Genomic DNA, 113,460 nt, shown 5'->3' with positions numbered 1-113,460 from the left:
CCGCGTAGTCGGCGAACAGGTGCTTCACCAGGGCGCGGGCGGCACCGCGGCCGCGGTGCTGCGGCTCGACGTACAGATACATCAGGACGGCATGGTCGAGCATGTCCACCACGTACATCCAGCCCAGCCGTACGCCGTGTTCGTCTGTGGCGACGTTCAGGGCCAGCGCGTAGGCCATGTCTTGGTCGGTGACCGTCCAGTCGCGGTCGTTGGAGTTGATCCATGCCCGGTCTGCGGCGGTGGCCTCACGGATCGCAACCGGCATCCTGGTGTCCTCGCCTTCCAGCCACGTCAACCCCGCCATCGGCCGCGCCGTCATGCGCCTGGTGTGCGGGGCGCAGCAGCCGAGCAGACCCCCGCCCCAGCCCTCCGGGAGCGGTCCCCGCCTTCCCGAGCCGATTCCCAAGATCTTCTTCGGCAAACGCGCAGGTCAACCCGGCCGCAGGCCAGGCGGTCCTCGGCGAAGGTGGCCCTGCCGAACCCAGCGTTCCTGGCAGCCGAACACCTCCAGCAGTAGCTCGGGGAAGTCCAGACGGGGCAGCATCCCGTCCACCAGGACGCGGAACTGCTTCATCAGCGGCGGCTCGGCGACCAGTCCGAGCTTCTCGGTCCTCAGCTCAGGAGTCATAGAGGCAGCGAGCAGCCGGAATCGCAGCGCTCGGCGCTCACCCCTGCGGGTGAAGGCGCCGGTGAAGGGCGCCGCCCTTGGTGTGCTCGACCAGGAACTGGGCGAGGTCAGCGAGCTGACTGCCGGGATCTTGCGGGGTGGCGGGGCGGGACGGAGCGAATCGTCTGTGGCGGCGGTTTTGGGGAGCGGGACCGCGGCGCTTGACCGGGGTTCCCACGGCGACGGCGTAGAGCTTGGCGGCGTCCGCGTCGATGGCATGGATCCCGGTTTCGGCGGGCGGGGGCAGACGCGGTTCGTCCCAGGTGTCGTCATCGTGGCTGGGCGGCTGCAGGCCGTTCATCGGGTCGGTGTTGGCCACGGCAGCGTTGTAGGCGGTCAGGGCTGCGGCGGTGTAGCCGCGGGCGGCTCTGGTGGCGCGCTGGTGAAGGTCGTGGACGTGGGCGGCCGCCAGGTCGCTGCGCTGGCGGGCGGTGTCCTGCCACAGCGTGTGGCGGGCGGTGATCTGTTCGGCGACCGGCGCGGGCAGGATGCCGGCGATCGCCGGAGGCGGCGTGTTGACTTCGTGTTCGGCCTGTCGCTGGGCGGCGTGGGCGCTCTGCCACGCCTGGCACAGCGCCCGGTGGAGCTTGGCGTGCTCGGCGAGGATCTCATCGGCCCGCCCGGGCCAGGGTTCGGCGTCCGCGCCGTCGGGGTGCGGAGCACGTACGTCGGGATAGGCGGCGGTGTGCGCGGCGTGGTGGTCGCGGTAGAAGTCCCGGCCGCGCTGGGTGATCTCGTATCCGCCGCCGGCGCGTGCGGCCAGCGGCGGAACGTGCTTGTCGATGAGGACCCGGTCGATCGTGGTCGAGTGCCCCCACTTCAGCCCCTCGCCCTGCAGGTCGGCGCTCCACAGCAGCGCCAGGACCTCCCAGGCCCGGCCTGACAGCGCGGCCTTGCGGGGCGCGCCGGGCTGCAGCGACAGGCCCGCGCGTGCGGCGGCCCGCGCGGGTCAGCGCGACCGTCAGCATCTGGCCGAAGGCGGTGGGCTTGGCGTTCTGGGTGATCAGGCCGCGCTCTGCCAGCGCGGCCATGGTCGAGCCGTTGCCCTGGTTGTCCCACCCGGCGGTGGCCAGGCGGGACTGCATCTTCGTCCAGCCGAACAGCCGGCGGTCGCTGGGGTCGTGGGCGAACTCGATCGACCGCCACTCCGAAGCAGGACGCGAGTCGTACTCACCGAGCGCCGCGGCCCGGCGGCGCGACTCCTCGACCTCCTAGTCCAGGCCGTAGATGACCGCCAACGTGCCCCGCTGCCGATCGTTGAGCGCCGTCCATGCCGACAACGCCTTAGACGAGCCTTGAATCGGGGACCTCGTGGCCATCAAGGATGTCCTTCCGATCGCGGTCCTTGGCGGGTGAAGTCCAGTGGCCGCTGCTTCGGAAAGATATCCCGGCCACGCCTCGGTCGCGTCCCTGGTCCGTTGCACCCGCGTCTCACCCGACGCGCTCACCTGCCGGCAAGCCCGCCGCGCCCCCGGCCGGCGCCGCTGACCGCACCCGCCGGCACGCACGGCCCGCATCGGATCGGTGGCCGGCGGTGACTTCACCCGCCCTGGATCGCCAACGCCGTGGCCGCTGGGTTGGTGGTCAAGGGCCACCGCCGCCGAGTCCGTGCCGTCACAAGGGAGAAGGCCTCCCACCCCAGCGGGCGGGAGGCCTCCCCAACTCCATAGGCGATCAGTCGTCGTCGGCCTCGTTACGGTCGGCGGCTTCCTGCGCCCGCTCGTCGAAGCCGCTCTGTGCGGTCGCCGAGTCCGGGTCGCGTTCGGCGGCCGCCGAGATCCGGTCTGCGGCCTCGTGATCCATCGGAGTCGAGTTGCCTCGTCCCATGACGTGCCTCCAGGGCAAAGAGGAAACGGTCGGTTTGCCCCGTGGATGGGAGACGGGAGATGCCGCCACGACCCCGGCTCATCGCGAACGGCTACACCATCCTGCGCCGTACCAGCCGCCGCCTGGCTTGACGTCGGCGGTCCCGTCTCTGTGGACGGCGCGGTGGCCCTCCCTCGAAAGCACCGGGACGAGATCACCAGGCGACCGCGGATCCCGCTCCCGACCGACGCCCGGGAGCAGGCCATGTTGTAGGCCCCCAGGCTACGAGCCAGCAAGGCCGCAAGCCGATGGCCCGCTTCGCCACACTGCCGTCACCAGGCGACCTTCTGGACCCTCGACACCTGTCGCTCTACCGGACGCACGGCCGGACAAACGAACCAGAGGAACCCGGCCGAGCCCGCCAGCAACTGCACCAGCCCGATCCGCGGCGCCGCCGCGCACCGGCTCGCCGCGGTCGCGCACACCTGCGGCGTCGCCTGGCCGCCGGCCTCCGGCGCGCACGGACTCGATCCGATCTCGTCTCGGCCTGCGCCCTCCCCCGGCCCCTCCTCGACGGCCACGTTCCCGTGGCCCTCGTCTCGGCCGCGGCCGGGATCGGCCAGCGGCGCGCCGGTCACGGCTCGTGTGAGATCGCCGCGCGGCGGGCGCTGCTGCCCGACGATGGTGGGCATGAGCGGACGCGGCGCCAGAGGGCGCGGGCTGGTCGCGGCCGGCGGGCTGCTGGCGATGGCCGGGCTGCTGGTGTGGATGTTCGCGGTCTGGCGCGGCAAGGACGGGCTGCAGACCTCGGCGAACGTGGCGCAGCTGGTCGGGGTGCTGCTGGCGGCGTCGACGCCGGCGGTGATCCTGGTGTTGTGGTGGCGGCAAGGGCGCGGCCCGGCGCCGGTCACCGACGCCGACACCGTCGCCGCGGCCAAGGAGGCGCTGGGGGTCATGGTCGCCGCGCAGTGGCACGAGGAGGCACGCATCCGCGAGCTCGACGACCCGGCCCCGATCCCGGTGCGCTGGGAACTGACCACCGACCAGCGGATCATGGACCATCCCGCGCACATCACCACCGGCGGCACCCTGGCCTGGGCGGGCACGGGCGACCAGGCCGACGCCATGGCCGCCCAGTTCCGGGCGCTGCGGCGCCGCCGGCTGGTCATCACCGGCGGTCCGGGGACGGGCAAGACCACCCTGGCCGTGCAGCTGGTCCGCGAGCTGCTGGAGCATCCGGAACCGGACGAGCCGGTCCCGGTGCTGGTATCGATCGCCGGCTGGGACACCGACCGGCACCCGCGGCTGCAGAGCTGGCTCGCCGCCCGCCTGAACGAGACCTACCCGTCGCTGCGGGCGCCGCAGTACGGCCCGGACGCCGCCGAGCAGCTGGTGCAGCGCGCGCACATCCTGCCGGGGCTGGACGGGCTCGATGAAATTCCCGCCCAGGCCCGCACCGCCGTCATCGCCGCGCTCAACCGGTCACTGGCCGACCACGACCAGCTCATCCTCACCAGCCGCACCCGCGAATACGCCGACGCCGCCCTCGCCCGCGACGTCCTGACCTCCGCCGCCGTCATCGCGCCACGCCCCCTCACCGCCGAGGACGCCGCCCGCTACCTGGCCTCCTGCCTCCCACAAGTACTGCCGCCCGCCTGGGCCGCCACCCTGCAGCAGATCCGCGACGGCGACGCCCCGCACCTGACCGACGTGGTCTCCACCCCGCTGGGCCTGTGGCTGCTGCGCACCACCCACATCACCACCCGAACCGACCCCACCCCGCTCACCGACCCAGCCCGATTCCCCACCACGGCAGCACTGCAGAGCCACCTGTTCGATCACCTCATCCCCGCCCTCATCGACACCCGCCCACCCAGCGCCGATCCCGCCGACCTGTTCCGCCCCCGCCACCGCCACAACCCCGACCAGGCCACCCGCTGGCTCGCCTACCTCGCCCACCTCCTCGACACCGTCCCCACCCGCGACCTGGCCTGGTGGCGGCTGGCCACCACCAGCCACACCCCCATCGCCCGCACCACCGGGCTCGCGGCCGGGCTCGCGGGCGGTCTCGCGGGCGGGCTCGCGTCCGGGCTCGTGGTCGGGCTCGTGGTCGGGGCCGCGTTCGGACTCACAGCCGGCCTCGCGGGCGTGGCCGCGTTCGGGCTCACGGTCGGGCTCACGGCCGGGTTCATCCACTGGGGAGAGACTCCGGCGGCCACAGGACGCTCGAACACACCTATCTCTACCTGGCGCGCGGACCGTGCCCTGAACCTTCTGCGCCTCTGCGCGTTTGGGCTCGTGCTCGGGCTCCCAGCCGGGCTCGTGGTCGGACTCCCGGTCGGACTCCCGGTCGGGCTCCCGGTCGGGCTCGCGTTCGGGCTTGTGATGGGGCTCCTGCTCGGAGACCATCGCGCCTGGCCCGCGTACCTGGCCGCCTCCTTCTGGCTGTCCCGGCGGCGGCGGTTGCCGCGGTCGTTGATGGCGTTTCTCGACGACGCGCACCGCCTGGGGCTGCTGCGGACCGTCGGCCCGATCTACCAGTTCCGGCACGCCGAACTCCACGACCACCTCGCCGCCGCCTACCGCTCACAGCAGAACCCGCCTCCATGAGCGCCACCCGCCCCGACCGGATGCCGGGGCCGGGGCCGGGGCCGGCGTGCACGACCGCTAGCGCGAATTTGGGTATGGCTCCGGGTTCGTCCACCTTCGCCAGACAGGTCTGGGCACACTCCGGGGGCGGCTCCGGCGGCTGGTGCCCTGACTGCCCGGCACCACCGCAAGGATGTCCCCGAGCCTTGACAGGAGGCGGCCATGGGTTCGCGTGAGGAATCGGCCCTGCTCACTCTCGCCGGGATAGCCATGGCCGGTGTGGGATGGTGGTGGTCGCAGACCTGGCTGCTCATCCTGGGCGTCCTCGTCACCGGCTTCGCCGCCGCGGGCGTTGCGGCGGCCTTGCGCAAGGGCGCGGACTGGCACCGCCATGAGCGTGCCGTGCGGCGGCTCTGGCGCACCTCGCGCACCCTGCCCTCCGGCCAGATGCTGCGGGACCCCGAAACCGGTTGCGGTGTGTGCGTCCAACGCGAAGGAGGCTCTGTGCTGCTGGTCGTCACCGACCCGCCGGCGAGCGATCCGGCCGCTCGCCGTGAGGCGACCAAGACCTCCTACCTGCTGGGCAGCGGCGCGGCCCCCACCCCGATGCCGCTGCTGCACCTCCTCAGCCCGCTGGACGAACCCGTGATGGTCCGCATGCCGATGCGCCGCCTGGCCGCCCTGGCGCACATCAACCAGCACACCGGGATGTTGGAGACCACCGCCGCCGAAACCGACGACCTCCAGCAGATGCTCGACCGGATCATCGCCGCCCACCGTCCAGCCTCCTGACGGCACCCGCCAGCGCCGCCCCCGGCCGGCCGGCGTTCGGCCGCGCAGCAGCGGCACCTGGTGCACACGGCCACCGCCCAGATGGGTTGGCGCGTCGCCGCACGGGGCCGGCGGCGACAGCGAGATCGCCGCCGGCCCCGGGGACGGCGTCCGCGTGCAGTTGCTCGCCGCGCGCGGCCAGCGCGCTGACCATCCCGGAACCGGGCCAGGACCTGACCCCTGTACCCGGACGCTCTGACGCTCTGCCGGACGCCCGGCCGGACAGCCGCGCCACGGCGGCCGCGCCTTGGGGTGCTGTTAACGACGTGTCACCAGCCGCGAACGAGACCTGTTGCGCTATTTGAGGCTGCCTGGGCTGGTGGTTCCGCGATGATTCGGCGCCATGGGGCGGCTTGTGGTCGGGATCAGTGAGCTTGTCGAGCACTGGACGGTGCTGGACGACGAGCTGGAGTTGGTCGCGGGCAAGCGTGGGCCCACGCGGCTGGGGTTCGCGCTTCTGTTGAAGCACTCCACCCGGTATGGCCGGTTTCTGCGGGGCCGGGCGGAGCTCGTCGATGAGGTGGTCGGTTACGTGGCGCGGCAGGTCGGTATGCCGGCGTCGGAGCTGAGGTTGTACGCCTGGGCCGGCCGCACGATCGAGTACCACCGCGCTCAGATCTGCGATCACTTGGGGTTTTGGGTGTGCGGCGTGGTCGATGCCGAGAAGGTGACCCAGTGGCTGGCCGCCGAGATCGCGGTGGCCGAGCGGCACCCAGCCCCTCCGGCAGCTCGACCACCCGGACCGCGGACAGCTCGGCGATGTTCTGGGTGCACGTGCGCCCCTACGGCGAAGTCCGCCTGGACTGGGGTTTCGCTTGTCGATCGGCCTCAAACCCTGACTGCAGCCGGGCTTCGCGGCGGCTCCCGAAAGTTGGAAGTAAACACATCGGCCGCGGCGGGCTGTTGCTAGGTGAGAGTTCGACACAGGAGGCGAGATTGCTGGAGTTCTTCGTGCAACACCCCGCCGTCATCACCGCGGTGGTGGGGATCGGGGCGGTGGCCGTGCGATCGGTCTGGCCGGTGAGGCAAACCCCCCGTGCTATCAGGCGGGTCCTGCGGGTGCGGGTGGGCAGCACCGTCGTGGAATACCGGTCGTCGCCCGACAACGACGGCGCCGGGACCGCACGGTGACCGGTTCCGGGGGGCACGCCCTGACCCGTGGAGGTCAGAACTTCGATGCGTTCTTCAGGCGCACGGTGCCTGACATGCGAAAAAGCGCGATGCTGCTGTGGCCGGACCGTCACGAAGCCGAAGACGCGGTACAGCAGGCATACCTGGAGCTGTATCGGCACTGGGATCGCGTCTGCGGTTATGAGTCTCCCGAGGCATGGGTGCGGATGGTCATGTTCCAGCGGCTAAAGAAGGCGCGTACGGCGTGGGGTCGCAGGCAGCCACTGGAGATAGAGCCGCCTTCGGCGTCCTCGGTCGCGGAGACGGCGTACGTACGGCAGGTGCTGGCGGTCGTGCACCGCCTTCCGGCTCGGCAGCGTCAGGTGATGGTGCTGTACTGCCTGGAGGGCATGGCCCAGCACGAGATCGCCGAGCTCACCGGCCTGTCCCGCGGCGGAGTGGCCTCCAGCTTGCGCAAGGCGCGGGTCAACCTGGCCAAGAAGCTGGGGCTGGCGGTGGCCGAAGACGGCGATGGAGGCCCTGCGCTGCTGCCGCCCCCTGCCGCCACGAGTGCGGGCGCGCGGCTGGCCGGCGATCCGCTGATCACCATGCTGAAGCACGCCGAGGAACGGCTGATCCAAGCGTGCGCGGCAGATGCGGACACCACCGAACTGATGCTCGCCAAGATCAAGGAGGAGCGGTGACAACGCGTGACCTGCCAAGGGAGCTGGCCTTGGCCGCCGCGGCGTCTCTGGTGGCCGGGGGGATGCTGCTGGTGGGAACCGCGGCACTGATCACCTGGATCGCCTGGTCCTTCTTCGCCAACATGTTCCTGGTCGTGCCAGCGCTGGTCATCATCTTGGCGGCGGCCGCCATTCCCCTGTGCACGCTGGACATCTGCGCGCTACGGCACCTACGCCGAACCGGTGGTGTCCCGCCAACCGCGACACTGCTCGGCCCCGCACAGGCCCCCAGGGTCCGGGAGCTGGTCGCCGACCTGGCCACGCGGATGCAGACGGCAGAGCCGACACACCTCTGGCTCACTCCCGACGTCAACGCCTCCGTGCACGAGGTACGCCACGTCCTGCCCAGGCCGCGGCGGACACGCCACCTGTGCATCGGTGTCCCGCTGCTGATGGAGCTGACGACCGAGCAACTACGCGCAGTGCTCGCTCACGAGCTCGCACATTACGCAGGCCACCATGCTCCCTTCAGCCGGGTGGTTTACCGCGGCTCAGCGCTGCTACGGCTGGCCGCCCGAGCTCAGCGTGCTGTGTTCGGCCTCTACATCCGCCTCTACGACCAGGTCACCCTGGCCATCCGACGCGAGCACGAATTCGAAGCCGACCGCATCGCCGCCACCGTCCTAGATGAGTACCCCGACATCGGCGGGTTCCTGATGGCCGAGGCTCTGCACGCCAGCCACGATCTGGGACTCCTATGGCAGCTGTTCCTGGAGGACCTGGACTCGCGCTCCCCGGAGACGCGCCCGTGCCCGCAGGACCTCTATCCCGACTTCGCAGCCGCGATCGCCGATCCCGAGCGCCTCCAGACATGGAAGGACAGCATCTCCAGCAGGCCCGACATCGAGGTCCACCACACCGACGGTTCCACCGGACGGTCCCACCCGGCGCTACCCGCCCGCCTCAAGGAACTCGACCCCAGCGGCCTCAGCGCATCGGCCGTGCCAGACGCGGCCGACCGCGCTGGGGTTGTACTCCTGGAAGAGCGAGACGACTTCCTGCCCCCGGTCGCCCGAACGATTCTGCAACACCGCTACTCGACCGAGCGCCCCGACGAAGCCGAATCCCTCCCCGTCACCAGGCCGCGCCTCAACAGGCCCCTGACCGCAGTGCTGCTCTTTCTCCTGCTCTACGTGGTGCTCTTCCTCGCCGCCTACATGATGAGGTCACCGGGCCTGCTGACGACCATCATGATCGGTGGGAACATCCTCCTGCCCGTCGTGCTCGTTGTGACGGGACTGACCGAACCCCTCGACCAGCACCGCACCCTCCAGCCGCGCCGCCGGATCCGGCGCTGGCTCGATCTGACCACCGGCCTGTGCGCTGTCTACGTCGCCTGGGCCTACTTGAACTTCGTGACATACTCCAGCCCGCTCATTAGCCTCTGGCTCCTCTTACTCGCTCCACCCCTCCTGTGGCCCAAAGTGGCTGCACGTCTGCCGGTTTTCTACCGCGTACTCACCTGTTCGCTTACGTGGATCATCTTCACCGCGGTCCGCAGCGTGTGACACAGAACGTGCATTACCTGTCACACTGGCCCGCGTAGCCTCGCGTCCGCCCAGCTCGCCGCCCGCTGCGCGAACGGCTCGGGACCTGGCTGGCCTTCAACGGCGCCGCCGTCACGATGGCCGCCGCCTTGGCCTCGCGCTGGGACGGCCGCGACAGCGGGCCCGGCGGCTACGGCACCCGCCGCGGCACTGCCCGCCGAAGCCACCGACGTCCTCGGCCAGACCTGCGCCCTGATCCTCGGAGACGCTGACACTGTCACGGCGACGACCCGGACGTGCTCCTGCCCGACCCGATCACCGGAGGCATCGACCTGGGCGCCCTGCAGCGGCTGCTGCTGCGCGCCCTGGGCGAATAGCCCCGCCCGATGATGGGGCCGTCGCCCTGAACCGCCTCGCCGCCCCCGCCGGAAGGATTCCCGCACGATGAACGCCGCCCCTGGCCGGCTGCCGGTCCTGCTGGCCGCCGCGGCCCGCGTGCTGGAGCAGGCCAGCCCGCTGCCGCCCGCCACCGTCACCTGCGACCCGGCCACCCGCGTCCTGCCGCCGGTCACCCTCACCCCCGCCTCCCCGGACGTCCCGGCCGCGCAGCAGCGCCGGCTGGTGCACACGGTGGCCGCCGAGATGGGCTGGTCCGCCTGGCCGCTGGACGGCGGCGACGGCGCGATCGCCGACGGCACCGTCGACGGCGTCCGCGTCCAGGCGCTCGCCGCGCCGCTGCCCAGCGCGCTGACCGCCCCCGGCCCCGGCCCCGAGGAGGACCCGGCCCGCACCGGCACCGCCGAGCACGCCGCGCTGCTGCGCGCCCTGACCGACTGGGCCGCCGACCTCCCGGCCACGGTCACCGCCCTGGAAGTCCGCGAGGACCCCGACACCGGCGCGCTGACCGGCCGCCTGGTGCTGGCCACCCACGCCGCCGCCGACCAGCTGCCCGACATCGTGCTCGGCGTCCCCAACGACGGCTGGAGCGGGCTCCGCGGCCACGGACTGCTCCCGACTGGGCACACCCTGACCATCAGCGTCGGGACCTGACCCACCTGGGCCGCTGCCGTGATGACCGACGGCGCCCGGGTTTGCCTGATTCGGGTGCCGTTGACGCAAGGAACCGACCATCGCCCCGAACCATCCTATCGCCGCATGTTCCGCCGCCCGGCAGGCAACAGCGCTCGTTCCGAAACGGCGCGCTCACAGAAAAGGGGCAGGTCATGAGAACAAGGCCATGGAAGAGGTCTCTCACCATCACCGCCGCAATCGCCGCAGCGGCGACGGTATTCGCCGGCGCCGCGCCCGCGAGCGCCGAGACGGTGTGGCCCCCGGGGCCGGGGAAAATCTGCGGTGTCGGTCAGGTCGTGGCCGGCGGCGGCGTCTCTGTCTGCTGGGAGCCCGACGGAGAGCACATCTATGTCTGCGACCTGTACCCCGACGGCCATCACGTCTACGCCGTCTTCGGGCAGGCGGGACGGCCCGACGTCTGGATCCGCAATTACGCCGGCTATGACTCGTGCGAGCACCGCAACCTGGACCTCCCCGAAGGCACACGCATCTCCATGCAGGGATGCGTCGCCGAAGGCACCAAGACCCTGAGCTGCACGGAGACGAAGTACCTGACCGCCTAGCGACACTCCACCCCATCGTTCAGCCGCTTCTTCGATGGCGGTCCCGGCCAGCTCGCCCAGCGCCGTCGAGGAACCGCCCGGTCCAGGTCCCAGACAAGACACACCCCGAACACCCGGCACGGCACGGTGAGATTGGTTCGCCGCCGGCGACGGCAGCCGCCGCGACGAACCCGCACCTTAGACGCCGGGGACAAGGCGCCAGGTTGGCCGCCGTCCGGCCCGGAGCCCCCCCGGAGTGCCGGGCCGGACGTGCGGGGTACCCGCATCCTCTCCCGCGCCCCGGTCCGCCGCGGCAGGGCGGGCGGTTCCGGTCTCGATCACGGGTGGGGGACCACCGGCGGCCGCGGCCGCCGGTCGGGTGGCCGGCATCGGTGGCGATGCCGCGCTTGGTCGTGGACGCGCCCGCCGCATCCGGCCTGACGCCGAACCCGCACCAGCGGCCCGCTTGACGCCCCGGCTTCCCCCGGGGCCGCAGCGGGCCGCCCGCCGTTCAGATACGGCGGGCACGCGTGCACGCTAGCCCCGCACCATCTCCCGGGCCCCGGCCATACCGGATGGCCGCGCCCAGCGGGCCCAGCAGCGCGGTGAACGGCTCCGCCCCCGCCCTGGCCGTGATCGCGGGGCGCGCTCCCTGGGCGCGGGCGGCATCACCTGGGCCGGCTACGCCTCCCACCGGCAGAAACCCAGACCGCGAACGAGTCCTTGATCCGTGATTGCGGTTCAGCCCGCCGGCGACGACAAGTTCAAGGCTGCAGCGAATGCCGAGAAGGTCGGCGCGACGACGCGCCATCCCCTGTGCCATCGGCTTGCTTGGTGGAGGTCGACCATCTCCTCGCCGAACACGACCACCTGAGGGTCATCCGCATCGGTGCGATAGTCCAGCGCGATCGAGATGCAGTCGGAGTATCGGGCGCCGCCAACCAGGAGAGCGAGATCGATATCGAGCCAGGGCAGCCCGGCAGGCGCGATCTGAGTGCTTCTCCGAGCCACCCAGAAGATCCGTGCGAGTTCGTCGTCCTCGGTGACGCGGCGGAGATCTGCCGTTTCCGTCTCCATCTTGTCGGTCGTCATGAACAACTGCAGCGGCTCGTACCGCCACGGCATGACCCTGTCGAGCGCCCGCTCGCCAGGATGACGCCAGCGCCCATCACCCAACATCTCCAGCAACAGAGCTGGCACGGCAAGTCCCCGAAGACCCAGCGGTGATTGAGGTCCCGGACTGCTCACGAACAGGAGACTGCCATACCGCCCGACCCGTCAACAGCGGCGGCCAGCCGCTTCCTACCCCCGTCATCACGGCGAACTCACGACACTTTGATCCACGACGCCGTCAGTAGACCTCGCTTCTTCTGATCTTCAGTAGGGCGGTTAGATCAGAACGGCGGGTCGTCGTCGAAACCGCCGTCGACCGGCGGGAACAGGTTGTTACGCAGCAGCGGCGGCGTGAGGGTGGGCAGGGCGGCCAGGGCGCGGTCGCGGGGATCGGGGCTGGCGGACAGGATCGTGCGTGCCCGCTCTCGGCAGGCCGCGCGATGCGGTGCCAGGGTGGAGTCTTCGAGCAGCGGGACGACGGCCAGGGCAGCGGCCACGCGAACGTCGGCGTCGAGATCGTCCAGCAGGCCGTGCACCACCGGGAACAGAACAGGACGGATCGCGCGGACCTGAAGCATTTCGGCGGTCATGGGGAAACCGTGACGGCGGCCTGCGACCTCGGTGGCTTGGTCGACGTCGCCGGTCACGCCTTCCACCAGGCGCAACAGCCCGGCCCGCACCGAAGACGGGGTGCTGGAACGGTACGGCAAGGACGGTAGTGCGACGCGATCGGTGCCCGGATCAGTCAGCAGCGCCGCAACCACCAACAACGCCGGTGCGGTGGCCTCAACGATGGTATTTGAGTAGTGAACCGCCGCGCCCAGATCGAACAAGGCCCGGGCCCGAGCTGCCGGCACCCCCTCTAAGAGAGTGGCCAGCAGATCGGGGACGGCCGGACAGCCTTGTTCGGGACCGACCATCACCTCCAGCCGCCCCCAGTCGGTGTCAGCGATCAACTGGCGTGGGTCAGGAAAGTCCCGTGCACTGGCGGGATCGGCGGGAATCACCAGGAGAGTATGCCGCCGGACGCCAGGGTCAGGTTGAGGAAGTCGGCGGGTTAGCGGTGGCCCGCAGACGTTATGTCGGCCCGGCGGCCGCCGCCGTCGCCGAGAGTGCAGGGCTCCGATCCTCGAGTTCACCCGTGCTGAGGGGCCCTCATCCTGATCGGCCACGGGTTCGCATCTGATGCGTAGATCTCGCGCCCGGTAGCGGCCTTAAATGACCTCGGCCAGTCCGGCCATCCGCCGGCGCACCTCACCACGCTGGGTTCCGGTTCCGGCGGGGCGTCCCGGTCACCCGCCTGCCCATGGGGCGGCGATGGATGGACTCCAGCCCGGTGGAGGGGAACGCCCAGGCCCGCGCCAGGGAACTCAACGAGCAGGAAGCCCGATTTCGCGCCGGGCTGGCCCGGTGGCGCGAGCTGGAGCGCCAACGCGCCAGCGAGCAGGCGGCGGAGGGCGCATGACCGGCGGATCCCGTACCGAGACGGTGGCGGCCTACACCGGCGAACTGGGGCGGCTAGGGCCTGTTTCAAAGTGATCAGAGCCATTCGTTGATGGCGCGGCGATGTGGATGGTGGCCTGGTAGCGGGCGGCGAGCTTGTCGAACCTGGTGGCGACCGCCCGGTGGCGTTTGAGCCGGTTGATGCCGCACTCCACGGCATGACGGGCACGGTAATCGACCGGGTCGAATCCAGGTGGCCGGCCGCTGCGGGCACCGCGTCGGAGCCGGTGGCCGATCTGGTCGGCCGGTTCGGGGATCGTGGCCGCGATGCCCCGCCGCCGCAGATGCGCGCGGATTGCCCGGGACGAGTACGCCTTGTCGGCCCGCACCCGTTCGGGCCGGGTCCGGGGATGCCCGCCGCCGATCCGGGCGACACAGATCCCCGGCCATCACCGCCTCGAACTGCGGGGCGTCGCCCCGCTGACGGCGGTGACCACCAGCGACAGCGGCTTTTGCCCCTGCTCGCAAGCCAGGTGCAGCTTGGTAGACAACCCGCCGCGCGAACGCCCCAGCGCGTGATCGCCGGGCTCGGACGTCGTCCCGCCGGGCGGCTCGGACTGCTCGTCGGCGTGGCGGCGGGCTCCGGCGGCGTGCTGGTGGGCGCGCACAACGGTGGAGTCCACGCCGACCTGCCAGCCGATCAGCCCGGCGGCGTCAGCCCTGGTCTGCAACGCGGCCAGGATCCGGGCCCAGGTACCCCCGAACAGCAGGACGTCGCAGCGCGGGTGCCGGAGCCGCCCCAGGCCGAGCTGGACGGCCTGCCAGCGGATCGCCGACTGGAGCTGCTGGAGATGGCGCGGGCCCGTGAGGACGCCGAGCGGGCACGCGAGCATGAGAATATTCCTATTACTGACACCATCCCTAGTGGCGCATTTCTGGCGAAATATGGAAGCAGGGTTGAAATACTGGAATTTCTAGATTTCCGTCAGGCGATTGGGGTCGCTGCGGAAGAGTAGTTGGCCAGCGAGAGCTATTGCCGCCATCGCGAGGCATACCACAGAGATTCCTATGGGCATGGGCTCATTCATCGACTTCCACCTTCCTGTCTGGCGTCCGCGATCGCGTCATACCCGTTACCGGGACAGCGCGGCATGCTCTTCCGTACCACCGTCCCGGGCGGCCCGGCGACAGCTATGAAGGCCAATCCGCTGTCGGGGAGCCGCACCCCGTCCCAAGTGCACGATCAGCAAGGATGTTCCAGGCGGTGCTGACCCAGAGCGCGTTGCTGGTCCCGGCGCCCGGCCAGTCGGATGCCACCTACCGCGCGGAGGGGGATCCGGTCCAGGCGGTCAACGCCTACCTCAACCGGCTCGTCTGGCTGCGTTACCCCCGCGATGGCATCTGGCTCACGGTCCCGTGGCGGCTGCTGTCGTCGACCGCAACCCCATTCGGCGAACCGGTGGCTCTGTCGATGACGTGGGACGGGTGCTTCTAGGGCCTGTTTTGTGGATCGTGGTTGAGCCAGAGCATGAGGCTGGCGATGGTGACGGTGGCGCGGTAGTGGCTGGCGAGTTTGTCGTAGCGGGTGGCCAGGCCGCGGAAGCGTTTGAGCTGGTTGAAGCAGCGTTCGACCACGTTGCGGCGCCGGTACCTCTTGCGGTCGAAGCCGCAGCGGCGGTGTCCACGCCGTGCCCGGGCGGCCAGCTGGTCGTTGCGTTCGGGGATCGTGTGCGGGATGCGCCGCCGCCTGAGATAGGCGCGGATGATGCCGGTGGAGTAGCCCTTGTCCGCGATCAGGTGCCCGGGCCGCACGCGTGGGCGGCCCGGGCCGGTGCGTCCGACCTTGATGGCCTCGACCGCCTCGATCAGGCGGGTGCAGTCGTTGACGTTGCCGGCGGTCACCACGAACGCCAGGGGCAGTCCGCGGCCGTCGCAGGCCAGATGAATCTTGGTGGTCAGCCCGCCGCGGCACCGCCCGAGCGCCTGCCCGGGCCCGGGCCCGGGCGGTGCCGGTTTCGTCCCCGGCCGTTCCCCTTTTTGCGGGCGCCGGCGGCGTGCTGGTGGGCCCGCACGATGGTGGAGTCCACGCACACCGCCGACCAGTCCACCACCCCGATCGCGTCGTCGTGCACCTGGACATGTGCCAGCAGGCGGTCCCAGGTCCCATCCGCGCTCCAGCGGCGGAACCGCTGATAGAGGGTCTGCCAGGGGCCATACCGCTCAGGCACGTCCCGCCAGTCGGCGCCGGTGCGGATCTTCCACAGGATCGGGTTGATCACCTGCCGGTGATCCCGCCATCGCCCTCCAGGACCGGTGCTGACCGGCAGCAGCGGCTCGATCCTGGCCCAGGCGGCATCGGTCAGCTCGTGTCGGCGAACCATGGCCACCATCAAGCCACAACCACAAGATCCAGATCCATAAAACAGGCCCTAGGGCGAGCTCGGCGCCGTGTGCTGCTCGTCCGAGGCACGAAACAAGAGCACTGCCGGGCCCGGCAGCCCGGCCCGGCCACACCGCCCGCGAGGCACTGGCCACCGCCCGCGCGAGACCCGCCCACAGCAGGCCCGGGCCGAGACCGCCGAAGCTGCCCCCAGACCACGAATCGACCAATAGGCCGCCGCCGAACGGGCCGCCACACCGCACCAGCGGGTGCACGAGCTCGACGCCGCCGTCACCCAGGCCGGCCGGGAGACCGCCGCCGCCCGCACCGCCCTGGCCTCCCGCGACGCCCTCTGCGCGACTGGAAACCGCGTGGCGACCGCCCACGCCGAAGCCACAGCATACGACGCAGCGTCCTCCCCCACCCCGACCGCACCGGTCCGGCGACGCCCGGCACCGGCCGACCGCGGACAAAATGAAGCGTGGCGACATCTCGCGGCGCTACAGCGGTCCAGTGGCTTCGGAGTCAGCGCCGTCGGTCCGGCAAGTTGCGTGCATGGCCGAGCACGGCCAACAGTAACCCTGCGGAGTTCTCGAACGTCCAAGAGTGACCATCTCTTGGACCGGGAGCACCATGCGCAAGACCTCCACAAGCCTCATCGGCGTCGCCCTCGCTCTTGCCCTCTCCGGCTGCAGCAGCGACCAGCCCAGCAGCGGCTCCGAACCGGCGCCCGCCTCCAGTTCGCCGGCCGGGCCACAGAGCAAGCAACTGGCCTGGGGCCAAACCGTTGAAGTACTCGGCACCAACCTCCGCAAGATCCGCGTCACCCCCATCGGCGTTCTCCACCACCGCGGCCCGTACCAAGGCATCGACAACCCCATCGAGCCCGGCTCGCCCGAGATCGCAATCGAGACCTTCGACGTGCCCACCAAGACCGGTGGCCGGCTCCTGTACATCTCGCCGGAGGACTCCTCGATCGTGTCGTGGCCGCTGCCCGCCACCGACCAAGGCCAAGGACTCAACGAGGTCCGCAAACAGATCAAGCGATTCTCATGACCGAGGAGCACACCCCCCGGCCCCAGCCCCACAGCGGTCCGCGAGCCGCAGCGCAACGGCACAGCAGAACACTTGTCGCCCTTCTGGCCGCCGCCGCTGTGGTGATCGCAGTGCTGTCGGGTGCGCTGGTCCTCGCGCTGGCAACCGATGGTGACCCGCCTGCGGCCGGGCCCGCGTCGCCGAGCGCGTCGGCCACGGGTGCGCGGCCCACAACGGTGACTGTGCGAGGCACCGTCACGATGGAGCGGTACGAAGACCCCAAGTCGCAGATCCGGACGGCGAACTGGGAACGTACCGATGGCGCAGGCATCCCAGCGTGCGAGGGCGTGGGCGGGTTCGATGACATGGCGGAAGGGACATCGGTGACGGTGTACGACTCGGCCGGCGCCATCGTTGCCGTCGGCGCGTTGGAACAGGGCGTGCCGGTCGGCTCACGGTGCGAATGGGCCTTCGCCATCTACCGGGTACCCGACCAGCCGTTCTACCAAGTAGAGGTATCGCACCGCGGGCAGGTGGCGGTGCAACGCGCGGATGCAGGGACGGTGGCCCTGAAACTGGGGTAACTGAAACGGGCTCGGTGCGGGGCGCCGGGTCGGGTACAGCAGTGGATTATCGTTCGCTCGGGTACGGCCTCCAACGCCCCGGAGCGGCCCACGCAGAGGGTGAGCAGGCCGCGGGGGATGTCCTGGGGCGCCCACCACGCCAGCACCCGCAGCACGTCACCGGTCAGTGGCGTGGTCTGGGCGAGGTGGTTGAGGGTGATGCGCCAGATCCGGGCGATGGTGCGTTCCCCGTCGGCGCCGCGCCCAGCCGGTTGTACATCGCCGCCGGGTCGGCGCGCAGCAGCTTGAGCTGCCCCGGGTTCAGTGAAGTCCTTGGTGTGCCCCGGGCTTCACCGAACCCGGGCAGCTCAGTTCGCGGCGGCGGGCGATGATCGACAGGATGGTCAGCAGCATTGGGTTCCCGGCCAGCTCGGCCATCGCCGGAGCGTGCCTGACTGCCTCCAGCACCCGGTTGCGCAACCGGACCGCCTCGCCCGGGTCGGCCGGGTGGCTGCGCTGGAACCAGGCCGCGGCGAACGCCGTGATCTGCCGGCGGGTCAGGTCCTGCAGCATCAGCGTCTTGAACCCGGCGTGGTCGAAGGCCGCCCGGTCGTAGCCGATGACGCGGGAGGTCACCATCACCCGGACCCGCGGAAATTGGCGGGCGAACCACTGGATCTGCCGGACGACCTCGCTCCGGCGCTTGGCCTCGAAGATCTTGTCCAGGCCATCGAAGACCACCAGCACCCGCCCGCCGGTCAGGTGCTCTTCCAGCAGGGCACGGGGTAGTCCGAAGCCGTCGCGTTTATGGAGGTAGTCCCAGAAGTCCAGGAGGTCGGCGTCCCGCCACCGCAAGTCGGCGAACTGCCGCAGCTCCACCAGCAGCGGCAGCCGAGCCGCCAGGTTCCCGAGCAATACCGGTCCCCCACCGTCCTCTGGGCCCGACCCACCGAAAGGTCAGCACAACCACGACCAGCGCGCCGGCGACCCCAGCGCACCAGCTCGCCCGCTCCACCGGATCCTGACCCGCACCGGCCGCGGCCAGGGCCTCGATCTCAGCGGCGACTGCGCCTTCGAGGAGTTCGTCGAGCTGGGCGTCGTCGAGCGCTGAAGTTTTCCAGCAGCACGAACTCGTCCAGCTGGGACATGGGTCAGGTCCTCCCAGGGAGTGAGGACCCGGCCCATCACCTGCGGTCAAACGATCTGGCGCCCATCCTAATTCGCACACCGTGTGATGACCTGTGGCACGGAATTATGGACGAAGGCGCGTTCGGGCGATCTTGGTATTCGATCGGCCGGGCGAACTCGGCCGAGCAGGTCGAGTCCTCCTGACTGCCGGATTCCTCTCCCTGCTTTTCGCCGTCGAGTTGACCGTGTTGGACGCTCTGAGGGCGTCCAGGGCAAATGCGCCATGGACTACTAGGTGCGTTGCCACGAGGCAGCGGCTCAGCGTTGCAAACACGGCAACTGCGCCACTGAACTCTCCTCAAGTTGCTACTTAATGAAGGCGACGCATCACCATCTGCTTCAGGCGAAGCAAGGCACCCACGGCTGACAAGCGGGCGATCACCATCTCTCTATGCGTTTGCGGTTTTGGAAGGCTCCACGCCTCAACCTTCGATGGAATGTCCAGCTCAAAGCCAGTGTCCGTTTTCGGACACGAAGACGCGCTTGCCCTGCCGATCATGGTCATGCTCTTCTGACTGCGGAGTCGACTGAGAAATAGAGCGAGGGCGACTTCCATCCTCGCCCCCCATCAGAGGAAAGGATTGTCACCTCATGACAAAGATGGCATGGCGCATGCTAGTCATAGCGCTGATCGCGGCACTACTCCTGCCCGCACCGCCAACGGCCGCAGCTAGCGGCACACCAGCATCCTCACCGAACGTGAGCGCCGACATTCAGCCCGAGCCGCGGGCATACGATCGCAACAGGCGTCTACAGTCACAGTCGCAAGACTGCCGGGTCGACGCCATTCAAAGAAGGGCCATAGCCGGAGAAACTAGCCTCATATGCGTCGAAAAGACAACGCCAAGAAGAAGTGCAATAGAACTCAAGCGAACATTGCAGACGAAAGCCGTGCCACCGCTTCCAGATTGGTGCTTCGATAAGCCCACGGAAAGTTGGTGGGGGCTTCGCTCCTACAGTTGCCTCATCAACGATTACCGAGTGGGATTCTGGCGTTACGTGGGCAACATCTGGACCAACGTGGGATGGATTGACGTAACCACATACAACGCCTTGAGCATAAGCATTGTGAGCGGCAACTGGACGCTGCAACAGCAAATCGACTCATGGAACTACTGGGGCGAGACTGCTGGGGCAACAGCCCAAGGCGTCTTCGGCTGCTCTGGCGTTTGCACCCTGGGGACCAATCGCTATCCGCCGCAGGCGATGACGCTGGCAAACACCCCAGAAGGGCTCGCCAATTATCAGTCCACCGCTACTGCGCCCGGCGCAGTCGGCAATGCTGATTCCTGGTTCACCGTAACCTTCCAGAAGCCTGGATACACTCCCAGCCTCCCATACACGCAATGGACTCCCGAAATCCGTTGCGATAATGACGTTCCAGGGCACACTATCCCTGGCTGCGTTAATGATTGGTATCACCCCGCCATGATCTACACTCGCACAGGCCCCTACCCTCAACTCGCTCGACACATTAAGGCGGCCCAAGACTCCGGACTTCCTGGAGCCTACAACTCCGGCGAGTGGCTAAATAGGATCACAGGGCCTGACGTCGTACGCAACCGCAATCGGTCATGCCCCACCGGAGATTCACCCTATCCACGGCCGGCTGGACACAGTTGCGACGAGTATCCGTTTGCTTCTACCAAGCAAGGAGCGATGACGGCTAACCCCGACATTCCTCCGCGGGATCTTCGCCGCACCTTCGACTGGTGCCAAATGCCAATCATCGTTCCTACCGACCGCACCGGACCGACGGGCTACAGCATCTGCATGATCGACGAGAACCAAAACAGCAATGGAGGCACGGCGCTCGATCGCTTCTATATCGAGAATCGCGTTCTTGCCGAGATTGTAGATGTGAGACCGGGCGACAAATTCGACGTCTGGATCCAGTAACCAACACGATCCGTCTCAGTTGGCGTATCGTCGCACCATGACCGAGCACGCCGAGGGAACGATCTTTGCCAGCCATCATGTGTACTACCTGCGAGAAGCCCGGATGGCCGAATTGCCACGGGAACAACCCGATAGGTCGAACGGCCTCGTCAGTGCACACCCAGGCATCGCCCTGGTGTTCACCGGCGTCCACACCGGCGAGGTCATCGTCCACGCGGAGGTCCTAGAAGGCCCACCAGCCATCCAAGTCGCCGCCTGGGAGGAGGTGGTAGAGGTGTCCATGCAGGCCCCATACGGAGAGATGCGACTTACCGGCCTCTTCACCGAGACCGACTCCGAACACCGCTACCCCCTCCTCACCCAGCACGGCCCGGGCGACTATCGGTTCCGCATCCACGCGCGCGGACGTGACGCTGCAGATTCTTTCGTTACCGAAAGTGACGCCTGGGAATATGGGGAACTTCCTGAAGATGCTCCCCCGCCCGAAGAATACTTGATCATGGTATGGCCAGCGCCCCAGGCTCCAACTTTCATCCACAAGCAAACTGATTCATATGGAGCTAGGCAGCGCCGGTCTGCCGCCCAGAGTACGGGTTAACTACAATGCAACACATATCGTCTACCGATATTGCGGACCGGTCAGCAGAGTCCGTGCAGTTGCCAATAGGCGGTACACATACTTACAGGCTCCTTGCGGGCGGTTGTACCGTAAGCGGTCCGACCGCCCGCGTCTGCCTGTGGCTCCTTAATTCACATGCTGGGGGGCAGGAATGGTCACCAGCAGGCCGCCGTCGGTACCGCATCCATGGGATCCGGCTGTCGTAAAGTCGACTCGCGGTCTGATCGCTTATCTACGCATCTGGTGCGGGCAGGCGGTAAGCCCATCCTCGATACGACCACCTGTGACCGCGTCTGGTGGTCTGAGCTGCCCGAGGGCCTGCACCCGTCGGGGCTGGCCGAGGACGGCGTCATCGTGCGAATCGAGTTCGAATCCGAGCACCCGCCACCGGAGCTGCCGGTCCTGTTGCACGGTGAGGGGATACGGCCTCCGCCGATCCGGACCGGCCGCCGGCCTTCGCGTTGGACCGCGCCGCCCCACCTGCCGGTCATGCTGGCGCCGATGCGGCGACGGTCACGCCTGAGCAGGCGGCGCAGATGGTGGGCGCCTACCGAGGCTGGCGCCAGCAGTGGGACCGCTGGGCGGCCGCCGAAAGGACGGCGCGGCCGCGTCGGCTGCTGCGCAAGGAGCTGGCCCAACAGCGCGGCAGCCGAGCCTCAATGACGATGCGATGGAGTTGGTCGTGGCGCTGAGGTTACTGAAGTGGAATTCACCCGGCGGCCGCCGGATCCAGCGGCATTTTTTCACGGTGCGGTCGGGTACCGAGGTGGACCCCCGTACCTCGCGGCTGACCGTGAAGGTCATCGAAGACGCCCTTTCTCAACTTGAGCACCGGTATTTCCTGCGATGCGACGACGGGTTCGTCAACGAGCAGGTTCGGGATTTGCGGGAGCGGCTCGATCGCGAACCCCCGTCTCTGCTGAGCACCGAGATGATCAACCTTCTGCGTGAGTGGCGGGAGCGGGCACTGGAGCAGGCCGGCCGCACGAGGCCGCACACCCAGGTCGCCGAGACCAAGTACGCTCCTGAGAGGCCGCCGCGATATTTCCAGAAGCATCCGTCCCGAGAAACGTAACGCCACCCACTTCCACAGAATGTCGAACAAAGCGAACAAATAGGAACACAAAAACCATTCGGGCCAGTGTGGAGGTAGTTGGAGTGTCACATAGACGCGAACCTGGCACGATCAACTCACCTATAATGCCAACACCAAACAAATGAAGGCGATGGCAAGGTAAAGTAACGGTATGGCACGATCGAGAAGGCGGCCCTTGGCCATGTTGATGCGCATATCGACGCCGGACCCGTCGACGATTATGTCTCAATCTGGCAGGTCGTTGTCCACTCGCAGAGTTTCTACCCGGGCCGCAGACAACGTGAGTCACCTCGCCCAGCGTCACCACCCTGTTTGCGCAGGTAGAGAGCTTTCTTGAGCTTGAGTGACAACAACCCGGCAACATGAGTGACATCCACTCGGCAACCAACACACCGGACGTCCCGACCTCTCCGCCAGTCCCGCGTGCCGCAGGGGACACCCTCGCCGCGGTGACGACCGCGCCGAGCTCGTCCCGGCAGTGCGGCTATCCGCCGTGCGGTCGGCAAGTGCCGGTTAGCAGCGGTGCCGGACGCAAGCGCGAGTACTGCGAACCGCCGGAGCGGACCTGGTCCGAGCACGAAGGCAAGACCTGCCGGCAGCTGAGCCGCGACCTGCGCGCCGCCAGCGAGCACGCCGCGCTGGCCGACCGGTCCGCCGCCTTCACCGGCACCCACCACCAGTGCTGGAGGCGGTCGAGAGCCTGCACAGCACGCTGGCCGTCCTGCAGGAGGCGATGGCCGCCCGCGCCGACGCCGAGCGCGGGCTCAAGCAGGCGGTGGAGGAGCGAGTCGCCGAGGCGACCTGCCAAAAGAGAGCCGCCGATAGCAAGGCGGCAGACGCCGAGCAGAGCACCCGCGACGCTGAGGACAGGCGGAAGGCGGCCGTCGCCGCGCAGCACGCGGCCGAGCAGTGCGCCCGCGACGCCGAGCAGCGGCGCAACCGCCTGCAGCTGGTACTGGACGCCGCCCGCAGCAACGCAACCGAAGCCGAGAGGCAGGCGAGCATCACCGCCGCCAAGGCCGCCGCCGCCCACAAGCAGCGCGCCCGCGAGGCCGACCGCGCCGACCGGCTGGCCGCCGAGGTCGCCGCGTTGAACGTCCGGCTCGAGCAGGCCGACACCGTGGCGCAGAAGGCCGCTCAGACCGTCGCCGACCCGCCGGGCAGGTGCGCAACGCGCAGGAGGCCCAGCGCGCCGCCGAAACCGCTGCCATCACGGCCGCCGCCCGCACGCAAGAACTGGCCGACAGGCTGGAGCAAGCCGAGCAGCGGGCCAACACCGAGGCCGCCGCCCGCAGCGAGCTCACCGCCCAGCTGCTGCGCCAGGGAGAGGAGTGGAGCCGGGAACGGGCCGCGCTTATGACCCGGCTGCCGATCACGGCGCGGAGCTGGGCGGCGGTGACGGCGATGACGTCGGCGCCGGGTTCCAGCCGGACCGCATCCAGTAACGCCGTCCAGGACGTCGGGCCGGTCTCCAGCGCCGCGACGAAGGAGTACGGCCAGCCCGGCACCATCTGGTGTCGTCCCTCGCCGCGGCCGAAGGTGTGGCAGAACGACCGGTCGGGGCAGCTGGCGGCGCCCGGGCGCAGCCAGGGTGAGACAACGACGGCCAGCACCAGGCGGCCGTCGGCGGACCGCGGCAACGGCATCGCCGTCAGCGACCTGCGCAGCCGCGCCACGTCAACGCGGCCTCGGTTCAGGCCCGCATACAGCCCGCCATGACCGCGGCGGTGCTCGGGCGCCAGCGACAGGTCGACCAGGTTGCCGACCGGACCGTCGGTGCACAGCACCGCCTCACACACCTCGAACAGTTCATCACCGTACTGCGGCAGGCACGCATACAGCTCGGTCCGAAAGCTCGACAGTCTGGCCAGGTCCGCGTTCGTCAGGGTATGGGTGTTCGCGCAGGTGGTGACGCCTGAGCGAACGGCTGTCACAGTGGGGTCCACGGCCGTCACCTCCCTTCTCGGGGTCCTCATCCAGACCCGAGAATGAGACGACGGCCGCCCGGCGACGAGATGCCTTGACCGCCACAGCCCACTGTCACCAAAAATGTCCGCCATCAAGCGAAACACGATGTATGCGCAGTTCAGTGCCGGATGGCATGATGAGGATCATGAAGCTGCTCCGAAAGGACGATGCCGCGTAGGCGGCCTTCCCGGGTCCGGGCCTCCAGCGCCCCCCACATGCGCGGACACCTTCGGACTCCAACCTCGAACCTTCCCCGCGCCTCCAACGCATTGACCGCGGCGATCGCTCGGCTGGAGCACGATCGGCTGTGGCCCGGCGCCATCGCCGATGCCCTGCACTGGTGGTCGTTGGTGGCCCATCGCCCCAGCCGGGCCCTGTCGGGTGGCTGCGGGTGCGAACTGTGCCTTCCGGTCCACCGAACCCAACAGCGAGCGACCCTGGAACTTGCTCTCCATGCACTTCCCGCGCGACCAGCTCGTGAGCTGCGTCGCCTGGTGGAGCCACTCGATGATCGCTATCGCGCGGGAAGCCATCCCGACCCGTTGGCCCCAGGCGAGGATGGCTGGTGGGCACGTCGATGCTGAAGGGCGATCCGTCTAGAGGTTAAACGACAAGCTGAGCCAGCGGGGCTCTCGGGCACGTGCCGCCGGACGACTAGGATGGTCACAGCCCCAGCACGACACCGAGGTCAAAAGCCAGCCGCCAGCCAACGTCAACGGCGAACACCGTCAGGATCGGGACGGTGAGCAGGGCTCCGCCGACCGCGCCGAGTAACTGCCGTTGAACGCTTGGCCAGACGCAGCGACCGCATGACCCCATGCAAATACAGGCTCCTGTTGCTGATCAACCCAACCCTGAGCTGCCGACTGTCAAACTCGACGTCCCACTGACATACCTGACGCACCATCCCATCAGCAGCCCTGACATCCATCGTTCCCAGGTCGACACCAAGCGATTCGCATCCACATTAACAAGAAGTGTCAGACCGAGAATCAAAAAGACAAACAATTGCGCTGAAAATATCGACACCGCTCCTAGCAGGCAAAACGACACTCGCGAGAGCGTCCAGTCAGTGGTCGTCATGCCTTCAAGTACTGTCAAACTTGTCGCGATTACTGACATCTACTTGACATCCAACAACTCGACCAGGTGACAAGCGAGACGCTGGAGGGGGTCGGTCGAACTGCGTCAGATCGACTGGGGCCGACCGGTGTCCTGGCCGTCCCAGTCAGCGTGTCCTATCGCAGGTCAACGGCCCGCCTCTGCGTCGGGTCCATTGAGACGTGACAACAGGTCCGCCCGTCTTGGCGCCGCCTCTCGCGTGCCCTCCCACCAGTCCCTTCACGCCGGACCCATCCCCCGCCACGGCGACTCACTTCCGGCAAAGCCGCAGGTCAGCCCATGGCGAGAGGTGCTGCACATCAGCGACTTCAGGCAGCACCGGGGCACGGCCGCCGCAGACGCGAATATCGGCAGCCACGGTGCAGCCCGCCGGGGACACCGACCCATCGGGTGCGCCGGTGCCCTGCCTGGAACTTCGCAGGCCAGCGTCCCGACCGCGCACTCTGGGCCCGCACACCTCGTCGGCGCCCCATCACTACCGACCTTCCAGGAGCCCCCGTTGACCGCATCTGACGCCGTCGATGACGAGCCCGCCAGCCCGCCGAGCAAGCCGCCGCTGCAGGGCGTGGTGCTGCGCACCCCTCCCCCGGCCGCTGGCCCGCCGGCACCTACCGGCGAGGCCGCCGCAGAAACAGGATCGCAGGAGAACGTGCCCGGGCCGTCGGCATCCGCCCCGGTGCTCGCCGGCGCCGGTGGTGGGCCGCCGGCGTGGCCGTCGACGCCGCTGGCCGCCGACGCCCTCGCCAAGCTGGACGCCGATCTGGGGCGGGTGCAGGTGGCCCGGACCGGCGGCCGCAGGATCTACCGCCGCCGCATCGACCTGCTCGCCGAGGCCTGCACCCCCGAGACGTTCGCGCTGGTGCTGGACTGGCTCAGCAGCACCCGGCGCGCCTCAGTGACCACCCAGCGCACCTATGTCGACGATCTGCGCCGGGTGTGGGCGCCGCTGGCCCGCGAGGTCGGGCACGAGGCGTTCTTCGTCGGCTGCCTGACCCGCGAGCACGTACGGATGTGGCGGCTGCGCCAGGAAGCGGCCGGTGTCGCCAAACGCAGCATCAGCCGGTACGTCGCCTGCCTGTCCTCGCTGCACGTCTACGCCGCCGGGCAGTTGACCCCCGCCCCGGCCAACCCGGTCGGCCAGGACGACCGTCCCCGCATCCCCTCCGGCCGCACCGCGTCCTCCACTCCGGTGCTGGAGCTGCACCAGGTCCGCGCGGTGGTAGCCGTTGCGCGGAACGAGCTGGACCTGCTGGTGGTGATGCTGCTGTACAGCCTGGCCGGCCGCGTCACCGAGATCTGCGCCGCCGACGTCACCGACCTGGACCGCGACGGCGACCGCAGCGTCCTCAACGTCACCCGCAAGGGCGGCAAGCAGCGGGCCCTGCCGCTGCTGCCCGACTGTGCCCGGCTGCTGCGCCGCCACATCGGCGCCCGCACCCGCGGGCCGCTGCTGCTGGACGCCAAGGGCGACCGCCTCGACCGGCACGACATCGACCGCATCAGCACCCGCCTGGGCCGCGCCGCAGGAGTACTGCCCGGCCGCGACCTGACCCCGCACGTGTGGCGCGCCTCCCGCATCACCCACATGCTCGACGACGGCGTCCCCCTCGCCGACGTCCAGGAATTCGCCGACCACGTCGACCCCGCCACCACCATCGGCTACTGGGAACGCCGCAACCGCAGCCGGCGCGCCGCCGCCCACGTCGACCAGGCCGCCGGCGTCTTCACCACCGCGCCGGTCCTGCGCCCACAGGTCTCGGACGAAACGGATTCACGCTGAGGACCGATGAAGCTGCCGCGCGATGGCGGCTTGAGCGGCGTGGCACCACCAAAGCTTCGGTAGCTGGCAGCGGCCCGGCCCCGCCGACGGCCCCAGCGCGCCTGTACGCAGCGGGCTGATGAACGAAGCTAGACCCGCTGGTCCACTGGTGCGGGGCGGGTCCGCACTCACCAGATGCCCCGGTTCGCCCGTGGCCACCCTCTGCGCCAACACAGCCCGCGCGGAAGAGCTCAGGCAGCGGGCCGGTGTTCTCCTGGGGCGTTGGCCGGTCAGAGCCCCGATCGGACGCCAACCGCTGCCAGCCGAAGCGCGCATCCCCAAAGTTCTCGAACAGCGAGGCGCTCTGCGCTTTTTACGACGAGGCCGGGCGGCTGCGACTCGGGCTCGGCGGAGGCGGGAGCATGGCTCCGGGAACGTACGCGCGACGCCCACGGTGAGAAGGTCACCCCGAACGTTCTTCGACCTCATCCCTACCTCGCACCTGGCACGGCCTGGTAATGGGCGAGCGGCGTTTGGGCCTCCCCTGGCGAGCGCGACCGTGACAAGCATTATTCATTCGCCTGCTACATCACCCCCGCGCATTGCGCAGGGCCCGCCGGTCGCGGCCGTGGGCGGGCCCTGCCGTCGCGTGGAGCGTCAGGTGATCCAACTGCCGGCGGCGCCTGGGCGAGCGCGGGACGCGGGTTCCGGAACCCCGCTTAGGGTCGGGGGCGGGGCTCGGACAAGTGACGAGGGCTCGTGGCGGACCCGATGGCTCGGAGGACCTGCAACTCTGGCTAACGGAGGATTCGGTAGCGAAGATGAGCCTCACTCGCGAAGGCGGACGTATCGAGGCGCTCAAGCTCGATGTGCCGCCCAAGGCCTGCGAACAGTGAGATGCCGTCGCCGAGCAGGACCGGCGCAACGTCCAGGTGGAGCTCGTCGACGAGACCGAGCCGCAGGCACTGTCGTGAGATGGTTCCTCCGAGCAGGCTGACCCAGCCGTCCCCGGCCGCTTGCGTGGCCAGCCTGACGGCCTCGCCGATGTCGTCGACGACGAAGTTGTACGTGATGCCGTCGCGCTCGATCGGCTCATGGGCGCTGTGGGTCATCAGGTAGACCGGGACCTTCAGCATGCCGCCATACGGGATCTCGCCGTCCTCCGTTGCCATGAACCCGTCAAGAGTGATGGTCGCGTGGACGATCACGGTAGCCATAAGCCGCTCCCATCTCCGAGAGGTGAGTCGATCGACTCACCTCTACTAACCTAATCGTCCTCGTAATGGTGAGTCAAGGAACTCGCCTCGATGGGATACTGCGCGGATGACACGTGGACGCTCCTCGTACCACCGTGCGGTGGCCGCGACCAATCGCGAGGCGATCCTCGGCGCCGCCGCGCAGCTCTTCCTGGAGTTCGGGTACGACCGCACGCCACTGGCGCGTGTCGCCGAGCGCGCAGGGGTGTCCAAGGCGACGCTCTTCAAACAGTTCCCGACCAAGGCCGAGCTCTTCGAGGCAACGGTGCTCGCGGCAGGCGGATCGCCGGCTCCGGAACCGGTCGAGATCCCGACCGGCGACCTCTACGCGGGCTTGGTGGTGCTAGGTCGCGCGTATGCGGAACTGTTGACTCGTCCTCGCATGGTCGCCCTGATGCGGACCGTGATCGCCGAATCGCACCACTTCCCCGAACTGCGCGAGCGGACCTTCGACTTCGGCACGCTGCCCGTACTGCAGGCGCTGGGGCGCTATCTGAGGGAAGCGCACTCCGCAGGAAGCGCCGACATCGATGATCCGGATCTGGCATCCGCACAGTTCCTCGGCATGATCGCGTCCGCGGTCTTCTGGCCGCGCCTCACGCACGGTACGTGGTCGATCACCGAGGAAGAGCAGTCGCGAGCGGTCGACGAAGCAGCCCGAACGATCGCCGCGCGCTTCGCGACTCCCTGACGTGATCATCCGCGTTCGGGGCGGCGCCCAGCCTTAGGCGTACGGCGCCTCCTCGCCCGGCACCGCGCCATGCTGGAGCAAGTGCTGCCGCCGCCGACAGCGCCGACCCGGCTGAGCGCAAGGCGCACCGGGTGTACACCGCTCGCGTCGCAGCCGCCGAGGCCGCCCGGCCGCATAGGTTGTGACGTGCGGAAACCCGTCGCGAGACACATCCGAACGGAAAGTCACGGCAAGCCGCTCAACTCCGCAGAGCAGTCTGCCCGCGCAGGGGCCGCCAGTCGTTACGCGGAGCGACGTCGTGGGCATGGTCGGAAGCGGTAGAGCCAGGTCGGATCGCGCACTACGGTGATCCCGACCGGCGACCATGCCGCCGGGGAGCGACCCGTGGCCACGCCGAGGCGATCCTAGGAGCCACTGATGTCCGATAACCCGAGCAAGGCGCGACCGCCGGTCGTCGACCGCGCGACCTTCGAGCGGCGGTTGGAGGAGCTGCGGGTGAGGGAGAAGGCCCACACCCGCGAAGGCGACGCGATCGCCGCCGCTCGCCGCAGGCTCCCGATGGTCGAGGTGGCCGCGGACAGTTCACTGCTGGGGCCGGACGGCCCGATGACGCTCCTGGACGCGTTCGAGGGGCGCCGCCAGCTGATCGCCTACTACTTCATGTGGTGGCCCGGCCGGCCGGCCGCTGAGCAGTGCGAGGGCTGTACCTGGGTGATGAGCCACGTGGGCGAGCTGGCCTATCTGCACTCCCGGGACATCACCTTCGCCGTGTTCTGCCAGGGACGGAACACGGCCTACGGCTTCGCGGACGCGCGGACGTCGTACGAGGAGTCCCTGCGCTATCGCGCCTTCATGGGCTGGACGATGCCGTGGTACTCCGCCCAGCCGTCGCTCGAGTCGCTTCTCGCCGGCCGGGAGCTCGGCCTGTTCCACCTTGTGTGCTACCTGCGCGACGGCGACCGCGTCTTCGAGACGTACTGGACCAAACGTCGCGGGGCCGAGGCGGTGGACTACAGCTACGCGCTCATGGACCTCACGGTGTTCGGGCGCCAAGAGGACTGGGAGGACTCTCCGGCGGACTGGCCGCGCCGTGGAATCGCCATGCGGACCCTGGGCGGGGCCCCCGACTGGCCGCCGCTGTGGGAGTGGCCGGGTGGACGTCCCACGGCGCAGTGGCCGCGTGTCGACGCCGGCCTCGCCGATGACCTGGGCGGCACCGGCACCGGCCCGGCGACCGAGCCCGGTCACTGCCACTGAGAGGTCGCCGGCGGGCGCGCCGGCGGACGAGGCGTGCGTATCGATCGCCGAGGCCACGGGCGAACCACCCGGGTCGCAGGGAACCGGCAGCGATCTGCCGGACCTTACTCGGCGAGCTGTGACCGGACTCCGCATCCGCGGCGGCCGCTGACGATGGTTCAGTCGATGTCGAGGACCGCTTTGCCGTTCAGGCGGCCGTCGAGCAGGGTCCGTGCCGCCTCGGCGTAACGGGTCCACGAACCGCGCCAGGTGATCCCGGGGTCGAGGCGGCCGGCGGCGACCTCGGCGGCCAGCCATCGAAGGTCCGCGGAGAAGTCCGCGGCCGGCTCGCCGTACAGGAAGAAGGTGCGGATGGAGCGGTCGTGCCGTCCGTCGGCGGCCAGCAGGGCCTCCGGTGGGAGGACGGAGTCGGCGCCCGACGACCGCCCCACGTTCACGAGCGTCCCGTGGGCCTCCAGGGCGGCGAAGGCGTCCACCAGCTGCCGGCCGCCGACGTTGTCCAGCACGCCGAAGACCGGGTGCTCGACCGCGGCCGGGTCGGTGTGGACCTCGTGCGCCCCCAGTATGCGCAGTTCGTCCGCCCTGGACGGGTTCCGGCTGATCGCCACCACCTCTGCCCCGGCGCGGGCGGCGAGCTGGACCGCGTAGCGGCCGACCCCGCCGGACGCGCCGGTGACCATGACCCGGCGGCCCACCAGCTGGCCCATGCGGCGCAGGACGTGCAGCGCGGTCAGCCCGGCGACCGGGACGGTGCTGACGGCACCGAGATCCGCCTTGTCGGGAACGACGCCGAGGCGGGCGGCCGGGACGGCGCGCAGTTGCGCCCACCCGGTCACCCCCACGGTGACGACCCGGGTTCCGGCCGCGGGGCCCGTTCCGTCGGCCGCGGCCTGGACCACGGTGCCGGCCGCGTCCCAGCCGATCACGGTGCCCTCCGGAGCCGCGGGGTCGGCGGCGTCGCTCACCTCTCCGTAGTTAAGAGAGACCGCTTCGACCCGCACCAGCGCCTCCCCGGGCGCGGGAATCGGGTCGGGTACGTCGCGCAGGGTGAGATGCGCCGGGGCGCTGTGGTCGATGACAAGGGCACGCACAGGTCTGTCTCCTCGTTCTAAAGTGCCACAGTGTGGCATTTGCGCCAACATAGCACATGCCCTTCAGGGGCAGCCCGGGTATGCTGGCCCGGTGACGACCGCCCACCAGCCGCCCCCTGACCAGCCCGCCTCCCTGCGGGAGCGCAAGAAGCAGCGCACCCGGCAGGCGCTGGCCGACACCGCCGTGACGCTGTTCGCGGAGCGGGGATTCGACGGCACGCCGCTGGACGCACTGCTGGAGCGTGTGGAGGTGTCGCGCCGGACCTTCTTCCGCAACTACCGCTCGAAGGAGGACGTGGCCCTCACCGCCGTCAAGGAACTGTGGAGCGCGTTCCTGGCGGCCCTGGACGAGCGCGAGCGGTCGGGGCGCCTGGTCGAGGTGTTCCGCGACACGATGCTGGCCGCCCTCGACCGCATGGGAGGCACCTGGCACCAGCGCTTCGCGGCCACCTTGAAACTGATCGAGGAGTCACCTTCGCTGAACGGATACTCGCTGCGGCACTGCGACGAGATCCAGAGCGAGATCAAACAGCGGCTCGGCGCCCCGGACACCCTCGAACAGCGGCTCGCGCTGGAGTTCTGCGTCGCCGCATGGCGCTGCGCGTACGCCCAGTGGCTTCCCGACTGCGATCCGGCGCGGCTGCCCCGGTGCGTCCGCAACGCCTTCGACTCCATGAACGACGGTCTGAACGCAGAGATCTGACCGGCGGACTCGGCACGGCCGTCGCCGGGGTCTGCAGGAACAGCCAGCCGAACAGGACACCGCGGTCGCCGCCCAGAGCCGACACCCGCGGCGAGCCCCACGTCCAGCAGGCCCGGGCCGAGGCCGCCGAGACCGCACGCACCGACCAGCGCCTTCCACGCCGGTCACTCTGGCCAAGAAGGATTCGGAATTCCTCCCGCTAGACCTTGTCCCGTAAACGCCCGGCGCCAATGGGGTAGAGGGGATCCATCCGGAGGAGACGGCCAGTTCTCGCATACGGTCTGGTGTGCTCCGGCTTTGGTGGGGTCGTCTTACTGGAATCCTGAAAAGAGGCACAGGATGCCCAGGAGCTATCCCCCGGGTTCCGTCGCAGGGTGCTGGACCTGATGAAGGCCGGGCGGCCGGTACGCGAGGTTGCTGCGAACCCGCAGCTGCCCGGTCATGGCGACGCTGGAGCATACCCTCACCGCGATCCTGGCGCTCGACGAGTCGAGCCGGCCGAAACCAGGGTCTGGCTGGCCTTCACCGCACAGGCCGCCGTCGATCCCGCGCTCGCCGCCGTTCAACGCGAGCAGTACGACGAACTGGCGAAACTCATCGCCGTGCTCATCGGCGCAGCGCAGACCCATGGCCAGGCCCGCCCCGACCCCGTTCAAGAAGCCGAGGAGTTCATGACCCTTACCGACGGGCTGAACATCCAACTGCTACTGGGACGGCACACCCCCGACTCCGCCCGAGCCGCCCCTGCGCCACCGACTCAGCGCCGTCCGCATCCACTGACCACAGAAGGCTCCGCAGACCACCCGCATCGGACGGCGCTAAGCGCCGGATCCCGTACCGCATCACTCCCCCGCTTCATGGGGCACGCCGGCTCGGCGGTGGCTTCAGGTCGTTCAGCGTTTCTCTGGCGCGTACCAGAGTCTGCCGGGCAGGTCGCCTCCCCTGATCACCTGCACGCGCCACGGCTCCAGCCGCAGCACGTGCAGCTTCGGGTCGCCCGGGTCGCGCCAGAAATTGCCCAGATCGTAGCCGGCCCCCCGCGGGCTCGTACGCCGGTAGAGGTCCCACACGTGGCGCTTGGTCTCCAGGTCGTCGGCCCAGGTGGCGACGGTGTCGATGCTCACCGCGTTCTGCTTCGGCGTCCAGTAGGAGAACGTGCTGTGCGGGTTGCCCGCCAGGTGGGCGGCCTTGACCGGTGTCTTGTAGGTGGCGAGCCAGCCCAGCGGCCGGCCGTCGACGGTCTCCCAGACGGGGATCAGCACGCGTGCGCGGGGTCGCCCCTTCCGGTCGACCGTGGTCATGGTCGCGTACACGATGTCGCCGATGTAGGTGTCGAACTGATCTTTGATCTCGGTGAACGACGTCACGTGGTTGGCCATCGTTGGCTCCTTGCTGCCCCACGGTGCGTGAGCGGACTCAGTCGGGCCGGGTTCGGCCCTGGCCGGGTGGATGCGCCTGCCTTGGTCAACTGCGCTCCAGGACGACCACGGGGATCTGCCTGCGGCTCCTGGCCTTGTAGGTGTGGTAGACCGGCGCGAGCTCGGTCATCATGCGCCAGAGCCGTTCCCGTTCCGGCCCTTCGGCGGTACGCGCTCGGGCGGTGAAGCGCTCGCCGAGGATCTGCACGCCGACCTCTGGATTCGCCACCACGTTGAGGTACCAGGCGGGGTGTGTGTGGGTCACCGCCGAGCCGGACGCGATCAGGACGTAGCGGCCGTCGTCCTCGCCGAAGAACAGCCCGGTACGCAGCCACCGGCCCGATTTGCGGCCCTGGACGGTCAGGACGAGGTTGGTCACCCCTCCTTCCAGGTAACCGTCGCGACCGTCCGTGGCCAGGTAGCGGCGGACATGTTCGGCAACCGAGAGGTCGGGGCTGTCGATGGCGTCGTCCCACATCGGCGTGGGAGGTCGGAGAGTCATCTGAGCGCCTTTCGCTTGAGCAGGCTCGAAATCAGTTCCGTGAGCTGGGTCGTGGTGTGGCGCCGTTCGAGAGGCGCCGGGGCCGGAGGCGCGGAATGGCATTCCGCTGATCCCCTCAGGCCGGTTGTTCTTCCCGGCGTGCGGCATCGGCCTTAAGGGGGATCGCCTCGGGCTGCGCCGCGGCCGCGTTGGTGGGGGCGACGTGGCGGAGCATGGTGAGGGCGAGGATCGTCAGTGCGGTGACCAGAACCGCTCCGACCAGGGCGACGACGTTGAGGCCGGACGCGAAGGCATCGCGGGCGGGTGTGATGATCTGGTCGGCCGTCGATCCGGGCAGGCCACGGGTGGCCTCCAGAGCCCGGGCGAGAGTGTCGCGGCGGGCGTCGGCCACCTCGGCCGGGGTGCCGGCGGGTAGTTCACCGGCGACGCCGTTGCGGTAGACGGCGGTGCCGAGGCTGCCCAGGGCCGCGATGCCGACCGCGAGGCCCAGGTCGCTGCTGGTCTGCTGGAGGGCGGAGGCGGCACCGGCCTTCTCCGGGGCGCGGAGCCGACGATGAGCGAGACGCTCAAGCCCATTACGGGGCCGATGCCGGTGTAGATGAAGCCGAAGCCGATGACGACGTAGGCCAGGCCGTTGTCGCCGGCGCCTGCCTGGGTGAGGGTGAGGTAGCCGATGGCGGAGAGGATCAGCCCGATGGCGGTGACGGTGCCGGGACGGATCCGGCGGGCCGCGATCGGGGCGAGCATCGACGAGGCGATCAGGAGGCCCGCGGCGGGCAGCAGCCACAGGCCCGCCCTCAGCGGAGAGAGCCCGGCGACCATCTGCAGGTACTGGGTGACGAAGAGGTAGATACCGCCCATCGCGACGGCGGCGAAGAGCATCACGCCGAGGGCGACGCTGAAGGCCCGGCTGCGGAACAGGCTCAGGTCGAGCATCGGGTCGTCGAGCCGCAGTTGGCGACGGACGAAGACGACGCCGAAGGCCAGGCCGACGACCAGGGCGATCAGGGGCACGCTCTGCACGCCGTGCTTGGCGATCTCCTTGACGCCGTAGACGGCGGGCAGGATGGTGGCGAGGGACAGGACGACGCTGATCGGATCGATCCGCCCGGCGTTCTCGTCCTTGTACTCGGGCAGCAGCAGCGGGCCGGTGATCAGCAGCAGAGCCATCACGGGGACGGCGAGCAGGAAGACCGAGCCCCACCAGAACATCTCCAGCATGGCTCCGCCGACCACCGGGCCGAGCGCGATGCCGACGGAGAAGCTGGCGGCCCAGATCCCGATGGCGGTGCCCCGTTGCCTGGGGTTCTGGAACATGGTGCTGATCAGGGCGAGCGTGGAGGGCATGAGGGTCGCGCCCGCGATGCCGAGCAGCGCCCGGGCTGCGATCAGCATCTCGGCGCTCCCGGCATAGGCCGCGAGCAGTGAGGCGGCGCCGAAGGCCAGCCCACCACCGAGCAGCAGCTTGCGCCGGCCGATCCGGTCGCCCAAGGTGCCCGCGGTGACCAGAAACCCAGCGATCATGAAGGCGTAGACGTCGATGATCCAGAGCATCTGGGTGCTGCTGGGTGCGAGCGCCGCTCCCAGGTGCGGCACCGCCAGATGCAGGAGCGTCACGTCCAGCGACAGCAGGATGCTGGGCAGGGCCAGCATCGCGAGCCCGATCCACTCCCGCCGGCCGGCTCGTGTGCTGCCGACGGCACTACTCGAAGACATGGGTCTGACCTTTCGGGTTCATCTGTTCATGGAGCCGCCCCGCGCACGGGCGGGCGGTGGCTGGGAAGAGGAGGCGTGGCTCAGTGCGTGCTGCTGAGGCCCTGGGCGAACCCGCCGTCGACCGGGAATTCGGCGTTGGTGGTGAAGGTCGCGTCGGCGGCCAGGAAGAGCGCGGCCGCGGCGACCTCCTCGACGGTGCCGTTGCGCTTGAGCGGAGTGGTCTCGCTGCCCTGCCGCTCGAACTCGCGGCGTTCCTCCTCGGTCAGCCCGGCGACGCCCATGGTCGGGGTCTTGATGTAGCCGGGGGCCACGGAGTTGACACGGATCTTGCGCGGCAGGAACTCGGCCGCCAGGACGTGGGAGATCGCGCGCACCGCTTCCTTGGAGCCGGAGTAGGCGCTCAGCCCGGGGAAGACCAGGTCGTTGGCCACGGTCGTGAAGACGATCGCTCCGCCGTCGTTGATCAGCGGCGACAGGGTCTGCACCGTGAAGAAGGCGCCCTTGGCGTTGACGGCGAAGTGCCGCTCCCAGGAGTCCTCGGTGACCTCCTCCAGCGTCTGCACCTCGGCGATGCCATGGTTGACGAACAGGTAGTCGAGGCGGCCGAGCCGGTCCCGCACGGTGCCGGCCAGGGCGCGGATGTCGGCCATGCTGGCCGCGTCGGAGCGTACGACGTGCGCGGCGTCCGGCTTCAGTTCGGTGCGCGCCGCCTCGATCGTCGTCTCGTTGCGGCCGGTGAGAACGACCTCGGCCCCTCCGTCCAGGAGGGCTCTGACGATGGCCAGGCCCATTCCGTGGGTGCCGCCCGTGACGACGGCCTTCTTGCCTGCGAACCTGTTCATGGTGACTCCTGGTGAACGGTGCGAGTGGGGTGCCGGTTTCGACCGGCACGCAGAGAGTGCGCTCCCGGGCTTGCGGTCTTCTCTCGGTCTGCTTGCGGAGCGCTGGCACATCAGGCAAGGGCCGGGTGGCCGTACGGTGATCTCATGCGTTTCGGGGTGTTGGGTCCGCTTGCCGTCTGGTCGGCGGACGGTGAACCTGTGGTGGTGCCGGAGACCAAGGTGCGCTCGCTACTCGCGGCTCTGCTGACGGCCCCGGGCGAGGTGGTCTCCGCCGACCGACTCGTGGACGAACTGTGGGGCGAGGCGACGCCGGCGAACCCTGCGGGTGCCCTGCAGACCCTGGTCTCGCGGCTGCGGCGGGTGCTCGGGCAGGGCCTCGTGGTGCGCCGGGCGCTCGGCTACGTCCTCGACGTGGCGGACGAGGCCGTGGACGTGGGCCGCTTCACCGCACTCACCGCACGGGCCCGTACCGCCACGGACACGCGCGAGCGCGCCGACCTGCTCACCGAGGCGCTGGCGTTGTGGCGCGGCCCCGCCTTCGCCGACTTCGTCGATGAGGAGTTCGCGCGCCCGGCCATCACGCGCCTGGAGGAGCAGCGCCTGCTGGCCCTGGAGGAACAGGCCGAGGCCCGCCTGGAGCTGGGCGAGCACAGCCTTCTCGCCGGGGAGCTCGGCGACCTGACCCGCCGCCACCCGCTCCGCGAGCGGCTGCGCGCAGCCCACCTGCGGGCCCTGTACGGCGCGGGCCGGGCGAGCGAGGCGCTGGACGGCTACCAGGATCTCCGCCGCCGCCTGCAGGAGGAACTGGGTCTTGAGCCGGGTTCCGAACTGGTCGCCCTGCAACAGGAGATCCTGCGGCAGGGCCCCGCCCTGCGGGCCGTTCCGGCACCGGCGTCCGCCCCGCGCCGCCACACCAACCTGCCCACTCCGGTCACCGCCTTGATCGGGCGGTCGGCCTCTTCGCAGGAGGTCCGTGCCCTGATCACGGCGGGCCGCATGGTGACCTTGACGGGGCCGGGCGGGGTCGGCAAGACGCGCCTGGCGGTGGAGGTGGCGTCACTCCTGACCGGTTCCCACGCGGACGGTGTCTGGCTGGTGGAGCTGGCCGCCCAGTCCTTCTCCACCGAATCCGGCGCCGCCGTCACCGGTGACGAGCTGGCCGAGGTGGTGGCCGCGACGCTGGGCATCCGGGACGACGCCGGTTCAGGCCCGCTGCCGCGCAGGCGGCCCCGCACGTTGCTCGACCGCCTGTCCGACGCACTCCACGCCCAGCGCCTGCTGCTGGTCCTGGACAACTGCGAGCACGTCATCGAGGCCGCCGCGAGCCTGGCCCAGGCGCTGCTACGGGATGCCCCGGGCGTACGGATCCTCGCCACCAGCCAGGAACCGCTGAACGTCCCGGGCGAGCAGGTGTGGCCGGTGCCCCCGCTTGACCTGCCCGCGGATTCGGCCGATCAGGCGGTGTTGCGCGCGTCGAGCGCGGTGCGGTTGTTCCTCGAACGCGCCGCGGCGGCCTCCCCCGGCTTCGCCCTCACCGACGACAACGCCCGTGCGATCGCCTCCATCTGCCGCCGGCTCGACGGCATTCCGCTGGCCCTGGAACTGGCGTCCACTCGGGTACGCGTCCTCGGCGTGCATGAGCTGGCCGAACGTCTGGACGACCGGTTCCGGCTGCTCACCGGCGGCCATCGGGGCGTCCCGGCACGGCAGCAGACCCTGCGCGCGATGATCGACTGGAGCTGGGAGCTGCTCACCGCGGCGGAGCAGGCGGTGCTGCGCCGGCTCGCCGTCCACTCCGACGGCTGCACGTTGGAGGCCGCCGAGGCCGTCTGCGCCGGTGCCGGCGTGAAGCCCGCCGAGGTGCTGGACCTGCTGACTCGCCTGGTCGACCGTTCTCTCGTGCTGGTCGCCCACGAGGCCGGCGGCACCCGGTACCGGCTGCTCGAGTCGGTGTCGGCATACCTCCTGGAGCGGTTGCGGGAAACCGAGTACGAGCGGGTACGGCGGGCGCACGCGCATTACTACGTGGCGTTCGCCGAGCGGGCCGACTCCTTCCTGCGCGGCGCCGATCAGCGGCACTGGCTGCGGCGCCTGGACGCCGAGACCGCCAATATCCGCAGCACGCTCGACAGCGCCGCCGCCGACGGCGACGGTCCCCTGATGCACAGGCTCGTGCACGCGATGGCCTGGTTCTGGTTCCTGCGCGGCCGCCTTACCGAAGCCAACCGCTACCTCGCCCTGGCCCTCGCCCTGCCCGAGGATTCCTCTGGACGCGGTGAGGGCGAGGCGGACTCCGCGGCCGACCTGGTGCCGGACCGGTCGGGGACCGTCGCCTGGCACACCGGGATGAGCCTGCTGTCCGGCGCCCCGGACGGACCGGCGCGCCACAGCCGGGCCGTCCTTGAGGTGTACGAGGGCATCCGCGACCCGCACGAGCGGGTTGTGGCGGGCTGGCTGCTCGCGCACGCGGTCACCAGGTTCGGCGACTTCGCGGTGGGCGCCGAACTGCTGAACCGGATGCTCATCGAGACCCGGGCGCTCGGCGACCGCTGGGGACTCGCCGCGGGCCTCAGCATTCGGGGCATGCAGACCTACGTGTGCGGCGACCTGAAGGGTTCCCGGCGCGACGGCGAGGAGAGTCTCGAGCTCTTCCGCGAGGCCGGTGACCGGTGGGGGCAACTGCAGGCCACGGCCGTGCTGGGACGGCTCGCGGAGATCGAGGGCGACTATCCGCGGGCCGCCCGCCTGCACCAGGAGGGGCTGCGGATGGCCGAGGAACTGGAGCTGTGGACCGACGCCTCGATGCGCTGGTCCGAGCTCGGCAGGATCGCCCTGCTCACCGGCGACGACGCCGGGGCCCAGGAGTTCCACGAGCGGGCCAGGCGCCTTGCCGTCGAGCAGGCGGACCAGCCGGCCGAGGAGTTCGCCGAGATCGGGCTCGCCCTGGGGGCGCGCCGGCAGGGCCGGCTCGACCATGCAGAGTCGTATCTGCGCCGCTGGCTGGAGTGGAACCGGCAGTTCGACGCGGAGTACGGGTCGGCGCTGATCCTGGCCGAGCTCGGATTCGTCGCGGAGCTGCGCGGAGACGCGGAGACGGCGCTGGCGCTCCACTTGGAAGGGCTGGCCGCGGCCCGGGACACCGGCGATCCGCGGGCGCTCGCTCTGGCCCTGGAGGGTCTCGCCGGGGCGAGCGCCCTCGCCGGTCACCTCCTACAGTCCGCGCGCCTGCTCGGTGCGGCGGCCGCGGCCCGCGCCTCGGTGGACGCGCCGCTGCCGGCCGCCGAACGCGGTGACGTGGACCGGATCACCACGGCGCTGCGCGCGGCGCTGGGAGATGCGGGCTTCGAAGCCGGGTTCGCGCAAGGCTACGCGGATGAGACGCTCACCATCGCCGGTACTCCTCTGGACCTGAACACCCTTATCTCGACGCGCGAGCCATGCGAGCCGTAGGCGCGGGCGGTTTCACCGGCTTGCTGTGGCGGGTCGGCGGCACCCTCGCGGCGATGTGGGGCCCTAATGTTCTTCCTGCCCAAGCGAACCAGCAGCCAGGCGACTGAGCCGCCCTCACCCCGGCCGAGACGAAATGAACGAGCCGTACACGGAGTTGAGGTTGATCGTCGGGCGGGCCGGGTCACGGAGGGGACATCCATGGTCAGTGTCAGTGTGGAGACCGCGGAGCAGACGGAGGCCCGCCTGCGTGGTGTGATCGCTCAAGCCAAGGTCATCGTGCACGACGGCGCCTGGTGCTTTGAGGAATTCCCCGCCGCCCAGGCCCCCGAGCTCACAGCCGACACCCTTGCGGTGGTCCGCGACGAGGAGAGCTGGAGCCGCCTGGTCCCCTACGTGCACGGGCACAGCGGCACCGAACGGTTCGGGATCTTCTCTTTCCACTTCCCTGCCGATCAGGACAACAGTGGTTTCGTCGGCTGGCTGGCCACTCACCTCAAGGCCCGGCTAGGGACCGGCGTGTTCGTCATCTGCGGCAGCAACCGGGCCCGCGGCGGCATCTATGACTACTGGGGCTGTCCCATGGACATGCTGGATGAGGCGGTCGCGGTGGTCGAGGCGCTGCGCACCCGCCGACCTGGCGAGTGAGCGCAGCGTGTCGGGAGGCTCCACTCAGCCTCGGACAGTCCCGACACCGCATCAGTGAGCGCCCCAGACTCCCGGCGAAACGCTTCGAGCACAAGCTCCAGATTCATGCCGGCGACGCTGGCAACCGGGCGCGATCAGCAACAGCCCGCCCCCACCGGTCGGCATCTCCTGCGTGCTGGCGTACTGCCGCAGCGTGCGCGGTGGCAGCGCACTGATCCACGTGAAGCCGTCGGCACGGCGGACAGGGATGCTCCCCACAGGAAGCTCCAACCTCTCCAGACCGAGGAACCAGGCCACGCCGACGAGCGGGTACCCGGCAAACGGGAGCCGCATCCCTGGCGTATAGATGTCCACGATGCTCCGGTGGGCGTCGTCGATGAATACCGTTTCGCTGAGCCGCAGCACCAGCACTCACCACGATCCGGCAGCAGCGTCCTGGCGGAGAGACTCCAAATCCGCTCTGAACTATGTTGATATGTATTCGGATATTGGACTTACGTCAATATCAATATTGGACAGGCACAATGTCCTGTGATGGTCTCTGCGCATGAAAAAGACGATTCCCGCGGGTCCTGCGCCACCGGCTCGGCGCCGCCGTGCTCGCCGCGCTCACTGTTAGCGGCATCACCGCGTACGGTGCCACCGCCCAGGAGAGCGCCCCGCGTGGCGGCGCCATGGTCGCGACGGCCCACGATGTCAGGCCGGGCACCGTCGTACGTGACGATCTGCGCGCGGTGTTCGATGCGGCGGGTGTACGCGGCACGTTCGCGCTGCTCGACGAGTCCTCCAGGACGACGACCGTGGTGGACCGGCGGCGCGCTGGGACACCGATGGTGCCCGCCTCCAGTTTCAAGGTCCCGCACGCGCTGGTCGCGCTGGAGACGGGCGTGGTCAAGAGCCCCGATGAGGTGATCCCCTGGGACGGCACGCCACAGCCGTTCCCCGAGTGGGAGAAGGACATGAGCATGCGGGAGGCGGTCCGCGTCTCCAACGCGGCGGCGTTCCAGGTGATCGCCCGCCGCATCGGCCTCCAGCGCGAACGGCAGTGGCTGCACCGGCTGGGCTACGGCAACCGGCAGACCGGGACGGTGGTGGACCGGTTCTGGCTGGACGGCCCGCTGAAGATCTCGGCGGTGGAACAGACCCGGTTCATGCAGCGGCTGGGTGCCGTGCGGCTGCCCGCATCCCGCGCGCACCAGCGCACCGTCCGCGACCTGATCGTGCAGGAGAAGAAGGACGGATACACGCTGTACGCCAAGTCAGGCTGGCAGAACGCCCCTGATCCCGGCACGGGCTGGTGGGCCGGGTGGGTCGAGCGCGGCGGACGCGTGTACACGTTCGCGCTCAACATGGACATCGTCAAAGACGGCGACGCCGCCAAGCGCGCCGCCCTCGCACGTGAACTGCTGCACCGGCTGAACGTCCTGCCCACGGCGTGAGCATTCCCCACGAGGGCCACGGCGACCGGCACACGGCCGTCGTGGTCGTCGCCATTCAGGCGGCCAACTGGCTGGGCTACTTCGTTGTCGGCCCGGTGCGGATGGGGATACTGGCGTGCCTGTCGCGCGCGACCGGGTTCGCACTGCTGGGAACCGTGTCCTCACTGCGGTGGGGGGGGCGCGGCGGACGGCTTCGACGGTCTTCCTGGTCAGCGGCCTGGAAGACGGTCAGCCGTGGCACCCCTGCGCTGTGAAGAAATCGGTGAGCGCGCGACCGATCCGGTCGGGGGCGTTCTCCGTGGGGATGTGATCCGCGTTCGGGATGCGGATGAGCGTGGTGTGAGGGATCTCCAAGGCGAACCGTTCGGCGTACTCCACCTTCTCGTGGGAGTCGTCTTCGCCCCAGATCAGCAGCTTGGGCGCGGTGGACCGCCGCAGCGCGGGAACCAGGTCAAGGGTGTAGCGGCTGTCGGCCGCGCCCGCCAGGGCCGTCCAGGAGCGGCGAACTCGCCCATCGGTCCACGGATCCACGTACTCCTCGATCAACGGCTCGGTAGCGGCACCGGCCAACGCACCCGTCACCGCCTGCCGACGGGCGGCGAGCACGCCCTCGCCCGTGTCTCCGTCCCGGAACCGGGCCACGTGGGGCGCGGGCCAGGAATCGTAGAGGACTGAGTTGACCAGGGCCAGCCGGGACACTCCGAGCCGGCCGTGGGCGAGGAGATGCTGGGCGATGGCGCCGCCGATGTCGTGACCCGCCACGGCGACAGGTCCGGAGAGGTCCAACGCCGAGGCGAACCGAGTCACCCAGTCGGCGAGGGCCGGAACCGTGGCCGTCTCCGGCGTGAGCCGGCCACCTGAACGACCCAGTCCAGGGAGATCGACGGCTAGGGGCCGCAGCCCCGCGTCAGCGAAGTGCTGCAGTACGGGGAGCCAGACACGGCTCCAGTACGTTCCGTGCAGCAGCAGCACGGGAGTGCCGCCCTGCCCTGCCGTCAGATAACTGATCGTTTCGCCGTCGACCTGGACCGAGGTCCTCAGCGCTGTCCCTTCGGTGGTTTCACTCATGGGTCCACTGTGACCTGTGCGGTCTCCCCGGCCGAGAGTCCAGAAAGACACCTATAGGTACATTCCTGCCATGAGTCTTCATCGGGTGGTGGCCCTGCTCAACCCGCCTCAGTCGCCCTTCGAACTCAGCTGCGCCACCGAGGTCTTCGGCACCGTTCCGCAGGGCGAACCGCCCCGCTACACCTTCCAGAACTGCGCCGAGCACCCCGGCCCTCTCCAGACCACCGCCGGCTACGCGATGCTCGTCGACGCCGGATTGGAGGCCCTGGAGCAGGCGGACACCGTGATCGTCCCCGGCTGGCAGCCCTCCGGCGCACCCGTACCACCAACCGTTACCGCGGCGCTGCGGGACGCCCACCGGCGCGGAGCGAGGATCGTCGCCATCTGCACGGGAGCCTTCGTCCTCGCTCAGGCCGGATTGCTCGGCGGCCGTCACGCCACCACCCACTGGCGCGACACCGCCCGATTCGCCGCCGCATTCCCCAAGGTGCGAGTGGACCAGGACGTGCTCTTCGTGGACCACGGCGACGTGGCGACCAGCGCCGGATCCGGCGCCGGCATCGACCTGTGCCTGCACCTGGTACGTTCCGACCACGGCGCGGCATACGCCGCCCAGATCGCCAGGAACATGGTCCTGCCGCCGCACCGGGAGGGCGGCCAACTCCAGTACACCGTGCAGCCCGCACCGGCCAGGGCTGAGGAGTCGTTGGCGCCCGTACTGGAGTGGGCCGCCTCCCGCATCGACACCCGACTGACCCTCGCCCACCTCGCCGAACGCGCCGGGCTTTCCAGCCGTACCCTCGCCCGGCGCTTCGCCGAACAACTCGGCACCAGCCCGGGACGGTGGCTGCTCGGCCAGCGCATCGACGCGGCACGGGTGTTGCTGGAGCAGACCGACCTGCCGGTCGAAGCCATCGCCACCCGCGTCGGCCTCACCTCGGCAGTCAACCTGCGCCGCCGCTTCCGCGCTCACCTGGGCACCACGCCCGGCGCCTACCGGCGCACCTTCAGTCAAACCTGATGCCCGGACAGCGTCCCCGGCATGGCAGGCACCCAACGTGCCCGGAACCTCGGTCAGCCAGCTGCCGTGGGCCGGCTCGGCGCCGACCGCGTCCCGCAGGCTGGTGCGTGCGGCGTACGCGGCGATCCCGCCCGTCTCCGCCTCGGGGATCCTGTCGTTGCGGTAGACCTTGGCGTCGCCGATTCGGCTTCCGGTTCCACGCGGGCCCCGGTACGGTCCTGGCCGGATCCGCCCTGCTCCTGGCGCTCGGCGGAAAGCAGGCACAACGGACCCGAATGGAGGTTGCTGGCGGGTCGCAAGCCGCTGGCCGTCGAGATTGACTGCTCCCCGATCTGAGGAAAACCGACGTGGCCGCCCGTGCAGAGGGCGACGATAATCCGTGCGAAGTACTACGGAATCCGGAACCGGAAGTGCCGACGGGTTACTGGATATCAGGTCTTCTTCACCCCAAACGGTCGCACCAGCGGCAACCGCGGCTCAAGCCATCGCCATGGTCGTTGAGGGACTCCCTCCCGAACTTCGGGCCCGCATTCATCGGCTTTCCAAAGGGGCGCTAGCCAGGGGATCGCCCCTCAAATGAGGATGCCGAGGGAGTTCCGCCATTCGGCCCTACGGGAGGACGAAGAGGACTCGGGTGCCCGGTCGGCCGGCCGGTGGAGGGGTGGCGGATAGTGCGGATGACGTCATCCTGGCGCTACTGAACCGACCGCCTTCACCACGGAAAAGGCGAAGGGCGGCGCGCCCGTCCGCACGCGCCGCGACCACACCCAGATCCGCCCGGCCGCCGCTGCTGCCGACCAGGGCGACGTCATGGCCGTAGCCGCCATCGCTGCGGAACGACCGCGCACCTCGCGTGGTCAGCCCGCGCCGGCCGCCGTATAGGACGGTGACCAGCTCGCGGCTGGATACCGCCACGTCGGCATGGCCGTCACCGTCGGCGTCTCCCATCGCGATCGACGCGGCCGCTGCAGACCGGGAGTCGGCGGCGGGGACGCCCGCCAGCGTCTCCGGTCCACCCACGCCGCCGGTGCCGCCCGGGAAGACGTGCAGCACATCGCGCCGGTGCGGCCCCGGAACGAGACTCTCATGCACGGCCGGCACGACGTGGGTGGCGACCAGATCGGCGTGGCCATCGCCGTTGACGTCACCCGCGGCGATCCCGGTCGTCGAGACCTCCGTGTTCTCGTGCAAAGGATCGGCGGAAAGCCCGCTAGGGGATCCTTCGTATACGGCCAGGCGATTGAACGGCAGTTCGCCTTCCGGTTTCGTCCAGGGCGTCGAGGCGGCAAGGTCGGGATACCCATCGCCGGTGAAGTCCGCCACCAGGGTCTCCACCGTCCCACCCAAAGGCGGGAAGCCGTCGTCCTTGGTGTTCAGCCGCTCGAAGCCGAGGCCGCCCGAACCCAAGCCCGAATATACGCGGATCTCTTCAGCAAGGCCGACCACGAGTTCCGAACCTCCGTCGCAGTCGAAATCACCCGCGCTCACCGATTGTGGCAAGTCCTCTTCGCCGGTCGGGACTTTGACCGACCTTCCCGCCAGCCCGTTCCGGCTCCCGTACACGAGCGTGACCCGGCCCTCGCCGCGAGCCCTGACCGCGATATCGGCGTGACCGTCGCGATCGAAGTCGGCGGAGGCGAGGCCAGAGCCGAACGCGTCGTTCTCCTCAGGCACACCCGCGATTCCCGTACCGGACTGCGCCAGAACCTGCCGATGGCCACCGCCGTAGATTACGTCGACGACACCGGCGCCGAGCACCTTCCCGTCGGAGGCGCGCGGAGCCCCGACAGCGATGTCGTCACGCCCGTCCCCGTTGAAATCGCTCGGACGCGGAAGCGCGCAGGCGCCGCCGATTCCCGCCCATCCTGAACGGTCAGTACGGCGGTCACGAGGGCGAGCGCGGCCGCAGCCCGAACGGCGGACCTGCCCCATCGCCCCATGAGACCTTCCAGCGATTCGACCGTTCAGAGAAGGACGCCACAGGCGATCACCAGGTTGTCAGGGAGCGGCGAGATCCGTGCCTCCCATGCCACGGCGCGACCGCGCGCTCGCGGCGTTCTGGCTCCGATGGCGCCCAGGGGTTCCGGGCCGGGCGGAACAACTTGCCGGTGAATTCGGTCGAACGGTCGTGTTCACCGGGCTGGTACTGGAAGCCGAGCCGTAGCCACATGTCGAACAGACCTCGGTCCCACGCAACCTCGATCGCCTCGTGTGTGCGGGCGCAGCAGTCGAGCAGACCCCCGCCCCCGGCCCCCTGGGGAGGCCCCGCCGGCACCCGGCACCCTTCCCATACCGCTTTCCAAGGCCACGAGCCCGATTACGCCACCCGCTGGCTCGCCTACCTCGCCTATCTCCTCAGCACTGTCCCCACCCGCGACCTGGCCTGGTGGCGGCTGGCCGCCACCATCCGCACTCCCATGGCCCGCGTCACCGGGCTTGCGGGCGGGTTCACGGCCGGGCTCGCGGGCATGCTCTTTGGTCGAGATTGGGCGCAGGAACCGCCTGGCTACGCGAACTTCAAGGCCACCGGAAGAATGGCGCTGCTGGTCCGGCGTCTCGCGCTTGTGCTCATGATCGGGCTGCGGTCGGGCTCACCTTTATCAACTGGGCAGAGACTCCGGCGGCCACAGGAGGTTCGAATACACCTATCTCCGCCTGGCGCGCGGACCGTGCCCTGAACCTACTGCGCCTCTGCGCATTCGGGCTCATGGGCGGGCTCGTGTTCCTCACCCTGGGCCTCGCGGGCGGGCTCACGGTGGGGGGCGCGGGCGGGCTCGCGCTGGGGCTCGCGTTCGCAGATCATTACGCGTGGCCCGCGTATCTGGCCGTCACCTTCTGGCGGCGGCTGCCGCAGTCGTTGATGGTGTTCCTCGATGACGCGCACCGCCTGGGGCTGCTGCGGGCCGTCGGCCCGATCTACCAGTTCCAGCACACCGAACTCCACGACCACCTCGCCGCCGCCTACCACTCACAGCCGGACCCGCCCCCATAAGCGCCACCCGCCCCGACCGGATGCCCGGGCTGCTGGCGGCCGCGGCGCACATGCTGGAGCAATCCGGCCCGCTGCCGCCCGCCACCGCGCTGGGACCCGGCCCCTACCGGGTCCGCGCACACGCCCGCGGCCGCGACACCACCCGCGAACGAAGGGTCCTGCACGAGATCGTCGAGAAAGTACCTCCTCCAGATCTGGCCCGCGCCACCCGCCGGCGAGGTCATCGTCAAGCAGACCGACGCCTACGGAGCCAGCCTGCGCGCATCCTTCGCCCGACAACCCCGCCCCCGACCGCTGACCCGCCCCGGGTCAGGGCGCCACCGGCAGGATCCGCCGGATGGACGAGCTGTCCCCCACCGCGATCGTCCGGCCCACCGCCCCGCCCGGCGGCAGCCGGGAGGCCACCGCGCCCGCCGAACACGCCGCGTCCGTTGGGGCACCGCTGCTGGCGCCCGGTGCACGCGGCGGTCACCTGGATTGGATGGGCTGGAGTGCTGGCCCGGCGGGCGCCAGCGGTGCGATCGCCGATAGGCACGATGGACGGCGTCGAGCCCGGGTGCCGATGGAAATCCTTTGCCTGAGTGCTGGGCCGGCGTGACAGGCTTGAGCGGTGATCGCTGATCTGGCTCCCGGATTTCTGACGTGGGACGAGGTGGATCCCTCCCGTCATCGGTTCGATCCCGCCTCGGCCGCGCAGGTGGTGAACTCGCTCGGGCCGGCCTCCCGTGTGCCTCGCCGTCCCGATGCCTCCCCCGCCGACCCTGGGGTGATCAAGTGGGCCGGCGGCGAGGGCAAGCTGTGGGCGGACGCCATGTCACACGCCCTCGCCGAGCACTACGGCCACTGGGCAGTGGGCTGGCGCTGGGGCCACGACGAAGGTGACTTCGACGGTGGCCCGGTAGGCAGCTGGTGCTGCCCGCGCGACTCGATCACCACCCCGCAGGAGACGCTCAGCCGTGTCGTGGCGGCACTGTGCGAGTGGCGAGCGTGGCTGGAAAGCCTCGCCGACCGGTTCGAGGCCTACCCGCTGGAACCGGCCGGCATCGGCGACCAGCGGATCCTGTGGGAGAAGGCCGCCCGGAACCTGATCTGGCAGGTCGTGGACCGCACCGGCCACGGCAGCGGCTGGTACGGGCACTGCCAGCAGGTACTCGCCTGGTTCCTCCAGCGCTGGCACGTCCCGGTCGACGTCGCGGAGACTCTGGTCGCCGAAGCGATCGGCGGGCGATTCGAAAGCTGGACCAGTCCCGACACGGTGCTGGTCGACGACGTTGCCGAACGGCTCGCGGCGTCCCTGCGATGGGACGCCGCCCAGCCTCCCACCGAGCCCGCACCGGACCACCTCCAACGCTGGCTCGCGGTCCGTGAATCGGTGCCGTGGCACGACGCCGCGGACAGCAGCGGGCACGGTCCCGTCGTCCCGTGCCGCGACGGTGCCGCAGAAGACATCCGCTCCTTCGACGGCGCCATAGACCCCGCCCGTGTCGAAGGCCTCCTCGCCGCGCTGGCATCGGCCCGGGCGGACGCGGCGCGCGGCTCTGCCCTCAGCTTCGAGCGGCTACAGGCCTGGCAGCAGCACGTCCTCGGCACTCCCGAACCCCCCGCGTTCCGCCACTCGCCCGCCTTCGCCAAACGGGGCAGGGAGCGCTATGGCATCGCTCCCGACACCCGTGCCCGCCTCGACCGCTGCCTCGCGCAGAGCGCCTACGACAGTGAGCGGCCGCTCCCCTTGCCCGCCCGGGCCGCACGCACCTATCTCGACGTCTGCTTCTTTCACCCATTCGACGATGGCAACGCCCGCGCCGCGTTCCTCGCCCTCATCTTCGTCCTCGCCCGCGAGGGCATCACGCTCGACAACGTCCAGCTGCTGCGACGCGTAAGCTTCCAAGCCGACAACCCTCAAGACCCGCTGATCCTCACCCGGTACATCAGCCTCCACATCACCGAGACCCGGCGGCGCTCATCGTCGGTCCAGGGGCGGCAGGATCACAGCTGACCAACGGGACGGCATCTGCCGGGTCTGGGGTGGGGCACCGCGCTGGCGTCACCGCGGACGTGTGTAGCGCGTGACGTTCCACATCAGCACGCTCGGGGAAGTGGAACTGAGCGCGACGGTGGTCCCGTCCGGGCTGAACGCCAGCGAGCCGAGGCCGCCCGGCGGCGAGGGGAACACCGCGATCTGCCTGCGGGTGGCGACGTTCCACAACCGGGCGGTGCCGTGGACGTTGCTGACCGTGACCAGGAACCGGCCGTCCGGGCTGAACGCCACCATGTTGCCGTCGCCTGCGGTCAGGTCGGCCACCGGCGTCCGGGTACGGGTGTCCGACAGGCGCAGGATGCCTTGACCCACGGTGGCCAGAAGCCTGCCGTCCGGGCTGAACGCGAGCGCCTCGGCGCATTCCTGGACCATTGGTGCACTGTTGAGCGGGGCGGCCCGTCCCGTCACCAGATCGTTGAGCATCACCTCGCGGACACTGCCTGCCGCCACGGTCCTGCCGTCCGGGCTGAAGGCGACGTGGAAGGCGCGAGTGATGGGGGAATCGGGGGCGCCGTCCCGCTGGAAGGACGAGCCGTCGCGGACGAGCCTGCCGGTCGCGGCCTCCCGGATCTCCAAGGTCTCCGCGCCGATGGCGACCAGCCTGCCGTCCGGGCTGATGTCGATGGCGTTGGCGCTCTGCTCGTATGCCGGCCACGCGGCGCCCCACTTGCGGGCGCCGGTGTCCCACAGGCGGGCCACACCGTACGGGAGCCCGCCGGTGGGCAACGTAACGCCGCCCCACAGCTTCTCTTTGCGTTCCGGGGTGGGTCCCGCGTTCCCGGCGACGGCGATGGTCCTGCCGCCCGGACCGACCGCCATGTCCCGCACGCCCAGGCCCAGGCTCCGTGGCCTGTCCTGGTGGATCTTGGGCCAGGGCAGTGACACCTCGTCGGGAATCCGCACGTCGAGCGAGGAGCGCATCGGCAGGCGGTCGAACTTGCGAACTATCAAAGACGCCGGCCGCGCCGCAGCCACCAGCGTCCTGCCGTCGATGAAGGCCAGAGCCTCCCCGCCCAGCCCGGGCACCCGGACCACCTCGGGTAACTGCTCCTTCTCCGAGCCGCGATCGATCCAGATCAACACGCCGATCAGGGAACCGACCACCAGGACGGCCGGCACCACACAGAGCAGCACCCGGCGTTTCGTCCGCTTCATCCGATCAGTCTGGCAGACCGGCCCGCGACCCCTACCGGACTCGGAGATCACTACCTCTGGGGCGCGGTGTTCTCCGGCGGCAGAGTCGACCTCGCTCAGCCGCAAACATGGGAGAGACCCGCTACGGGAATTCCGCTCGACAGCGAGGGGAAGCCGCCTGCGGGCGTGACGCTGCCAAAGCCAAACTGAGGCGGCCCGGGCCGATCGACATGTCACTAAACCGCGGCGCACGGAAATGTCGGCCGGGTCGGCGTAACACCACAATTACTGCCCACTGGGTTCGGTGAAGCCGTCCACCACTCGGCCCGCCGGCAACGCAGGCCGGCCGTTTGACCTGCCACTGCAACACCGCCATCGCTTCCCGCGCACGCGGGGAACAATCCATGCCCTGAAAGATACTGGTTAAGTCGCACCGAAAGGCGATCACAATCGACTCCTGGCGCAAGGCTTCGTGAGAGTGCTGCGGTGAGACGGTCGGGCCCGCGGCCGGAGCATCCGCAGGCTGCGTTGAACGGGGACCCGAGCTCGATGCGGCGAGTACGCGGTGGTGCTCGAGCGCGAGCAGCGGTACGGCGAGGCCGAATGGTCCACCCGTGGCCGCCGCGGCGGCCCCGCACCACCGAAGCCGACCTCGCGCCACCCGCCGCCGACGCCGATCTCCTTCTGGCCGAGCTGGCCAGCAAGCCAACTCCACCCGGCGGTCCGGCCACCTACCGTGCCGCGCTCGACGATTCACCTGCCATCCCCGGGCGGAACGTCGGCGCACCTCCGGACCAGCGGGCGCCGACAAGTGACGGCTCCACCAGACCGGCTCCAGATGCCCGCGCCCCGGAGCCGCGTCGGCCGTTGAGAGGACAAAGGACGGCAGCGCTGCCGAGCCTGACGGTGATGGACACGCCAACCTCGACCCCACCACCGGTCCGCGACATCATCGCCATCCACGACGATTCCCACGCCCAAGCCGCCACCCGCAGCGCCGCTCTGGCCCGCCAGCTCCTGGCCCAAGCACGCCGAGACTGAACAGCCAGACTCCCGGGCCACGACGGGCGCCGTTAACCGGAGTGCCACGAGCCGCAAGCGGGCGCGGAGCGTGACCAGCCGGTCGGCGCAACGCCCCCCGACCCCCGCCGGCCGCGCGATTATCTCGCCGCTCTGCCGCACGGTATGCCGCTCTTATCCCGACGTGCCCGGACTGAAGCCCGCCCGGTGAGCGGGCGGCGTACGCATACTGTGACCTGCACAGATGGCCTGAACTTGCGGCTTATCGCACCCTGGTAGGGAACCTAACTCGCCTCACGCCCTCGCGGCCGCCGTGAAACGGCGGTCTGAGATGGATCCGGCCGTGGCAGTAGCATGCCGGAACACGTCTTCGAGGAAGCTCATGTGCACATTCTTGACGACCCTGCCGATCTGTCCGAGCGGGCGCGCGTTTTCCTGAGCCGTGCCGGACACCGGGAGTCTGCGACCGCGTTTCAGGTGCCCGGCGATCCCCTGCGGGTGAGTGACGGGCAAGGGCGGACGGTTCTGGCCCCGTATGAGTTAGTGGCCGGTCGCGAAGCGTTCCGGGCAAGGTACGGCGGACTGCGCTATGGCGTGCGACGGTCGGTGTTGTTGGGTGGCCGACGGCACGATCTGCTCCGGGAGTGGGACTTCAACCTGTACGACGACGTGCGGGCCGTCGGGCGGGGCTGGGCCTTTCGATGGGCCGGCGTCGACGGGCGGTTCATCGAGGTCGCCTCGTCGCTGTCGCATCTGATCGAGGGACACGCGGTCATGGACATGGTGGCTTCCTGGGACCCTTGGCCCGCCGGCAGCCTCGAAGCGTGGGTGCCCGGCCGCGCCGGGACGGCGATGACGGACGGGATCGAGGGACTTGCCCCGGTGCCCGAGGCGTCCAGCCCCTTCGACGCCTGGCTGCTGTCCGAGCACGTCGCCGTGCGCCGCTTCCAGGGCTGGGTCAGCCGTAGCCCCCGTCCTTGGGGAGTTCAGCTATGGACGAAGGGATATGAGGGGCGCGAACGCATCCGGAGTGAAAGCGCACGCTAAAGCCTCACCCGGCACCTGTGCAGATCGGCCAGCGCATCGGCCCGTCCTACGGTGCCCGCGAGGCCGGCGTACACGAGGCCGTCGCTCATGGGAGCCGGCATCTCAGCCTCAGCCGACGCCCCGGAGAGCCGTAGGATCCCGGAATGAATGACGATGAGTGGAATCACATCATCCGTTCGGCGAAGCAGGACGAGTCCGGCCCTTGGACGTGCCCTGAGTGCGACGAGTACGCCGTCGAGTTGGGTCAGCGGTTCGAGCAGGGCCACGTGGTGGAGCACACACTGATGTGCCTCGCCTGCGAGGCACAGGTCGTGGCGCCCGCCTGAACTCGACCGTGCAAGGAGACGGCGTCCCTGCCCGGGGACGCCGGGGATTGACGAATCCCATGACGGACATATCATCACGTTATGGCGATTGATCGCGATTGTGGAATGACTTCGTTGGACGGGCTGGCGCCGGCGGCGGCGCTGTTCTACTCTCTCGCCGATCCGGTGCGGTTGTCGATCGTGCAGCGGCTGGCGCGCGGGGAGGCGCGGGTGGTGGACCTGACCCGTGAGCTGGGGTTGGCGCAGTCCACGATCTCTAAGCATCTGGCCTGCCTGCGCGGCTGCAAGCTGGTGGACTACCGTGCCGAGGGCCGCCAGTCGTTCTACTTCATCGCCGCTCCCGAGTTGCTGGACCTGCTGCGTTCGGCTGAGCATCTGCTGTCGGCCACCGACCGCGCCGTCGCGCTGTGTCCCACCTACGGCACCGCCGCCGGCGGCGCGCAGGTGGGCGTCTGCACTCCGGATGCGCAGGTGCGGGCGTGACCGCGCTGTCGCTGGGCCCCTCGCCGCGGCGGCGGGCGGTGCTGGCGCGGCGGGTGCGGCTGCTGGTGGCGGCCACGATCACCTACAACGTGATCGAGGCCGTCGTCGCGATCGGCGCCGGGACGATCGCCTCCTCGGGCGCGCTGGTGGCGTTCGGGCTGGACTCGGTGATCGAGGTCGCCTCGGCGGCCGCGGTCGCCTGGCAGTTCGCCGCCCGGACCCCCGAACTGGTGGAGCGGCGCGAGAAGCGCGCACTGCGGATCATCGCGCTCTCGTTCTTCGCGCTGGCCGCCTACGTGACCGTCGATTCGGCCCGCACCCTGCTGGGGTCGGGCGAGGCCGAGCATTCCTCGGCCGGGCTGGTACTGGCCGCCCTGAGCTTGGCGGTCATGCCGTTCCTGTCGCACGCGCAGCGCCGCGCCGGCCGCGAGCTGGGGTCGGCCAGCGCGGTCGCCGACTCCAAGCAGACCCTGCTGTGCACCTACCTGTCGGCGGTGCTGCTGATCGGCCTGGCGGTCAACAGCCTGTTCGGCTGGGCCTGGGCCGACCCGATCGCCGCGCTGGTCATCGCCGCCGTCGCGATCAAGGAAGGCCGCGAGGCCTGGCGCGGCGACGCCTGCTGCGCCGTCCCCGCCCCGGCCGGCGCCACCGCGGCAGCGGCCACCGGCACCGGCGACGGCTGCGCGTCCTGCCCGCCCGGGTGCGCCTGCTGCGCCTGACGCCGCCCCTGCTTTCTCCCCCCTTCAATCAACTCGGAGGACATCGTGGCGATCGCCGCGCTGGTCATCTATCTGGTCTGGGCCGCTCTGGCGTTCGGGTGGCGCACCTGGACGCAGTGGCGCCGCACCGGCGACACCGGGTTCCGCGGCGGCGGCCTGGCCAAGGGCAGTACGCAATGGTGGGCCCGGGTGCTGTTCGTCGGTGCGCTGCTCATCGGCGCTGCCGGCCCGGTCGCCGCGCTGGTCGGCCTGCCCGCCGTCGCCGCCCTGGACCACACCGCGGTTCACGCGACCGGGGTCGTGCTGGCCGTGGCCGGGGTGGGGGCCACGCTGGCCGCGCAGACCTCGATGGGCGCCTCCTGGCGGATCGGCGTCCAAGACGACGAGCGCACCGACCTGGTCACCGCCGGCGCGTTCGCGCTGGCCCGCAACCCGAACTTCACCGCGATGATCGCCACCGCCACCGGGCTGGCCGCGATGGTACCCAACGCCATCGCGCTGGCCGGTCTGGTGGTGACGGTCGTGGCGATCCAGATGCAGGTCCGCGCCGTCGAAGAGCCCTACCTGCGGACCGTCCACGGCGACGCCTACGCCGCCTACGCCGCCCGGGTCGGCCGGTTCCTGCCCGGCCTCGGCCGCCTCCCCACCGATCCGGCCGCCTGGCGGTGACCCCACACGTTGCCGCGGGTGCTGCCCAGCCGCCCGGCAGGCCGCTCCCGCCGCCCGACACCACCGCCATGCTGCGCGGCTTCGCCCGTGACCGCGCGGCCGGACGGCCTTGGACCGGTGAGTCGGCGCGGTTCCTCACCGAGCTGTTCGACCAGCTCGCCGCCACCTGGGGACTCCGGCCAGGCCACCGGCCGCGACGAACCGCTGCGCGAGGGGCGGGCGTTCCTGGCGGAGTTGGACGTTGAGTCGCTGGGCCTCGGCGAGCCGGCCTTTGTGATCATGGCCAGAGGGCTTGCAGGGCGGGGATGAGGGCGCTGCCTGCGGCGTTCTCCAGGACCGTGCGGAGAGAGTGGCCGAGGGTGCGGAGCCTGGCGTGGTCGGGTTGAGGGGCCTGGGCGGTCCGGGCGATCTCTTCGATGAGGTCGAGCGCCTGCTGCTTCTGCTCGTCGTCCAGTTCCAGGGTCGGGAGTGCCTGCGCGACCGCCTCGGTGAAACGGCCGAGGGCGGACACGTCCACGGTGCCGCTGGAGGTGATGGTGTTGTTGGGGCCGATGGCGAGTTGGCCCGACACCGGCCCGCCGATGTGGACGTCGTAGTCGTCTCCGCCTGCCATGGTCCTGCCTCTCTGATCATGTGGTGCCGGGGCCGACAACGGTGAGCTGCTGCCGGACGGTGCGCCCGCTGCGCTGGCCGGTCACGGTGAGCGGGTACTCGCCCGGCTCGGACGGGGCCTTGGCCGTCAGCCGGACCCGGCCCTGGTCGTCGGCCACGGGAGCCGACCGGCCCCGGCCGTGGGCGGCCTCGGTGACGGTGATCCCTGGACCGCTGAGGTGCACCGGCTCGCCGGGCTGGAAACCGGAGGCGTCGACGGTGAAGTCATGTCCGGCCTCGGGAGTCGGCGGATCGACGCGCATGGCCAGCGGCCCGAGCGGCGGCGTGGAGGCATCGCCGGTGCCCGCTCCGGCGTCGGTGCGGCGGTCCGCGCCCTGGACCCGTACCCAGGTGCCGGGAGTGAGGTGGGTGAGGACGTCGTAGACATGGATGCGGTACCGGCCGTCGGGCGGCGCGTGCACCTTGGTCCGCATCTCGGCGCGGCCCTGGTCGTCGGTGGTGGCGGGACGGACTCCGTTCCAGCCGCCGTCCAGAGCGGCCAGGCCCTCGAAGTGCAGTGGCTGGCGCGGCCGGAAACCCGTCGCCGTCACCGTGAGCATGTCGCCCGGCGCGAGCACCGTCGGGTGCGCGACGACCTGCCCGGGGCCCTGCGGGGCCGGGGAACGAGGAGTCCTCGTCGGGGAGGCATCGGTCGTCGCGGGATGCCGGGCCGGGGGCACGCTGGAGGCGACCGGTTCCGGTGCCGACATCGGGTCCTCCCGGTCGCCGCGGGTGGCGACGATGCCCGCGACCGCGGCCGCCACCACCGCGGTGGCCACTGCCGCGATGATGCCCGGATGCGCCAGCGCGGCCGCGCCCGGCACCTGCGCGCCGGAAGTCGCCACGCCAGGCGCCGCGAGCGTCGCGCCGCCGGCCGCGGCCCCCGCCGTCAGGCCGGCCAGCATGCCCAGCGCGCGGCGCCTCGCCCGGTCCTCCTGCTCGAAGTACTCCACGTCGGCCGCCGACCCGCTCCGCCGGGCACAGTCCAGGCCGATGCTCAGCACCCGCCGCCAGGTGCCCCACCGCAATCTCCGGTTGAACGCGGGCGCGGTGACCCTGGCCAGCCGGCAGGCCGCCGCATCGTCGCCGCGCTGCGCAGCGGCGGCCAGAACGGCCAGGACGACCGGCCCCGCGGCCGCCGTCGTGCGCGGCGCCGCCGCCCGCGCCCATTCGGTGAGTGCCTCGGCGTATCCGCCCGGGTCGGCCTCGCCTTCCAAGCCCGCGGCGAGCAGGTGACCGCCCGGCCCGGCCACGGCCAGGCCGAGCCGTTCCAGCTCGGCGGCATCGGCCGGGCCACCCGCCAGCACGCCCAGCAACTCAGGTCCGACCGGCACGCCGGGCAGGGCCCGCAGAACCTGCAGCGCGGCCCGGGCTTCGGCGTCCAGCCCGGCCACCAGCGCCTCGCGCAGCACGACCGGGTCGCTGCCCAGCGCCTCGGCCCGCCCCGCCTCCAGCGCCGCCGCGGCCTGCACCAGCATGCCCGGATGCCCATGGCAGGCCTCGTACACGCAGCGGACGGCGTCCAGCTCCGGCTCGTCCAGCTCCCGTCCGAGCCTGGCGGTGACCAGCGCCAGAGCGTCCTGCTCAGCGAGCCCGCCCAGCTCCAGCGGCCATGTGCCGCCGTCTTCGACGGCACCGGCCGTGCTCACCAGCAGGCGGCCCTGCGGCACCGTCTCCGCCAGGTCGGCGAGGTCCTTGGCCTTCCCCGCGAAGTCGTCCACGACGATCAGCGCCTGGATCGAGCGCATGAGCTCGCGAAGCCGCGCGGGAGCGGGCCGGTAGTCCTCCACGTCGTAGCAGAGCTCGAAGATCCGCTGCACGACGTCCTCACACGCCTGACCCGCCCCGTTAATCCAGACCACGTCGCCGTCCCACGCCGCCGCGACCTGGCGCACCAGCGCCGACCTGCCCGCGCCCGGCGCGCCGTGCACGACCACAGACCGTCCTCCGCCGAGCCGGGTCGCCATCTCTTGCAGCTCGCGGTCCCGTCCGACGAACCGGTCGTCCGGATCAGGTGCGTGAGCGTGCACCGGCTCGGTCCGGGACCGGATCCGCGGCACCTTCCCGGCTCCGACCGACACCGTCGACCCGTGCGCGTTGACGACCACGTTGCGGTCACCGACGACCATCTGGCCGCTGACATCCCCGTCTACCCGGACCCTGCCACGCATCGGCTCCCCGTCTCGCCCATCACCAGTGCCGTTCCAGGATCCGTCACCCAACGCGCATGGACCGGTACGTTGAGAAAACATGGCCGGGCCCGGCCTCGGGCGGACACCGGCATGCCCGCCGGGGTAAGAACCTGCGTCCATCGCGAAGCCCGCCATTCTCGGGACGAGACGCGAAACCGCGACCGCCCGCGCTGCCCGGGCGACGGGCGCCTGCCCTGCGAGGGCTCGCACGCGGACATCACCCGGCCGACGCGTGCTGTGTCCGGTCGTCAGCTAAGGGCGAGCCGGTCAGCGCGGGGCACCGCCGCACCCCCACCCCATGAGTCCCGGTACTTGGGCGGGGGCGACCGGGGCGCGTCGGCTGGTGGCGGGACAGGACGGCTTCGTCCGAGCCGGCGCGTTCATCCACCTCCCCCGCCGTCGCCCCCGCCTCCTCCGCCGTCACCGCCCCCGCCGACGCCTCCACCGCCGTAACCGCCGAACCTTCTGCTGGACGTACCGAATCCGCTGCCGCTGCCGCCATAGCGACTCTGGAGCGTTGCCCTGGAATCTCGTTCCGGCGCGGGGTCGAGGACGATCCGGACTCCCGTCAACGCGGCCCAGGCCGATACCGCGTCGCCCCGCCGGCCGAGCGTCCCCCGCGTCACCGCACCCCACTCGACGACGGTGCCGGGGTGCTCGGCGCGTTCGCGTTCGAGCGCGGCCTGCACCTCTCGGGCCGGGACGTCCGACAGCAGTCGTTCGGTCCCCGATGCCTGGTTGCCGGGCATGTCCGCCCGTTCCATGGAGGTGGCCCAGATGACCAGGCGCCGCGGGTGCTTGCGCACGTCGAGCGCGCAGGCCCACACGCGCGCATCCGCACGCGCCAGCGCCGCGACCCGTGCCTCGTGCCGCTCGGCCTCGCGCTATCGGGGAGCGTGCGGTCAGCTCTCGGCGTCCGCCCTGGAGCCGTACGGCCCGCGCCGCGGAGCGACGCTCTCGCTCCGCCTTTACTAGGCTCCGGGGTAGGCAAAACGGAAGGATCAGCGGGTGGGCACCAGGGCGGGGGCGGAGGGGACGCGGCGCGGTTCCCGGGAGCGCCGGACTCAGCAGGAGCGGACGAGGGCCACCACGGCGACGCTCGTCGCGGCGGCGCGGGAGCTGTTCGTCGCCGAGGGGTTCGCGGGCACCTCGCTGGGTGCGATCTGCGATCGGGCCAGAGTGACCCGTGGCGCGTTCTACCACCACTTCGAGAACAAGGAGCAGATCTTCCGCGAGGTCTACGCCGCCGAGCAGGAGGGGCTGTCGACGGTGGTGCGGCGGGCTTTCCGTGCCGAGCGGGACGCCTGGGACGGGCTGGTGGCGGGTTGCCGGGCGATGCTGGAGGCGTCCGCGGATCCCGCCGTGCGGCGGATCACCCTGGTGGAGGCGCCCGCCGCCCTCGGCTGGACGGTGATTCGCGACCTCCAGGCGGGTTGCAAGGGCCAGATGCGCATCGGGCTGGCCATGGCGATGGAGGCGGGCTGCCTTCCCGAGCGTCCGCTGGACCCGCTCACCTCGCTGCTGTACGGGGGTATGTGCGAGAGCGCGCTGGACATCGCCCGTGCCGACGATCCGGATGCCATGCGGGACGACACCGTCCGCCAGCTTGAGGCGATGCTGACCGGGGTCGCGGGACGCGCACCCTCAGGCTGCGCCCACACCGCTGACCAGCGTCGATAGCAGCTCTTCCCACACCGGTACAGGCCGGCGGCGGACCCGGCTCATTTACATACATTCTAAATGTATGTAAGTTGGGCGGAACGAGATCCTGTTGGGTGGAAGGGCGGACGGCGATGCGCGCGATAAGGCAGGACGAGTGGGGCGGCGCCGAGACGATGACCTTGGTCGAGACCCGGCCGCCGGAGCCGGCCTTCGGTGAGGTCCGGGTCCGGACGGTCGCGGCCGGGGTAAATCCGGTGGACGTCTACACGCGTCAGGGCCTCGCCTACAACCGGGTGCTGGACCTGCCGTTCATCAACGGCTGGGACGTCGCCGGTGTGGTGGACAAGACCGGATACGGCGTGACCCGCTTCCGGACGGGTGACGCGGTCTTCGGCATGCCGTGGTTCCCGCGGGCCGCCGGCGGCTACGCCGAGTACGTCACCGCCCCCGCCCGGCACCTGGCGCCGATGCCCCCGGGAGTGAGCTTCGAGGAGGCGGCCGCGCTGCCACTGGCGGGGCTGACGGCCTGGCAGATGCTCACCGAGGTCGCCCGGGTCGGCCCGGGGCAGCGGGTGCTGATCTCGGGTGCGGCAGGCGGGGTCGGGCATCTCGCCGTTCAGATCGCCAAGTCCCTGGGCGCCCACGTGATCGGGACGGCGAGCGCGGCCAAGCATTCCTTCCTGCGCGAACTGGGCGCCGATGAGACGGTGGACTACACCACCACCAAGGTAGCCGCGGCCGTCCGGGACGTGGACGCGGTCGTCCAGATGTTCGGCGGCGACCACGGGCTGGAAGCGCTGGAATGCCTGCGTCCCGGCGGAATCCTGGTCAGCGGCCAGGGCGCCTGGACCCCGGGGCTGGCCGAGCGCGCCGCCGAACTGGGCGTGCGCGCGGCGGCCTACCTGGTCGATCCGGACGGAGCCGGGCTGGAGGCCCTCGCGCGGCTGGTCCGCGACGGGCGCCTCAGGGTGCACCTGGAGCGCACGTTCCCGCTGGATGCGGCCGCGGCCGCGCACGCCCTCATCGAGACCGGGCGCACCACCGGCAAGGTCGTCCTGAAGATCGCCGATCCGGCCTGACGCCACCCTCGGCCGAGCGGCCGGCCCCCCGCCGGTCGCCACATCACTACGGAGACGAGAGACATGCAGGAGAACACAACCCACCCGGTGGATCCCGCGGACGTCGTCCGCGCCTACGCGGAGGCCAAGAGCCGCGCCGACGTCCCCGCGTCGCTCGCGTACTGCCGGCCCGACGTGGTGTTCGAGACGGTCGCGTTCCAGGCCGTCGCGCGCGGCACCGAGGAGGCCCGCAGGCAGTTCACCGCGTTCCTGGGCGCCTTCCCCGACTACCGCGTCGAGCTCGAATACCTGCACCAGGCCGGCGGCCGGGTGGCCGGAGCCGGGACCATCGGCGCGACCATGAAGGGGCCGCTGGCCGGGATCGAGCCCACCGGCCGCTCCTACACCCTCCCCTTCGCCTGCCACTGGACCGTCCGGGACGGCCTGATCGCGCACGAGCGGTTCTTCTTCGACTTCCACCAGATGTGCCGGCAGCTCGGGCTGTCCACCGAGCGGGCGGGCGCGCGTTTCGAGGAGTGGCGGCGGCGCGCCGCCGCGCACGAGAGCGAAGGGGCGGCGTTCTGATGACGACGTACGTTCTGGTCCACGGCGCCTGGCATGGCGGCTGGTGCTGGCGGGACGTGGCCGCGGAACTGCGCGCGGCCGGGCACCGCGTGCACGTCCCGACCCTGACCGGACTCGGTGAGCGCGTCCACCTCTACAGCCCCGACATCGGGCTGCGCACCCACGTCGACGACATCGTGAACCTGCTCAGGTACGAGGACCTCCATGACGTCGTCCTCGTCGGGCACAGCTACTCCGGCTTCGTCGTCCGCGAGGCGGCGGACCGGGAGCCCGGCCGGATCGGCCGTCTCGTCCTGGTCGACGGCTGGGCGGGACGGGACGGCGAGTCCCTGCACGACCGTGCCCCGCGGTTCTTCCTCGACTGGATGGACTCGGTCACCGCCGGCGGCACGATCCCCGCCCCGCCCGCCGCGATGGCCGGGGTCACCGTCCCGGAGCAGGCGGCCTGGCTGGAGCCGCTGCTGACGCCCCACCCCCGGCGCACGTTCTCCGTCCCCACTCGGCTGACCGGGGCCGTCGACTCCGTCCCGTGCCGCGCCGTGCTGTGCACGCCCGGCGGCCCCATGCCGTTCCCCAAGATCGCCGCCGAGTTCGGATGGGAGACCACCGTCCTGGACGTGGGACACGACGCCATGGTCACCGCCCCGGCGGAACTGGCACGCGACCTGCTGGCGGACGCGTGAGCCCCGGTGCCCGCGTCCAGGCCGGCCTGCTGCTCCCCACCCGCGAGGCCGCCATCACGGGCGACCTGGACGAACGCGCTCTCGTCCGGCTGGCCCAGCGCGCCGAACGGCTCGGGTTCGACTCGGTGTGGGCGGGCGACTCCCTCGTCGCCCGCCCGCGCGCGGAACCCCTGGCGCTGCTGGCCGCCGTCGCCGCCGCGACCGAACGGATCACGGTCGGCACGGCCGCGCTGACCGCGCCGCTGCGGCACCCGCTGACCGCGGCGCACGCGATCGCCACGATCGACCGGCTCAGCGAGGGCCGGCTGATCCTTGGTCTGGGAGCCGGGTTCCCCTACCCGGCGACCGCGGCGGAGTTCGGCCTGGCCGGGGTTCCGTTCGCCGAACGCGCGGGACGGCTGATGGAGACCGTCCGGCTCTGGCGGTCGCTGTGGAGCCGGGAACCGCCCGGCTCGTTCACCGGCCGGTACTGGCACTTCTCCGGCCTGGACGGCCTGCCGCGTCCGGCCCGCATCGGAGGGCCCGCCCTCTGGCTGGCCGGAGGAGGGCCGTCCGCCCCGCGCCGGGTCGCGGCCGGCTTCGACGGCTGGTTGCCCTATCCGCCCACTTCGCGCGAATACCGCGAAGGCATCGACGCGATCCACGCGGCCACCGCCGCCGGGCCCCGCCGGGACACCGCACCGACCGGGGGCCTCTATGTCACCGTCCTGCCGTGCACCGGCGCGGAACCGGCCCGGCAGGCGCTGGACACCTACACCCGCGCCTACTACGGCGCGCCGATCGAGGCGATGCGACGGTCACAGGCGTTCATCGCGGGAACGCCCGAACACTGCCTCGCCCGCCTCCGCGAGTACGTCGACGCGGGAGCCACGCACATCATCCTGCGCATCGGCGCGCTGGACCCCGCCCCTTACCTCGAACCGATCGCCGGCCTCGCCGCGGCCCTGACGAAGGAACCGGCGGCATGACGGACCCCGCCCCGGCCCAGATCATCGACGGCCTGATCGCCGAATACGGCGCCCTCGCCGATCTGATCGCCACTCTCCCGTCCCACGGGTGGGACACCGGCACCCGGTGCGCGGGGTGGCGGGTCCGCGACGTGGCCGGGCACGTACTCGGAGGCGCCACCGACGTCCGGGACCGGCGCGCCGGACACCGCACCCCCGACCAGCAGGCGGCGGCGCACCGCGACCTCCGTCCACGGGAGGCCGCCCGAACGTTGCGCGAAGCCGCGCAGGGCGTACGGGCCCTCTTGGAGCGCCTGGACGAACGGACCTGGTCACAGCCCGGCCCGGTGCCCGGCCGTACCGTCGGCGACAGCGTCCTCAGCCTCTGGCACGACACGTACGTGCACGCCGACGACATCCGCGCCGCCCTCGGCATGCCGCCGGCGCGAGGCCCCGGCCTGGAGGCGTCGGTACGCTGGCTGGCCCTTCTCCTCGACCGGCGCGGCTGGGGCCCCGCCCGCCTGCTCCTGGACGGTCTGGGCACCTTCCACATCGGCGAAGGCGGCCCTGATCTGCGGGGTGACCCGCACGATTTCGTTCTGGTGGCCACCGGCCGCGCCGACCCGGCCGCGTTCGCCGCTCCCCCGGCCGTGAACGTCTACGCCCCACGGTGAGCCTTGGACATACCCATGCTCTAGCCCGTCACCACCAGGCCGATTGGAATCGAACCGGGCCGCTCCGCGACGGGCCGTCCGAGGCTATCGCCGCGCGCGGTGGCGGATGCCCAGCTTCTCCCACAGCTTTGGACGGCCTGCACCAGGCGGGTAATGCGGCATGGAATGCAGCCTGTTGCCCATCCAGTCGCCGTGCGGGGTGATGACGGCGAAGCGGGCGCCGGCGGGGTCGGTCATGAACGCCATGCGTCCCTTTGCCACCTGCTCCTCGTCGGTCGGGCCGAAACGGATGCTGGCGCCCAGCGCCTCGGCCCGGCTGACCGTTGCGTCACAGTCCTCGACCCATATCCAGGGAAACCAGTGGGGCGGGTAGCCCGCCGGAAACGACTCGTCCATCTCGATCACGCTTGCGACCACGTTCCCGTCGACCTCCCAGGCGGTGACGGGGCGGTCGCGGAAACGGCGCTCCACGGTCTGCCAGCCGAACACCTGCTCGTAGAAGGCGCGTGCTTGCTCGGGCCGGCGGCAGGCGAACTCCACCCAGCAGACGGCGGAAGGCTCATCGATGACCGCGGCGCCGTGCAGCCGCCGGGGCTGCACGACGGCGAAATCGGCCCCCTCGCGGTCGCCGAACATCGCGACCTGTTCGAGGTCCGCGACATCGATGGTGTCGGACAGCACCTGACCGCCCGCGTCCACCACCGCCTGCGCGGTCGCCCGCAGGTCGCCGGCGCGAAAGTAGCAGAGCCAGGACGGATACTGCGCGCTGTCGGCGAGCGGTTGCATCCCGAGGACCTCTGGGCCCAGATCGCCGAGGGTGAACATGGACAGGTCGGTCAGGCCCGGGATCGTCACATCGTAGACGCCCCATCCGAACAGTTCGCAGTAGAACCTCTTGGACCCGTCCACGTCGGGGCTGACCAGCTCGATCCATGCTGGCCATCCCGGCTGATAGTCATCAATGCCCGGCATGCCGCCATCGCCTCCTACGCTAATTTTATGCGTACGAGTGGCGCATATCTCAACAAAGTCCGAACAATAAGAACTTAAAACGCCCACAAATGACTATCCGAATAGCCATTGCGGCAAAATGAAATGACTCCATGAATGGTGGGGGGACGGACGGGTATGCCTTCTGGGGCGAGATATGCCAACCGGGGCGTCTTCTCGATGAGGACACCGACTCCACTGGTCGAATCCCCCACCAGGTGAAAGGGCCGGTGTCGGGCACCGGCACCGGCTCCTCTCCGGCGCGGTCGTCTCAGCCGCTCACACCGTTGCTCTGCTGCCCGGCCTGCCGGAGGATCTCCTCCGCGTCGTCGAGCGGAGGGTGGATGACGTCCAGGATCGTGTCCTTCAGCTTCTTCGCCTCCACGCCGTCGAGTTGCACCTGCCGGTCCCACCCCGTGGTGAAGACGGCACCTGCGGAGCCGAGGTCCAGGCAGGTCACGTACGGATCGGGTGTGAAGTCCACCAGGGGCACGCCGAGCAGGTCGGCGGCGGCGTTGTGGCCCGCGGCCTTGCCCATGGGGGTGGCGAACTGGCAGCTCTGGACGACCTGGTGCCAGGGGTCGGCATGGGCGGCGGCGACATCGCCGGCGGCGAACACGTCGCCCTGGACGCGCAGCCGGCCGTCGACCCGCAGGCGGCCCAGATGGTCCCGCTCCGCGGGGATCTGTGCGGTCAGCAGGCTGGCCCGCATGCCTCCCGTCCATACGACGACGTCCGCCATGAGGTGGGTACCGTCGACGAGGCGCGCTCCCTTCTCGTCCACTTCCGTGAGGGTGGTGCCGAGCCGGACCTCGACGCCCAGCGCCGTGAGGGCCGCCTCGATCACGGAACGGGGTCCGGGCCCCAGATCCGGGCCGACCACGTCCGCCCGCTCGATCAGCACCACCGTTCCACGCTCGGCCAGTTCGGTGGCGATCTCAAGGCCGGTGAACCCGGAGCCCACGACGACGGCCCGGAATCCCTCCATGCCGTCGAGCCGGCCGGACAGGCGGGCCGCACCCTCGACGGTGTCGATGTCGAAGAGCAGCTCGGAGCCGGGGATGGCCGGACGGTTCAGGCGGCTGCCCGCGGCCATCACCAGCCGGTCGTAGCCGAGTTCCCGGCCGTCCGTGACGACGCGGTGGGCGTCGGTGTCGATCTCGGTCACCGCGGCGCGCAGATGCGAGACCCCGATCGGCTCCAGGAAGCGCTTCAGCGGGACGCGTGACCAGTCGGGCAGCAGTCTGTGCAGGCGCGGTCGCAGCACGATGTCCTCGTTGGGGGCCACCAGGGTGATGTTCAGGTCGGCGCCACCGCGGACCCGGGCGGCCGCGGCGGCGCTCCACGCCCCCGCGAAACCACCGCCGATAATGACGATGCCGGACATGAGGTCTCCTTCTCTCCGTGTTCAGGGTGCATGCGTGACGTTCCGGCCCGGCGGAGCAGCGCCTCGGGAGCCGGCCGCGTGTGCGGGTCTGGGGCGGTGCTACCGCAGCGCCTGTTTGTGGATCTTTCCTGTTGCGGTACGGGGCAGATCTTCGACGAAGTGGACGCTCCTGGGGAGCTTGTAGCGTGCCAGCCGCCCGGTCAGGAAGGAGATCAGTCCTTCCTGGTCGAGAACGGCGCCGGGCCGGGGCCGAACGAAGGCGCGGCCGACCTCGCCCCACCGGTCGTCGGGTACTCCGATGACCGCGCACTCCTCCACGTCCGGGTGCTCCAGGAGTTGCGCCTCGACCTCGGCCGGGTAGACGTTCTCTCCGCCGGAGATGTACATGTCCTTGACGCGGTCGACGACGTAGAAGTACCCGTCCCCGTCCACCCGCCCCACGTCGCCGGTCCGCAGCCACCCGTCGTCGGAGAGCACCGCGGCGGTGGAGTCGGGGCGGCCCCAGTACCCCGACATGACGGTCGGCCCCTGGACGAGGATCTCGCCCGTCTCGCCCTCCTTCGCCGCACCGGGATCCGAGAGGCGCACGTCACTGAAGAAGTGCGGTACGCCGGCGGATCCGGCCTTCACCGTGCTCATCTCGGCGCTGAGGATGAGGGCGCCCGGTGCCGCCTCGGTCAGCCCGAATCCCTGGAGGATCTCCAGCCCGCGTTCCTGGTACGTACGGATCAGCGGGAGCGGTACGGACGCTCCACCGGCCAGCAGGGAGCGCAGGGACGAGAGGTCGGCGGTCGCCCACCGGGGTGACCGCGCCAGGTCGGCGAACATCGTGGGCACTCCGAACATCCACGTCACGCCGTGCCGTTCGATGAGGTCGAAGCACGCGTCGGGGCTCCAGCCGGTCATGAGCACGGCGACGCCGCCCTTGAGCAGGGTCGGCAGCAAGGTCATGTTGAGTGCCGCGACATGGAACAGCGGCGCGCTGACCAGGGTCACCTCGTCACCGGTCAGGTCCAGTTCGACCAGGGTGTTCAGGCAGTTCCAGATGACGTTGCCATGGGTCAGTGTCGCCCCCTTGGGACTGCCCGTGGTGCCCGAGGTGTAGAGGATGAGCGCGGCGTCGTCGTGGCCGACGGGCTCGTCGATCGGGTCGGCGGGGGCGGCTCGAAGGAGCTCCTCATAGTCGTACGCGCCGCCCGTGCCGCCGTCCACGGCCAGGAGGGACGGCGCGGCCGTCAGGTGTTCCACCACGCCGGCGCTCTCGGAGCTGTAGATCAGCATCGAAGCCCCGCAGTCGTGGAGCTGGTGGTCCACCTCCGCGGCCGTCAGCCTCGTGTTGAGCGGGACGAAGACGGCACCGAGCGTGTGGGCCGCGAACAGGCTCTCCACCAGGGAAGGCCGGTTGGGGCCGAGATAGGCGATCCGGTCGCCGCGGCCGAGCCCGAGTTCCCGCAGCGCATGGGCGAGCGCGGTCACCCGGGTGAAGAGGTCGGCGTAGGTGAGGGTGCCGCGCTCGCTGATGAGGGCGGGCCGGTGCGGGCGGCTGCGCGCCCGCCGGGCCGGCCATGATCCAAGGCCCTGGTTTCGCATCAGGAATCCTCTCTGCCTGGTGGACCGCCGTCGCCGGTCTCGGTGAAGGCCAGCCGCTGGAGCAGATCCAGCAGGAGATCGCGTTCTTCCGGCGCCAGCCGCTTCAGGAACCGCTCTCGCGCCGCCGCGACCTCCTTCTTCGCCGTGTCGCGCATCTCTCGCCCCTGCGGCGTCGGCGCGACCAGGCGCGCACGCCGGTCACTGGGATGAGGCAGGCGCTCGACCAGGCCGGCGGCCTCCAGGGTGTCGACGAGCGCGACCACCGGGCTGGGGTCGAGCCCCAGGTACGCGGCGATCTCCCGCTGCGAGGCCCCGTCGCGGTCGCACACGTACGAGAGGGCGGAGAAGTGCCGGACTCGCAGGTCGAGATCGGCCAGGTGGGCGTTCGTGATCCGCACCATGAGCCCGCTGGTGCGGGCCAGCAGGAAGCCGACATCGTCGGCCAGCTCCACCTCTCGCGGTTCCGTCACCGGCATCCACCTGCCATCTCTAAACGATGATGAAAGCAATAATTGAAGGTATCATCTATATTCGGTCAACGTCCAGCCCACCGATCGCACGGGCCGCCTTCCCGCCGGGCGCCCTTCGCCCCCGGCAGCGGCCCGCGGTCGCCCGACCCGGTCCGTCAGCACAGAGAGTCAAGGAGCTCCGCACGATGGGGCATTACAGAAGCAACATCCGTGACATCGAGTTCAACCTGTTCGAGATGCTCGGCGCCGACAGGCTCGCCGGCCCAGGCGGTCCCTACCCGGACATGGACCGTGACACCGTCCGTGACGTGCTGGACGAGGTCGGCAGGCTCGCCCGGGGCCCGCTCGCGGACTCGTTCGCCGAAGCGGACCGCCGGCCGCCGGAGTTCGACCCGGCGACCGGCTCGGTGACGCTGCCGGCCTCTTTCAAGAAGAGCTACGCCGCCCTTCGGAACGCCGAATGGTGGCGCCTGGAGGCGCCGGTGGAGCTCGGCGGGATGCCGGCTCCGCGCACGCTGGTGTGGGCGGTGTCCGAACTGATCCTGGGCGCCAACCCGGCCGCGTACCTGTACGGCACCGGCGTGCCCTTCGCAGGCGTCGTGCACCGTCACGGCACCGAGTCCCAGCGCGAGATCGCCCGGCACATCATCGAACGAGGCTGGGGCGCCACCATGGTGCTCACCGAGCCCGAGGCGGGCTCGGACGTCGGCGCCGCTCGCGCGCGGGCGCTACGGCAGCCGGACGGCACCTGGCACATCGAGGGCGTCAAGCGGTTCATCACCTCCGCCGAGCACGACCTGAGCGAGAACATCGTCCATCTCGTGCTCGCGCGGCCGGAGGGGGCGGCGCCGGGCACCAAGGGCCTGTCCCTGTTCATCGTGCCCAAGTTCCTGTTCGATCTGGAGACCGGGGAGATCGGCCGCCGCAACGGCGTGCGCGCCACCAACCTCGAGCGCAAGATGGGGCTCAAGGCGTCCACGACGTGCGAACTGCGCTTCGGCGAGGACGAGCCCGCGCTCGGCTACCTGCTCGGTGACGTCCACGACGGCATCGCCCAGATGTTCGACGTCATCGAGCACACCCGGATGCTGGTCGGCGTGAAGGCCATGGCGACGCTGTCGACGGGCCACCTGAACGCCGTGGAGTTCGCGAGAACGCGGATCCAGTCGCCCGACATCACCCGCAGGGGCGATCGGACCGCGCCGCCCGTCCCGATCATCCGCCATCCCGACCTGCGCGCCGGCCTGATGCTCACCAAGGCGTACGCGGAGGGCCTTCGCGCCCTGGTCCTCTACACGGCCGCGCGCCAGGACGAGATCGTCGCGGGCGAACGCGAGGGCGCCGACGTCGGGGTGGCGAACGCGGTCAACGAACTGCTGCTGCCCATCGTCAAGGGCGTCGCCTCCGAACGCGCCTGCGAGCGGCTCGCTCACGCCCTGCAGACCTTCGGCGGCTCGGGCTACCTGCAGGATTACCCCCTGGAGCAGTACCTGCGGGACGCCAAGATCGACACCCTGTACGAGGGGACCACCGCGATCCAGGGGCAGGACCTCTTCTTCCGGAAGATCGTCAGGAACGAGCGGGCCGCGCTCGGCGCCCTGACGGCCGAGATGACCGCCTACCTGGACTCGCTCGGCGACGACCGGCTGGGGCGCGAGTCCGCCGCCGTACGCGAAGCACTGGACCACGTCAACGGCATGGTGGACGCGATGGTCGAACAGGTGCGCGCCGCCGAGCGCGACCCGCGCGCCATGTACAGGGTCGGCCAGAACACCACCAGGCTGCTGATGGCCGCCGGTGACCTGCTGATCGGGTACCTGCTCCTGAGGCAGGCCGCCATCGCCCTGGCCAGGCTGGACGAGGGCGATCCTCCGGGCACCGATCGAGCCTTCTACGCGGGCAAGCGGGCCGTCGCCGAGTTCTTCGCCAGGACCGTGCTGCCCGAACTCGCCGTCCGCCGCGCGGTCGTCGAGTCCACCGACGACGCCCTCATGGACGTCGCGGAGGACTCCTTCTGAGCAGGACTCCTCGACCTCGGTCGCGGTGGGCGGCGGAGCGGCCCTGGGCGTGCTCGCCGAGGCGGTGACACGACGAGGCTCCCGGCAGGTGCGGATCCGGTCCGGATGACCGCCCCTGCCGGGAGCCTTGTTATCTCGCCGTCCAGGCTCCGCCCGGGTGACGTGTCACCCGTGGCCGGCTCCTCTCCGGGACCGGCCGATGCCCGCCAGGCCCACCGCCACCAGCAGCGCGGCCCCGTTGAAGACCTGGCTGACCCAGGCAGGAGCACCGACCAGCGTCAGGCCGCTCACGCTGACCGCCACGAAGAGCACCCCGATGACCGTCCCGAGGACCGAGGGACGGCCCAGCTCGATCACGATGGTGCTGAGGAAGACCGCGGTGAGCGCTGGGAAGAGCAGGCTCATGCCGTTGTCGGAGGTGGCCGCGCCCTGCCGCGCCAGCAGCAGCACTCCTGCCGCGGCCGCCACCAGGCCGGACAGCACGAACGACAGGAACTGGACGCGCGTGACGTCGACGCCGACGAGCCGGGCCGCGTTCGCGTTGGAACCGACCGCGAAGAGGTGGCGGCCGAGCGGGGTCTGACCGATGACGAACCACACGACGACGGCCATCCCCGCCGCCGCCACCACGATCCGCGGAACGCCGAACCAGGTCAGCGAGCCGAGGTCGGTCAGCCCTCCCGAGATGCCCTCGGTGATCTGCATGCCGTCGGTGTAGGCGAAGATCGCGCCGCCCAGCAGCGTCGCCATGCCCAGGGTCGCGATGAAAGGGTTCATCGCGAAACGGGCCACCAGCAGCCCCAGCACGGCGCCGACGAGCACGCCGGCCGCCAGCGCCAGCACGACGGCCGCCGGCGCGGGCAGGCCGAAGCGCGACATCCCGGCGGCCGCGACGACGCACGCGGTCGCGCTGACCGCGCCGACGGAGAAGTCCAGGTAGCCGGCGGCCATGGGGAACAGCAGCGCCAGGGCGACCGACAGGCCCACGGCCTGGTTGGCCAGCAGTGCCTGGACGTTCGCCGAGCTCCGGAAGGCCTCGCCGGACTCCGGCAGGCTCGCGAACACCATCGTCATGAGGACGAGCATGAACACCAGGCCGTAGCGTTCGACCGCGGCGACGACGGCCCGGGGTCGCCGGACGCCGGGCTTCGGTTCCTTCTCCGCGTTGCTCTCCGGGGTCGTCACGCGTGAAGCCGAGGCCGTGTCGGTGTCGACCTGGGCATTGACGTTGACCATCTTCAAGGTCCCTTCAACTGGTCTGGGTGGCGGCGGCGATGGCCGCCTCCGTCGAGCGGGCGCCGCTCAGCTCGTCCACGTTGGCGCCGTCGCGCAGGACGACGACCCGGTCGCAGAGCCCTTCGAGCTCCTCGAAGTCCGACGACACGACCAGCGCGGCGTTGCCACCGGTGACGTGCTCGCGGACGAGCGCATGGATCTCCGTGCGCGCCATCGCGTCGACTCCCTGCGTGGGCTCGTCGAGCAGCAGCAGCCGCGGATCGAGCCGGAACCACCGCGCGAGCACGGCCTTCTGCTGGTTGCCCCCCGATAGCGCGCCGAAGGCGACGTCGGGGCTCGCGGCCCGGACCGCGAAGGGCTCCATCAGGTCCGCCGCGTCCCGCCGCTCGGCACCGCGTGCCATCCGCCAGCCCGACCAGTAGTCGCCGATGACGGTCGCGGAGATGTTCTCCCAGAGCGGGCGGTCCGCGAACGCCGCGTCCCGTGCCCGGTCCTCGGGCACCAGGGCGATGCCCGCGCGGATCGCGGCGGCCACGGTCTGGTTCCGGACCACCGTGCCGCAGATCTCGATCCGCCCGGCGTGTGCCCGCGACCCGCCGAAGAGCGCCTGGAGGAGGCTGGAGCGACCAGATCCGAGCAGGCCGGCCACGCCCACGATCTCACCCTGCCCGACCTCCAGATCGACCCCTCGCAGGGGCCCACCGGCGAGGTCCGTGACGCGCAGGACAGGCGGTCCGGCCGGCCTGCTCCGGGACGCGGCGGCCCGCGAGCGGGCATGCCGTCCGGCACGCTCGCGGGCCGCCTCCCCGGTCATCAACGCGACCACCCGGGCCTCGTCCAGTTCCGCGGGCGGGGCGGTCGCCACCACCGCGCCATCGCGCAGCACGCTGATGCGATCGGCGATGCTGAGCACCTCGGGCAGGCGGTGGCTGACATAGATGATCGTCTGCCCTTGGGCCCGGCAGCGTCGCAGCGCCTCCAGCAAGAGCGAGACCTCATGGTGGGGCAGGCTCGCCGTGGGCTCGTCCAGCACCAGCGTCACGTGGTCGCCTTCATCGACGTCGCGCAGTGCCCTGGCGATGGCGACGAGGGTGCGGTCGCTCGGACGCAGGTCGCGCACCAGGGTCCGCGGGTCGAGATCCACCTGGGCTCTCCGCAGCCGCTCCCGGGTCCGGCGGTGCAGCCGCTTCCACGAGATCGCCGGGCCCGCCCATCGCGGGTAACCCTCGTCCAGCGCGAAGTTCTCGCTGATCGTCAGGTCCGGGATCAGCCCGAGATCCTGGTGGACGAACCGCAGACCGGCCGAACGGGCCACCGCCGCCGAGTAGGCCCCGGTGGCGTACCGGCTACCGTGGATCGCGATCGTCCCTCCCTGGTCCGCGGCGTACACCCCGGCCAGGATCTTCAGCGTGGTCGACTTCCCCGACCCGTTACCGCCGAGCAGGGCGTGGACCGAGCCCTGTTCCACCCGCAGGCTCATGGCGTCGAGCACCCGGACGCCGTCGAAGGACTTGCTGACGCCGGTCAGCTCGACCGCGGCGATGGGAGCGGATCGTTCGGCGGACGTGGTGGACATCATGGAAACCTCCGCACCGCTCTAGCGGTTCCAGGCCCTCTTGTAGAGGGCGGCGTAGTCGACGGGGCCGGTGTACTCGGCCCCCGGCGCGGGCAGGTTGCGGTCCTTGTCGACGATCTGCAGACCGACCCCCGCGGCGGCGGGCGGGCGGCCGTCGAAGGCCCGGTTGAGCGCGTCGACCGTGGCATAGGCCCGGTAGCCCGCCGAGGAGCCGTAGCAGATCTGCTGGCCCTTGCCGCTGCGGATGTAGTTCGCGTTGTCGATCTGGCACTCGCCGCCGACCACCAGGAGGCCCGGCCGGTTCGCCGCCACCAGGGCCTGCTGGACGCCCGCCACGAAGAAGTGGTCGATGTCCACCGTGACCACGTCCACCTGCGGATGCTTCAGCAGCGCGGTCTCGAACTTCTGGCGGATGGTGGGAACGTCGGCCGGCGAGATCTTCACCGATTCGACGATCTCGCAGCCGCCGCACGCGGCGATCCGGTCGGTGAAGCCCTTGGCCTGGTACTCGCCCATGGCGACGTCCTCGAACGCCACGTGCAGGATCTTCGCGTCGCCCTTGGTCTTCGCGATGACGGTGTCGGCGCGCAGCCGCCCCATCCGGGTGTAGAAATCGGCGAGCGTCGGCGTGGTCGCCGAGAACCGCGGCGGCGCGTCGAACAGCGGCTTACTGCCGCCCTGGGACGGGTCGTCGCAGTCGAAGCCGCTGAACGAGGCGATCTTGACGCCCGCGCGTCTCGCCTCGACGAGCGCCTGCCGCACCGGGGCGCAGTCGACCGCCAGCAGCACGATGCCGTCGGCCCGGGCCGCGGTCGCCTGGCGGACGCAGCCGGCCCACCCGCCGTTCTCGTTGTTGCGCCCGTCGCACACCCGGGCCTTCCAGCCGAGCGCGCCCGCGGCGGCCGACACCTCCTTGCCCTGGTACACCAGTGCGTGGACCTGCTGCCACGCGGAGATGACCCAGATGTTCTCGCCCGGAGCGGCCTCGGGGCCGCCCGCCGGGGGTGGCGTGTAGTCGCCTTGGGCGTACGCGCGGGTCACCGCGTCGGTCGACTCCTTGACGACCTGGGCGGAGGTGACCGTGCCCGCCGAGCCCTGCGAGCCACTGGAGCCGCATGCGGCGAGCGCGATGGAGAGCGGGAAGATGAGCAGCGCGCCCACGATGGGGGCACGTCTGCGGCTGTGGTGACGCATGTCGCGCGTTCCTAACTGGAATGGGTCGGGTTCAGCAGTAGTCGGCCGGGACGGCGTGGGGCCAGTTCGTCTCGGCCTCCAGCGCCGCGGCCAGCCGCAGCAGGGTCGCCTCGTCGAACGGCGCGCCGATGAGCTGCACGCCGACGGGCAGCCCGGTCGGCGCGATGTGCACCGGCAGGCTGATGGCGGGCTGGCCTGTGATGTTGCACAGGAGCGTGAAGGAGACCATGAGCAGCGCGCTGGGTTGTGCGACCTTCGCGTCGCGGTTCGCGTCCGCCCGGACCGCGCCGAGTTCGGGCGGCTGGCAGGCCATGGTGGGAGTGAGCAGCACGTCGAAATCGCGCCTCCACTGAGCGACGATCCGGCGGGACTCCGTCTGCAGCAGGGACGCCGCCCGGACGTACTCTCCGGCGCTGACCTGCTTCATCCGGTCCCACCGGTAGCGGTTGTAGGGCTCGGCGAGGTCCGGGCGATCGAAGGGGTGCACGTACAGGGAGCCGGGGATCACCACGTCGACGTACGCCTGCGCTGCCTCGGCGCTGAGCAGTTCCGGAGCGACCGGATGAACGTCGTGACCCATCTCTTCCAGAAGGGCCGCCGTGCCCTGCGCGGCGTTGACGCACTCCGGATCGACGGGAAGGCCGGTGGGGGCGTCGACCATCAGGCCGATGCGGAGCCGTCCGGGATCGCTTCCGGGCTCCTCGGCGAAGGGACGCCGCGGCGGCGGCGCCTGGAACCAGCCGTGCGGGTCCGGGCGGGAGATGACGTCGAGCATCGCGGCGGAGTCCTGCACGTAGCGGGTGATCACTCCCTCCGTGCTGCAGTACTCCCACCAGGACTGGACGAGCTGGGGAACGCGGGCACGGCTCGGTTTGAGGCCCACGAGGCCGCACGCCGACGCGGGCATCCGGAGCGAGCCGCCGCCGTCGTTGCCGTGTGCCAGCGGGGCCAGGCCCGCGGCCACCGCCGCCGCGGCGCCCCCGCTCGAGCCCCCCGGCGAGTGACGGGGGTCCCACGGGTTGACCGTCGGGCCGTACCGCGAGTTGTCGGTGTCGGGCAGCGTGCCCATCTCCGGCGAGTTGGTCCTGCCCATGAGGAGGCAGCCCGCTCCCAGGAACCGGTCGACGACCGGTTCGTTCCCTTGGCGGGGCGTGTCCGGGACCCCCAGAGAGCCCATGGTGTTGGGCTGGCCCGCCACGGAGGTGAGATCTTTGATCGGTAGTGGCACCCCGTGGAAAGGGCCGAGGTCCTCCTCCGCCATCACGGCTCTGGTGGCGGCCTTGGCCGCCTCTCTGACCTGGTCCGGGTTCTGCCAGACGAAGGCGTTGAGCTCGCCGTTGTAGTGGTCGATGCGCCCGAGGTAGAGGTCGACGACCTCGACGGGGCTCACCTGGCGCGAACGGATCGCGTCGGCGATCGACACCGCGGAGCTGAAAGGTTCCATGATCCCTCCTTCAGAGGTCATGTCCGCTCTCCCGTTGGGAGAAGTCGCTGCGGAGCCAGAGCCGGTCGCGCGGCGAGGAATCGGCGGTGGTGGCGAGGTCGTGACTCCGGTCGGAAGCCGGTCCGGCCATATGGAGCCTCGGATGTGAAGCAGGACACATAAGGGCACCATAAGAGCATGGTTCCAGATAGAGGTACGGTATTCTGCTATGGAGAACAAACCTCCTTACCCGCTCCAGTCCGTGGACAACGCCCTCCACCTGTTGCAGCTGCTGCGCGACCAGGGCGGACTGCGAGTGACCGAGGCTGCGGCGGAACTGGGAACCGCCCGTTCCACGGCACACCGGCTCCTGGCCATGCTGGTGTACCGAGGCTTCGCCGTCCGGGACGTCAACCACACGTATCTGCCAGGTCCGGCGCTGTCGGCTTCGAGCCTGGTCGGCGGGCCCCGCCTGCAACGGCTGCGCCGCGCTCTGCTTCCGCACATGGAAGCCCTGTGCGACCGCGTCGACGAGTCGGTCAACCTCATGGTCCGGGTCGGCACGCAAACGCGCTTCCTCGCCACCGTGGAGTCCCATCAGGCCCTGCACGTCGGCGACCGGCAGGGCGCGATCCTGCCCGCGCACCTGTCGTCCGGTGGCCGCGCCCTCCTGGCCGAACTCGACGACGCGCAGCTGGCCGAGCTGTACCTGACCGAGCAAGCGTCAGACGACGCTGCGCATCGGCCTCCGGGTGCATCCACCGCGGCCGGGGACACCACGCTTTCGCCGGCCGAGTTCCAGCGGCTCCTGGAAGGGCTCCGCGCAGTGCGCAAAGCCGGCTACGCGCTGAATCTCGAGACCACCGAGGCCGGGATCTGCGCCATCGGCAGGTGCGCGGTCGACAGGACCGGCCAGGTCGTCGGCGCCCTGTCCATTTCCGCTCCCGCGCCACGCTTCCCCCCGGACCGGATCCCGCACCTGGCGGCAGAGCTCGACAACACGGTCAAACGCGCCAGTCACGACCTCGACTCGCACACCATGTAGGTCACCAGGGCTGCCGGCGACCGGCACCGCGGGGAGCTCCCCCGGCCGCGGGGGCATTCATGAGCGTTCCTGTCCTGTACTCCTGGCCCTCCAAAGTTGAACCATGGTACAAGTAGTACGTTGGTTCAACTAGTGAGGAGCGAGGTGTGACGCGTATGGGACTACAGGCGCGCGCTGGGTGGCGGGAGTGGACCGGCCTTGCGCTGCTGGCGCTGCCGACCATGCTGCTGGGACTCGACGTGACGGCGCTTTACCTCGTCGTTCCGAGCCTGACCGCGGACCTGAGGCCGACCGCGACGGAGACGCTGTGGATCATGGATGCCTACGGCTTCTTCATCGCGGGCTTCCTGATCACGATGGGGACGCTGGGCGACCGGATCGGACGGCGCCGGTTGCTGATGATCGGGATGGCGGCGTTCGGCGCGGCCTCGGTCTTCGCGGCGTTCGCGACCAGTTCCCTGTGGCTGATCGTGGCGCGGGCACTGCTCGGAGTGGCCGGCGCGACGCTCATGCCGTCGACGCTGTCGCTGATCAGCAACATGTTCACCGACGCTCGGCAACGGGCATCGGCGATCGGCGTGTGGGCGACGATGTTCGCCCTCGGGATGGCGGCGGGCCCGGTCGTGGGCGGGGCGCTGGTCGCCGGCTTCTGGTGGGGCGCGGCCTTCCTCATCGCCGTGCCGGTTGCCGTGCTGGTGCTGGCCGGTGCGCCGGCGCTGCTGCCGGAGTACCGGACTCCCGCAGGGCGTCCGGACCTGCTGAGCGTCGGGTTGTCGCTCGCGGCGATGCTCCCGATCATTTACGCGATCAAGCATGGGGCCGTCCACGGCATCGACGTCCAGGCATCGGCCGCCGTCCTCGTCGGCGGTGGCAGCGCGGTCGCGTTCGTCCGCCGTCAGCTGCGCCTGAGCGAGCCGCTACTGGACATGAAGCTCTTCACCGGCCGGGCCTTCTCCGCGGCCCTGTCCGTCCTGCTGATCGGCCTGGTCGGCTTCGGCGGGGTGATGTTCCTGGTCACCCAGTACCTGCAGCTCGTCGAGGGCCTCTCGCCGACGGCGGCCGGGCTGTGGATGGGGCCGCCCGCACTGGCCATGCTCATCGGCGCCCTCGGTGCCCCGCTCGTGGCCGGTCGCGTGTCGCCCGGCACCGTCATGTCGGTGACTTTGGCGCTGTCGCTGTCCGGATACGCCCTGCTCGCCCTCACCGGGACCGACGGCAAGGCGAGCATGATCGCCGGATTCGCGATCGTCTACCTCGGACTGGGGGTCATCGCCGCGCTCGGTACCGACATCGTCGTGGGCTCGGCGCCATCGGAGAAGTCCGGATCGGCGGCCGCGCTCTCCGAAACCGTGCAAGAACTCGGCATCGCGGTGGGGGTCGCCCTCCTGGGAACCCTCACCACCGCGATCTATCGAAGCAGGATCGAGATCCCGTCCGGCCTGTCCCCCTCCGCGGCCGACACCTACGGCGACAGTCTCTCCGGAGCCTCGTCCCTCGCGAGCACGTTGCCGCCCTGGGCACTCGACCACGCACGGACCGCGTTCACCGGCGGACTCAACACCGCCGCCGTGGTAGCGGGCATCGCCATAGGGGCTGCTTCGCTGGTCTGCTTCGCGACACTGCGACACCTCCGGCCCCTCGGCGACGCCGAGCGCGAGGCGGAGCCGATAGCCTCACGGGCAGGAGCGGCGACGACGGGTGAGCAGGATGACGGCGGCTGAACACGACACTGTCGACGGGCGCAGGCTACGCGGTCAACGCCGCCGCGCCCAGATCATCGAGGCGACGCTCGCGATCGTCCACCGCGACGGCGCCACCGGTGTCACCCACCGCACCGTCGCCAAGGAGGCGGGGATCACCACCAGCCTGACCCTCTACTACTTCGCGACTCTGGACGACCTGTTGGTCGCGGCCCTGACCAGCGTCACGGACGAGTACACCCACCGCATCCGCCGGCTCATCGAGTCCGAGGACGACCCACTCGACGGCCTCGCCCGGCTCATCGCCGAATCCGCAGGCCCGGGGCGGGAGCGCGCACTCGCCGAACGGGAGCTGTCGACCCTGGCGGCCCGCCGGCCCGCCCTGCGGCCGGTCGCGCGACGCTGGCGCGACAGCGTCGCGCAACTTGCCCGGACACAGACCGACGACCCCGACGCGATCGAAGCCTTCGTCGCCCTGTCCGACGGCCTGTGCGCGGCCATCCTCCTCAACGACGACGAGGCCGACCCGGACCACATCCGCGCCGTCCTCAGCAGAGCACTGCAGCGGCCTCGCCAATAGCCGCCGCCGGCCGCGCCCGGGGGCGCCGTCAGTGACCTGACCCCTGGGCCTGCGGATCGAGGGTCGGACCAGAGGCCGGGCCGACAAGTGGATCGGTGGTGCGGCCATGCTGGAGTTGGGCGTCCAGGGTCTTCTCGCCGAGCGCGGCGAGCAGCGCCGTCGTGATGCGGTCGATGTCGGTGCGCGCGGCACGCGGCAGTGGGGCGCCCGCCGCTTCCCGGGCGGCGGCGGCCGCACCCAGCAGCCGCGCGGCCCGGTGGTGTTCGCCCGCCGCCGTGTGGGCGGCGGCGAGCCCTTCCAACGCGAGCGCCGTGGCCCGCGGATCGCCGGTGCGGCGCGTCATGGCCAGGCCGTCCAGGTGCAGTTCGCGGGCGGTTTCGGCGTCGCCGCGCTGCTCGGCGACGAAGCCGAGTTCGGACAGGGTGAGCGCGACGCCAGGGGCGAACCCGACCTGCCGCTGCCAGTCGAGCGCGTCGCGCAAGAGTTCCTCGGCGAGGTCCAGCCGTCCTTGCCGCCGCGCTCCCATGGCCAGGCCGAGCTCGGCGAACACCTCTCCGGGCCGGTTGCTCTGCTCGGTGGCCATCCGCATGGCCTTCTCGTGGAGCCGTTCTGCCCGGGCGAGGTCGCCGGTCATCATCGCGACCCTGCCGAGCCCGGACAGCAGGTACGAGACCTGCGTCCAGATTCCGAGGTCCTCGGCCATTTCCAGCCCCTCACGGAGCAGCCGGGCGGCGTGCCGGTAGTCGCCCCGGATCTCGGCGAGCCTGCCGAGCAGGTCGGCGGCCCGCAACCGCCCCCAGCGGTCCCCGAGCGCGTCGAACAGCGCCGCGCCCTGCTCGGTGTGGCGGGTGCACGCGGCCAGGTCTCCGCGGATCAGGGCGTAATGGGCCAGCGTGGTCAGCGCGGCGCCCGTACCCCAGCGGTCCCCGGCGTCTCGGAAGGCGGCGAGGGCCCGCTGCGCCAGCCGTTCGCCGGTGGACAGGTCCGCGCCGCCGAGCAGGGTCTCGGCGAGGAACCATTCCGCCTGCGCCCGGCCGCGCGGGTCGTCCAGGCGCTCGTAGGGGGCCAGCGCCGCGCGGACCTGCCGCGTCCGGTCGATGCCGTGCCGGCCGAGCATCTCCAGGCCCGCCCGCCAGGCCGTGGCCGCGGCCCTCGCGGAGGGCGGTGCCGGGCCGTCGTGCGTGAGTGACAGATCCAGCAGACGGCGCCCCTCGCCGAGCCGACCCCGCAGGAACCAGTACCAGGCCATCGTGTTGACCAGGCGCAGCGCGACATCCGGGCGGTCGTGCCGCACGCTGCTCTCGATGGCGGCACGCAGGTTGGCGTGCTCCTGATCGAGGCGTTGCAGCCATTGCCGCTGGTCGGGGCCGCGGAGTCGCTCCGCCGCCCGTTCGGCGAACTCCGCGTAGTACCCGTCACGCCGGGTTCGGGCGTGCTCGGACTCGCTGGCCTCCCGCAGGCGCTCGGCGCAGTACGCCGCGATGGACTCCAGCAGCCGGTAGCGGTGGCCGCGCGCGTCCCCCGTGACGAGGACCATGGAACGATCGACAAGGCGCGACAGCAGATCCGCGACGTCCTCGACCGTCACCCCGTCGCCGGCGCAGACCGCCTCGGCGGCTTCCAGCGAGCAGCCGTCGACATGCACCGACAACCGCCGCAGGACGGCGCGCTCGGGCTCGGTCAGCAGGTCCCAGCTCCAGTCGATCATCGCGCGGAGCGTCCGCTGCCGCTGCGGGACGTCCCGCCGTCCGGCCGACAGCAGCCGGAACCGGTCGTGCAACCGGGCCGCCAGTTCGTCCGCACCGAGCGCGCGGACCCGGGTGGCCGCCAGTTCCAACGCCAGCGGGATGCCGTCGAGGCGACGGCAGATCGCCGCGACGGCGCGGGCGTTGTCGTGGTTGAGGGTGAAGCCGGGCGCGGCCGCGGCGGCGCGCGCGACGAACAGCCGTACGGCACTGAAATGTTCCAGAGTCGCCGGGCCGGTCTCCGCCGCCGCGTAAGGCGGCTCCAGCGGCGGCACCGTCCAGACCGCTTCGCCGCCCACGCCGAGCGGCTCCCTGCTGGTCGCCAGGACCCGCACCTGCGGCGCCGTCGCCAGCAGCCGGTGCGTCAGCTCGGCCGCCGCCTCGATCAGGTGCTCGCAGTTGTCGAGCACCAGCAGCAGCCGCCTGCCTCGCAGCGCCCGGGCGACCCGGTCGGCCGCCGGAACGGCTCCTCCGCGTGGGTCCGGGACGGCGTCGTCGCGGACGCCGAGCGTGGCGGCGACCGCGTCCGTCAGCCCCTCCGGCCGGTCGTGACCGCCGAGTTCGATCAGCCACACGCCGTCGGGGAACGCGTGGAGGACCCGGCCGGCGATCTCCAGGGCGAGCCGGGTCTTACCCACCCCTCCCGTCCCGGTGAGCGTGACGAGACGGTAAGCCTCCAGCAGCGCCCGCACTTCGGAGATCGCCTCCTCGCGGCCGATCAGCTCGGTGGGCGGCGCGGGCAGGTTGGTCCGGGGACGGCCGGGGGCCAGCGCCGGATCCTGGGTGAGGATCGCCTGCTGGAGGGTCGCGAGCTCAGGGCTCGGATCCAGACCCAGTTCCTCGCGCAGGCGGTCGCGCAGCTCGCCGAAGCTGTCCAGGGCCTCGTTCTGCCTTCCGGCCCGGTACAGGGCGCGCATGTGCGCGGCGCGCAGCCGCTCCCGGAGGGGATGGCGGGCCACCAGGTCGCGCAGCTCGCCCACCAGAGCGGTGTGCTCGCCAAGGTCGAGCCGGGCCTCGACGAGATCCTCCACGGCCGTCAGCCGCTGCTCCTCGAGGCGCGTGATCGTGGCCCGCGCGAACGGCTCGTCGGAGAACTGGTCATAGGCGGAACCCCGCCACAACGCCAGCGCGTCGGTGAGCAGCGCGGCCCTGGCGCGGGCATCGGCCGTCTCCCGCGCCCGCTCCAGGAGCGCGGCGAACCGGCCTGCGTCCACCTTCTCGGAATCGACCCGCAGCAGATATCCCGGCGCCTGGAACACCACCAGGTCCCTGCCGCCCGGCTCGGCGTCCTCCAGGGCCCGGCGCAACTGGGACACCTTGACCTGCAGGGCTCCCGCCGGATCGGCGGGAGGCGCCGGCCCCCAGAGATCGTCGATCAGCCGGTCCGCCGACACCGGCCGCCCGTCCTGGACGAGCAGGTCGGCCAGCAGGGTCCGGACCTTCAGCCCGCGGATCGTGACAGGGGCGCCGTCGGCCGTCCAGACCGTCAGCGGCCCGAGCACCCCGAAGCGCATGCCCCCACGATAACGCGTTGATCACCGCCTACGGCCGCGGGCGGAGGGCGGTAAGCGGACGGGAAGCGGGCGGTAAGCGCGCGGCCGCATCGTCGAGACGGCGACGAGACGAGAAAGGAACGCGATGTCCGACACCTCGCCCCTGCATGTTGCGATCATCATCGGCAGCACCCGCGCGGGCCGCTTCGGCCCCGTCGTGGCGAACTGGTTCAACGGCCAGGCCGCACAGCGCGCGGACATGACGACGGACGTCATCGACCTGCGCGACACCCGCCTGCCCGACACCCTCGTCGACGAGGGCGACGATGTTCCCGAGCCGGTGCGCACCCTGGCGCCGCGCCTGGCCGCCGCCGACGCGTTCGTGGTGGTCACCGCCGAGTACAACCGCAGCTTCCCCGCTCCTCTCAAGACCGCGATCGACTGGTTCGTGGACGAGTGGAGGGCCAAGCCCCTCGGCTTCGTGTCGTACGGGGGCGTCTCGGGAGGGCTGCGCGCGGTCGAGCAGCTCCGCCTGGTGTTCACCGAGCTGCACGCCATGACCGTCCGCGACACGGTCAGCTTCCACACCTGCTGGGAGAAGTTCGACGACGGCAGGCCCGTGGACGCGGCGGGCGCCGACGCGGCCGCCAAGGGCCTGCTCGACCAGCTCGCCTGGTGGGCCCGCGCCCTCCGCGACGCCCGCACCGCACGTCCCTACGGCCTGTAAGCCTCCTACCGACGGGAGTCCATGATGCGTTCCGCGCCCAAGCCCAGGCTGAGCCTGGCCCTGCTGGCGTTCTCCAGCCTCATCACCTCACTCGACTTCACCATCGTGTACGTGGCGCTGCCCGAACTCGTCCGAGAGATCGGCTTCTCCGGGCGGTCCGCCCAGTGGGTGATCAGCGCCTATGCCGTGTTCTTCGGCGGCTTCCTGCTGCTCGGCGGCCGTTCGAGCGACCTGCTGGGACGGCGCCGCATGTTCGTTCTGGGGATGATCGCGTTCGGCGGCGCGTCCCTGCTCGGCGGCCTCGCCACCTCCCCGGCCACGCTGATCGCCGCGCGCGCGATCCAGGGGGTGGGCGCCGCGATCGTGTTCCCCGCCACGCTTTCGCAGGTCAACACCATGTTCGCGGAGGGACGCGAACGGGTCAGGGCGCTGGCGGTGTGGGCCATGGCGGGCGCCGGAGGACTCAGCTTCGGAGCACTGCTCGGCGGCGTGCTCACCCACGTGTTCGGCTGGGAGGCGGTGTTCCTCGTGAACGTACCGCTGGTGGTCGCCGCGGCCGCCGCGGCGTTCTGGCTACTGCCGCCGGACGGGCCGGTCGACCGCGGCCACGGGTACGACCTGCCCGGCGTGGTGACCGGCACGGCAGGCGCCACCCTCCTGGTGTACTCGATCGCCGAGGTTTCCGAGACGGGCTGGACCTCACCGGCGTTCGTCATCGCGGCCGTGCTCGCGCTCGGGCTGCTGGCAGCCTTCCTCGCCGTAGAGGCGCGCAGCCGCAGCCCGCTGATGCCGCTGCGCCTGCTGCGCGACCGCAATCTCGCCCCCGCCCTCGTGATCATCTTCGTGTTCGGGGCGACCATGCAGAATGTCGTGTACTTCCTCACCCTGTACTTCCAGGACGTGCTGGGTTACACGGCTCTGCGGGCAGGACTGGCGTTCCTTGGCCTCTCCGCGGTGATCGCGATGGGGAACTTCGTCGCCGGGCGGCTGATGCTCCGCATCGGTGTCCGCGGCACCCTCATCATCGCGCTCCTTCTCGGGACGGCGGGCAGTGCCCTCCTCGCGGCCGGGATGGTGTCAGACGGCTCGTATCTCACCGTCCTCGCCGGGATCGCGGTGTACGGAATGGGCATGGGCACGATCTACCCCACCCAGTTCGCCGCCGCCGGTACCGGTGTGGCCGCGCGGGAGCAGGGCATCGCCGGGGGAATGGCCAACACCGCCATGCAGATCGGAGTAGGCGTCGGCCTGGCCGTGCTCATCGGCGTCGCCGGGCCGGACATCGCCACGGCCGACGGCCTGCGCGCCGCCGTCGCCGTATCGGCCGGGCTGACACTGGTGGGCGGGATCGCGGTCCTCGCCGTTCCCGGCCGGCGCGCCGGCGGGCAGGGCGCGGCCGTCCCCGAGAGGGCGGCCACCGCACCGGCTCCCGACCTGTCGGCGGGAACGCCGACCTGAGGGCATCGGGCGTTCTTCAACGTCGGAGAGCAGCGGCGCTGGAGTGAGGTGGGGGCCGGGAACGCCACCCGCGCCAGAGTGGCCTGGCCCACATGCTGTCACAGCGATCGGTGACGCCGTGTCTTGTGGCCGACCCCCTGCAAACGGAGGAGACACCATGAGTGAGAACACTGCGGTGGTCGTGGTCGGCGGCGGATACGCCGGCGTCATGGCCGCCAATCGCCTGACCCAGCGCGACGACCTGACCGTGACGCTGATCAACCCGCGTCCGGCCTTCGTCCACCGGATCCGCCTGCACCAGGTGGCGAGCGGGGCCGACGACCCGGTCGTGGACTACCGGGAGATCCTGGCCGACGGCGTCCGCCTGGTCGTCGACAGCGCGACACGGATCGACACGGCCGGACGCGGCGTGAGGCTGGCATCCGGCGATGCGGTCGGCTACGACTACCTGATCTACGCGGTGGGCAGCGGGAGCGCCGGCCCGCACGTACCCGGAGCCGCCGAGTCGGCCTACCCGATCGCCACCCTGGAGGAAGCCCAGCGGCTGCGGCCGGTCGTGGACGCCGCGCCCTCCACGGCCGCGGTGACGGTGGTCGGAGCCGGGATGCTCGGCATCGAGACCGCCGCCGAGCTGGCGGAGGCGGGCCGCCCCGCGACCCTGGTGTGCGGCGGGGTGCTCGGCCCGTATCTGCATCCCCGGGTTCGACGGTCGGTGGCCAAGCGGCTGGCCAGGCTCGGCGTGACCGTCCTGGACGGCCCCGGATCCAAGGTGACGACGGTCACCGCGGATGCCGTACGGCTCGCTGACGGCCGCGAGCTGCCCAGCGCGGTGACCATCTGGACCGCCGGGTTCGGCGTGCCGGACCTGGCCGCCCGCAGCGGACTGAGCACCGACGAGGTGGGCCGCCTGCTCACCGACGAGACGCTGACCAGCGTGGACGATGGGCGCGTCATCGCGGCCGGGGACTCGGCGGCACCGTCCAACCTGCCGCTCCGGATGAGCTGCCAGGCCGCCGGCCCGCTGGGCGCGCACGCCGCCGACACGGTACTGGCCCGGATCTCGGGTGAGCAGCCCCCGCTCGTCAACGTGGGGTTCTTCGGCCTGTGCGTCAGCCTGGGGAGCCGCGCCGCCACCGTGCAGCTCGCCTCCAGGAACGACACCGCCAACAGGTTCTCCATCGGAGGCCGCATCGCCGCGAAGATCAAGCACAGCAGTTACACGGGCTTGGTCAAGCAGATGGCGGACGAGGCGCGCAAGCCCGGTTCGTACACGTGGGCGTTCAAGGACGGCAAACGCCGGCAGTCGGTGCAGGCCGGGCGCGCCCAGGCACCGGCCATCGAACGAGTAGCCTGACCAGGTTCTCGTGGCCGATCGGCCGGCCCATCGAGGGACTGCATGTCGTGCGGCGTTGCTCCGACCGCGGGGCACCGCTGCACGCATGCGGTCCTCGGCGGTCCTGCGAGCGACCGATGCCCGACACAGCTGCCGGGCACTGCCACGTGCGCTGGACGGTGCCCGTTCTCGATCACACCCGACAGACGCCGTCAGAGGCGGGAATCCGTGGCTTCGCCGTCGGCACTGGTCAGCCGGTGGTGATCTTCTGCGCTCGGGCGGTGCCGGCTCGTTCGGCCAGGCGCTGGAAGGCGGCGGCGGTCGGGCCGGCGGGCTCGGCCTGGTAGACGACGAGCTGCTGGTCCGGAGCGCCGTTGACGGTGAAGGCCGAGAACTGGATGTGCAGGTCGCCCACGCGCGGGTGCCGCAGGTGCTTGACCTCCTGGGTCTTGGACTTCACCTCGTGGCGGCCCCACAGGTCGGCGAACTCGGCGCTCTGCGCGGACAGGCCGGCGACCACCTCGGCGATCCGTGCGCTGTCCGGATCGTGGCCGTAGGCGGCGCGCAGCGCGGCCACGCAGGAGTGCGCGGCGCGCTCCCACTCCCGATAGAACTCCCGACCCGCCGGATCGCAGAACACCATGCGAGCGAGGTTGTCGGCGGGTGAGAAGTCCTCGTGCAGGGCGCCGGCCATCGCGTTGCCCGCCAGGATGTCCAGGGCGGGTCCCAGCGCGAAGGCAGGGGAGTGCGCGAATCCGTCCATCAGCCGGAGCAACTGCGGGCTCACCTGCGCCTGGACGGGGCGCCTGAAGCGAAATTCCCGCGGCCGGGCCAGGCGGCGCAGGTGATCGGAGGCGTCGTCGTCCAGCAGCAGGGCCCGCGCCACCGCCTCGATCACCTGAGGCGACGGGCTGGACTCCCGGCCCTGCTCAAGGCGGACGTAGTAGTCGCCGCTCATCCCCGCCAGCATCGCGACCTCCTCCCGCCGCAGCCCCTTCACCCGGCGCCGCCCGTACTCCGGCAGGCCGACGTCCTGGGGTTTCAGACCTTCACGACGCGCCCTGAGAAACTCGCCCAACGGCGTACTGCTGCTCATGCATCCCAGTATGGGATAAATGGGTAGTTCTGGGCTTTCGGTGATCCTGGGTGTGACGCACCCACCCTGAGCGCCCCGGCGGAGGCTTTCGCCGCCCTAGCCTCCAAGGCGTGGACGATCGTGACCCAACCCTCGGAGGCTTCCTGCGCAGGCATCGCGACCTGCTGCGGCCCGACCGGCGGCCGGACGCGCGGCGGCGGGTGCCAGGCGCGCGCCGCGACGAGATCGCCGCGGCGGCGGGCATCAGCACCGGCCACTACGCCCGCCTGGAACAGGACCGCGCCGCCCGGCCCTCCTGGCAGACCGCCGCGGCACTGGCCCGGGCCCTGCACCTGGACGAGGAGGCCACCGCGCAGCTGTACCGGCTGGCCCGGCCGGCCACCCGCCGCAGCCGCCCCGCTCGCCGGGAGCGGATCTCCCCGGAGGTCCGGCGGCTCATGGACGGCTGGAGCGGCGTGGCCGCGATCGTCATCGACACCGCCCAGGACGTGCTGGCCCGCAACGCGCTGGCCTCCGTCCTGCACGGGCACCTCACCCGCGACGACAACGTCCTGCGCATGGTCTTCCTCGACCCGGCCGCGGCCGATCACTTCGCCGACTGGAACAGGGCGGCCGCCGACGCGGTGGCCGACCTGCGCCGGGCCGTACGCGAAGCCCCCGACGACCCCCGGCTGATCGCCCTGGTGGGCGAGCTGTCGATCAACAGCGCCGCGTTCGCGCGCCTGTGGGCCGCCCCGGAAGCCGCCGTGGTCGCCCGCCGCCACCTGCGCCTGCTGCATCCCGAGGTCGGCGAGCTCCGCCTCACCGCCGAGGTCTTCCCCATCGCCCGGGCGGCGGGCCAGCGACTCCTCACCTACCAGGCGGAGCCCGGCTCACCCTCCGCCGACGCCCTGGTCCTGCTCGGCGCGCTCGCTTCTCGGAGCGCCGGTACGGCCGATGCCGGGAGGCGTTCCTAGGTACCGCACTCCCAGGAAACCGGCGGCCTTCCAGCCGCCCCCCGCCGTGCGCAGACTCGACACCACCGGCGGGAACGACCTGCCGGAACCTGCGAAGGGCATCTCCATGAACACCAGCGCCCCCCGCGCCCAGATCCTCGACCGGCTACGCCGCCAGGCCGCCGACCCCGGCCGCCGCGTCCTGCTCACCGGCGCCGCCGTGGTCACGATGGACCCGCGGCTCGGCACCCTGCCGAAGGCGGACCTGCTCATCCAGGGCGAGACCATCGCCGCGATCGGCCCCGGCCTGGCCGCACAGGGCGCCGCCGATGGGGCCGTGGTCATCGACGCGCACGGCTTCATCCTGGCTCCCGGCTTCGTCGACACCCACCGGCACGCCTGGGAGGCCCAACTGCGCCGGATCATGCCCGACGTCGACGACCTCGGCGATTACGTCACCTCCACCCTGGCCGGCCTCGCCCCCGCCTACACCCCCCACGACGTGTACGTCGGCACCCGCCTGGCGGCGCTCACCGCCCTGGACGGCGGGATCACCACGCTGCTCGACTTCTCCCACAACTCCCGCAGCGCCGCCCATTCCGACAGCGCGATCCAGGCCCTCGCCGACACCGGCATCCGCGGTGTGCACGCCTCCATGCGCCCGCACTTCGGCGACTGGGACGGCCAGTGGCCCGGCGACCTGGCCCGGCTGAAGGACAAGTACTTCTCCACCGACGACCGGCTCCTGACCCTGCGCATGGCCACCCTGGCCACCGACGAGATCGCCGGTCCCGACCTGGCCTACGGGCCCGGCCTGGCCCGCACCGCCCGGGAACTGGGCATCGGCGTCAGCGTCGACGCCGTCTTCGGCGCCCCGTCCTCGGCCGCGGTGATGGAATGGGAGAAGGCGGGGCTGCTCGGCCCCGACGTCTCCCTCATCCACTGCACCAACCTGACCGCCGACGCCTGGCGGGCCATGGGTGCCACCGGCACCAACGTCGCCCTCGCCCCCACCTCTGACGCCCAGATCGGCCTGGAGACCGCGGTCCCCGCCATCGACGAGGCCCTGGCCGCGGGCATCCGGCCCGGCCTCAGCATCGACGTCGAGGTCGCGCTCGCCAGCGACATGTTCACCCAGATGCGCGCCCTTCTCGCCATCCAGCGGATGCGCGCCGTCGATGCCGCCTACGCCACCGAGGCCCGGCCCCAGCGCATCGGCGTCGCCGACGTCCTGGACCTCGCCACCGCCTCGGGCGCCCGCAGCATCGGCCTGGGCGACACCACCGGATCCCTCACCCCCGGCAAGCAGGCCGACCTGTTGCTCGTAGGCGCCGAAGACCTCAACACCATGCCGCTCAACGACCCGGTCGGCACCCTCGTCCTGGGTGCCGACCCCCGCAACATCGACGCCGTCTTCGTCGCCGGGAACCCCCGCAAATGGGCCGGCACCGTCCTGGACGTCGACGTGACCGCCCTCGGTGACGAAGTCCGCGCCTCCCGCGACAACGTCCTGCGCGCCGCCGGCCGCGCATGACCGCCGCCCGGCACGACAAGAACGCCGCGATGCTCCGCGTGCTCGCCGCCTGCCTGCTCACGGTCATGGCCACCGTCGCCTGCCAGCGCCCCGGCCCCGCCGTCATGAACACCACCGCAACGGATAGATCGACGACCACCGCCCCGGAGGCTTCCGTGACCGCTCGGACCATCACCACCGGACCGCACCCGCACGTCGGCATGTGGGTCACCGCCGACGGCCGCATCCGCCAGGAACTCCTGCCCACCGGCCGCTACGAGGAGGCCCGCGACGGCCGCGAACGCGCCTACACCGGCCGCTACACCGTCACCGGCGATCACATCGACTACTACGACGACCTGGGATTCACCGCCACCGGCGACGTCCGCGACGGCGTCCTCTACCACGAACACCTCGTCCTGTACCGCGAGCGTTGACCCGCCTCCAGGACGGAAGCCCCAGCGCGCCGCCTCGCGACATCAGCGAACCCGGCGGACGGCGGGCAGGAGACCGAGCGGCACTGCACCGACCAGCCACCGCGGAGGGTGTTTCACCGTCATCCGGTCGCGGCGCGGGCCGTGTCGGCCTCGGTCACCGGAAGAAGGCCGTTCTGCGGCCAGATCTCGGCGAACGACTCGGCGCGTTCGCGGATCAGGCTCATGCGCGAATTCCATTCGGTCTCCGCATAGTGAGCGGACTGGGCGGTCACCTGTCCCGGCCATTTGCGATACAGCAGCCCGATCTCACCGTGGAAGTGTCCGGCGCTGACCATGCTCGCCGAAATGAGCAGACCCGAGTCGTCCGAACCCGGCACCGCCATCCAGCCGCCGAGCGCCGTGGCCAGCTTTCGGCGGATGCACAGGGTCGTGGGATGAACGGGAAGCCGGTACCCATCGGCCTTCCATTGCTCGAAGACCACCCCCGGTTCGAGCCGGCCCGGCGGCAGGCGGTCCTCGACGGCCACCGTCGAACCGTCCGGGAAGAGATCGAGTGCGCGGGAAGCGGTCCAGTGGACACCTTGGTCCGAACTCAGGATCTCGATGTCCCGCGCCAGGACACCGGCGGTGAGGACGTCATCGGCGTCGAGGTTCTTGATGAGCTCGCCGTGCGACCTGGCGAGACCGAGGTTTCTCGTCAGGGAGCTACTGGAGCGCCGGCCGGTTCCGAACCTGATGCGAGGGTCGGCCGGCAGGACGTTCTCGGCGACCCCCGTTTCACCGTCCTCCTGGACGATCCACTCCCATTTCCAATTATCCGGAAGGTCCTGTCCGGCGAGAGATTCATATGCCTGGCGCAGCAGTTCAGGATCGGGCTTGTAGACAGGTGTGATGACGGACATGACGTGCACTTCTTGCATCACCCGTGACTTGGTTATATGGGCCGCTGGCTGGGATATGCCGGTAGCGCGGCCGCCTACGGGGCGAACCGTTCGCGGAATGCGGCGATCGGCAATGGAAAGTGATCGACGTCACAAGTGGGCACCGGCCTATCGGCAGGTGAACCGCGCGTTAATCAGGACGTGGGCGGCTTTCCAGGCAAGCCGACGCTCCCGCTCGGCGGAGGGGTGGCGGGCAGTGTCGGTGGCATCGCGTTTAATCGAGGGGTGGACGTTGCGAAGCGCATCACCGAGCTGACCGCCGAGGTCAAGCGGCTGAACGACCTGTACTACGGCACCGGCGACAGCCCGCTGCCCGACGCCGACTACGACGCGTTGAAGGACGAGCTGGCGGCGCTGGTCGCCGAGCATCCGGAGCTGGAGCCGGCCGACAGCCCGCTGGGCAGGGTGAACGCGCCGGCGGAGCTGGCCGGGCCGACCGTGCGCCACGCCCGCCCGATGCTGTCGCTGGCCAAGGCGACCGGCGAGGAGCAGATCCGCACGTTCTGCCAGCGGTTCGGCGGCCAGGTGTTCCGGGTGTCGGAGAAGCTCGACGGGCTCTCGCTCTCGGTCGTCTACACCGGCGGGAGGCTGGACTACGTCGCCACCCGCGGCACCGGCGCGGTCGGCGAGCTGGTGACCGAGAAGGTCCGGCACGTGATCCCGGGCCTGCCGGCCCGGATCGAGGAGCCGGGGCGGGTCGAGGTGCGCGGCGAGGCGGTGATGCTGCGGTCGGTGTGGGCGGCCTACAACGAGGCGCACCCGGACCGGACGCTGACCAACCCGCGTTCGGGCGCCGCCGGGACGCTGGTGCTCAAGGACCCGGAGGCGGCGGCGAAGGCCAAGCGGCTGCTGCGGTTCTTCGCGTTCGGCGCCGATCGGGACGGCGCCGCGATCGACATCCCGGCGGGTTTCGAGCCGGTCGCGCAGTACGTGTGCGCGAGCGCCGAGGAGGTGCTGGAGGCGATCGGCGAGATCGGCGGCCGCCGGGACGGGCTGGACTACGACATCGACGGCGCGGTGGTGCGGCTGCACGAGCCGGCGGCGTTCGACGCGGCGGGGTTCAACAGCGCCGAGCCGCGCGGGGCGATCGCGTTCAAGTACCCGCCGGAGGAGAAGCTGACGACGCTGCTGTCGGTGGAGTGGCCGGTCGGCAAGATCGGCCGCGTGCCGCCGCGCGCGAAGGTCGCGCCGGTGTTCGTCGGCGGCGTGACCGTGGAGAACATCACGTTGCACAACCCCCGGCTGATCCGCGAGCGCGACCTGCGGATCGGTGACACGGTGGCGGTGGTGCGGCGCGGCGATGTGATCCCGTTCGCGGGACGCTCGCTGCCCGAGCGCCGCGACGGCAGCGAGGTCGAGATCGTGCCGCCGGTCCACTGCCCGTCGTGCGGCTCGGAGCTGGAGGTCCGCGGCACCGGCGAGGAGCGCTGGTGCCTGAACCTGCAGTGCCCGGCGCAGGCGACGCGGCGGCTGATGCACTGGGCGTCGCGGCAGGCGGCCGACATGGAGGGCGTGGGCGACACCTGGATCGAGAAGCTCGCCGAGGACGGCGTGCTGCGGCGCCGCAGCGACTTCTACGACCTGACCGCAGAGCAGCTGCTCGGCTACGAGCGGATGGGCGAGGTCAGCGCCCGGAACATGGTCGAGTCGATCGCCGCGTCCAAGGGCATGGGGCTGCGGCGCGCGCTGATCGGGCTGGCGATCCCGATGGCCTCCGAAGGCACCGCCAAGCGCCTGTGCCTGGCCGGGTACGAGCGCATCGAGGACGTCGCGGCCGCCACCGCCGAGGAGCTGGTGGCGATCCGCGACATCGGCCCCAAGGCCGCCGAGAGCATCGCGGGCTTCTTCGCCCGCCCGGAGGTCCGGGAGGAGATCGCGGCGCTGCGCGAGCGCGGGGTGAACCTCGACGTCCTCGATGAGGACCGGCCGGTCGACGCGGCCGCCGCGGGCGACTCGCCGCTCAAGGGCAGCTCGGTCGTGATCACCGGCGCGTTCACCGACCCGCGCTCGGGCGCCAAGATCAGCCGCCCGGACGTCACCCGGCTGGTCGAGCAGGCCGCCGCGACCACCGCCTCCTCGGTCTCGGCGAACACCGACTACCTGCTCACCGGCGACAACGTCGGCGCCGCCAAGACCACCAAGGCCGAGAAGCTCGGCGTCACCGTCGTCGACCAGGAGCGGCTGTGGCGCTGGCTCGCCGAGGCCGGCGTCATCGGATGAGTCGCGCCCGGCCGACGTTCGCGGGTCAGGCCGGGCGCAGGTCCGCGCCGGTGCCCTCGTCTGCTCGGCTCGGGTCGCCGAACCAGCGAGCGAGGTGGCCGTCCAGGTCCCGCTGATCGTCACCGACCCAGGCGACGTGGCCGTCGGGACGTAGCAGGACGCACGGAGCGTCCAGCGCCGCGGCGGGGTCGGCGAGGTGGTCGACCCGGTCCGACCAGCCGCCGGCGGTCAGGCGCCCGGTGCGGTCCAGCAGCAGGCCGCGGCCGCGATGCAGCAGGTCGTAGAGGCGGCCCTGCCGCACGTCGATGTCGCGCAGGCGGCGGCCGAGCAGGTCGGGGCCCGCGCCGAGGTCGTAGCGGACGCCGATCCCGATGATCTTCTCGATCAGGTGGCGGTTCACCTCGTCGAGGTCCATCAGCTCGGTGAGCAGCCTGCACACGGCCTCCGGGCCCGGCCCGCCCGACAGCAGCTCCGTCTGGGCGCGGGTGTTGTCCAGCACGTCCGCGGCGACCGGGCGGCGCTCGGCCTGGTAGGTGTCCAGCAGCGGCTCCGGCGCCCAGCCGCGGACCTGCGCAGCCAGTTTCCAGCCGAGGTTGAACGCGTCCTGCACGCCCAGGTTGAGGCCCTGCCCGCCGATGGGCGGATGGATGTGCGCGGCGTCGCCGGCCAGCAGCACCCGCCCGACGCGGTAGCGGTCGGCCAGCCGGGTGGCGTCCCCGAAGCGGGACAGCCAGCGCGGGGAGCGCACGCCGAAGTCGGTTCCGGCGAAGGCGCGCAACTGTTCCCTGAAGTCCTCCAGGGTGGGCGCTTCCGCGCGGTCGGCGACTCCCGCGGCGGGGACCACGACGCTGTAGACCCCTCCGCCGAACGGCCTGAGCTGGAGCCGCCCACCGGTATCGCCGATCTCGGCGAGCCTGGCGGCGATCTCCTCCGGCGGCATTCCCAGTTCGACCTCGCCCATCAGCGTCTCGCTCCGCGCGGGCTCGCCGGGGAAGCCGACGCCGAGGAGTTTGCGCACCGTGCTGCGCGCGCCGTCGCAGCCGACGAGGTAGCGCGAGCGCAGCCGCTCGCCGCCGGCCAGCTCGACGGTCACGCCCTCGCCGTCCTGCTCGAAGCCGGCCAGCGCGCGACCGTGGCGGACCTGCGCGCCCAGTTGGACGGCGTGCTCTTCGAGAAGGCGCTCGATGACCGGCTGCGGGATGCCCAGCAGGTAGGCGTGCGCGGAGTCCAGGTCCTTGGGCGCGGGTTTGGCGATCGCGGCGAAGAAGCCGCCGGCCGGGCGCCGCCTGCCGTGCGGGAGGACGCGGTCCAGCAAGCCTCGCATGGCCAGCAGCTCGAGGCTGCGAGCGTGCAGCCCGACGATGCGGACGGGCGACTTGGGCTCGGTCTCCTTCTCCAGAACGAGGACCCGCACGCCGTGCAGCCGCAGCTCGGCGGCCAGCATCGCGCCGGTCGGCCCGCAGCCGGCGATGATCACGTCGTGCGTGAGGGGGGCGCGCCCGGTCCTGCCGTTCGGCGGCGGCGCGGCGGTGAACTGCTGAGAGTGCATGGGTGTTGCCTTTCGGGAGTGCCTGGGTGGTGAGGCGCTCCCGGCGACACCTACGTCAGTCGCCGGCCGTGACGGGAGGGAGGAGCACCCACGTCGATACAGCGTTCATGGGTCTCACCTCCCCGGGCGGAGTCACGGTTCGGCCGCAAGCTACCGGTCCGGCACGCCACCCGTCCAACGCTTTTCCGGCCCCGCGATCACGACCTCGGGTGGGCGCCCGGCGCCGACGATCATGTAAATAATCTTTGACATGATGTCCGGTCCGTTTTACGTTGCGGGCATGGCCTTCGAGGAGAAGCGCGCCTGGATGACGATCGTGGTCTCCGCCGGCGCGTACGCGATCTACGTGGCGATCGTGCTGGGCCGGGCCGACGGCGGCCGCCCGCTCGCCGAGGTCCCCTACGCGGCGGCCCTGCTGTGGACGATCGGTGCCGCCATCGCCGCCGGCATCGGCACCGCGATCGCGGCCCGCATCGCGACGGCCGTCGCGGGCGGCGACGGCCGCACCGACGAGCGCGACCGCGAGATCGACCATGCCAGTGGCCGCATCGGGCAGTCGTTCGTCGTCATCGGCGCGCTCGCCGCACTGCTCATGGCCGTCGCCGAGCTGCGCCACTTCTGGATCGCCAACGCCGTCTACCTGGCGTTCGTGCTGTCCTCGGTGCTCGGCTCGGTCGCCAAGATCATGGCGTACCGCAAGGGCGGCTTCCAGTCGTGGTGAAGCCGACGCGGGTCACCAACACGATCCGGGCCCTGCGGTTCGCGCACGGCGAGATGACCCAGGCCGAGCTGGCCGAGCGGGTCGGCGTCACGCGCCAGACCATCATCGCGATCGAGCAGGGCCGCTACTCCCCCTCGCTGGAGATGGCGTTCCGCCTCGCCAGGGTGTTCCGGGTCGGGCTCGACGAGGTCTTCCAGTATCCCGACACCGAAGGAGACCCCTCATGAGGGCGATCGTCCAGGACGAGTACGGCCCGCCGCACGTGCTGAGCCTCGGTGAGGTCCCGATCCCGGCGCCCGGCGCCGGCGACGTGCTGGTGCGGGTGCGCGCGGCCGGCGTCGACTACGGCGTGTGGCACGTCATGACCGGGCTGCCGCTCATCGGCCGCCTCGGCTTCGGCCTGCGCCGGCCCCGTTCCCGCGTGCCGGGCATGGACGTGGCCGGCGTCGTGGAGTCCGTGGGCGCCGGCGTGACCGCGTTCCGTCCCGGCGACGAGGTGTACGGAGCGGCGACCGGCGCGTACGCGCAGTTCGCGCTGGCCCGCCCGGGCAAGCTAGCCCGCAAGCCCGCCAACCTGAGCTTCGCCGAAGCGGCGGCGGTACCGGTGTCGGGGGTGACCGCGCTGAAGGCCGTCGGCAAAGTCGCCGCGGGCGAGAAGGTGCTGGTCATCGGGGCCGGCGGCGGGGTGGGCAGCTTCGCGACGCAGCTCGCCGCCGCGGGCGGCGCCCACGTCACCGCCGTGTGCAGCACGGCCAAGGACGGCCTCGTCCGGTCGCTGGGCGCGCAGGCGGTCATCGACTACACGCGCGAGCCGCTCACCGGCACCTACGACCTGATCATCGACATCGCGGGCCGCCGGCCGCCGGCGCTGCTGCGCGGGCTGCTGAGCGAGCGCGGCCGGCTCGTCCTCGTCGGCGGCGAGGGCGGCGGCCGGTGGTTCGGCGGGCTCGGCCGGCTGCCGGCCGCCCGGCTGGGCGGCCTGTTCGCGCGCCGCCGCGTGGAGACGCCGATCTCGCTGACCCGTACCGCCGACCTGGACGCGCTGCGCGACCTCATCGAGGCCGGGGCCGTACGGCCTGCCGTCGGGCGCACGTACCCCCTGGCGGAGGCCGCCACGGCGGTGGGCGACCTCGTGGCGCGCAACGCGCCCGGCAAGCTCGTCATCACGATCGACTGACCCCGAGGGCGACTGACTCCGAGGCGCCGCTCAACGGGGAGCCTGGTCAGCCGCGCGGCGCGGGGGCTTCCGCCAGCCGGGCCAGCTCGCCGGTCACGTGGTCGGCGTACGGGCGCAGGCGCGACCGGAGGCCGTCCCAGCGTTCCGCCTCGGTGCCCAGGTAGACGGCTCGCGCGTGGGACGGCACGGGGCGGTGCTCCTCCGGCAGGTGCGCGATCGCCCACGCGGCGGCGGCGTCCTTGGACCTGATCTCTCCGGTCGCCAGCGTCGTCCAGATCCGGGCGAGGGTGAGGACGACGTTGCGGGTGTCGTCGTCGAGTTCGGCGAGCAGTTCCGGGACGCCGGCGGTGATCCCGCGCCGCAGGTCCTCGTGCGGGACCGGGTCGAGGACCTCCCCCGGCGGCGGGCCGTACAGGGCGCTGTTCCCCGCCAGGACCATGGTGAGCAGCGGGGCGAGGTCGGGGCCGGGTTCCGGGGCGGGGACGTGGCCGCGCTCGTACTCCGCGCGCAGCCACTCGCCGTACTGGAACTCGCACTCCGGCGGGTAGCGCCAGGGGCGGACCGCGGACCGGACGACGGCGGTGAACTCGACCGGGCGCAGCGGGTCGTTCATCCCCGAGATCGGGAGCAGCCCGCCGACGAGCGCGCGCCGCTCCCCCGCCGTGACCGGCCGCCGCACGACGGCGAGCACGTCGATGTCGCTGGTCGCCCGCAGCCCGCCGAGCACGGCGGACCCGTGCCGGTACAGGCCGATGAGGTTCGGGCCGAGCACCTCGTGCGCCAGCCGGACGACCCGTTCGGTCTGCGTCACTTCACGTACCTTTCCTCGCCGGTCCCCGCAGGAGCGTCGCGAGGGTGGCGACGGCCTCGGTGATGGCGGTGGGCGGGGTGGCGGCGTACCCGAGGACGAGCCCTTCGGGGCCGGGGAGCCGGCGGTGCCAGGACAGGGGATGCACCTTGACGCCGCGGTCGAGCGCGGCGGCGGCCAGCGCGGTGGCCGGTACGGGCGAGTCGAAGGTGATCGTCAGGTGCAGGCCGGCGGCGGCGCCGTGGACGGTGGCGCCGGGCAGGTGGGCCCGGATGGCGCCGATCATGGCGTCGCGGCGGCGCCGGTGCCGGCGGCGGACCAGGCGCAGGCGGCGCTCCATCTCGCCGGACTCCATCAGGCGGGCCAGCACCAGCTGCGGCAGGGCGGCGTTGCCGAGGTCGGCGAACCGCTTGGCGCCGACCAGGGCGTCGCGGTACGGGGGCGGCGCGATCACCCAGCCGATGCGCAGGGCGGGGGCGAGGAGCTTGGAGACGCTGCCGGCGTAGAAGACGCGCTCGGGGACCATGGAGTGCAGGGCGGGGACGGGCGGGCGGTCGTAGCGGTGCTCGGCGTCGTAGTCGTCCTCGATGATCAGGCCGTCCCAGTCCATGAGGTCGCGGCGGCGGTCGCCGGCCAGCACGGCGCCGGTCGGGAACTGGTGGGCGGGCGTCAGCAGGACGGCCGGGGCGCCGGTGGCGCGGAGCGCGTCGACGCGGATCCCGCCGGCGTCGACCGGGACGGGCGGGGTCCGCATGCCCCAGTGCTCGAGGTGCTGGCGGGTGCCGAGGGAGCCGGGGTCCTCGACGGCGATCTCGGTGACGCCGGTTTCCGCGAGGACGCGGGCGAGCAGGCCGAGCGCCTGGGCGGTGCCGGCGACGATGACGACGTCGGCGGGGTCGGCGCGGACGCCGCGGTTGCGGGCGAGCCAGCCGGCGACGGCGCGGCGCAGTTCGGGGGTGCCGTGCGGGTCCCCGTACCCGAGGCCGGCGGTCTCCAGGGTGGACAGCACGGAACGTTCGGCGCGCAGCCAGGCGGCGCGGGGGAACGCCGCCAGGTCCGGCAGGCCGGGCGTCAGGTCGATGCGGGCGGGGGCGGCGCGGAGCGCGTCGAAGGCGTCGGCGCCGGGGCCGGCCGCGAAGGGCGCCGCCGGGGGGACGGCGCGCGCGGGCGGCGGGGCGGCGGTGACCGGGGCGGCGACGACGACGGTGCCGAGGCGGCCGCGGCCCGCGGCGTGGCCGTCCTCGATGAGGCGCTGGTACGCCTCGGTGACGACGCCGCGCGAGACGCGCAGGTCGGCGGCCAGGACGCGGGTGGCGGGCAGCCGCGCCCCCACGGGCAGCCGGCCGTCGGAGACCGCCTGCCGGAGCCGGCCGGCGAGCCAGTCCGACAGCCCGCCCGCGGGCGCCTCGCGGACGTCCAGCTGGAGGAAGTCCGCGCCGGCGGTTTTGGACCCGTCGGGCCGCGCCTGTTTGGCTCTGTCCACACGGTCCATTGTGGCGGGACGGTGGACGGCATGAACACCGCCATCACCCCTTCCTACGTCCACGGCTACTCCGAGCGCGAGGCGCGCCGCCTCGGCGATCAGGCGGACACGCTCGCCGGCCTGCTGCACGCGGGCACGGTCTACCGGCCGGGGAGCAGCGTGCTGGAGGTCGGCTGCGGGGTCGGCGCGCAGACGGCGCATCTGGTGCGCAACAGCCCGGGGGCGCGGCTGGTCGCGGTCGACGTCTCCGCCGAGTCGCTCGCGCAGGCCAGGGAGCGCGTCGCGGGCGTGGAGTGGCATCGCGCCGACCTGTTCGACCTGCCGTTCGCGGACGGGACGTTCGACCACCTCTTCGTCTGCTTCGTCCTGGAGCATCTGCGCGACCCGCGGGGCGCGCTGGCCGCGCTGCGGCGGGTGCTGCGCCCCGGCGGGACGATCACGGTGATCGAGGGCGACCACGGGTCGGCGTTCTTCCACCCCGACAGCCCCGCCGCGCGGGCGGCGATCGGCCACCTGGTGTCCTTGCAGGCCGCGGCGGGCGGGGACGGGCTGATCGGCCGCCGCCTCCAGCCGCTGCTGTCGGCCGCCGGGTACGCGGACGTGACGGTGCGGCCGCGCACGGTCTACGCCGACCGTACGCGCCCGGCACTGGTGGAGGGCTTCACCCGCGACACCTTCACCGCCATGGTCGAGGCGGTCCGGGACGGCGCGGTCGCCGCCGGGCTGACCTCCGCGGACGCCTTCGACCGCGGCATCGCCGACCTGCGCCGCACCGCCGAGGACGGCGGCACCTTCCACTACACCTTCTTCAAGGCGCTGGCGGTGAACCCGTGACCGCGCTCGCCGCGCTGCTGCTGGTGGTGACGCTGGTGTACGCGCTGGAACGGGCGCACCGGAGCCGGCCGGGGCCCTGGCCGCCGCTGGCCGGCAGCACGGACGCGGCCGACCGCGACGCCGAGCGCGTCCGGTCCGACCTGCGCGCGGCGGCGGGCCGGGCCGCCGCCGCGCCGGTCAGCGGGTCAGGACGTTGGCGATCCGGCCCGGCACGATGACCAGGCGGCGGACGGTACGGCCCGCGGTGTGGCGGGCGAAGCCGTCGTGCCCGGTCAGCAGCCGTTCGATCTCCTCCTCGCCGGCGCCGGCGGGGACGTCGAGGGTGAACCGGGTCCGGCCGTCGATCTGGACGGGGATGGTGACGGCCGGCTCGGCGGCCAGGTCGGGGTCGGCGTCCGGGAACGGCGCGTACAGGATCGGCTCGCGGTGCCCGAGGCGTTCCCACAGCTCCTCGGCGATGTGCGGGGCGAGCGGGGCCACCATCAGGACCAGGGCCTCGGCGAGCGCGCGCGGCGGCTCCGGCAGCCGGGCGGCGTGGCCGGTCAGCTCCATCAGCCGGGCGATGGCGGTGTTGTAGCGCATCGCCTCGAAGTCGGCGCGGACGGCGGCGATGGTGCGGTGCAGGCGGCGCAGCGTGTCCGGGTCAGGGCCGGTGCCGGTGACGCGGGCGGCGCCGGTCTCCTCGTCGACGACGACGCGCCACAGCCGCCGCAGGAAGCGGTGCACGCCCGCGATGCCGTCGGTCCGCCAGGGCCGGTCGGCGTCCAGCGGGCCCATCGCCATCTCGTGCAGCCGCAGCGTGTCGGCGCCGTACCGGTCGTAGATCTCGTCGGGGGCGATGCCGTTCTTGCGGCTCTTGCCCATCCGGCCGGCGCGGCGGGTCACCGGCCGGCCCCGGTAGGACGGCCCGCCGCCGCGGTCCCGCTCGACCTCGGCGGCCGGTACGTACATGCCGCGCTCGTCGGTGTAGGCGTCGGCCAGCACGTACCCCTGGTTGACCAGCCTCCCGAACGGCTCGGGCGTGGAGACGTGCCCCAGGTCGTACAGGACCTTGTGCCAGAACCGCGCGTACAGCAGGTGCAGCACGGCCTGCTCCACTCCCCCGACGTACAGGTCGACGCCGCCGGACCCCATCCAGTAGCGCTCGACCTCGGGGTCGATGAACGCCTCGTCGTTGGCCGGGTCCAGGTAACGCAGGTAGTACCAGCAGGAGCCGGCCCATTGCGGCATCGTGTTGAGTTCGCGGCGGTACCGTTTCGGCCCGTCGCCCAGGTCGAGTTCGACGGTCGCCCATTCCGCGGCCTTGGCCAGCGGCGGTACGGGCTCGCTGTCCGCGTCCTGATGCGGTTCGGGACGGAAGTCGGTCATCTCCGGGAGCAGTACGGGCAGCATCGTGTCGGGCAGCGCGACCGGCATTCCGTGCTCGTCGTACACGATGGGGAACGGCTCGCCCCAGTAGCGCTGCCGGGAGAACAGCCAGTCGCGCAGCCGGTAGGAGCGCGTTCCGTACCCGTGGCCGGTGCGTTCCAGCCATTGGACGGCCGCCGCGATCCCTTCCGGAACGGTCAGGCCCGCCAGTGCGGGGCCCGCGATCCCGGCGCGGTACGTGCCGCCGTCCCCGTCGCCGTCGCCGCCGGCCAGCACGGCGCGCACCTCCAGGCCGTGGGCGCGGGCGAAGCCCATGTCCCGCCGGTCGTGGGCGGGCACCCCCATGATCGCGCCGGTCCCGTACCCCATCAGCACGTGGTCGGCCAGGAACACCGGGATCGGCGCGCCCGTCGCCGGGTTGACGACGTGGGCGCCGGTGAACGCGCCGGGGCCGGTGCCGGCGGTGCGCTGCCGGTCGCTGAGGCGACCGGCGCGCTCGCGGTACGCGGCGACGGCGTCGCGCGGGGTGGCGTGCGGGCCGCGCCACTGCGCGGGGGTGCCGTCCGGCCAGGCGCCGGGGACGAGCCGGTCCGCCAGCGGGTGCTCGGGGGCCAGCGCCGCGAACGTCGCGCCGTACAGGGTGTCGGGGCGGGTGGTGAAGACCTCGACCTCGGCACCGCCGCCGGCCTGCCGCAGGCGGACGCGGGCGCCGTCGGCGGCGCCGATCCAGTTGCGCTGCATCCGCTTGACGGACTCGGGCCAGTCGACCAGGTCCAGGTCGTCGATCAGCCGCCGCGCGAGCGCGGTGATGCGCAGGTTCCACTGTCGCATCGGGCGGCGGTGGACGGGGTGGTCCCCGATGTCGCTGCGGCCGCCTGCGGTGACCTCCTCGTTGGCCAGCACGGTGCCCAGGGCGGGGCACCAGTTGACGGGCTCCTCGGACACGTACGCCAGCCGGTGGCCGTCGACGATGCGGCGGCGTTCCGGCGCGGTCAGGGCGGTCCAGGGGCGGTCTCCGGGGACGGGGCGCGCGCCGGAGGCGAACTCCTCCTCCAGCTCGGCGATCGGGCGGGCACGCCCGGTGCGCTCGTCGATCCAGGAGCCGAACAGCCGCAGGAAGATCCACTGCGTCCAGCGGTAGTACGCGGGGTCGGTGGTGGAGATCTCGCGGCGGGCGTCGTGGGCCAGGCCGAGCCGGCGCAGCTGGCGGCGGTAGGCGGCGATGTTGGCGGCGGTCGTCTCGCGGGGGTGGCGGCCGGTGTCGAGCGCGTACTGCTCGGCGGGCAGCCCGAACGCGTCGTACCCGAAGGTGTGCATCACGTGGTGCCCGGTCATGCGCTTGTAGCGGCCGAGCACGTCGGTGGCGATGTAGCCCAGCGGGTGGCCGACGTGCAGTCCGGCGCCGCTGGGATAGGGGAACATGTCCAGCACGTAGAAGGGGCGGCGCCCGGCCATTCGCGCGAATCCGCCCGACAGCGGTCCCGCCGGATTGGGCGAGTCGAAGGCGCCCCGCTCGTGCCAGCGTCTCTGGCGGCGCAGCTCGATCTCGCCGGCCATGCGCGCGTCGTAGCGGTAGGGGGTGTCGGCCCGCTCTTTCTCGTTCATCGTCCTCACCATGGGGAATCCGCCCGGTCCAGGAAATGAGAAAGCCCCTCAGCGCATGAGGGGCGGCCGCGTCGACTCAGTGGGTCAACGCGGCTCGAGAAGGAGCAGGCTCCGCATATGGGCCATGCGGCGAGAATACCCCTCGCCTCCCTGATCGGTCGCGCGATTTGAACGGCGCCCGCCCGGGAGGAGCGCTCCCCCGGCACCGGGGACGGGCGGCGGCCTACGAGTCGGGGCCGCCGGTGCCGCGCCGCGGCCGTCCCTCGTAGGCGGCGGCGACGGCGTCGAGCACCTGCGCGCGGGCGGCCGCGGCCGGGGTCACGCCGATCAGGACGTAGTAGGCGAGCCCTTCGGCGAGGGCGACCAGCCGGACGGCCTCGGCGCCGGGCTCGGGGACGCGGTCGCCGCGCAGCAGGCCGGCGAGCCGCTCGTGGAGGCGGGCGTAGTCGGCGCGCATCCGCGCGGCGATGGCGTCGTCGGCGAGCGCGAGGCCGGTGAACCACTGCCGGACGCGCATGTGCGCGCGGGTCGGGCCGTCGTAGGGGATCAGCTCGGTGAGCACGATCGTCAGGACGTGCCGCGGCCGGGCGGCGTCCGGGCCCGTTCCGGTCTTGGCGGCGATGCGCGCCTCGCTGCGCTCGTTGCCGCGGTCGAACGCGGCCTCGATCAGCCGGTCCTTGGCCGGGAAGTAGTGCTGGACGCGGCCGGGCGAGACGCCCGCGCGGGCGGCGACCGCGGTCAGCGACACCGCGGGCAGGCCGTGCTCGGCGACGACTTCCAGGACGGCGTCGGCGATCTCGCGGCGGCGCCGCTCGTGCTGGGATCCGGGGCCGCGGGTCCGGCGTTCGCTCGGGGTCACCCGGGTAGGCTAGCAAAGCAATGTAATCACATTGTTTTGAGGAGGGGTGGCCCATGCGGCGCGGCGGTGCGGCGGTGGTGGTCCTGGCCTGCGCGGCGCAGTTCATGGTCGTGCTGGACGTCTCGGTCGTGAACGTGGCGCTGCCCTCGATCCGGGCGGGGCTGGGGTTCGGCGCGGCCGGGCTGCCGTGGGTGGTGAACGCCTACGCGCTGCCGTTCGCCGGGTTCCTGCTGCTCGGCGGGCGGCTGGCCGACCTGTACGGGCGCGGCCGGGTGTTCGCCGCCGGGCTGGCGCTGTTCACGGCCGCGAGCCTGGCCGGCGGCCTGGCGACCGCGCCGGGCGTGCTGGTGGCGGCGCGCGCAGCGCAGGGCCTGGGCGCCGCCGTCCTAGCACCGGCGACGCTGACGCTGCTGACCGCGGCGATCCCGGAGGGCCCGCAGCGGACCCGGGCGCTGGCGGCCTGGACGGCCGTCGGGCTGGCGGGCGGGACGGCGGGCAACCTGGTCGGCGGGGCGCTCACCGAGTTCCTGTCCTGGCGCTGGGTGCTGCTGGTCAACGTCCCGGTGGGCGCCGCCGCCCTCGCCGCGGCCGCGGCCGTCATCGGTCCCGCCGGCGGGCGTCCCGGTGAGCGGCGGCGGCTCGACGTGCCCGGAGCGGCGGCGGTCACCGCGGGGCTGATGCTGCTCACGTTCGGCGCCACCCAGGCCCGCGAGCGCGGGTGGAGCGACCCGTTCACGCTGGGGGTGCTGGCCGCGGCGGCGCTCGTCCTGGCGGTGTTCGTGCTGGTCGAGGCGCGAACGGCGGCCGAGCCGCTGGTCCCGGCGCGGCTGCTGCGGGCGCGCCCGGTCCTGGTGGGGAACGCGGCGATGCTGCTGGCGGGCGCGTGCCTGAACCCGATGTGGTTCTTCCTCACGCTCTTCATGCAGGACGCGATGCGCTACGGGAGCCTGCGGACCGGGCTCGGGTTCCTGCCGCACACGCTGCTGACCATCGCGATCGGGATGCGTGCGACGCCCTGGCTGATGGAGCGGGTCGGCGGCCGCACGCTGATCGCCGCGGGAGCGCTGCTGTCGGCCGCCGGCTTCGCCTGGCAGGCCGGGGCCGATCCGGCCGCCGGGTACGCGGGCGCGCTGCTGGGCCCGGCGGTGCTGATCGCGGCCGGCGGCGGGCTGCTGAACACGCCGCTGACGGCCGCGGTCACCGCCGGTGCCGCGCCGGCCGACGCCGGGGCCGCCTCCGGGCTGATGAACACCGCCAAGCAGGCGGGCGGCGCGCTCGGGCTGGCGGTCCTGGTGACGCTGCCCGGCCACGGCGCGGCGTTCCTGGCGATGGCGGCGCTCCTGCCGGCCGTGGCCGCGCTGGCCGCCGCCCTGCCCCGTCCGCACGGGCCCGCCGGGAACTCTGCCAGGATTTCTTCCCGGAGGACGTCGAGACGGGGCCGCCGGCTCCGACCACGGGGTGACAGGCGCCCGCGACGGGGGCCGCGACACGAGGAGGACCGGCATGAAGTTCCTGCTGATGATCCAGATGAACGACGAGGCGTTCGAGGCGCTCGGCGAGGAGCGCCGCAACGAGATCATGAACGCCCATGAGGGTTTCCAGAAGATGCTGGAGGAGCGCGGCGAGATGGTCGTCACACACGCCCTGGCCAGCCCGTCCACCAGCGCGACCGTCCGGCTGAAGGACGGCGTGCCGGTGGTGACCGACGGGCCGTTCGCCGAGGCCAAGGAGTACCTGGCCGGCTACTACGTGATCGACTGCGAGAGCCGCGAGCGCGCCCTGGAGATCGCCGGGCAGATGCCCGAGGCCGGCTTCCTGGGTGTGGAGGTCCGGCCGATCATGTTCTCGTCGGGGACGGAGATGTGAGCGGGCACGGGCACGCCGGGGATCCCGGCGACTCCGGGGACCTGCTGCGGGAGCTGGCGCCGCGGGTCCTCGGCGTGCTCGTGCGCCGCTACGGCGACTTCGACGCCGCCGAGGACGCCGTGCAGGAGGCGCTGCTGGCGGCGGCGCAGCAGTGGCCGGCCGAGGGCGTGCCGGACAACCCGCACGGCTGGCTGGTCACCGTCGCCGCGCGCCGGATGGCCGACCAGGTGCGCAGCGAGCAGGCTCGGCGGCGGCGCGAGGTCGCCGACGCGCTGGCGCGGCCCGGCGGCGAGGCGGTGGCGCCCGCCGCCGACGCCGCGGCCCCGGCCGAACGCGACGACACGCTGACGCTGCTGTTCCTGTGCTGCCATCCCGCGCTGTCGGGGGCCTCGCAGGTCGCGCTGACGCTGCGCGCCGTGGGCGGCCTCACCACGGCGCAGATCGCGCACGCGTTCCTGGTGCCGGAGGCGACGATGGCGCAGCGCGTCAGCCGGGCCAAGCAGCGGATCAAGGCGGCCGGGGCGCGGTTCCGGATGCCGGCCGCGGCAGAGCGCGGCGAGCGGCTGGCGGCCGTCCTGCACGTGCTGTACCTCATCTTCAACGAGGGCTACACCGCGACGGCCGGCCCCGAGCTGCGCCGCGAGGACCTCAGCGCGGAGGCGATCCGGCTGGCGCGCGCCGTGCACGCGCTGCTGCCCGGCGACGGGGAGGTCACCGGGCTGCTGGCGCTGATGCTGCTGACCGACGCGCGCCGCGCCGCCCGCACCGGGCCCGGCGGGGAGCTGATCCCGCTGGCCGAGCAGGACCGCGGCCGCTGGGACCGGGCCGCGATCGACGAGGGGGTCGCGCTGGTCTCGGCGGCGCTGCCGCAGGGGCCGGTCGGCGCGTACCAGCTGCAGGCGGCGATCGCGGCGGTGCACGCCGAGGCCGGCCGCGCCGAGGACACCGACTGGCCGCAGATCCTCGGGCTGTACGAGCTGCTGGCCAAGGTCGCGCCCAACCCGATGGTCTCGCTCAATCACGCCGTCGCGGCCGCGATGGTGCGCGGCCCGGACGCCGGGCTGGAGATGCTGGCGGGCCTGGCCGCCGACGACCGGCTGGCCCGCCACCACCGCCTGGACGCCGTGCGCGCGCACCTGCAGGAGATGGCCGGCGACGACGCGGCGGCGCGCGAGTCGTACCGGACGGCGGCGCGCCGTACCGCCAGCCTCCCCGAGCGCCGCTACCTGGAGGGCCGGGCGGAGCGCCTGCGCGGCTGATATTCGGTTGGCGGGCCGGAACGCGGCACGCTACAACGGCAGACATGCTGCACAAGTACCCCCGGACCCGGCATATCGAGGGGTCCCGGCTCCAGCCCGGCGACCACGACCTGGCCGCGGTCCCGTTCCGGGACATCGCCGGGCGGTACCTGGTCGTCGAGGAGAAGCTGGACGGCGCCAACTGCGGCATCAGCTTCGGGCCCGGCCGGGAGCTGCGGCTGCAGAGCCGCGGGCACTTCCTGACCGGCGGGCCGCGCGAGCGGCAGTTCGGGCCGCTGAAGGCGTGGGCGGCGGCGGTCCAGCACGCGCTGTGGGAGCGCCTCGGCGAGCGGTACGTCATGTACGGCGAGTGGCTCTACGCCAAGCACACGATGTTCTACGACGCGCTCCCCCACTACTTCTGCGAGTTCGACGTGCTCGACCAGCAGGACGGGACGTTCCTGTCCACGCGGCGGCGCCGCGAGCTGCTGGAGGGCACGCCGGTGGTGCCGGTCCCGGTCCTGTACGAGGGGACGCTGCGGCGGCTGCCGGAGCTGACCGCGCTCGCCGGCCCTTCGACGTGCCGTACCGGCCGGTGGCGGGACGCGCTGCGCGAGGCGGCGGCCGCGGGCGGCGCCGATCCGGAGCGGGTCGCGGGAGAGACCGACGCCGCCGAGGAGATGGAGGGCCTCTACGTCAAGGTGGAGGAGGGCGGGCGGACCGTCGGCCGCTTCAAGTGGGTGCGGCCGGGGTTCCTCACCGCGATCCTGGACGCGGGGACGCACTGGCAGGACCGGCCGATCGTTCCCAACGGCCTGGCCGATCCGGAGGTGCTGTATGCGGGTGTTTGAGGAGCTGTGCCCGGCGCCGCCGCGGTGGGAGGTGCCGTGGCCGGCGATCTGCGCGACGTTCAGTTGGGTGCGCGCGCTGGAGGGCGTCCCGCAAGACCCGGTGCACCACGCCGAGGGCGACGTGGCGGTGCACACCCGGATGGCGTGCGAGGCGCTGGCGGAGCTGCCGGAGTGGCGGGCGCGGCCGGCGGCCGAGCGGGTGCGGCTGTTCACCGCCGTGCTGATGCACGACGTCGCCAAGCCGTACTGCACGCAGACCGGCGACGACGGCCGGATCACCGCGCACGGGCACTCGCGGCGCGGCGACCTGATGGTGCGGCGGATCCTGTGGGAGCTGGGCGCGCCGGTGGCCTGGCGCGAGCACGTCGCGGCGCTGGTGCGCCACCACCAGGTGCCGTTCTGGGCGCTGGAGCGGCCCGACCTGCAGCGGATCGCGTTCCGGGCGAGCCTGCTGGCCCGCAACGACGACCTGGTGCTGCTGGCCACCGCCGACATCCTCGGGCGCGTGTGCGGCGACACCGCGGAGGTGCTGGACAGCATCGAGCTGTACCGGGAGTACTGCGCCGAGGAGCACTGCCTGAAGGGGCCGCGCGAGTTCCCGTCCGAGCACGCGCGGTTCTGGTACTTCCGCAGGCCCGGCCGCGACCCCGCGTACGCCGCCTACGACGACACGCGGCTGACGGTGACGGTGCTGTCGGGGCTGCCGGGGGCGGGCAAGGACACCTGGATCGAGCGCAACCGCCCGGACCTGCCGGTGGTGAGCCTGGACCGGATCCGCGGCGAGCTGGGCGTGGATCCGGCCGGCGACCAGGGGGCGGTGGCGGCCGCGGCGCACGAGCGGGCGCGCGAGCACCTGCGCGCGGGGCGCTCCTTCGTCTGGAACGCCACCAACGTGTCGCGCACGCTGCGCGAGCGGTGCACCGGCCTGATCGCCGGCTACCGGGGGCGGATCGAGCTGGTCGCGCTGGAGGCGCCGCCGGAGGTGCTGCGGCGCCGCAACCGGTCCCGTCCCGCGCCGGTGCCGGACGCGGTGGTCGACCGGCTGGTGCGGCGCTGGGAGACCCCCGACCCGACCGAGGCGCACCGGGTGGACTGGCTGCCGGCCGGCTGAGCGCCTCAGCGGCAGAAGAACCCGGCCAGGGCGGGCGCGATCGCCTCCGCGGCGACGTTGTGCTCCTGCCCTTCCAGGGTCCGGTACGTGGCGTCGGGCAGGGCCTCGGCGGCCGCGCGCGAGGCCGCCCGCAGCATGCCGGCGCTGGCGCCGCCGTCGAGCACCTGGGCGGGGATGCGGAGCGCGCCGAGCCGGCCGGCGGGCAGCAGCCCGTCGCCGAGGGCGGCGGCGTCGTAGCGCAGGGTGGGGGCGATCTTCTCCAGGCCGGCCCACATCGGCGACTGCCGCATGCCGGCGATGAACTCCTCGGGCAGTTCGGCCGCGCGGAAGAACAGCTCTGCGGCGTCGCCGTGGCGGCCGGCGATCAGCAGCTCGTGCAGCCGCCGGACGTACTCCAGGTGGCCGCGGGAGTCCTCCTCGGTGAGCCCGTAGGGGGGCTCCCACATCGACAGCCGGGTGACGGGGAGGCCGGCGGCGGCCGCCTCGGCGGCCAGGATCGCGCCCGAGGACGATCCCCACACGCCGGCCGCGCCGCCGGCGGCGCCGATCACCGCCCGCAGGTCCTGGATCTCGCGCTCCAGCAGCAGCGCCGGGGAGTACTCGCCGACGGCCTCGTCACCGCTGTCGCCGCGGCCGCGCCGGTCGTAGTTGAGCACCGTGCAGTGCGCGGACAGCAGTTCGGCGATCGGGGCGCTCACGCTCCGGTCGCAGGTGGCCCCGGCGACCAGCACGACGGGCGGCCCCGATCCCGCGCGCTCGTAGGCGATGACCGTGCCGTCGGCCGACCGTACCGTCTCCATCGGACCTCCCGTCGCGGCCGGGCGGATCCCGGCCCTCGATCTGGGCAGACCGGCCGGCGGCGCGGAACTCATCGCCCGGCGCCGCTAATCTTTGGCGACCTTCGCGGTGATGTAGGCGAGCTGGGCCTCCCGCTCGCGCCGGGCGACCGTCAGGGGCCAGGCGATGAAGGCGTGCAGGGCCTCGGCGACGACCTCCAGCTCGGTCTCGTTGCCGGCCGCCTCCCAGCGCGCGGCCATGAACAGCGAGTCGTCCAGGAGCGGGTCCTGCGTGCCGACGGAGAACCGGGCGGGCGGCATGCCGCGCAGGTCGGCGTACAGGGGCGAGACGTCGGGGGCGCGGCGCTCCTCGGGGCTCATGCCGGGCAGGAACTGGTCGTAGAACCAGGCCATGGTGCCGGTGGGGATGACGAGCATGTCCCGGGCGTGCCGCTGGCTGGGGGTCATGGACAGGTCGTAGGCGCCGAAGGTGAGCTGCGCGCCGGCGAACGCCCGCGCGCGCTCGCCCAGGCGCAGGAGCGTGACGACCGCCAGGTGGGCGCCGGCGGACTCGCCGCCGATGACGAGGCGGTCGGTGCCGAACTCGGCGGCGGCCTCGGCGATCAGCCAGCGGGCGGCGTCCTCGCAGTCGTCGGGGCCGGCGGGGTAGGGGTGCTCGGGCGCCAGCCGGTAGTCGACGCTGACGACGGCCACGCCGGCCGCCTGGGCCAGCTCCCACAGCAGCGGGTCCTGGCCGTCGGCGGAGCCCAGCGTCCAGCCGCCGCCGTGGATGTGCAGGAAGACCCCGTCCACCTGGGCGGGGCGCAGGATGCGCACGGTGACGTCGCCGCCGCGGCCGGGGACGGTGCGGTTCACCGCCTCGGCGATGCGGACGGGCGCGGGGAGGACGCCGGTCCCGCTCTCGCGTGCGGCGCGGATGGCGGGGGCGTCGTCGATCTCCTCCAGCGGGGGCTGGCCGGCCAGCAGCTCGGCGACCGCCGCGGTGAACTGCCGTGTTTCGTCGGCGACGTCCGTGCCCGTGGTGATACATCCCTGAACGGTCATGGCAGCCAAGTGTGCCGTGCGGCCCCGGCGAGCCCAAGATCTGCGGAGGTGCGAACATGAGCGAACCGGACGCCACGGCGACGGCGGACCTGGTGAACCGCGGCGAGGTCTCCGCTGTGGAGACCGTGCGGGCGGCGCTCGCCCGGCTGGCCGCCCGCGACCCGGCCCTGCGGGCGTTCACCGAGGTGCGGCCCGAGCGGGCGGTGGCGGCGGCGCGGCGCGTCGACGCGGCCGTGCGGCGCGGCGAGCGCCCGCGGCTGGCGGGGGTGCCGATCGGGGTGAAGGCGTGGCCGCGCTCGCAGGCGCTCCAGACTCCGCCGCTCGAACGCGCGGGGTGCGTGGTGGTGGGGCTGACGTCGGTGCCGGACGCGTCCACGCCGTGGCAGACCTGGGGCGGCACCGCCCGGGGCCCGACCGTGAACCCGTGGCGGCCCGACCGCACGCCGGGCGGCTCGTCGGCGGGCTCGGCGGCGGCCGTCGCGGCCGGGATCGTGCCGCTGGCGACCGGCAGCGACGGCGCGGGCTCGCTGCGGATCCCGGCGGCGTGGTGCGGGCTGGTGGGGCTCAAGCCGACCAACCGGCGGCTCCCGGCCCGCGACCGGGCGGGGCTGGCGGCGCTGGGCGCGCTCGCCCGCACGGCACGCGACGCGGCGCTGCACCTGTCGGTCATCCTCGGCGAGGAGTTCCCCGCGGCGGCGGGCGGGGAGCCGCTGCGCGCGGCGTGGTCGTCCACGCTCGGCTACGCCGAACCGGACGCCGGGGTGGAGGCGGTCGCCCGCGCCGCCGCCGGGCGGCTGCGCGACGCCGGCGCGATCACCTGGCACGGCGGGCGAGCCGCGGCGGGGCCGCGCCTGCTGGACCCGGGCCCGGTCTGGCGCGCACTGCGGGCGGGCCGCGACGACGCCGGATGCCGGCGGATCCGCGCGCGCAACGACGAGGCCCTGGACGCGCTGTTCGGCGAGGTGGACGTCCTGCTGACGCCGGCGGTCCCGGTGCCGCCGCACGGGCACGGCGGCCCGGGCGAGGCGATGGCCGTGGACCTGACGTGGGCGTTCAACGTCAGCGGCCATCCCGCGGTGAGCGTCCCGGCGGGCCTGGGCGCCGACGGGACGCCGGTGGGCCTGCAGGCGGTGGCCGCGCACGGCCGGGAGGCGGTCCTGCTGCGCGTCGCGGCGGCCCTGGAGGCGGTGTCGGAGGCGCTGTCCCCCGCGCCCGCTCCCTGAGGGCGGCCCCGGCCCTGGGGTCAGCGGTCGGCCTGCTCGCGCAGGGTGTCGGCCAGGTCGCGGACGGCCTGGCGCAGCCCGGCGGGACGGCGGACGGTGAAGGGCCACCCCAGGCCGGCGAGCATCTGGGCCATGCCGTCGAGGCGTTCGGCGCGGGTGCGCAGCAGCACTCCCCCGCCGGCGGCGGTGAGGGTGGCGGTCGTGGGCGGGATGCGGCGGCGCGCCTCCTCCAGGGTGGTCTCCAGCAGGACCTCGACGTCGTGCGCGTACGGGACGCGGGCCAGCGAGCCGGTGACCTGCCGTACGGGGTCGGCGTCCGCGGGGACGTCGTAGGTGGCGTCGCCGGGTTCGGCGGACTCCACGCGGTCGACGCGGAAGGTGCGGGCCTCGCCGCTGCGGTGGTCGTGCCCGGTGACATACCAGCGGCCGGAGTGGAAGACCAGGCCGTAGGGGTCGAGGTCGCGCTCGCTGGCCTCGCCCTTGAACGAGCGGTAGCGCAGCCGCACGCGGCGGCGGGCGCGGGCGGCCTCGGCGAGGGTGAGCAGCCGGGCGGTGGCGGGGGCGGCGGAGTCGCGGGCGGCGAGGGTGAAGCCGAGGGTGTCCTGCAGGGCCTGGACGCGTTCGCGCAGGGCGGCGGGCAGCACCCGCTGCACTTTGGCCAGGGCGCTTTCGGTGGCCTCGCCGGGCAGGCCGACGCGGCGGCCGGCCAGCAGGCCGAGGACGACGGCGGTGGCCTCGTCGTCGGTGAGCATCAGCGGCGGCAGCTTGTAGCCGGGCATGAGCCGGTAGCCGCCGTAGCGGCCGCGTTCGGCGGTGACGGGGACGCCGAGGTCCTCCAGGCGGGCCGCGTACCGCCGGACGGTGCGCTCGTCGACGCCGAGGCGGCGGGCGAGCTCGGCGCCGCCCATGCGGTGGTGCGCCTGGAGGAGTTCGAGCATCGTCAGGATGCGCGTCGTGGGGTGTGACACCGATCACCGACTCATTCCGGGCGGATTCTGTCCGGTATTGACCATACGCTCTTCTCATCAGCGACGACAGGGAGTGCATGATGACGACGTTCGTACTGGTCCCCGGTTTCTGGCTCGGCGCCTGGGCGTGGGAGGACGTGGCCCGCGAGCTGCGCGCGGCCGGCCACGAGGTGCACGCGGTGACGCTGCCCGGGCTGGCCGAGCGGGCGGGCGAGGCGGCTGCGGAGGAGGTGGACGTGGAGACCCACATCGCCCACATCGTCGGGCTGATCGAGGGCGCGGACCTGCGCGACGTGGTGCTGGTCGGGCACAGCGGGGCGAACATGCCGGTGACCGGCGCGGCCGACCGGATCCCCGGCCGGCTGGCGCGGGTGGTGTACGTGGACACCGCGCCGCTGCCGCCGGGGATGGCGCAGATCGACTTCAACGACCCCGAGGAGCGGGCCGCGATCGAGAAGCGGGTGGCCGAGGAGGGCGGCGGCCGGCTGATCCCGCCGCCGCCGTTCGACCCGGCCGCCGACCCGCACCAGCTGGCGGGGCTGGACGAGGCGGCGCTGGCGCTGCTGCGCGAGCGCGCCACGCCGCAGCCGGTGGGCACCGCGACGCAGGCGCCGGCGCGGCCGGAGACGGTTCCGGACACGCCCAAGACGATGATCGCCTGCACGTTCCCGCTGCCGGCGGTGCGGCAGATGATCGAGAGCGGCAACCCGGTGTTCGGGATGCTGGCGGGCCCGGAGTGGAGCTTCCGGGAGCTGCCGACCGGGCACTGGCCGATGCTGTCGCGCCCGGCCGACCTGGCGGCGCTGCTGGCCGAGCTGTAGCGGCCCGGCGGGCCGCTAGGGCCTGGTGAAGGTGCAGGGCAGCCGCTTGTAGCCGTTGATGAACGACGACATCAGGCGGTCGGGCTCGCCGTCGGCGCGAAGGTCGGGCAGCCGCGTGAACAGCTCCTTGAACATCACGCTGATCTCGCGGCGGGCCAGGTTGGCGCCCAGGCAGAAGTGCGGGCCCGGCCCGCCGAACCCGACGTGCGGGTTGGGCGAGCGGGTGATGTCGAAGGCGTCGGGGTCGTCGAACACCGATTCGTCGCGGTTGGCGGAGTTGTAGAACAGCATCACCTTGTCGCCGGCGCGGTAGGTGTGGCCGTTCATCTCGTGGTCCTGCGTGAGGTTGCGGCGGAAGCAGATGACGGGGGTGGAGACCCGCACGATCTCCTCGACGGCGCCGCCGATGCGGCCGTCGAAGTCCTCCAGGAGCAGGTCCTTCTGCTCGGGGTGGTCGGTGAACAGCTGGAGCCCGTGCGCGATGGCGGTGCGGGTGGTCTCGTTCCCGGCCACCACGAGCAGCAGGAAGAACGTGCCGAACTCGCGCGCGGTGAGCTTCTCGCCGTCGAGGTTGGCGTTGACCAGGGCGGAGGTGAGGTCGTCGGTGGGGTTCTTGACGCGCTCGCGGCCGAGCCGGGCGGCCAGGCGGTGCAGCTCGCGGCTGGCCCAGGCGACCTTGGCCAGGCCCAGGCCGGTGCGCACGCGGCCCATGTCGGGGGTGATGCCGGTGTACTCGGGGTCGGAGTTGCCCAGCACGATGTTGGTCAGCCGCAGCATCCGCGGGTAGAGGTCCTCGGGGATCCCGAGCATGTCGCAGATGATCTCGACGGGGAGCCGGACGGCGACCTTGGCGACGAAGTCGCCGGGCCCGGAGGCGATCAGCTCGTCGACGATCCGCACCGCGCGGGCCTGGACGTCGTCCTCGGTCTTGGCCAGCATCTTGGGGCTGAACGCGCGGGAGACGATCCGGCGGATCTTGGCGTGCCGCGGGTCGTCCATGTTGATCATCGAGTTGACGTA

106 protein-coding genes and 2 pseudogenes (2 of these 108 only partly in view) are annotated in these 113,460 nt (G+C 71.6%); 62 read left to right on the top strand and 46 right to left on the bottom strand.

Annotated elements, in window-relative coordinates; translation table 11 throughout:
- From ACA361_RS24695 to ACA361_RS24685, 3 genes are all read right to left on the bottom strand, one after another.
- A protein-coding gene (locus ACA361_RS24695; RefSeq protein ID WP_375015480.1) for a GNAT family N-acetyltransferase crosses the window boundary here: on the bottom strand, window positions 1-319 show its 5' portion. The gene continues 173 nt to the left of window position 1, outside the view; the window shows 319 of its 492 coding nt (coding positions 1-319); it begins with the start codon at window positions 317-319; the stop codon falls past the left edge of the window.
- Between the two features lie 111 nt (window positions 320-430).
- Window positions 431-628: a hypothetical protein gene (locus tag ACA361_RS24690; protein WP_375015478.1), complete on the bottom strand. Its 198-nt coding sequence runs from the start codon at window positions 626-628 to the stop codon at window positions 431-433.
- Window positions 629-665: 37 nt separating this feature from the next.
- Window positions 666-986 (bottom strand): hypothetical protein, encoded by a 321-nt coding sequence (locus tag ACA361_RS24685; protein WP_375015477.1) that lies wholly within the window; start codon window positions 984-986, stop codon window positions 666-668.
- Window positions 987-1,049: 63 nt separating this feature from the next.
- Here ACA361_RS24685 and ACA361_RS24680 point away from each other — a divergent pair, with 63 nt between their 5' ends.
- Entirely contained in the window at window positions 1,050-1,550 is a 501-nt protein-coding gene (locus ACA361_RS24680) for a hypothetical protein (RefSeq protein ID WP_375015475.1), read from the top strand.
- Between the two features lie 791 nt (window positions 1,551-2,341).
- Here ACA361_RS24680 and ACA361_RS24675 read toward each other — a convergent pair.
- Window positions 2,342-2,470: a hypothetical protein gene (locus ACA361_RS24675; protein WP_375015473.1), complete on the bottom strand. Its 129-nt coding sequence runs from the start codon at window positions 2,468-2,470 to the stop codon at window positions 2,342-2,344.
- Between the two features lie 335 nt (window positions 2,471-2,805).
- Window positions 2,806-3,165: a hypothetical protein gene (locus ACA361_RS24670; protein WP_375015472.1), complete on the bottom strand. Its 360-nt coding sequence runs from the start codon at window positions 3,163-3,165 to the stop codon at window positions 2,806-2,808.
- Between ACA361_RS24670 and ACA361_RS24665 the strand changes: the two genes are divergently transcribed.
- The 8 genes from ACA361_RS24665 to ACA361_RS24630 all read left to right on the top strand — a co-directional run bounded on the left by ACA361_RS24665 (window position 3,164) and on the right by ACA361_RS24630 (window position 10,867).
- On the top strand, window positions 3,164-5,083 hold the full coding sequence (locus ACA361_RS24665) for an NACHT domain-containing protein (protein WP_375015470.1): 1,920 nt from the start codon (window positions 3,164-3,166) through the stop codon (window positions 5,081-5,083). The two genes, ACA361_RS24670 and ACA361_RS24665, sit on opposite strands and share 2 nt — an antisense overlap.
- Window positions 5,084-5,284: 201 nt before the next feature.
- Window positions 5,285-5,854, top strand: a complete 570-nt coding sequence (locus tag ACA361_RS24660; RefSeq protein ID WP_375015468.1) for a hypothetical protein — start codon at window positions 5,285-5,287, stop codon at window positions 5,852-5,854.
- Window positions 5,855-6,236: 382 nt separating this feature from the next.
- Entirely contained in the window at window positions 6,237-6,803 is a 567-nt protein-coding gene (locus tag ACA361_RS24655) for a DUF4158 domain-containing protein (RefSeq protein ID WP_375015466.1), read from the top strand.
- Window positions 6,804-6,829: 26 nt separating this feature from the next.
- Window positions 6,830-7,024 (top strand): hypothetical protein, encoded by a 195-nt coding sequence (locus ACA361_RS24650; RefSeq protein WP_375015464.1) that lies wholly within the window; start codon window positions 6,830-6,832, stop codon window positions 7,022-7,024.
- The gene (locus ACA361_RS24645) at window positions 7,021-7,707 is read left to right on the top strand and encodes a sigma-70 family RNA polymerase sigma factor (RefSeq protein ID WP_375015463.1); all 687 of its coding nucleotides are present in this window, start codon (window positions 7,021-7,023) and stop codon (window positions 7,705-7,707) included. Before ACA361_RS24650 ends, ACA361_RS24645 begins: the two co-directional genes overlap by 4 nt.
- A gap of 359 nt (window positions 7,708-8,066) precedes the next feature.
- Complete coding sequence (locus ACA361_RS24640; protein WP_375015461.1) at window positions 8,067-9,254, top strand: M48 family metalloprotease; 1,188 nt, start codon at window positions 8,067-8,069, stop codon at window positions 9,252-9,254.
- Between the two features lie 423 nt (window positions 9,255-9,677).
- Window positions 9,678-10,283: a hypothetical protein gene (locus ACA361_RS24635; RefSeq protein ID WP_375015459.1), complete on the top strand. Its 606-nt coding sequence runs from the start codon at window positions 9,678-9,680 to the stop codon at window positions 10,281-10,283.
- 173 nt (window positions 10,284-10,456) lie between these two features.
- Window positions 10,457-10,867 (top strand): hypothetical protein, encoded by a 411-nt coding sequence (locus ACA361_RS24630; protein WP_375015457.1) that lies wholly within the window; start codon window positions 10,457-10,459, stop codon window positions 10,865-10,867.
- Window positions 10,868-11,587: 720 nt separating this feature from the next.
- Here the strand turns inward: ACA361_RS24630 and ACA361_RS24625 are convergent.
- Window positions 11,588-12,046 (bottom strand): hypothetical protein, encoded by a 459-nt coding sequence (locus ACA361_RS24625; protein WP_375015455.1) that lies wholly within the window; start codon window positions 12,044-12,046, stop codon window positions 11,588-11,590.
- Between the two features lie 194 nt (window positions 12,047-12,240).
- Window positions 12,241-12,966 carry a hypothetical protein gene (locus ACA361_RS24620; protein WP_375015453.1) on the bottom strand — a complete coding sequence of 242 codons (726 nt, stop codon included), beginning with the start codon at window positions 12,964-12,966 and terminating at the stop codon, window positions 12,241-12,243.
- 299 nt (window positions 12,967-13,265) lie between these two features.
- On the opposite strand from ACA361_RS24620, the gene ACA361_RS24615 reads away from it, so the two are divergent.
- A complete protein-coding gene (locus ACA361_RS24615; protein ID WP_375015452.1) occupies window positions 13,266-13,424 on the top strand; it encodes a hypothetical protein in 159 nt (52 codons plus the stop codon).
- A 31-nt stretch (window positions 13,425-13,455) separates the two neighbouring features.
- On the opposite strand, the gene ACA361_RS24610 is transcribed toward ACA361_RS24615, so the two are convergent.
- Window positions 13,456-13,791 carry a transposase gene (locus ACA361_RS24610; RefSeq protein ID WP_375015450.1) on the bottom strand — a complete coding sequence of 112 codons (336 nt, stop codon included), beginning with the start codon at window positions 13,789-13,791 and terminating at the stop codon, window positions 13,456-13,458.
- Between the two features lie 60 nt (window positions 13,792-13,851).
- A complete protein-coding gene (locus tag ACA361_RS24605; RefSeq protein WP_375015449.1) occupies window positions 13,852-14,295 on the bottom strand; it encodes a hypothetical protein in 444 nt (147 codons plus the stop codon).
- A gap of 359 nt (window positions 14,296-14,654) precedes the next feature.
- On the opposite strand from ACA361_RS24605, the gene ACA361_RS24600 reads away from it, so the two are divergent.
- Entirely contained in the window at window positions 14,655-14,897 is a 243-nt protein-coding gene (locus tag ACA361_RS24600) for a hypothetical protein (protein WP_375015447.1), read from the top strand.
- Here ACA361_RS24600 and ACA361_RS24595 read toward each other — a convergent pair.
- Window positions 14,894-15,792 (bottom strand): annotated as a pseudogene (locus ACA361_RS24595) (IS5 family transposase). The gene ACA361_RS24600 and the pseudogene ACA361_RS24595 overlap by 4 nt on opposite strands.
- A 623-nt stretch (window positions 15,793-16,415) precedes the next feature.
- Here ACA361_RS24595 and ACA361_RS24590 point away from each other — a divergent pair.
- Both ACA361_RS24590 and ACA361_RS24585 read left to right on the top strand, forming a co-directional pair.
- On the top strand, window positions 16,416-16,838 hold the full coding sequence (locus ACA361_RS24590; RefSeq protein ID WP_375015445.1) for a hypothetical protein: 423 nt from the start codon (window positions 16,416-16,418) through the stop codon (window positions 16,836-16,838).
- Complete coding sequence (locus ACA361_RS24585; RefSeq protein ID WP_375015444.1) at window positions 16,835-17,401, top strand: hypothetical protein; 567 nt, start codon at window positions 16,835-16,837, stop codon at window positions 17,399-17,401. The genes ACA361_RS24590 and ACA361_RS24585 overlap by 4 nt, the downstream gene beginning before the upstream one ends.
- 300 nt (window positions 17,402-17,701) lie before the next feature.
- Here the strand turns inward: ACA361_RS24585 and ACA361_RS24580 are convergent, their stop codons facing one another.
- Window positions 17,702-18,295 carry an NACHT domain-containing protein gene (locus ACA361_RS24580; protein ID WP_375015443.1) on the bottom strand — a complete coding sequence of 198 codons (594 nt, stop codon included), beginning with the start codon at window positions 18,293-18,295 and terminating at the stop codon, window positions 17,702-17,704.
- Window positions 18,296-19,567: 1,272 nt separating this feature from the next.
- Between ACA361_RS24580 and ACA361_RS24575 the strand changes: the two genes are divergently transcribed.
- The 3 genes from ACA361_RS24575 (at window position 19,568) to ACA361_RS24565 (ending at window position 22,161) form a co-directional block, all read left to right on the top strand.
- Window positions 19,568-20,467: a hypothetical protein gene (locus tag ACA361_RS24575; protein ID WP_375015441.1), complete on the top strand. Its 900-nt coding sequence runs from the start codon at window positions 19,568-19,570 to the stop codon at window positions 20,465-20,467.
- A gap of 37 nt (window positions 20,468-20,504) precedes the next feature.
- Complete coding sequence (locus ACA361_RS24570) at window positions 20,505-21,065, top strand: hypothetical protein (protein WP_375015439.1); 561 nt, start codon at window positions 20,505-20,507, stop codon at window positions 21,063-21,065.
- A gap of 691 nt (window positions 21,066-21,756) precedes the next feature.
- Window positions 21,757-22,161, top strand: coding sequence for a hypothetical protein (locus ACA361_RS24565; protein ID WP_375015437.1), 405 nt, complete (start codon window positions 21,757-21,759; stop codon window positions 22,159-22,161).
- 505 nt (window positions 22,162-22,666) lie between these two features.
- Here ACA361_RS24565 and ACA361_RS24560 read toward each other — a convergent pair.
- On the bottom strand, window positions 22,667-23,215 hold the full coding sequence (locus ACA361_RS24560; RefSeq protein ID WP_375015435.1) for a hypothetical protein: 549 nt from the start codon (window positions 23,213-23,215) through the stop codon (window positions 22,667-22,669).
- Entirely contained in the window at window positions 23,187-24,158 is a 972-nt protein-coding gene (locus tag ACA361_RS24555) for a transposase (protein ID WP_375015433.1), read from the bottom strand. Before ACA361_RS24555 ends, ACA361_RS24560 begins: the two co-directional genes overlap by 29 nt.
- A gap of 1,613 nt (window positions 24,159-25,771) precedes the next feature.
- Here ACA361_RS24555 and ACA361_RS24550 point away from each other — a divergent pair.
- A complete protein-coding gene (locus tag ACA361_RS24550; RefSeq protein WP_375015432.1) occupies window positions 25,772-27,052 on the top strand; it encodes a tyrosine-type recombinase/integrase in 1,281 nt (426 codons plus the stop codon).
- Between the two features lie 776 nt (window positions 27,053-27,828).
- On the opposite strand, the gene ACA361_RS24545 is transcribed toward ACA361_RS24550, so the two are convergent.
- On the bottom strand, window positions 27,829-28,248 hold the full coding sequence (locus ACA361_RS24545; protein WP_375015430.1) for a dihydrofolate reductase family protein: 420 nt from the start codon (window positions 28,246-28,248) through the stop codon (window positions 27,829-27,831).
- 139 nt (window positions 28,249-28,387) lie between these two features.
- On the opposite strand from ACA361_RS24545, the gene ACA361_RS24540 reads away from it, so the two are divergent.
- A complete protein-coding gene (locus ACA361_RS24540) occupies window positions 28,388-28,978 on the top strand; it encodes a TetR/AcrR family transcriptional regulator (protein ID WP_375015428.1) in 591 nt (196 codons plus the stop codon).
- 417 nt (window positions 28,979-29,395) lie between these two features.
- Window positions 29,396-30,235, top strand: a complete 840-nt coding sequence (locus ACA361_RS24535; RefSeq protein ID WP_375015426.1) for a DUF899 family protein — start codon at window positions 29,396-29,398, stop codon at window positions 30,233-30,235.
- Between the two features lie 158 nt (window positions 30,236-30,393).
- Here the strand turns inward: ACA361_RS24535 and ACA361_RS24530 are convergent, their stop codons facing one another.
- Window positions 30,394-31,326, bottom strand: coding sequence for a zinc-binding dehydrogenase (locus tag ACA361_RS24530; protein ID WP_375015424.1), 933 nt, complete (start codon window positions 31,324-31,326; stop codon window positions 30,394-30,396).
- Between the two features lie 91 nt (window positions 31,327-31,417).
- On the opposite strand from ACA361_RS24530, the gene ACA361_RS24525 reads away from it, so the two are divergent.
- Entirely contained in the window at window positions 31,418-32,029 is a 612-nt protein-coding gene (locus ACA361_RS24525; RefSeq protein WP_375015422.1) for a TetR family transcriptional regulator, read from the top strand.
- A gap of 386 nt (window positions 32,030-32,415) precedes the next feature.
- Window positions 32,416-32,709: pseudogene (locus ACA361_RS24520) on the top strand (TetR family transcriptional regulator C-terminal domain-containing protein); the annotation flags it as partial.
- Window positions 32,710-32,922: 213 nt separating this feature from the next.
- Here ACA361_RS24520 and ACA361_RS24515 read toward each other — a convergent pair.
- The 4 genes from ACA361_RS24515 to ACA361_RS24500 form a co-directional block, all read right to left on the bottom strand.
- Window positions 32,923-33,408: a pyridoxamine 5'-phosphate oxidase family protein gene (locus ACA361_RS24515; RefSeq protein ID WP_375015421.1), complete on the bottom strand. Its 486-nt coding sequence runs from the start codon at window positions 33,406-33,408 to the stop codon at window positions 32,923-32,925.
- 85 nt (window positions 33,409-33,493) lie between these two features.
- A complete protein-coding gene (locus tag ACA361_RS24510) occupies window positions 33,494-33,949 on the bottom strand; it encodes a nitroreductase/quinone reductase family protein (protein ID WP_375015419.1) in 456 nt (151 codons plus the stop codon).
- A 231-nt stretch (window positions 33,950-34,180) separates the two neighbouring features.
- Window positions 34,181-35,602 carry an MFS transporter gene (locus tag ACA361_RS24505; protein WP_375015417.1) on the bottom strand — a complete coding sequence of 474 codons (1,422 nt, stop codon included), beginning with the start codon at window positions 35,600-35,602 and terminating at the stop codon, window positions 34,181-34,183.
- Between the two features lie 143 nt (window positions 35,603-35,745).
- Window positions 35,746-36,507 carry an SDR family oxidoreductase gene (locus tag ACA361_RS24500; protein WP_375015416.1) on the bottom strand — a complete coding sequence of 254 codons (762 nt, stop codon included), beginning with the start codon at window positions 36,505-36,507 and terminating at the stop codon, window positions 35,746-35,748.
- A 204-nt stretch (window positions 36,508-36,711) separates the two neighbouring features.
- Between ACA361_RS24500 and ACA361_RS24495 the strand changes: the two genes are divergently transcribed.
- Both ACA361_RS24495 and ACA361_RS24490 read left to right on the top strand, forming a co-directional pair.
- A complete protein-coding gene (locus tag ACA361_RS24495) occupies window positions 36,712-39,957 on the top strand; it encodes a BTAD domain-containing putative transcriptional regulator (RefSeq protein ID WP_375015414.1) in 3,246 nt (1,081 codons plus the stop codon).
- Between the two features lie 198 nt (window positions 39,958-40,155).
- Window positions 40,156-40,602, top strand: a complete 447-nt coding sequence (locus tag ACA361_RS24490; protein WP_375015412.1) for a DUF6196 family protein — start codon at window positions 40,156-40,158, stop codon at window positions 40,600-40,602.
- A 51-nt stretch (window positions 40,603-40,653) separates the two neighbouring features.
- On the opposite strand, the gene ACA361_RS24485 is transcribed toward ACA361_RS24490, so the two are convergent.
- Window positions 40,654-41,013: a hypothetical protein gene (locus ACA361_RS24485; protein ID WP_375015411.1), complete on the bottom strand. Its 360-nt coding sequence runs from the start codon at window positions 41,011-41,013 to the stop codon at window positions 40,654-40,656.
- 185 nt (window positions 41,014-41,198) lie between these two features.
- On the opposite strand from ACA361_RS24485, the gene blaOXA reads away from it, so the two are divergent.
- Window positions 41,199-42,041, top strand: a complete 843-nt coding sequence (gene blaOXA, locus ACA361_RS24480; RefSeq protein WP_375015409.1) for a class D beta-lactamase — start codon at window positions 41,199-41,201, stop codon at window positions 42,039-42,041.
- Window positions 42,042-42,269: 228 nt separating this feature from the next.
- On the opposite strand, the gene ACA361_RS24475 is transcribed toward blaOXA, so the two are convergent.
- Window positions 42,270-43,109: an alpha/beta fold hydrolase gene (locus ACA361_RS24475; RefSeq protein WP_375015407.1), complete on the bottom strand. Its 840-nt coding sequence runs from the start codon at window positions 43,107-43,109 to the stop codon at window positions 42,270-42,272.
- Between the two features lie 70 nt (window positions 43,110-43,179).
- Between ACA361_RS24475 and ACA361_RS24470 the strand changes: the two genes are divergently transcribed.
- Both ACA361_RS24470 and ACA361_RS24465 read left to right on the top strand, forming a co-directional pair.
- On the top strand, window positions 43,180-44,130 hold the full coding sequence (locus tag ACA361_RS24470) for a GlxA family transcriptional regulator (RefSeq protein ID WP_375015405.1): 951 nt from the start codon (window positions 43,180-43,182) through the stop codon (window positions 44,128-44,130).
- A gap of 37 nt (window positions 44,131-44,167) precedes the next feature.
- A complete protein-coding gene (locus tag ACA361_RS24465) occupies window positions 44,168-44,296 on the top strand; it encodes a hypothetical protein (RefSeq protein WP_375015403.1) in 129 nt (42 codons plus the stop codon).
- 443 nt (window positions 44,297-44,739) lie between these two features.
- Here the strand turns inward: ACA361_RS24465 and ACA361_RS24460 are convergent, their stop codons facing one another.
- Complete coding sequence (locus ACA361_RS24460; RefSeq protein ID WP_375015401.1) at window positions 44,740-46,062, bottom strand: FG-GAP repeat domain-containing protein; 1,323 nt, start codon at window positions 46,060-46,062, stop codon at window positions 44,740-44,742.
- Window positions 46,063-46,837: 775 nt separating this feature from the next.
- Between ACA361_RS24460 and ACA361_RS24455 the strand changes: the two genes are divergently transcribed.
- Together ACA361_RS24455 and ACA361_RS24450 are read left to right on the top strand one after the other, a co-directional pair.
- Window positions 46,838-47,122, top strand: coding sequence for a hypothetical protein (locus tag ACA361_RS24455; protein ID WP_375015399.1), 285 nt, complete (start codon window positions 46,838-46,840; stop codon window positions 47,120-47,122).
- 610 nt (window positions 47,123-47,732) lie between these two features.
- Window positions 47,733-49,118 (top strand): Fic family protein, encoded by a 1,386-nt coding sequence (locus ACA361_RS24450; RefSeq protein WP_375015397.1) that lies wholly within the window; start codon window positions 47,733-47,735, stop codon window positions 49,116-49,118.
- Between the two features lie 48 nt (window positions 49,119-49,166).
- Here ACA361_RS24450 and ACA361_RS24445 read toward each other — a convergent pair whose 3' ends face one another.
- Window positions 49,167-50,279 (bottom strand): WD40 repeat domain-containing protein, encoded by a 1,113-nt coding sequence (locus tag ACA361_RS24445; protein ID WP_375015395.1) that lies wholly within the window; start codon window positions 50,277-50,279, stop codon window positions 49,167-49,169.
- 1,389 nt (window positions 50,280-51,668) lie between these two features.
- Between ACA361_RS24445 and ACA361_RS24440 the strand changes: the two genes are divergently transcribed.
- From ACA361_RS24440 to ACA361_RS24420, 5 genes are all read left to right on the top strand, one after another.
- Window positions 51,669-52,361 carry a hypothetical protein gene (locus tag ACA361_RS24440; protein ID WP_375015393.1) on the top strand — a complete coding sequence of 231 codons (693 nt, stop codon included), beginning with the start codon at window positions 51,669-51,671 and terminating at the stop codon, window positions 52,359-52,361.
- 143 nt (window positions 52,362-52,504) lie between these two features.
- The gene (locus ACA361_RS24435) at window positions 52,505-52,687 is read left to right on the top strand and encodes a hypothetical protein (protein WP_375015392.1); all 183 of its coding nucleotides are present in this window, start codon (window positions 52,505-52,507) and stop codon (window positions 52,685-52,687) included.
- An 81-nt stretch (window positions 52,688-52,768) separates the two neighbouring features.
- Complete coding sequence (locus tag ACA361_RS24430) at window positions 52,769-53,170, top strand: ArsR/SmtB family transcription factor (protein WP_375015390.1); 402 nt, start codon at window positions 52,769-52,771, stop codon at window positions 53,168-53,170.
- Window positions 53,167-53,889, top strand: coding sequence for a cation transporter (locus ACA361_RS24425; RefSeq protein WP_375015388.1), 723 nt, complete (start codon window positions 53,167-53,169; stop codon window positions 53,887-53,889). Before ACA361_RS24430 ends, ACA361_RS24425 begins: the two co-directional genes overlap by 4 nt.
- A 45-nt stretch (window positions 53,890-53,934) precedes the next feature.
- Window positions 53,935-54,558: a methyltransferase family protein gene (locus ACA361_RS24420; RefSeq protein ID WP_375015386.1), complete on the top strand. Its 624-nt coding sequence runs from the start codon at window positions 53,935-53,937 to the stop codon at window positions 54,556-54,558.
- Between the two features lie 277 nt (window positions 54,559-54,835).
- Here ACA361_RS24420 and ACA361_RS24415 read toward each other — a convergent pair whose 3' ends face one another.
- The 3 genes from ACA361_RS24415 to ACA361_RS24405 form a co-directional block, all read right to left on the bottom strand.
- Complete coding sequence (locus tag ACA361_RS24415) at window positions 54,836-55,171, bottom strand: hypothetical protein (RefSeq protein WP_375015384.1); 336 nt, start codon at window positions 55,169-55,171, stop codon at window positions 54,836-54,838.
- 16 nt (window positions 55,172-55,187) lie between these two features.
- A complete protein-coding gene (locus tag ACA361_RS24410; RefSeq protein WP_375015382.1) occupies window positions 55,188-57,338 on the bottom strand; it encodes an AAA family ATPase in 2,151 nt (716 codons plus the stop codon).
- A 443-nt stretch (window positions 57,339-57,781) separates the two neighbouring features.
- Window positions 57,782-58,228: a hypothetical protein gene (locus tag ACA361_RS24405; protein ID WP_375015380.1), complete on the bottom strand. Its 447-nt coding sequence runs from the start codon at window positions 58,226-58,228 to the stop codon at window positions 57,782-57,784.
- Window positions 58,229-58,409: 181 nt separating this feature from the next.
- On the opposite strand from ACA361_RS24405, the gene ACA361_RS24400 reads away from it, so the two are divergent.
- The 6 genes from ACA361_RS24400 to ACA361_RS24375 all read left to right on the top strand — a co-directional run bounded on the left by ACA361_RS24400 (window position 58,410) and on the right by ACA361_RS24375 (window position 63,010).
- Complete coding sequence (locus tag ACA361_RS24400) at window positions 58,410-59,081, top strand: TetR/AcrR family transcriptional regulator (protein WP_375015378.1); 672 nt, start codon at window positions 58,410-58,412, stop codon at window positions 59,079-59,081.
- Between the two features lie 113 nt (window positions 59,082-59,194).
- Window positions 59,195-60,142: an NADP-dependent oxidoreductase gene (locus ACA361_RS24395; RefSeq protein WP_375015376.1), complete on the top strand. Its 948-nt coding sequence runs from the start codon at window positions 59,195-59,197 to the stop codon at window positions 60,140-60,142.
- Between the two features lie 63 nt (window positions 60,143-60,205).
- Window positions 60,206-60,706: an ester cyclase gene (locus ACA361_RS24390; protein WP_375015374.1), complete on the top strand. Its 501-nt coding sequence runs from the start codon at window positions 60,206-60,208 to the stop codon at window positions 60,704-60,706.
- On the top strand, window positions 60,706-61,389 hold the full coding sequence (locus ACA361_RS24385) for an alpha/beta fold hydrolase (protein ID WP_375015372.1): 684 nt from the start codon (window positions 60,706-60,708) through the stop codon (window positions 61,387-61,389). The genes ACA361_RS24390 and ACA361_RS24385 overlap by 1 nt, the downstream gene beginning before the upstream one ends.
- Window positions 61,386-62,357 carry an LLM class flavin-dependent oxidoreductase gene (locus ACA361_RS24380; protein ID WP_375015370.1) on the top strand — a complete coding sequence of 324 codons (972 nt, stop codon included), beginning with the start codon at window positions 61,386-61,388 and terminating at the stop codon, window positions 62,355-62,357. The genes ACA361_RS24385 and ACA361_RS24380 overlap by 4 nt, the downstream gene beginning before the upstream one ends.
- On the top strand, window positions 62,354-63,010 hold the full coding sequence (locus tag ACA361_RS24375; protein WP_375015368.1) for a maleylpyruvate isomerase family mycothiol-dependent enzyme: 657 nt from the start codon (window positions 62,354-62,356) through the stop codon (window positions 63,008-63,010). Before ACA361_RS24380 ends, ACA361_RS24375 begins: the two co-directional genes overlap by 4 nt.
- 84 nt (window positions 63,011-63,094) lie before the next feature.
- On the opposite strand, the gene ACA361_RS24370 is transcribed toward ACA361_RS24375, so the two are convergent.
- From ACA361_RS24370 to ACA361_RS24355, 4 genes are all read right to left on the bottom strand, one after another.
- A complete protein-coding gene (locus tag ACA361_RS24370; RefSeq protein ID WP_375015366.1) occupies window positions 63,095-63,982 on the bottom strand; it encodes a VOC family protein in 888 nt (295 codons plus the stop codon).
- Window positions 63,983-64,271: 289 nt separating this feature from the next.
- Window positions 64,272-65,387, bottom strand: coding sequence for an NAD(P)/FAD-dependent oxidoreductase (locus tag ACA361_RS24365; protein WP_375015364.1), 1,116 nt, complete (start codon window positions 65,385-65,387; stop codon window positions 64,272-64,274).
- Between the two features lie 99 nt (window positions 65,388-65,486).
- On the bottom strand, window positions 65,487-66,977 hold the full coding sequence (locus ACA361_RS24360; RefSeq protein ID WP_375015362.1) for a long-chain fatty acid--CoA ligase: 1,491 nt from the start codon (window positions 66,975-66,977) through the stop codon (window positions 65,487-65,489).
- Window positions 66,977-67,447: a MarR family winged helix-turn-helix transcriptional regulator gene (locus ACA361_RS24355; protein WP_375015360.1), complete on the bottom strand. Its 471-nt coding sequence runs from the start codon at window positions 67,445-67,447 to the stop codon at window positions 66,977-66,979. The genes ACA361_RS24360 and ACA361_RS24355 overlap by 1 nt, the downstream gene beginning before the upstream one ends.
- 185 nt (window positions 67,448-67,632) lie before the next feature.
- Here ACA361_RS24355 and ACA361_RS24350 point away from each other — a divergent pair, with 185 nt between their 5' ends.
- Entirely contained in the window at window positions 67,633-69,465 is a 1,833-nt protein-coding gene (locus ACA361_RS24350) for an acyl-CoA dehydrogenase (protein WP_375015358.1), read from the top strand.
- 165 nt (window positions 69,466-69,630) lie between these two features.
- Here ACA361_RS24350 and ACA361_RS24345 read toward each other — a convergent pair whose 3' ends face one another.
- The 4 genes from ACA361_RS24345 to ACA361_RS24330 are packed head-to-tail and all read right to left on the bottom strand — an operon-like array spanning window position 69,631 to window position 74,915.
- The gene (locus ACA361_RS24345; RefSeq protein ID WP_375015355.1) at window positions 69,631-70,701 is read right to left on the bottom strand and encodes an ABC transporter permease; all 1,071 of its coding nucleotides are present in this window, start codon (window positions 70,699-70,701) and stop codon (window positions 69,631-69,633) included.
- A 13-nt stretch (window positions 70,702-70,714) separates the two neighbouring features.
- Complete coding sequence (locus ACA361_RS24340) at window positions 70,715-72,280, bottom strand: sugar ABC transporter ATP-binding protein (protein WP_375015353.1); 1,566 nt, start codon at window positions 72,278-72,280, stop codon at window positions 70,715-70,717.
- An 18-nt stretch (window positions 72,281-72,298) separates the two neighbouring features.
- Window positions 72,299-73,471, bottom strand: coding sequence for a substrate-binding domain-containing protein (locus tag ACA361_RS24335; RefSeq protein ID WP_375015352.1), 1,173 nt, complete (start codon window positions 73,469-73,471; stop codon window positions 72,299-72,301).
- A 31-nt stretch (window positions 73,472-73,502) separates the two neighbouring features.
- Window positions 73,503-74,915, bottom strand: coding sequence for an amidase (locus ACA361_RS24330; RefSeq protein ID WP_375015350.1), 1,413 nt, complete (start codon window positions 74,913-74,915; stop codon window positions 73,503-73,505).
- A gap of 208 nt (window positions 74,916-75,123) precedes the next feature.
- Between ACA361_RS24330 and ACA361_RS24325 the strand changes: the two genes are divergently transcribed.
- The 3 genes from ACA361_RS24325 (at window position 75,124) to ACA361_RS24315 (ending at window position 78,219) form a co-directional block, all read left to right on the top strand.
- On the top strand, window positions 75,124-75,939 hold the full coding sequence (locus ACA361_RS24325) for an IclR family transcriptional regulator (RefSeq protein WP_375015348.1): 816 nt from the start codon (window positions 75,124-75,126) through the stop codon (window positions 75,937-75,939).
- A gap of 155 nt (window positions 75,940-76,094) precedes the next feature.
- Entirely contained in the window at window positions 76,095-77,660 is a 1,566-nt protein-coding gene (locus ACA361_RS24320; RefSeq protein ID WP_375015346.1) for an MFS transporter, read from the top strand.
- Window positions 77,647-78,219: a TetR/AcrR family transcriptional regulator gene (locus ACA361_RS24315; RefSeq protein WP_375015344.1), complete on the top strand. Its 573-nt coding sequence runs from the start codon at window positions 77,647-77,649 to the stop codon at window positions 78,217-78,219. Before ACA361_RS24320 ends, ACA361_RS24315 begins: the two co-directional genes overlap by 14 nt.
- 28 nt (window positions 78,220-78,247) lie before the next feature.
- On the opposite strand, the gene ACA361_RS24310 is transcribed toward ACA361_RS24315, so the two are convergent.
- Window positions 78,248-81,478, bottom strand: a complete 3,231-nt coding sequence (locus ACA361_RS24310) for a BTAD domain-containing putative transcriptional regulator (protein WP_375015342.1) — start codon at window positions 81,476-81,478, stop codon at window positions 78,248-78,250.
- A gap of 124 nt (window positions 81,479-81,602) precedes the next feature.
- On the opposite strand from ACA361_RS24310, the gene ACA361_RS24305 reads away from it, so the two are divergent.
- From ACA361_RS24305 to ACA361_RS24295, 3 genes are all read left to right on the top strand, one after another.
- Window positions 81,603-82,184, top strand: coding sequence for an NADPH-dependent FMN reductase (locus ACA361_RS24305; protein WP_375015340.1), 582 nt, complete (start codon window positions 81,603-81,605; stop codon window positions 82,182-82,184).
- A gap of 21 nt (window positions 82,185-82,205) precedes the next feature.
- Window positions 82,206-83,642: an MFS transporter gene (locus ACA361_RS24300; protein WP_375015338.1), complete on the top strand. Its 1,437-nt coding sequence runs from the start codon at window positions 82,206-82,208 to the stop codon at window positions 83,640-83,642.
- Window positions 83,643-83,799: 157 nt separating this feature from the next.
- Window positions 83,800-84,996, top strand: a complete 1,197-nt coding sequence (locus ACA361_RS24295) for an NAD(P)/FAD-dependent oxidoreductase (RefSeq protein WP_375015336.1) — start codon at window positions 83,800-83,802, stop codon at window positions 84,994-84,996.
- A gap of 229 nt (window positions 84,997-85,225) precedes the next feature.
- Here ACA361_RS24295 and ACA361_RS24290 read toward each other — a convergent pair whose 3' ends face one another.
- Window positions 85,226-86,071 carry a helix-turn-helix transcriptional regulator gene (locus ACA361_RS24290; RefSeq protein WP_375015334.1) on the bottom strand — a complete coding sequence of 282 codons (846 nt, stop codon included), beginning with the start codon at window positions 86,069-86,071 and terminating at the stop codon, window positions 85,226-85,228.
- Window positions 86,072-86,181: 110 nt separating this feature from the next.
- Here ACA361_RS24290 and ACA361_RS24285 point away from each other — a divergent pair, with 110 nt between their 5' ends.
- The 3 genes from ACA361_RS24285 to ACA361_RS24275 all read left to right on the top strand — a co-directional run bounded on the left by ACA361_RS24285 (window position 86,182) and on the right by ACA361_RS24275 (window position 88,956).
- Entirely contained in the window at window positions 86,182-87,027 is an 846-nt protein-coding gene (locus ACA361_RS24285; RefSeq protein WP_375015332.1) for a helix-turn-helix domain-containing protein, read from the top strand.
- Between the two features lie 106 nt (window positions 87,028-87,133).
- A complete protein-coding gene (locus ACA361_RS24280) occupies window positions 87,134-88,540 on the top strand; it encodes an amidohydrolase family protein (protein ID WP_375015330.1) in 1,407 nt (468 codons plus the stop codon).
- The gene (locus tag ACA361_RS24275) at window positions 88,537-88,956 is read left to right on the top strand and encodes an Atu4866 domain-containing protein (protein ID WP_375015328.1); all 420 of its coding nucleotides are present in this window, start codon (window positions 88,537-88,539) and stop codon (window positions 88,954-88,956) included. Before ACA361_RS24280 ends, ACA361_RS24275 begins: the two co-directional genes overlap by 4 nt.
- Before the next feature lie 119 nt (window positions 88,957-89,075).
- On the opposite strand, the gene ACA361_RS24270 is transcribed toward ACA361_RS24275, so the two are convergent.
- Window positions 89,076-89,858: a glycosyltransferase family 2 protein gene (locus tag ACA361_RS24270; RefSeq protein ID WP_375015326.1), complete on the bottom strand. Its 783-nt coding sequence runs from the start codon at window positions 89,856-89,858 to the stop codon at window positions 89,076-89,078.
- Window positions 89,859-90,122: 264 nt separating this feature from the next.
- Here ACA361_RS24270 and ligA point away from each other — a divergent pair, with 264 nt between their 5' ends.
- Window positions 90,123-92,117, top strand: coding sequence for an NAD-dependent DNA ligase LigA (ligA, locus tag ACA361_RS24265; RefSeq protein ID WP_375015324.1), 1,995 nt, complete (start codon window positions 90,123-90,125; stop codon window positions 92,115-92,117).
- A gap of 25 nt (window positions 92,118-92,142) precedes the next feature.
- On the opposite strand, the gene ACA361_RS24260 is transcribed toward ligA, so the two are convergent.
- Window positions 92,143-93,666, bottom strand: coding sequence for an FAD-dependent monooxygenase (locus ACA361_RS24260; RefSeq protein ID WP_375015322.1), 1,524 nt, complete (start codon window positions 93,664-93,666; stop codon window positions 92,143-92,145).
- A 280-nt stretch (window positions 93,667-93,946) separates the two neighbouring features.
- Here ACA361_RS24260 and ACA361_RS24255 point away from each other — a divergent pair, with 280 nt between their 5' ends.
- Genes ACA361_RS24255 through ACA361_RS24245 form a run of 3 tightly spaced genes read left to right on the top strand, consistent with a single transcriptional unit; the run spans window position 93,947 to window position 95,564 of the window.
- Window positions 93,947-94,387, top strand: coding sequence for a hypothetical protein (locus tag ACA361_RS24255; RefSeq protein WP_375015320.1), 441 nt, complete (start codon window positions 93,947-93,949; stop codon window positions 94,385-94,387).
- The gene (locus ACA361_RS24250) at window positions 94,381-94,614 is read left to right on the top strand and encodes a helix-turn-helix transcriptional regulator (protein WP_375015318.1); all 234 of its coding nucleotides are present in this window, start codon (window positions 94,381-94,383) and stop codon (window positions 94,612-94,614) included. Before ACA361_RS24255 ends, ACA361_RS24250 begins: the two co-directional genes overlap by 7 nt.
- A complete protein-coding gene (locus tag ACA361_RS24245) occupies window positions 94,611-95,564 on the top strand; it encodes an NAD(P)-dependent alcohol dehydrogenase (protein WP_375015316.1) in 954 nt (317 codons plus the stop codon). Before ACA361_RS24250 ends, ACA361_RS24245 begins: the two co-directional genes overlap by 4 nt.
- A gap of 46 nt (window positions 95,565-95,610) precedes the next feature.
- On the opposite strand, the gene ACA361_RS24240 is transcribed toward ACA361_RS24245, so the two are convergent.
- A complete protein-coding gene (locus ACA361_RS24240) occupies window positions 95,611-96,375 on the bottom strand; it encodes an aminoglycoside adenylyltransferase family protein (protein WP_375015314.1) in 765 nt (254 codons plus the stop codon).
- A 1-nt stretch (window position 96,376) separates the two neighbouring features.
- Window positions 96,377-97,855 carry a PLP-dependent aminotransferase family protein gene (locus ACA361_RS24235; RefSeq protein WP_375015312.1) on the bottom strand — a complete coding sequence of 493 codons (1,479 nt, stop codon included), beginning with the start codon at window positions 97,853-97,855 and terminating at the stop codon, window positions 96,377-96,379.
- 30 nt (window positions 97,856-97,885) lie between these two features.
- Here ACA361_RS24235 and ACA361_RS24230 point away from each other — a divergent pair, with 30 nt between their 5' ends.
- Together ACA361_RS24230 and ACA361_RS24225 are read left to right on the top strand one after the other, a co-directional pair.
- Window positions 97,886-98,689, top strand: a complete 804-nt coding sequence (locus ACA361_RS24230) for a methyltransferase domain-containing protein (protein WP_375015311.1) — start codon at window positions 97,886-97,888, stop codon at window positions 98,687-98,689.
- Complete coding sequence (locus ACA361_RS24225; RefSeq protein ID WP_375015309.1) at window positions 98,686-98,907, top strand: hypothetical protein; 222 nt, start codon at window positions 98,686-98,688, stop codon at window positions 98,905-98,907. The genes ACA361_RS24230 and ACA361_RS24225 overlap by 4 nt, the downstream gene beginning before the upstream one ends.
- On the opposite strand, the gene leuS is transcribed toward ACA361_RS24225, so the two are convergent.
- On the bottom strand, window positions 98,867-101,662 hold the full coding sequence (gene leuS / locus ACA361_RS24220; RefSeq protein WP_375015307.1) for a leucine--tRNA ligase: 2,796 nt from the start codon (window positions 101,660-101,662) through the stop codon (window positions 98,867-98,869). The two genes, ACA361_RS24225 and leuS, sit on opposite strands and share 41 nt — an antisense overlap.
- 223 nt (window positions 101,663-101,885) lie before the next feature.
- Complete coding sequence (locus ACA361_RS24215; protein WP_375015305.1) at window positions 101,886-102,521, bottom strand: TetR/AcrR family transcriptional regulator; 636 nt, start codon at window positions 102,519-102,521, stop codon at window positions 101,886-101,888.
- Between the two features lie 53 nt (window positions 102,522-102,574).
- Between ACA361_RS24215 and ACA361_RS24210 the strand changes: the two genes are divergently transcribed.
- From ACA361_RS24210 to ACA361_RS24190, 5 genes are read left to right on the top strand one after another with little or no spacing between them, the layout of a single operon-like run.
- Complete coding sequence (locus ACA361_RS24210) at window positions 102,575-104,113, top strand: MFS transporter (RefSeq protein WP_375015303.1); 1,539 nt, start codon at window positions 102,575-102,577, stop codon at window positions 104,111-104,113.
- Window positions 104,025-104,387, top strand: coding sequence for a YciI family protein (locus ACA361_RS24205; RefSeq protein WP_375015301.1), 363 nt, complete (start codon window positions 104,025-104,027; stop codon window positions 104,385-104,387). The genes ACA361_RS24210 and ACA361_RS24205 overlap by 89 nt, the downstream gene beginning before the upstream one ends.
- Entirely contained in the window at window positions 104,384-105,646 is a 1,263-nt protein-coding gene (locus ACA361_RS24200) for an RNA polymerase sigma factor (protein WP_375015299.1), read from the top strand. The genes ACA361_RS24205 and ACA361_RS24200 overlap by 4 nt, the downstream gene beginning before the upstream one ends.
- A gap of 44 nt (window positions 105,647-105,690) precedes the next feature.
- Complete coding sequence (locus ACA361_RS24195; protein ID WP_375015297.1) at window positions 105,691-106,476, top strand: RNA ligase family protein; 786 nt, start codon at window positions 105,691-105,693, stop codon at window positions 106,474-106,476.
- Window positions 106,463-107,587, top strand: coding sequence for an AAA family ATPase (locus ACA361_RS24190; RefSeq protein WP_375015295.1), 1,125 nt, complete (start codon window positions 106,463-106,465; stop codon window positions 107,585-107,587). The genes ACA361_RS24195 and ACA361_RS24190 overlap by 14 nt, the downstream gene beginning before the upstream one ends.
- A 5-nt stretch (window positions 107,588-107,592) precedes the next feature.
- On the opposite strand, the gene ACA361_RS24185 is transcribed toward ACA361_RS24190, so the two are convergent.
- Window positions 107,593-108,387, bottom strand: coding sequence for an alpha/beta fold hydrolase (locus ACA361_RS24185; RefSeq protein ID WP_375015294.1), 795 nt, complete (start codon window positions 108,385-108,387; stop codon window positions 107,593-107,595).
- Window positions 108,388-108,471: 84 nt separating this feature from the next.
- Window positions 108,472-109,428, bottom strand: a complete 957-nt coding sequence (locus ACA361_RS24180; RefSeq protein ID WP_375015292.1) for an alpha/beta hydrolase — start codon at window positions 109,426-109,428, stop codon at window positions 108,472-108,474.
- Window positions 109,429-109,484: 56 nt separating this feature from the next.
- On the opposite strand from ACA361_RS24180, the gene ACA361_RS24175 reads away from it, so the two are divergent.
- Window positions 109,485-110,651, top strand: coding sequence for an amidase (locus tag ACA361_RS24175; protein ID WP_375015290.1), 1,167 nt, complete (start codon window positions 109,485-109,487; stop codon window positions 110,649-110,651).
- A gap of 20 nt (window positions 110,652-110,671) precedes the next feature.
- Here the strand turns inward: ACA361_RS24175 and ACA361_RS24170 are convergent, their stop codons facing one another.
- Entirely contained in the window at window positions 110,672-111,619 is a 948-nt protein-coding gene (locus ACA361_RS24170) for a helix-turn-helix transcriptional regulator (protein ID WP_375015288.1), read from the bottom strand.
- Window positions 111,620-111,699: 80 nt separating this feature from the next.
- Here ACA361_RS24170 and ACA361_RS24165 point away from each other — a divergent pair, with 80 nt between their 5' ends.
- Window positions 111,700-112,440, top strand: coding sequence for an alpha/beta fold hydrolase (locus ACA361_RS24165; protein WP_375015286.1), 741 nt, complete (start codon window positions 111,700-111,702; stop codon window positions 112,438-112,440).
- A 15-nt stretch (window positions 112,441-112,455) separates the two neighbouring features.
- Here the strand turns inward: ACA361_RS24165 and ACA361_RS24160 are convergent, their stop codons facing one another.
- Window positions 112,456-113,460, bottom strand: the 3' portion of a protein-coding gene (locus ACA361_RS24160; RefSeq protein ID WP_375015284.1) for a cytochrome P450. The gene runs 285 nt beyond the window's last position; the window shows 1,005 of its 1,290 coding nt (coding positions 286-1,290); its start codon lies beyond the right edge, outside the window; its stop codon occupies window positions 112,456-112,458.

The organism is Actinomadura sp. 21ATH (assembly GCF_041951345.1).
GTDB lineage: Bacteria > Actinomycetota > Actinomycetes > Streptosporangiales > Streptosporangiaceae > Spirillospora.
This window is presented reverse-complemented; position numbering and strand designations above follow the sequence as displayed.

Coding starts and splice junctions, on each gene's coding strand:
- ACA361_RS24365 (WP_375015364.1), bottom strand. CDS start 65,387: ATGTCCGGCATCGTCATTATCGGCGGTGGTTTCGCGGGGGCGTGGAGC.
- ACA361_RS24385 (WP_375015372.1), top strand. CDS start 60,706: ATGACGACGTACGTTCTGGTCCACGGCGCCTGGCATGGCGGCTGGTGC.
- ACA361_RS24535 (WP_375015426.1), top strand. CDS start 29,396: ATGTCCGATAACCCGAGCAAGGCGCGACCGCCGGTCGTCGACCGCGCG.
- ACA361_RS24510 (WP_375015419.1), bottom strand. CDS start 33,949: ATGACTCTCCGACCTCCCACGCCGATGTGGGACGACGCCATCGACAGC.
- ACA361_RS24505 (WP_375015417.1), bottom strand. CDS start 35,602: ATGCTGGCCCTGCCCAGCATCCTGCTGTCGCTGGACGTGACGCTCCTG.
- ACA361_RS24185 (WP_375015294.1), bottom strand. CDS start 108,387: ATGGAGACGGTACGGTCGGCCGACGGCACGGTCATCGCCTACGAGCGC.
- ACA361_RS24340 (WP_375015353.1), bottom strand. CDS start 72,280: ATGATGTCCACCACGTCCGCCGAACGATCCGCTCCCATCGCCGCGGTC.
- ACA361_RS24635 (WP_375015459.1), top strand. CDS start 9,678: ATGAACGCCGCCCCTGGCCGGCTGCCGGTCCTGCTGGCCGCCGCGGCC.
- ACA361_RS24590 (WP_375015445.1), top strand. CDS start 16,416: ATGCGCAAGACCTCCACAAGCCTCATCGGCGTCGCCCTCGCTCTTGCC.
- ACA361_RS24205 (WP_375015301.1), top strand. CDS start 104,025: ATGAAGTTCCTGCTGATGATCCAGATGAACGACGAGGCGTTCGAGGCG.
- ACA361_RS24210 (WP_375015303.1), top strand. CDS start 102,575: ATGCGGCGCGGCGGTGCGGCGGTGGTGGTCCTGGCCTGCGCGGCGCAG.
- ACA361_RS24310 (WP_375015342.1), bottom strand. CDS start 81,478: ATGCGCTTCGGGGTGCTCGGGCCGCTGACGGTCTGGACGGCCGACGGC.
- ACA361_RS24475 (WP_375015407.1), bottom strand. CDS start 43,109: ATGAGTGAAACCACCGAAGGGACAGCGCTGAGGACCTCGGTCCAGGTC.
- ACA361_RS24470 (WP_375015405.1), top strand. CDS start 43,180: ATGAGTCTTCATCGGGTGGTGGCCCTGCTCAACCCGCCTCAGTCGCCC.
- ACA361_RS24280 (WP_375015330.1), top strand. CDS start 87,134: ATGAACACCAGCGCCCCCCGCGCCCAGATCCTCGACCGGCTACGCCGC.
- ACA361_RS24375 (WP_375015368.1), top strand. CDS start 62,354: ATGACGGACCCCGCCCCGGCCCAGATCATCGACGGCCTGATCGCCGAA.
- ACA361_RS24585 (WP_375015444.1), top strand. CDS start 16,835: ATGACCGAGGAGCACACCCCCCGGCCCCAGCCCCACAGCGGTCCGCGA.
- leuS (WP_375015307.1), bottom strand. CDS start 101,662: ATGAACGAGAAAGAGCGGGCCGACACCCCCTACCGCTACGACGCGCGC.
- ACA361_RS24570 (WP_375015439.1), top strand. CDS start 20,505: ATGACCGAGCACGCCGAGGGAACGATCTTTGCCAGCCATCATGTGTAC.
- ACA361_RS24515 (WP_375015421.1), bottom strand. CDS start 33,408: ATGGCCAACCACGTGACGTCGTTCACCGAGATCAAAGATCAGTTCGAC.
- ACA361_RS24415 (WP_375015384.1), bottom strand. CDS start 55,171: ATGGCAGGCGGAGACGACTACGACGTCCACATCGGCGGGCCGGTGTCG.
- ACA361_RS24320 (WP_375015346.1), top strand. CDS start 76,095: ATGGGACTACAGGCGCGCGCTGGGTGGCGGGAGTGGACCGGCCTTGCG.
- ACA361_RS24605 (WP_375015449.1), bottom strand. CDS start 14,295: ATGCTCGCGTGCCCGCTCGGCGTCCTCACGGGCCCGCGCCATCTCCAG.
- ACA361_RS24370 (WP_375015366.1), bottom strand. CDS start 63,982: ATGCCGGGCATTGATGACTATCAGCCGGGATGGCCAGCATGGATCGAG.
- ACA361_RS24165 (WP_375015286.1), top strand. CDS start 111,700: ATGACGACGTTCGTACTGGTCCCCGGTTTCTGGCTCGGCGCCTGGGCG.
- ACA361_RS24435 (WP_375015392.1), top strand. CDS start 52,505: ATGAATGACGATGAGTGGAATCACATCATCCGTTCGGCGAAGCAGGAC.
- ACA361_RS24555 (WP_375015433.1), bottom strand. CDS start 24,158: ATGAGGACCCCGAGAAGGGAGGTGACGGCCGTGGACCCCACTGTGACA.
- ACA361_RS24630 (WP_375015457.1), top strand. CDS start 10,457: ATGAGAACAAGGCCATGGAAGAGGTCTCTCACCATCACCGCCGCAATC.
- ACA361_RS24460 (WP_375015401.1), bottom strand. CDS start 46,062: ATGGGGCAGGTCCGCCGTTCGGGCTGCGGCCGCGCTCGCCCTCGTGAC.
- ACA361_RS24270 (WP_375015326.1), bottom strand. CDS start 89,858: ATGTCCGTCATCACACCTGTCTACAAGCCCGATCCTGAACTGCTGCGC.
- ACA361_RS24390 (WP_375015374.1), top strand. CDS start 60,206: ATGCAGGAGAACACAACCCACCCGGTGGATCCCGCGGACGTCGTCCGC.
- ACA361_RS24275 (WP_375015328.1), top strand. CDS start 88,537: ATGACCGCCGCCCGGCACGACAAGAACGCCGCGATGCTCCGCGTGCTC.
- ACA361_RS24690 (WP_375015478.1), bottom strand. CDS start 628: ATGACTCCTGAGCTGAGGACCGAGAAGCTCGGACTGGTCGCCGAGCCG.
- ACA361_RS24675 (WP_375015473.1), bottom strand. CDS start 2,470: ATGGATCACGAGGCCGCAGACCGGATCTCGGCGGCCGCCGAACGCGAC.
- ACA361_RS24335 (WP_375015352.1), bottom strand. CDS start 73,471: ATGCGTCACCACAGCCGCAGACGTGCCCCCATCGTGGGCGCGCTGCTC.
- ACA361_RS24395 (WP_375015376.1), top strand. CDS start 59,195: ATGCGCGCGATAAGGCAGGACGAGTGGGGCGGCGCCGAGACGATGACC.
- ACA361_RS24615 (WP_375015452.1), top strand. CDS start 13,266: ATGGGGCGGCGATGGATGGACTCCAGCCCGGTGGAGGGGAACGCCCAG.
- ACA361_RS24670 (WP_375015472.1), bottom strand. CDS start 3,165: ATGCCCACCATCGTCGGGCAGCAGCGCCCGCCGCGCGGCGATCTCACA.
- ACA361_RS24345 (WP_375015355.1), bottom strand. CDS start 70,701: ATGGTCAACGTCAATGCCCAGGTCGACACCGACACGGCCTCGGCTTCA.
- ACA361_RS24665 (WP_375015470.1), top strand. CDS start 3,164: ATGAGCGGACGCGGCGCCAGAGGGCGCGGGCTGGTCGCGGCCGGCGGG.
- ACA361_RS24440 (WP_375015393.1), top strand. CDS start 51,669: ATGCCGGAACACGTCTTCGAGGAAGCTCATGTGCACATTCTTGACGAC.
- ACA361_RS24455 (WP_375015399.1), top strand. CDS start 46,838: ATGGGCGGGCTCGTGTTCCTCACCCTGGGCCTCGCGGGCGGGCTCACG.
- ACA361_RS24315 (WP_375015344.1), top strand. CDS start 77,647: ATGACGGCGGCTGAACACGACACTGTCGACGGGCGCAGGCTACGCGGT.
- ACA361_RS24295 (WP_375015336.1), top strand. CDS start 83,800: ATGAGTGAGAACACTGCGGTGGTCGTGGTCGGCGGCGGATACGCCGGC.
- ACA361_RS24290 (WP_375015334.1), bottom strand. CDS start 86,071: ATGAGCAGCAGTACGCCGTTGGGCGAGTTTCTCAGGGCGCGTCGTGAA.
- ACA361_RS24330 (WP_375015350.1), bottom strand. CDS start 74,915: ATGGAACCTTTCAGCTCCGCGGTGTCGATCGCCGACGCGATCCGTTCG.
- ACA361_RS24410 (WP_375015382.1), bottom strand. CDS start 57,338: ATGGTCGTCGGTGACCGCAACGTGGTCGTCAACGCGCACGGGTCGACG.
- ACA361_RS24490 (WP_375015412.1), top strand. CDS start 40,156: ATGGTCAGTGTCAGTGTGGAGACCGCGGAGCAGACGGAGGCCCGCCTG.
- ACA361_RS24230 (WP_375015311.1), top strand. CDS start 97,886: ATGAACACCGCCATCACCCCTTCCTACGTCCACGGCTACTCCGAGCGC.
- ACA361_RS24245 (WP_375015316.1), top strand. CDS start 94,611: ATGAGGGCGATCGTCCAGGACGAGTACGGCCCGCCGCACGTGCTGAGC.
- ACA361_RS24260 (WP_375015322.1), bottom strand. CDS start 93,666: ATGCACTCTCAGCAGTTCACCGCCGCGCCGCCGCCGAACGGCAGGACC.
- ACA361_RS24360 (WP_375015362.1), bottom strand. CDS start 66,977: ATGCGAAACCAGGGCCTTGGATCATGGCCGGCCCGGCGGGCGCGCAGC.
- ACA361_RS24660 (WP_375015468.1), top strand. CDS start 5,285: ATGGGTTCGCGTGAGGAATCGGCCCTGCTCACTCTCGCCGGGATAGCC.
- ACA361_RS24600 (WP_375015447.1), top strand. CDS start 14,655: ATGTTCCAGGCGGTGCTGACCCAGAGCGCGTTGCTGGTCCCGGCGCCC.
- ACA361_RS24350 (WP_375015358.1), top strand. CDS start 67,633: ATGGGGCATTACAGAAGCAACATCCGTGACATCGAGTTCAACCTGTTC.
- ACA361_RS24300 (WP_375015338.1), top strand. CDS start 82,206: ATGATGCGTTCCGCGCCCAAGCCCAGGCTGAGCCTGGCCCTGCTGGCG.
- ACA361_RS24655 (WP_375015466.1), top strand. CDS start 6,237: ATGGGGCGGCTTGTGGTCGGGATCAGTGAGCTTGTCGAGCACTGGACG.
- ACA361_RS24545 (WP_375015430.1), bottom strand. CDS start 28,248: ATGGCTACCGTGATCGTCCACGCGACCATCACTCTTGACGGGTTCATG.
- ACA361_RS24305 (WP_375015340.1), top strand. CDS start 81,603: ATGTCCGACACCTCGCCCCTGCATGTTGCGATCATCATCGGCAGCACC.
- ACA361_RS24255 (WP_375015320.1), top strand. CDS start 93,947: ATGGCCTTCGAGGAGAAGCGCGCCTGGATGACGATCGTGGTCTCCGCC.
- ACA361_RS24175 (WP_375015290.1), top strand. CDS start 109,485: ATGAGCGAACCGGACGCCACGGCGACGGCGGACCTGGTGAACCGCGGC.
- ACA361_RS24500 (WP_375015416.1), bottom strand. CDS start 36,507: ATGAACAGGTTCGCAGGCAAGAAGGCCGTCGTCACGGGCGGCACCCAC.
- ACA361_RS24195 (WP_375015297.1), top strand. CDS start 105,691: ATGCTGCACAAGTACCCCCGGACCCGGCATATCGAGGGGTCCCGGCTC.
- ACA361_RS24325 (WP_375015348.1), top strand. CDS start 75,124: ATGGAGAACAAACCTCCTTACCCGCTCCAGTCCGTGGACAACGCCCTC.
- ACA361_RS24565 (WP_375015437.1), top strand. CDS start 21,757: ATGGAGTTGGTCGTGGCGCTGAGGTTACTGAAGTGGAATTCACCCGGC.
- ACA361_RS24430 (WP_375015390.1), top strand. CDS start 52,769: ATGGCGATTGATCGCGATTGTGGAATGACTTCGTTGGACGGGCTGGCG.
- ACA361_RS24190 (WP_375015295.1), top strand. CDS start 106,463: ATGCGGGTGTTTGAGGAGCTGTGCCCGGCGCCGCCGCGGTGGGAGGTG.
- ACA361_RS24180 (WP_375015292.1), bottom strand. CDS start 109,428: ATGACCGTTCAGGGATGTATCACCACGGGCACGGACGTCGCCGACGAA.